The sequence below is a fragment of the Vreelandella halophytica genome (genome assembly GCF_968193635.1).
In genome coordinates this window covers 455,850-571,192 of the sequence record NZ_OZ309107.1, presented here as the reverse complement: position 1 = coordinate 571,192, position 115,343 = coordinate 455,850, and the positions used below count along the sequence as shown (strand labels likewise).

General features: G+C 57.1%; 102 protein-coding genes and 2 pseudogenes (2 of these 104 cut by a window edge). 43 read left to right on the top strand and 61 right to left on the bottom strand.

Features of this window, described 5'->3' with window-relative positions:
• Together ACWHXT_RS02700 and ACWHXT_RS02695 are read left to right on the top strand one after the other, a co-directional pair.
• Nucleotides 1-69 carry the final stretch of an NAD(P)-dependent oxidoreductase gene (locus ACWHXT_RS02700; RefSeq protein WP_447957151.1) on the top strand. It extends 807 nt beyond the left edge of the window, so only the last 69 of its 876 coding nucleotides appear in the window; its start codon lies beyond the left edge, outside the window; it ends in the stop codon at nucleotides 67-69.
• Nucleotides 70-125: 56 nt separating this feature from the next.
• The gene (locus ACWHXT_RS02695) at nucleotides 126-464 is read left to right on the top strand and encodes a tRNA-binding protein (RefSeq protein ID WP_447555236.1); all 339 of its coding nucleotides are present in this window, start codon (nucleotides 126-128) and stop codon (nucleotides 462-464) included.
• Nucleotides 465-527: 63 nt separating this feature from the next.
• Here the strand turns inward: ACWHXT_RS02695 and polA are convergent, their stop codons facing one another.
• Nucleotides 528-3,293, bottom strand: coding sequence for a DNA polymerase I (polA, locus tag ACWHXT_RS02690; RefSeq protein WP_447957150.1), 2,766 nt, complete (start codon nucleotides 3,291-3,293; stop codon nucleotides 528-530).
• Between the two features lie 211 nt (nucleotides 3,294-3,504).
• Between polA and ACWHXT_RS02685 the strand changes: the two genes are divergently transcribed.
• Together ACWHXT_RS02685 and speA are read left to right on the top strand one after the other, a co-directional pair.
• Entirely contained in the window at nucleotides 3,505-4,467 is a 963-nt protein-coding gene (locus tag ACWHXT_RS02685) for a homoserine kinase (RefSeq protein WP_447895119.1), read from the top strand.
• Nucleotides 4,464-6,383, top strand: a complete 1,920-nt coding sequence (gene speA / locus ACWHXT_RS02680; protein WP_447957149.1) for a biosynthetic arginine decarboxylase — start codon at nucleotides 4,464-4,466, stop codon at nucleotides 6,381-6,383. The genes ACWHXT_RS02685 and speA overlap by 4 nt, the downstream gene beginning before the upstream one ends.
• Before the next feature lie 126 nt (nucleotides 6,384-6,509).
• On the opposite strand, the gene ACWHXT_RS02675 is transcribed toward speA, so the two are convergent.
• The 3 genes from ACWHXT_RS02675 to ACWHXT_RS02665 all read right to left on the bottom strand — a co-directional run bounded on the left by ACWHXT_RS02675 (nucleotide 6,510) and on the right by ACWHXT_RS02665 (nucleotide 9,063).
• A complete protein-coding gene (locus ACWHXT_RS02675) occupies nucleotides 6,510-7,175 on the bottom strand; it encodes a fumarylacetoacetate hydrolase family protein (protein ID WP_447927957.1) in 666 nt (221 codons plus the stop codon).
• Between the two features lie 126 nt (nucleotides 7,176-7,301).
• The gene (locus ACWHXT_RS02670; RefSeq protein WP_447957148.1) at nucleotides 7,302-8,108 is read right to left on the bottom strand and encodes a Crp/Fnr family transcriptional regulator; all 807 of its coding nucleotides are present in this window, start codon (nucleotides 8,106-8,108) and stop codon (nucleotides 7,302-7,304) included.
• 451 nt (nucleotides 8,109-8,559) lie between these two features.
• Nucleotides 8,560-9,063 (bottom strand): ferritin-like domain-containing protein, encoded by a 504-nt coding sequence (locus tag ACWHXT_RS02665; protein ID WP_447957147.1) that lies wholly within the window; start codon nucleotides 9,061-9,063, stop codon nucleotides 8,560-8,562.
• A gap of 462 nt (nucleotides 9,064-9,525) precedes the next feature.
• Between ACWHXT_RS02665 and ACWHXT_RS02660 the strand changes: the two genes are divergently transcribed.
• Nucleotides 9,526-9,825 (top strand): hypothetical protein, encoded by a 300-nt coding sequence (locus ACWHXT_RS02660; protein WP_447957146.1) that lies wholly within the window; start codon nucleotides 9,526-9,528, stop codon nucleotides 9,823-9,825.
• A 141-nt stretch (nucleotides 9,826-9,966) separates the two neighbouring features.
• On the opposite strand, the gene thpD is transcribed toward ACWHXT_RS02660, so the two are convergent.
• Complete coding sequence (thpD, locus tag ACWHXT_RS02655; RefSeq protein WP_447957145.1) at nucleotides 9,967-10,953, bottom strand: ectoine hydroxylase; 987 nt, start codon at nucleotides 10,951-10,953, stop codon at nucleotides 9,967-9,969.
• A gap of 584 nt (nucleotides 10,954-11,537) precedes the next feature.
• On the opposite strand from thpD, the pseudogene ACWHXT_RS02650 reads away from it, so the two are divergent.
• Nucleotides 11,538-12,254, top strand: a pseudogene (locus ACWHXT_RS02650) (nitrate- and nitrite sensing domain-containing protein); the annotation flags it as partial.
• Nucleotides 12,255-12,416: 162 nt separating this feature from the next.
• A complete protein-coding gene (locus ACWHXT_RS02645) occupies nucleotides 12,417-13,079 on the top strand; it encodes a methyl-accepting chemotaxis protein (protein WP_447958003.1) in 663 nt (220 codons plus the stop codon).
• A gap of 162 nt (nucleotides 13,080-13,241) precedes the next feature.
• Here ACWHXT_RS02645 and ACWHXT_RS02640 read toward each other — a convergent pair whose 3' ends face one another.
• Entirely contained in the window at nucleotides 13,242-13,841 is a 600-nt protein-coding gene (locus tag ACWHXT_RS02640; RefSeq protein WP_447957144.1) for a hypothetical protein, read from the bottom strand.
• A gap of 801 nt (nucleotides 13,842-14,642) precedes the next feature.
• Here ACWHXT_RS02640 and ACWHXT_RS02635 point away from each other — a divergent pair.
• From ACWHXT_RS02635 to ACWHXT_RS02625, 3 genes and pseudogenes are all read left to right on the top strand, one after another.
• Entirely contained in the window at nucleotides 14,643-15,746 is a 1,104-nt protein-coding gene (locus tag ACWHXT_RS02635) for a DegT/DnrJ/EryC1/StrS family aminotransferase (protein ID WP_447957143.1), read from the top strand.
• Entirely contained in the window at nucleotides 15,721-17,760 is a 2,040-nt protein-coding gene (locus ACWHXT_RS02630) for an NAD-dependent epimerase/dehydratase family protein (protein ID WP_447957142.1), read from the top strand. The genes ACWHXT_RS02635 and ACWHXT_RS02630 overlap by 26 nt, the downstream gene beginning before the upstream one ends.
• A gap of 461 nt (nucleotides 17,761-18,221) precedes the next feature.
• A pseudogene (locus ACWHXT_RS02625) lies at nucleotides 18,222-18,359 on the top strand (type B chloramphenicol O-acetyltransferase); the annotation flags it as partial.
• Between the two features lie 1,161 nt (nucleotides 18,360-19,520).
• On the opposite strand, the gene ACWHXT_RS02620 reads toward ACWHXT_RS02625, so the two are convergent.
• From ACWHXT_RS02620 to fliD (ACWHXT_RS02585), 8 genes are all read right to left on the bottom strand, one after another.
• Entirely contained in the window at nucleotides 19,521-22,592 is a 3,072-nt protein-coding gene (locus ACWHXT_RS02620) for a glycosyltransferase (RefSeq protein ID WP_447957141.1), read from the bottom strand.
• A gap of 251 nt (nucleotides 22,593-22,843) precedes the next feature.
• On the bottom strand, nucleotides 22,844-23,686 hold the full coding sequence (locus ACWHXT_RS02615) for a flagellin N-terminal helical domain-containing protein (RefSeq protein ID WP_447957140.1): 843 nt from the start codon (nucleotides 23,684-23,686) through the stop codon (nucleotides 22,844-22,846).
• 280 nt (nucleotides 23,687-23,966) lie between these two features.
• The gene (locus ACWHXT_RS02610; RefSeq protein ID WP_447957139.1) at nucleotides 23,967-24,827 is read right to left on the bottom strand and encodes a flagellin N-terminal helical domain-containing protein; all 861 of its coding nucleotides are present in this window, start codon (nucleotides 24,825-24,827) and stop codon (nucleotides 23,967-23,969) included.
• A gap of 268 nt (nucleotides 24,828-25,095) precedes the next feature.
• Nucleotides 25,096-25,956: a flagellin N-terminal helical domain-containing protein gene (locus ACWHXT_RS02605; RefSeq protein WP_447957138.1), complete on the bottom strand. Its 861-nt coding sequence runs from the start codon at nucleotides 25,954-25,956 to the stop codon at nucleotides 25,096-25,098.
• Nucleotides 25,957-26,222: 266 nt separating this feature from the next.
• Nucleotides 26,223-27,086: a flagellin N-terminal helical domain-containing protein gene (locus ACWHXT_RS02600; RefSeq protein ID WP_447957137.1), complete on the bottom strand. Its 864-nt coding sequence runs from the start codon at nucleotides 27,084-27,086 to the stop codon at nucleotides 26,223-26,225.
• A gap of 275 nt (nucleotides 27,087-27,361) precedes the next feature.
• The gene (locus ACWHXT_RS02595; protein WP_447957136.1) at nucleotides 27,362-28,204 is read right to left on the bottom strand and encodes a flagellin N-terminal helical domain-containing protein; all 843 of its coding nucleotides are present in this window, start codon (nucleotides 28,202-28,204) and stop codon (nucleotides 27,362-27,364) included.
• A 225-nt stretch (nucleotides 28,205-28,429) separates the two neighbouring features.
• Nucleotides 28,430-29,779 (bottom strand): flagellar filament capping protein FliD, encoded by a 1,350-nt coding sequence (fliD, locus tag ACWHXT_RS02590; protein WP_447957135.1) that lies wholly within the window; start codon nucleotides 29,777-29,779, stop codon nucleotides 28,430-28,432.
• A gap of 151 nt (nucleotides 29,780-29,930) precedes the next feature.
• Nucleotides 29,931-31,286 carry a flagellar filament capping protein FliD gene (gene fliD, locus ACWHXT_RS02585; RefSeq protein WP_447957134.1) on the bottom strand — a complete coding sequence of 452 codons (1,356 nt, stop codon included), beginning with the start codon at nucleotides 31,284-31,286 and terminating at the stop codon, nucleotides 29,931-29,933.
• 289 nt (nucleotides 31,287-31,575) lie between these two features.
• Here fliD (ACWHXT_RS02585) and ACWHXT_RS02580 point away from each other — a divergent pair, with 289 nt between their 5' ends.
• Both ACWHXT_RS02580 and ACWHXT_RS02575 read left to right on the top strand, forming a co-directional pair.
• The gene (locus ACWHXT_RS02580) at nucleotides 31,576-31,896 is read left to right on the top strand and encodes a hypothetical protein (protein WP_447957133.1); all 321 of its coding nucleotides are present in this window, start codon (nucleotides 31,576-31,578) and stop codon (nucleotides 31,894-31,896) included.
• 337 nt (nucleotides 31,897-32,233) lie between these two features.
• Nucleotides 32,234-33,232, top strand: coding sequence for a serine hydrolase domain-containing protein (locus ACWHXT_RS02575; protein WP_447957132.1), 999 nt, complete (start codon nucleotides 32,234-32,236; stop codon nucleotides 33,230-33,232).
• 32 nt (nucleotides 33,233-33,264) lie between these two features.
• On the opposite strand, the gene ACWHXT_RS02570 is transcribed toward ACWHXT_RS02575, so the two are convergent.
• The 14 genes from ACWHXT_RS02570 to ACWHXT_RS02505 form a co-directional block, all read right to left on the bottom strand.
• Nucleotides 33,265-33,858: an exopolysaccharide biosynthesis protein gene (locus tag ACWHXT_RS02570; RefSeq protein ID WP_447927938.1), complete on the bottom strand. Its 594-nt coding sequence runs from the start codon at nucleotides 33,856-33,858 to the stop codon at nucleotides 33,265-33,267.
• On the bottom strand, nucleotides 33,851-34,315 hold the full coding sequence (locus ACWHXT_RS02565) for a tellurite resistance TerB family protein (RefSeq protein WP_447957131.1): 465 nt from the start codon (nucleotides 34,313-34,315) through the stop codon (nucleotides 33,851-33,853). Before ACWHXT_RS02565 ends, ACWHXT_RS02570 begins: the two co-directional genes overlap by 8 nt.
• A 3-nt stretch (nucleotides 34,316-34,318) precedes the next feature.
• Nucleotides 34,319-35,329: a nucleoid-associated protein gene (locus ACWHXT_RS02560; RefSeq protein WP_447527707.1), complete on the bottom strand. Its 1,011-nt coding sequence runs from the start codon at nucleotides 35,327-35,329 to the stop codon at nucleotides 34,319-34,321.
• Nucleotides 35,330-35,369: 40 nt separating this feature from the next.
• Nucleotides 35,370-36,131 (bottom strand): ABC transporter permease, encoded by a 762-nt coding sequence (locus ACWHXT_RS02555; protein WP_447957130.1) that lies wholly within the window; start codon nucleotides 36,129-36,131, stop codon nucleotides 35,370-35,372.
• Nucleotides 36,128-37,063, bottom strand: coding sequence for an ABC transporter ATP-binding protein (locus ACWHXT_RS02550; RefSeq protein ID WP_447927934.1), 936 nt, complete (start codon nucleotides 37,061-37,063; stop codon nucleotides 36,128-36,130). The genes ACWHXT_RS02555 and ACWHXT_RS02550 overlap by 4 nt, the downstream gene beginning before the upstream one ends.
• A gap of 95 nt (nucleotides 37,064-37,158) precedes the next feature.
• Complete coding sequence (locus tag ACWHXT_RS02545; RefSeq protein ID WP_447957129.1) at nucleotides 37,159-37,437, bottom strand: peptidylprolyl isomerase; 279 nt, start codon at nucleotides 37,435-37,437, stop codon at nucleotides 37,159-37,161.
• A 280-nt stretch (nucleotides 37,438-37,717) separates the two neighbouring features.
• Entirely contained in the window at nucleotides 37,718-38,815 is a 1,098-nt protein-coding gene (locus ACWHXT_RS02540; RefSeq protein ID WP_447957128.1) for a serine hydrolase, read from the bottom strand.
• Between the two features lie 28 nt (nucleotides 38,816-38,843).
• Entirely contained in the window at nucleotides 38,844-39,962 is a 1,119-nt protein-coding gene (locus ACWHXT_RS02535; RefSeq protein WP_447957127.1) for an acyltransferase family protein, read from the bottom strand.
• Between the two features lie 193 nt (nucleotides 39,963-40,155).
• The gene (locus ACWHXT_RS02530; protein ID WP_447957126.1) at nucleotides 40,156-40,455 is read right to left on the bottom strand and encodes a hypothetical protein; all 300 of its coding nucleotides are present in this window, start codon (nucleotides 40,453-40,455) and stop codon (nucleotides 40,156-40,158) included.
• 341 nt (nucleotides 40,456-40,796) lie between these two features.
• Complete coding sequence (locus ACWHXT_RS02525) at nucleotides 40,797-42,542, bottom strand: IlvD/Edd family dehydratase (protein WP_447957125.1); 1,746 nt, start codon at nucleotides 42,540-42,542, stop codon at nucleotides 40,797-40,799.
• A 63-nt stretch (nucleotides 42,543-42,605) separates the two neighbouring features.
• Complete coding sequence (araH, locus tag ACWHXT_RS02520; protein ID WP_447957124.1) at nucleotides 42,606-43,616, bottom strand: L-arabinose ABC transporter permease AraH; 1,011 nt, start codon at nucleotides 43,614-43,616, stop codon at nucleotides 42,606-42,608.
• A 39-nt stretch (nucleotides 43,617-43,655) separates the two neighbouring features.
• Nucleotides 43,656-45,149: an L-arabinose ABC transporter ATP-binding protein AraG gene (gene araG / locus ACWHXT_RS02515; protein WP_447927928.1), complete on the bottom strand. Its 1,494-nt coding sequence runs from the start codon at nucleotides 45,147-45,149 to the stop codon at nucleotides 43,656-43,658.
• A gap of 27 nt (nucleotides 45,150-45,176) precedes the next feature.
• Entirely contained in the window at nucleotides 45,177-46,172 is a 996-nt protein-coding gene (locus tag ACWHXT_RS02510; RefSeq protein WP_447895091.1) for an arabinose ABC transporter substrate-binding protein, read from the bottom strand.
• A gap of 95 nt (nucleotides 46,173-46,267) precedes the next feature.
• Entirely contained in the window at nucleotides 46,268-47,509 is a 1,242-nt protein-coding gene (locus ACWHXT_RS02505; protein ID WP_447957123.1) for an aldose epimerase family protein, read from the bottom strand.
• Nucleotides 47,510-47,663: 154 nt separating this feature from the next.
• Between ACWHXT_RS02505 and ACWHXT_RS02500 the strand changes: the two genes are divergently transcribed.
• Both ACWHXT_RS02500 and ACWHXT_RS02495 read left to right on the top strand, forming a co-directional pair.
• The gene (locus ACWHXT_RS02500; protein WP_447957122.1) at nucleotides 47,664-48,596 is read left to right on the top strand and encodes a LysR substrate-binding domain-containing protein; all 933 of its coding nucleotides are present in this window, start codon (nucleotides 47,664-47,666) and stop codon (nucleotides 48,594-48,596) included.
• Between the two features lie 200 nt (nucleotides 48,597-48,796).
• On the top strand, nucleotides 48,797-49,801 hold the full coding sequence (locus tag ACWHXT_RS02495; RefSeq protein WP_447957121.1) for a glycoside hydrolase family 5 protein: 1,005 nt from the start codon (nucleotides 48,797-48,799) through the stop codon (nucleotides 49,799-49,801).
• A 122-nt stretch (nucleotides 49,802-49,923) separates the two neighbouring features.
• Here the strand turns inward: ACWHXT_RS02495 and ACWHXT_RS02490 are convergent, their stop codons facing one another.
• The 12 genes from ACWHXT_RS02490 to ACWHXT_RS02435 form a co-directional block, all read right to left on the bottom strand.
• Nucleotides 49,924-50,151 (bottom strand): hypothetical protein, encoded by a 228-nt coding sequence (locus ACWHXT_RS02490; RefSeq protein ID WP_447957120.1) that lies wholly within the window; start codon nucleotides 50,149-50,151, stop codon nucleotides 49,924-49,926.
• Nucleotides 50,152-50,406: 255 nt separating this feature from the next.
• On the bottom strand, nucleotides 50,407-51,912 hold the full coding sequence (locus ACWHXT_RS02485; RefSeq protein WP_447957119.1) for a tripartite tricarboxylate transporter permease: 1,506 nt from the start codon (nucleotides 51,910-51,912) through the stop codon (nucleotides 50,407-50,409).
• Complete coding sequence (locus tag ACWHXT_RS02480; protein ID WP_447957118.1) at nucleotides 51,900-52,409, bottom strand: tripartite tricarboxylate transporter TctB family protein; 510 nt, start codon at nucleotides 52,407-52,409, stop codon at nucleotides 51,900-51,902. The genes ACWHXT_RS02485 and ACWHXT_RS02480 overlap by 13 nt, the downstream gene beginning before the upstream one ends.
• Nucleotides 52,410-52,418: 9 nt before the next feature.
• Entirely contained in the window at nucleotides 52,419-53,405 is a 987-nt protein-coding gene (locus ACWHXT_RS02475; protein WP_447957117.1) for a tripartite tricarboxylate transporter substrate binding protein, read from the bottom strand.
• A gap of 38 nt (nucleotides 53,406-53,443) precedes the next feature.
• A complete protein-coding gene (locus ACWHXT_RS02470) occupies nucleotides 53,444-54,241 on the bottom strand; it encodes an HpcH/HpaI aldolase family protein (RefSeq protein WP_447957116.1) in 798 nt (265 codons plus the stop codon).
• A 104-nt stretch (nucleotides 54,242-54,345) separates the two neighbouring features.
• Nucleotides 54,346-55,332 (bottom strand): tripartite tricarboxylate transporter substrate binding protein, encoded by a 987-nt coding sequence (locus ACWHXT_RS02465; RefSeq protein ID WP_447957115.1) that lies wholly within the window; start codon nucleotides 55,330-55,332, stop codon nucleotides 54,346-54,348.
• A gap of 145 nt (nucleotides 55,333-55,477) precedes the next feature.
• Nucleotides 55,478-56,611, bottom strand: coding sequence for an iron-containing alcohol dehydrogenase (locus ACWHXT_RS02460; RefSeq protein ID WP_447957114.1), 1,134 nt, complete (start codon nucleotides 56,609-56,611; stop codon nucleotides 55,478-55,480).
• Between the two features lie 143 nt (nucleotides 56,612-56,754).
• Nucleotides 56,755-58,338: an aldehyde dehydrogenase (NADP(+)) gene (locus ACWHXT_RS02455; RefSeq protein WP_447957113.1), complete on the bottom strand. Its 1,584-nt coding sequence runs from the start codon at nucleotides 58,336-58,338 to the stop codon at nucleotides 56,755-56,757.
• A 69-nt stretch (nucleotides 58,339-58,407) separates the two neighbouring features.
• Nucleotides 58,408-59,412 (bottom strand): AraD1 family protein, encoded by a 1,005-nt coding sequence (gene araD1, locus ACWHXT_RS02450; RefSeq protein WP_447957112.1) that lies wholly within the window; start codon nucleotides 59,410-59,412, stop codon nucleotides 58,408-58,410.
• A gap of 7 nt (nucleotides 59,413-59,419) precedes the next feature.
• Nucleotides 59,420-60,682, bottom strand: a complete 1,263-nt coding sequence (locus ACWHXT_RS02445) for a TRAP transporter large permease (protein WP_447957111.1) — start codon at nucleotides 60,680-60,682, stop codon at nucleotides 59,420-59,422.
• Between the two features lie 9 nt (nucleotides 60,683-60,691).
• On the bottom strand, nucleotides 60,692-61,195 hold the full coding sequence (locus tag ACWHXT_RS02440; RefSeq protein ID WP_447957110.1) for a TRAP transporter small permease: 504 nt from the start codon (nucleotides 61,193-61,195) through the stop codon (nucleotides 60,692-60,694).
• Nucleotides 61,196-61,249: 54 nt separating this feature from the next.
• Nucleotides 61,250-62,272: a TRAP transporter substrate-binding protein gene (locus ACWHXT_RS02435; protein ID WP_447957109.1), complete on the bottom strand. Its 1,023-nt coding sequence runs from the start codon at nucleotides 62,270-62,272 to the stop codon at nucleotides 61,250-61,252.
• Between the two features lie 245 nt (nucleotides 62,273-62,517).
• Here ACWHXT_RS02435 and ACWHXT_RS02430 point away from each other — a divergent pair, with 245 nt between their 5' ends.
• The 5 genes from ACWHXT_RS02430 to ACWHXT_RS02410 all read left to right on the top strand — a co-directional run bounded on the left by ACWHXT_RS02430 (nucleotide 62,518) and on the right by ACWHXT_RS02410 (nucleotide 68,063).
• Complete coding sequence (locus ACWHXT_RS02430) at nucleotides 62,518-64,047, top strand: UxaA family hydrolase (RefSeq protein WP_447957108.1); 1,530 nt, start codon at nucleotides 62,518-62,520, stop codon at nucleotides 64,045-64,047.
• A 43-nt stretch (nucleotides 64,048-64,090) separates the two neighbouring features.
• Entirely contained in the window at nucleotides 64,091-65,056 is a 966-nt protein-coding gene (locus ACWHXT_RS02425; RefSeq protein WP_447957107.1) for a GntR family transcriptional regulator, read from the top strand.
• Nucleotides 65,057-65,125: 69 nt separating this feature from the next.
• Entirely contained in the window at nucleotides 65,126-66,004 is an 879-nt protein-coding gene (locus ACWHXT_RS02420; protein WP_447957106.1) for an NAD(P)-dependent oxidoreductase, read from the top strand.
• Nucleotides 66,005-66,042: 38 nt separating this feature from the next.
• Entirely contained in the window at nucleotides 66,043-67,095 is a 1,053-nt protein-coding gene (locus tag ACWHXT_RS02415) for an Ldh family oxidoreductase (protein WP_447957105.1), read from the top strand.
• Between the two features lie 71 nt (nucleotides 67,096-67,166).
• Entirely contained in the window at nucleotides 67,167-68,063 is an 897-nt protein-coding gene (locus tag ACWHXT_RS02410; protein WP_447957104.1) for an NAD(P)-dependent oxidoreductase, read from the top strand.
• Nucleotides 68,064-68,102: 39 nt separating this feature from the next.
• Here ACWHXT_RS02410 and ACWHXT_RS02405 read toward each other — a convergent pair whose 3' ends face one another.
• From ACWHXT_RS02405 to ACWHXT_RS02395, 3 genes are all read right to left on the bottom strand, one after another.
• Nucleotides 68,103-69,029: a Gfo/Idh/MocA family protein gene (locus ACWHXT_RS02405; RefSeq protein ID WP_447957103.1), complete on the bottom strand. Its 927-nt coding sequence runs from the start codon at nucleotides 69,027-69,029 to the stop codon at nucleotides 68,103-68,105.
• 59 nt (nucleotides 69,030-69,088) lie between these two features.
• Nucleotides 69,089-69,859: a FadR/GntR family transcriptional regulator gene (locus ACWHXT_RS02400; RefSeq protein ID WP_447957102.1), complete on the bottom strand. Its 771-nt coding sequence runs from the start codon at nucleotides 69,857-69,859 to the stop codon at nucleotides 69,089-69,091.
• Between the two features lie 85 nt (nucleotides 69,860-69,944).
• Nucleotides 69,945-71,747, bottom strand: a complete 1,803-nt coding sequence (locus ACWHXT_RS02395; protein WP_447957101.1) for an IlvD/Edd family dehydratase — start codon at nucleotides 71,745-71,747, stop codon at nucleotides 69,945-69,947.
• Nucleotides 71,748-72,101: 354 nt separating this feature from the next.
• Between ACWHXT_RS02395 and ACWHXT_RS02390 the strand changes: the two genes are divergently transcribed.
• From ACWHXT_RS02390 to ACWHXT_RS02370, 5 genes are all read left to right on the top strand, one after another.
• Nucleotides 72,102-73,178, top strand: a complete 1,077-nt coding sequence (locus ACWHXT_RS02390) for a TRAP transporter substrate-binding protein (protein WP_447957100.1) — start codon at nucleotides 72,102-72,104, stop codon at nucleotides 73,176-73,178.
• Between the two features lie 110 nt (nucleotides 73,179-73,288).
• Entirely contained in the window at nucleotides 73,289-73,897 is a 609-nt protein-coding gene (locus ACWHXT_RS02385; protein WP_447957099.1) for a TRAP transporter small permease, read from the top strand.
• Nucleotide 73,898: 1 nt separating this feature from the next.
• Complete coding sequence (locus tag ACWHXT_RS02380) at nucleotides 73,899-75,182, top strand: TRAP transporter large permease (protein ID WP_447957098.1); 1,284 nt, start codon at nucleotides 73,899-73,901, stop codon at nucleotides 75,180-75,182.
• Nucleotides 75,183-75,351: 169 nt separating this feature from the next.
• Entirely contained in the window at nucleotides 75,352-76,101 is a 750-nt protein-coding gene (locus tag ACWHXT_RS02375; protein WP_447957097.1) for an SDR family oxidoreductase, read from the top strand.
• A gap of 120 nt (nucleotides 76,102-76,221) precedes the next feature.
• Nucleotides 76,222-77,064 (top strand): fumarylacetoacetate hydrolase family protein, encoded by an 843-nt coding sequence (locus ACWHXT_RS02370; RefSeq protein WP_447957096.1) that lies wholly within the window; start codon nucleotides 76,222-76,224, stop codon nucleotides 77,062-77,064.
• Between the two features lie 127 nt (nucleotides 77,065-77,191).
• Here ACWHXT_RS02370 and nanR read toward each other — a convergent pair whose 3' ends face one another.
• The 6 genes from nanR to ACWHXT_RS02340 form a co-directional block, all read right to left on the bottom strand.
• Nucleotides 77,192-77,911: a transcriptional regulator NanR gene (nanR, locus tag ACWHXT_RS02365; RefSeq protein ID WP_447957095.1), complete on the bottom strand. Its 720-nt coding sequence runs from the start codon at nucleotides 77,909-77,911 to the stop codon at nucleotides 77,192-77,194.
• Between the two features lie 41 nt (nucleotides 77,912-77,952).
• Nucleotides 77,953-79,050, bottom strand: a complete 1,098-nt coding sequence (locus ACWHXT_RS02360) for an Ldh family oxidoreductase (protein WP_447957094.1) — start codon at nucleotides 79,048-79,050, stop codon at nucleotides 77,953-77,955.
• A 62-nt stretch (nucleotides 79,051-79,112) separates the two neighbouring features.
• Nucleotides 79,113-80,492, bottom strand: a complete 1,380-nt coding sequence (locus ACWHXT_RS02355; protein ID WP_447957093.1) for a TRAP transporter large permease — start codon at nucleotides 80,490-80,492, stop codon at nucleotides 79,113-79,115.
• A gap of 41 nt (nucleotides 80,493-80,533) precedes the next feature.
• Nucleotides 80,534-81,076, bottom strand: coding sequence for a TRAP transporter small permease (locus ACWHXT_RS02350; RefSeq protein WP_447957092.1), 543 nt, complete (start codon nucleotides 81,074-81,076; stop codon nucleotides 80,534-80,536).
• 59 nt (nucleotides 81,077-81,135) lie between these two features.
• Nucleotides 81,136-82,137 carry a sialic acid TRAP transporter substrate-binding protein SiaP gene (locus ACWHXT_RS02345; protein ID WP_447957091.1) on the bottom strand — a complete coding sequence of 334 codons (1,002 nt, stop codon included), beginning with the start codon at nucleotides 82,135-82,137 and terminating at the stop codon, nucleotides 81,136-81,138.
• Between the two features lie 257 nt (nucleotides 82,138-82,394).
• Nucleotides 82,395-83,159, bottom strand: coding sequence for an SDR family NAD(P)-dependent oxidoreductase (locus tag ACWHXT_RS02340; protein WP_447957090.1), 765 nt, complete (start codon nucleotides 83,157-83,159; stop codon nucleotides 82,395-82,397).
• A gap of 239 nt (nucleotides 83,160-83,398) precedes the next feature.
• On the opposite strand from ACWHXT_RS02340, the gene ACWHXT_RS02335 reads away from it, so the two are divergent.
• Genes ACWHXT_RS02335 through ACWHXT_RS02325 form a run of 3 tightly spaced genes read left to right on the top strand, consistent with a single transcriptional unit; the run spans nucleotide 83,399 to nucleotide 87,330 of the window.
• Nucleotides 83,399-84,562 (top strand): fumarylacetoacetate hydrolase family protein, encoded by a 1,164-nt coding sequence (locus ACWHXT_RS02335; RefSeq protein ID WP_447957089.1) that lies wholly within the window; start codon nucleotides 83,399-83,401, stop codon nucleotides 84,560-84,562.
• Nucleotides 84,563-84,604: 42 nt separating this feature from the next.
• Nucleotides 84,605-85,906: an L-fuconate dehydratase gene (locus ACWHXT_RS02330; RefSeq protein WP_447957088.1), complete on the top strand. Its 1,302-nt coding sequence runs from the start codon at nucleotides 84,605-84,607 to the stop codon at nucleotides 85,904-85,906.
• Nucleotides 85,906-87,330 carry an FAD-binding oxidoreductase gene (locus ACWHXT_RS02325; protein WP_447957087.1) on the top strand — a complete coding sequence of 475 codons (1,425 nt, stop codon included), beginning with the start codon at nucleotides 85,906-85,908 and terminating at the stop codon, nucleotides 87,328-87,330. Before ACWHXT_RS02330 ends, ACWHXT_RS02325 begins: the two co-directional genes overlap by 1 nt.
• Nucleotides 87,331-87,375: 45 nt before the next feature.
• On the opposite strand, the gene ACWHXT_RS02320 is transcribed toward ACWHXT_RS02325, so the two are convergent.
• From ACWHXT_RS02320 to speB, 4 genes are all read right to left on the bottom strand, one after another.
• Nucleotides 87,376-88,821 (bottom strand): aldehyde dehydrogenase family protein, encoded by a 1,446-nt coding sequence (locus ACWHXT_RS02320; RefSeq protein WP_447957086.1) that lies wholly within the window; start codon nucleotides 88,819-88,821, stop codon nucleotides 87,376-87,378.
• 9 nt (nucleotides 88,822-88,830) lie between these two features.
• On the bottom strand, nucleotides 88,831-90,453 hold the full coding sequence (locus ACWHXT_RS02315; protein ID WP_447957085.1) for a 5-guanidino-2-oxopentanoate decarboxylase: 1,623 nt from the start codon (nucleotides 90,451-90,453) through the stop codon (nucleotides 88,831-88,833).
• A 10-nt stretch (nucleotides 90,454-90,463) separates the two neighbouring features.
• Nucleotides 90,464-91,846 (bottom strand): YjiH family protein, encoded by a 1,383-nt coding sequence (locus ACWHXT_RS02310; RefSeq protein WP_447957084.1) that lies wholly within the window; start codon nucleotides 91,844-91,846, stop codon nucleotides 90,464-90,466.
• A 113-nt stretch (nucleotides 91,847-91,959) separates the two neighbouring features.
• Complete coding sequence (gene speB / locus ACWHXT_RS02305; RefSeq protein WP_447957083.1) at nucleotides 91,960-92,910, bottom strand: agmatinase; 951 nt, start codon at nucleotides 92,908-92,910, stop codon at nucleotides 91,960-91,962.
• A gap of 206 nt (nucleotides 92,911-93,116) precedes the next feature.
• Here speB and ACWHXT_RS02300 point away from each other — a divergent pair, with 206 nt between their 5' ends.
• The 7 genes from ACWHXT_RS02300 to ACWHXT_RS02270 all read left to right on the top strand — a co-directional run bounded on the left by ACWHXT_RS02300 (nucleotide 93,117) and on the right by ACWHXT_RS02270 (nucleotide 101,371).
• Nucleotides 93,117-94,529, top strand: a complete 1,413-nt coding sequence (locus tag ACWHXT_RS02300) for a sigma-54 interaction domain-containing protein (RefSeq protein WP_447957082.1) — start codon at nucleotides 93,117-93,119, stop codon at nucleotides 94,527-94,529.
• 91 nt (nucleotides 94,530-94,620) lie between these two features.
• Nucleotides 94,621-95,745: an ABC transporter ATP-binding protein gene (locus ACWHXT_RS02295; RefSeq protein WP_447957081.1), complete on the top strand. Its 1,125-nt coding sequence runs from the start codon at nucleotides 94,621-94,623 to the stop codon at nucleotides 95,743-95,745.
• Between the two features lie 15 nt (nucleotides 95,746-95,760).
• Entirely contained in the window at nucleotides 95,761-97,038 is a 1,278-nt protein-coding gene (locus ACWHXT_RS02290; protein ID WP_447957080.1) for an ABC transporter substrate-binding protein, read from the top strand.
• A 70-nt stretch (nucleotides 97,039-97,108) separates the two neighbouring features.
• A complete protein-coding gene (locus ACWHXT_RS02285) occupies nucleotides 97,109-97,993 on the top strand; it encodes a carbohydrate ABC transporter permease (protein WP_447958002.1) in 885 nt (294 codons plus the stop codon).
• Between the two features lie 13 nt (nucleotides 97,994-98,006).
• Nucleotides 98,007-98,846, top strand: a complete 840-nt coding sequence (locus tag ACWHXT_RS02280) for a carbohydrate ABC transporter permease (protein ID WP_447957079.1) — start codon at nucleotides 98,007-98,009, stop codon at nucleotides 98,844-98,846.
• 80 nt (nucleotides 98,847-98,926) lie between these two features.
• A complete protein-coding gene (gene recQ, locus ACWHXT_RS02275; RefSeq protein WP_447957078.1) occupies nucleotides 98,927-101,047 on the top strand; it encodes a DNA helicase RecQ in 2,121 nt (706 codons plus the stop codon).
• Between the two features lie 39 nt (nucleotides 101,048-101,086).
• Complete coding sequence (locus ACWHXT_RS02270) at nucleotides 101,087-101,371, top strand: YrhK family protein (protein WP_447927905.1); 285 nt, start codon at nucleotides 101,087-101,089, stop codon at nucleotides 101,369-101,371.
• Here the strand turns inward: ACWHXT_RS02270 and ACWHXT_RS02265 are convergent, their stop codons facing one another.
• The 4 genes from ACWHXT_RS02265 to ACWHXT_RS02250 are packed head-to-tail and all read right to left on the bottom strand — an operon-like array spanning nucleotide 101,372 to nucleotide 104,942.
• On the bottom strand, nucleotides 101,372-101,917 hold the full coding sequence (locus ACWHXT_RS02265; RefSeq protein ID WP_447895073.1) for a YgjV family protein: 546 nt from the start codon (nucleotides 101,915-101,917) through the stop codon (nucleotides 101,372-101,374).
• A gap of 27 nt (nucleotides 101,918-101,944) precedes the next feature.
• Nucleotides 101,945-103,420 (bottom strand): PhnE/PtxC family ABC transporter permease, encoded by a 1,476-nt coding sequence (locus ACWHXT_RS02260; protein WP_447927903.1) that lies wholly within the window; start codon nucleotides 103,418-103,420, stop codon nucleotides 101,945-101,947.
• On the bottom strand, nucleotides 103,420-104,073 hold the full coding sequence (locus ACWHXT_RS02255) for an ATP-binding cassette domain-containing protein (RefSeq protein ID WP_447957077.1): 654 nt from the start codon (nucleotides 104,071-104,073) through the stop codon (nucleotides 103,420-103,422). Before ACWHXT_RS02255 ends, ACWHXT_RS02260 begins: the two co-directional genes overlap by 1 nt.
• A 2-nt stretch (nucleotides 104,074-104,075) precedes the next feature.
• A complete protein-coding gene (locus ACWHXT_RS02250) occupies nucleotides 104,076-104,942 on the bottom strand; it encodes a putative selenate ABC transporter substrate-binding protein (protein ID WP_447957076.1) in 867 nt (288 codons plus the stop codon).
• 192 nt (nucleotides 104,943-105,134) lie between these two features.
• Between ACWHXT_RS02250 and ACWHXT_RS02245 the strand changes: the two genes are divergently transcribed.
• From ACWHXT_RS02245 to ACWHXT_RS02235, 3 genes are read left to right on the top strand one after another with little or no spacing between them, the layout of a single operon-like run.
• Nucleotides 105,135-106,112 carry an ABC transporter substrate-binding protein gene (locus ACWHXT_RS02245; protein WP_447957075.1) on the top strand — a complete coding sequence of 326 codons (978 nt, stop codon included), beginning with the start codon at nucleotides 105,135-105,137 and terminating at the stop codon, nucleotides 106,110-106,112.
• On the top strand, nucleotides 106,112-107,818 hold the full coding sequence (locus ACWHXT_RS02240; protein ID WP_447957074.1) for an ABC transporter permease: 1,707 nt from the start codon (nucleotides 106,112-106,114) through the stop codon (nucleotides 107,816-107,818). Before ACWHXT_RS02245 ends, ACWHXT_RS02240 begins: the two co-directional genes overlap by 1 nt.
• Entirely contained in the window at nucleotides 107,806-108,849 is a 1,044-nt protein-coding gene (locus tag ACWHXT_RS02235) for an ABC transporter ATP-binding protein (protein WP_447957073.1), read from the top strand. Before ACWHXT_RS02240 ends, ACWHXT_RS02235 begins: the two co-directional genes overlap by 13 nt.
• On the opposite strand, the gene ACWHXT_RS02230 is transcribed toward ACWHXT_RS02235, so the two are convergent.
• From ACWHXT_RS02230 to ACWHXT_RS02215, 4 genes are all read right to left on the bottom strand, one after another.
• Nucleotides 108,846-109,034 (bottom strand): DUF1289 domain-containing protein, encoded by a 189-nt coding sequence (locus ACWHXT_RS02230; RefSeq protein WP_447957072.1) that lies wholly within the window; start codon nucleotides 109,032-109,034, stop codon nucleotides 108,846-108,848. The two genes, ACWHXT_RS02235 and ACWHXT_RS02230, sit on opposite strands and share 4 nt — an antisense overlap.
• Before the next feature lie 34 nt (nucleotides 109,035-109,068).
• Entirely contained in the window at nucleotides 109,069-110,217 is a 1,149-nt protein-coding gene (locus ACWHXT_RS02225; RefSeq protein ID WP_447957071.1) for an MFS transporter, read from the bottom strand.
• A gap of 18 nt (nucleotides 110,218-110,235) precedes the next feature.
• Nucleotides 110,236-111,207: a GlxA family transcriptional regulator gene (locus ACWHXT_RS02220; protein WP_447957070.1), complete on the bottom strand. Its 972-nt coding sequence runs from the start codon at nucleotides 111,205-111,207 to the stop codon at nucleotides 110,236-110,238.
• An 86-nt stretch (nucleotides 111,208-111,293) separates the two neighbouring features.
• On the bottom strand, nucleotides 111,294-111,914 hold the full coding sequence (locus ACWHXT_RS02215) for a cyclodeaminase/cyclohydrolase family protein (protein WP_447957069.1): 621 nt from the start codon (nucleotides 111,912-111,914) through the stop codon (nucleotides 111,294-111,296).
• Nucleotides 111,915-112,092: 178 nt separating this feature from the next.
• Here ACWHXT_RS02215 and ACWHXT_RS02210 point away from each other — a divergent pair, with 178 nt between their 5' ends.
• The 6 genes from ACWHXT_RS02210 to ACWHXT_RS02185 form a co-directional block, all read left to right on the top strand.
• A complete protein-coding gene (locus ACWHXT_RS02210) occupies nucleotides 112,093-112,554 on the top strand; it encodes a DUF2170 family protein (protein ID WP_447957068.1) in 462 nt (153 codons plus the stop codon).
• Nucleotides 112,555-112,569: 15 nt separating this feature from the next.
• On the top strand, nucleotides 112,570-113,268 hold the full coding sequence (locus tag ACWHXT_RS02205) for a PspA/IM30 family protein (RefSeq protein WP_447957067.1): 699 nt from the start codon (nucleotides 112,570-112,572) through the stop codon (nucleotides 113,266-113,268).
• A 72-nt stretch (nucleotides 113,269-113,340) separates the two neighbouring features.
• Nucleotides 113,341-114,066 (top strand): DUF2491 family protein, encoded by a 726-nt coding sequence (locus ACWHXT_RS02200; RefSeq protein WP_447927892.1) that lies wholly within the window; start codon nucleotides 113,341-113,343, stop codon nucleotides 114,064-114,066.
• Nucleotides 114,067-114,128: 62 nt separating this feature from the next.
• The gene (locus ACWHXT_RS02195; protein ID WP_447527660.1) at nucleotides 114,129-114,539 is read left to right on the top strand and encodes a DUF350 domain-containing protein; all 411 of its coding nucleotides are present in this window, start codon (nucleotides 114,129-114,131) and stop codon (nucleotides 114,537-114,539) included.
• Nucleotides 114,540-114,549: 10 nt separating this feature from the next.
• On the top strand, nucleotides 114,550-115,161 hold the full coding sequence (locus tag ACWHXT_RS02190) for a DUF1190 domain-containing protein (protein ID WP_447927891.1): 612 nt from the start codon (nucleotides 114,550-114,552) through the stop codon (nucleotides 115,159-115,161).
• A 7-nt stretch (nucleotides 115,162-115,168) separates the two neighbouring features.
• Nucleotides 115,169-115,343, top strand: the start of a protein-coding gene (locus ACWHXT_RS02185; protein ID WP_447957066.1) for a glutathionylspermidine synthase family protein. 992 nt of this gene lie beyond the right edge of the window; only the first 175 of its 1,167 coding nucleotides appear in the window; the start codon lies at nucleotides 115,169-115,171; its stop codon lies off the right edge, out of view.

Genomic DNA, 115,343 nt, shown 5'->3' with positions numbered 1-115,343 from the left:
CATGGCGAAGGCCACCTGGACTGGGCGGCGCTGGCGCGCACGAGCGCACGCCGCGCGGGCCAGACGTAAGGCGGACAGCCAAAAACATACTCAAACGAGACAAACCGCCAACAAGAGAGGCTCTGATGGACACGATTTCATGGGATGACTTCAGCAAGGTAGAGCTTCGCGTCGGCGAGATCATCAAGGCCGAGCCCTTTGCCGAGGCGCGCAAACCCGCCTATCAACTGCTGGTGGATTTCGGCCCGGAGATTGGCCAGCGAAAGTCGAGCGCGCAGATCACCGAGCTCTACACGCCGGAAACTCTGGTGGGCAAGCACGTAGTGGCGGTGGTTAATTTCCCGCCCAAGCAGATCGGACCCATCATGTCCGAGTGCCTGGTGACCGGTTTTCATAACGACCAGGGCGAGGTAGCTCTATGCGTGCCGGACCAGCCCGTACCCATCGGCACGAAGCTGGCCTAGCTCGCCGAAACGCGCAACGGCCCGCCGCCAAGCGGGCCGATTTCGCGGCGCATGTCACCGCTTCTAGTGCGCCTCGTCCCAGTTGTCGCCGGTTTCGGCCTCGACGATCAGCGGTACTTTCAATTCCGCCGCGCCTTGCATGCGTTTTTGCACCTGTTGGATGAACGACTCTACCTGGGCCTCCTTCACCTCGAACACCAGCTCATCGTGTACTTGCATGACCATCAGCGCGTCGAATTCACCCTCGGCGAGCCAGGCGTCGACGTCGATCATCGCCTGCTTGATGATGTCCGCCGCGGTGCCCTGCATGGGGGCGTTGATCGCGGTGCGCTCGGCGCCCTGGCGGCGGTTGCGGTTTTGCGAGTGGATCTCCGGCAGGTAAAGCCGCCGGCCCAGTACGGTCTCGACGAAACCATCTTCGGCGGCCTGGGCGCGGATGCGGTCCATATAGCGCGCCACGCCCGGGTAGCGGTCGAAATAACGGTCGATGTAGGTCTGCGCCTGATTGCGTTCGATGTGCAGCTGCTTACCCAGCCCCCAGGCACTCATGCCGTAGATCAGCCCGAAGTTGATCGCCTTGGCGCTGCGGCGCTGCTCATTGCTGACTTTATCAAGCGCCGTGCCGAAGACCTCGGCGGCGGTGGCGGTGTGGATATCCCGGTTTTCGGCGAACGCCTCCAGAAGGCCCTTGTCCTCAGACAGGTGCGCCATGATGCGCAGCTCGATCTGCGAGTAGTCGGCGGCGACGATCTTGTAGCCGGGCCGGGCGACGAACGCCTGGCGAATCTTGCGCCCCTCTTCTGTGCGAATGGGGATGTTCTGCAGGTTCGGGTCGGATGACGATAGCCGCCCGGTGGCGGTCACCGCCTGGTGGTAGCTGGTATGCACCCGCTTGCTCTGCTTGTTGATCAAGCGCGGAAGCTTATCGGTGTAGGTCGATTTGAGCTTGGAAAGCCCGCGGTGCTCCATGATCACCTTGGGCAGCGGGTAGTCCAGCGCCAGCTCTTCGAGCACGGCTTCCGCCGTAGACGGGGCGCCCTTCGGGGTTTTCTTGAGCACCGGGATTTTTTGCTCATCGAACAAAATTTCGCCGAGCTGCTTGGGCGAGCCCAGGTTGAACTCCCGGCCGGCAAGCTCGAACGCCTTTTGCTCGAGCTCGCGAATGCGCGTGTCGAGCTGCTGGCTTTGCGTGTGAAGGCGCTCGTCATCGATGGCCACGCCGTTGCGCTCGATGCGCGAAATCACCTTGATCAGCGGAAGCTCCAGCCGGTCGAGCACCTCGGCCAGGCGGCCCTCTTTTTCGACCAGCGGGCGCAGGGTGTCGTGTAGGCGCAGGGTGATGTCCACGTCTTCGCAGGCGTAGGGCGCGGCTTCTTCGAGTCCGATCTGGTTGAACGTCAGCTGCTTGGCGCCCTTGCCGGCGATCTCTTCAAACGAGATGGTTTTCTCGCTGAGGTACTTGAGCGCCAGGGAATCCATGTCGTGGCGGGTGGCGGTGGAGTTAAGCACATAAGACGCCAACATGGTGTCCGCCAGGGGGCCAGCAACTGAAATGTCATAGTTGGCGAGCACGGAGATATCGTACTTCAGGTTCTGGCCGATCTTGATGGTTTTGGTGCCTTCAAGAATCGGCTTCAACGCGGCGAGTACATCACTTCGGTCGAGCTGGGCCGGGGCGTCGAGGTAGTCGTGGGCCAACGGTATATAGGCCGCCTCCCCCGCCTGCAAACAAAGGCCCACGCCGACGATCTCCGCCTCCATGTAGTTAAGGCTGGTGGTTTCCAGATCGAAACAGAAACGCTCGGCGCTTTTGAGCCGCTCGAGCCACGCATCGAACGCTTTTTGGTCGGTGATGACGTGGTCTTCCCGCGCCGCGCTGGGGGTGGTTTCGACCTCTCCGGCCTCACTTGGGGCCGGTTCGCCGCCTTTCACGTCGTCGACGCCTTCATCCTTGCCCTCGAGCAGCTCCACCAGCCACTGCTTGAACTCCAGCATCTGATAGAGCTCGGTGAGCTTTTCCCGGTCCGGGTGGGCGATGTCGAGATCATCGAGGCCCACCGGCAGCTCACAGTCGGTCTTGATGGTGGCGAGCTGGTAGGAAAGGTAGGCCTGGTCGCGGTGCTCCTCGAGCTTTTTGTGCAGCGTCTTGGCGCCACGAAAGCTCAGCGTCTTGATCTTATCCAGGTCACCATAAATGGTGTCGAGCCCGCCTTCCATGCCCTGCAAAAGGCCGATGGCGGTTTTCTCGCCCACCCCGGGCACGCCGGGGATGTTATCCACCTTATCGCCCATCAGCGCGAGAAAATCGATGATCAAGGACGGCGGCAAGCCGAACTTGTCTTCCACGCCCGCCACATCCAGGGTCTCGTCCTTCATGGTGTTGACCAGGGTGATATGGGCGTTGACCAACTGCGCCATGTCCTTATCGCCGGTGGAGATCACCGCGTCGCGCCCGGCTTGTGTGGCGTGAAAGGCGAGCGTGCCGATCACGTCGTCCGCCTCCACGCCTTCGATGCACAAAAGCGGCAGGCCCAGCGCCTTGACGCAGTCGTGCAGCGGCTGGATTTGGCCGCGCAGGTCGTCCGGCATGGGCGGGCGGTGAGCCTTGTACTCGCTGTACATCTCGTCGCGAAAGGTCTTGCCAGGCGCGTCGAACACCACCGCCATGGGGCTTTGGGGGTAGTCCTTGATGAGCCGCTTGAGCATGTTCAAAACGCCCTTCACGGCGCCGGTGGGCTGGCCGTTGGAGGCATTGAGCGGAGGCAGCGCGTGAAAGGCGCGGTACAAATACGAAGAGCCATCGACGAGCACGATTGGAGCGCGGGCCATAACCAGTCCCTATTGCAGATCGGGTGAAATGAGCGGTATCGCTTGAGCGTTAATGGTGATCACTATAGGCCAAAACGCAAGCTGTGGGCGGCCATGATACGCGTTCGTGGGCCAGGGTGCAGAATGGGTACGGCGAGGAAATTACCATAACGCTGCCAACTGGCGAGTCGAGTCGCTACAATGAGCCAACCAAACCCCGGGCGAGAAAACGATGGCTGTATTCACCCCGCTTAGCGACGCGCAGGTCGCCACTTTTCTGGAACGATTCGACGTGGGCCGGCTGGTCGCGCTGGAGGGCGTGGCCGGCGGCACGGAGAATTCGACGTTTTTCGTCACGACCGACCAGCGGGAGCTGGTGTTGACCCTTTTCGAGCAAGGCGAGCACGAAGAGCTTCCGTTTTTCGTCGACCTGATGGATTACCTGGACGAGCACCGCATTCCGGTACCCGGCCCGGTGCACGACCATCACGGAACGGCGCTACAAAGCCTGGCGGGCAAGCCGGCGCTTTTGTTTCCCCGTATGCCGGGGCGCCACCCCGCCAGCCCCAATTTGGCGCAGTGCCGGGCGCTGGGCGAGGCGCTGGGCCAGTTGCATGTGGTTTCCCAACATTTTCCGGGGCAGCGCCCCAACCCGCGGGATCTGAACTGGCTGGAAGCGGTACACCACAAGGTGCTGGCGTATTTGAGCCCCGCCGATCAGGCGCTGATGAAAGACGAGGTGGACGACTTTCAAAGCGCGTTTGGCCAGGTGGATGCGTTGCCCACCGGGGCGCTTCACGGCGACCTTTTTCGTGATAACACGCTGTTCGAGGGCGACCGGCTTGGCGGTATTATCGATCTTTACAACGGCTGCACCGGCGAGCTCTTATTCGACGTCGCCATCGTGATCAACGACTGGGCAACCGATGAAGACGGCACGCTCAACGCCGAGCGTTACGACACCCTTTTATCGGCGTACATGGCGCGGCGGCCCTTCACCGCGCAAGAGCGCGCGCTGTGGCCGACGATGCTGCGCATGACCGCGCTTCGTTACTGGCTCTCGCGCCTTCTGGTCGTTTATGTCGACCCGCCGGCCCACGATTTGACGCCCCACGACCCGGAGCGTTTTCGCACCATCTTGAAGGCACGCATCGCCCACGGGGCCTTGCCGCTGCCTGAGGCCAATGATGAATGAGTGACTCTTCAAGCTCCCAAAGCGCTGCCCAGCGCGCGCGCCGCACCTGGAACATCGACCAGTGGGGCAGCGGCTATTTCGACGTCAACGAGCAGGGCCAGGCGCTGGTGCGCCCGCTGGGCAGCGACGCCGAGGGCCCGGCACTTACGATCAGCACGCTGACCCGGGAGCTGCAAAACGCCGGGCTTCGTCTACCGGTACTGGTGCGCTTTAGCGATATTCTTCACGACCGGGTCGAACAGCTTTGCAGCGCCTTTGACAGTGCCATGCAGGAAGCGGACTACGCCGGCGGCTATACCGCGGTGTATCCCATCAAGGTGAACCAGCAGCGCCGCGTGGTGGAGGAAATACTCGCCACCGCCGAGCGCGGCAGCGGCCGCGTGGGCCTGGAAGCGGGTAGCAAGCCCGAGCTTATCGCCGTGATGGCGCTCTCGGATGCCGGCTCTTCGCTGATCGTCTGCAACGGCTACAAAGACCGCGAGTACGTGCGCCTGGCGCTGCTGGGCGAAAAGCTCGGCCACAAGGTGTATCTCGTGGTCGAAAAGCTCTCGGAGCTTTCGATGATTCTCGAAGAGGCCCGCGCGCTCGAGGTAACCCCGCGCATCGGCCTGCGCGCCCGACTCGCCTCGGTGGGTAAAGGTAAATGGCAAAACACCGGCGGCGAGAAATCCAAGTTCGGTCTCACTGCCAGCCAGATTCTGCAGGTGGTCGACACCCTGCGAAGCCAAAACGCCCTGGAAAGCCTGCAGCTGGTGCACTTCCACCTGGGCTCGCAGATCGCCAACATTCGCGATATTCAGCGCGGGCTGCGCGAGTGCGCCCGCTTCTACCAGAACCTGATCGCGCTGGGCGCGCCGGTGGATACGGTGGACGTGGGCGGCGGCCTGGGGATCGATTACGAAGGCACGCGTTCGAGAAGCGACTGCTCGGTGAACTACTCGATGCGCGAGTACGCCCGCAACGTGGTCAACGCCTTCGCCCAGCTTTGCCAGGAGGCGAACCTGCCCGCCCCGCACCTGATCAGTGAATCCGGCCGGGCGCTGACCGCCCACCACGCGGTGCTGATTACCAACGTGATCGGCGAGGAGCGCATCGACGACACCCCGCCGGCGCGCGAACAACAGGACGACCCCCAGGTGGAAGCGCTTTGGCGCGTTTTCGACCAGCTCGAGAGCGCTCAGGAGCCCCGCGTGCTGGTGGAAGCCTGGCACGACGTGCTACAGGCGGTCAGCGAGCTGCACGAACGCTTCGTAATGGGGCTTTCCAATATCGATGCCCGTGCCCAGGGCGAGCGCCTCTATATGGCGACCTGCGCGCGCCTGCGCGGCCAGCTGGATACCCGCAACCGCGCCCACCGCGAAATCATGGACGAGCTGGCCGAGAAACTCGCCGACAAGCTTTTCGTGAACTTCTCGCTGTTCCAGTCGGTGCCGGATGTCTGGGGGATCGAGCAGATTTTCCCGGTGCTGCCACTGACCGGGCTGAACGAGGCGCCCACCCGCCGCGCGGTGATTCAGGACATCACCTGCGACTCCGACGGGCGTATCGACAGCTACGTGGACGGCCAGGGCGTTGAAAGCACCCTGCCGCTACCCGAATGGCCCGAAGACGAAGAGCGCTGGCTCGGCTTTTTCCTGGTGGGCGCCTATCAGGAGATTCTGGGCGACTTGCACAACCTGTTCGGCGACACCGACTCCGTCGATGCCGCCCTGGGCCAGAACGGCGAGTGGGTGCTCTCCAACCCGCAAGCCGGCGACACGGTGGCCAACGTGCTGGGCTACGTGAACTTCGACGCCGCGGCCCTCAAGCGCAAACTGTTCGATCAACTCACCAGAAGCGGCCTCTCCGCGGCCGAACAAGAGAGCTTCGCCGCGAGCCTCAACGAAGGCCTGGAAGGCTATACCTATCTTGAATGATGGGACTTGTGAAGGATGGGACTTGTGAAGGGGGCGGACCTTGAGTGACGCTCGAACGGCGAACGCGTAGCGCAGACGCAAAAAGGCCGCCGGCCCTGGGGCCGGCGGCCTTTTTAATGCCTGACTTTATTCGACGACGGTAGTATTTACCTCCAGCCCGCCGGTCAGCGTCAGTTTGAGCGCCGCGCCCCGGGGCAGCTCGCCGACACCCGCCGGCGTACCGGTCAAGATCACATCCCCCGGCACCAGGGTAAAGTGGCGGCTCATTTCCGCCACCAGCGTCGGGATCGCAAACAGCATATCCGCGCCTTCGCCGTACTGGCGCTGCTCGCCGTTGATATCGAGCGTAAATGACAGCGCGTTCCAGTTGGGCACACGGCTAAGCGGCAAAAACGCCGAGAGCGGGCACGCCCCGTCAAAGGCCTTGGCGGTTTCCCAGGGGTGGCCCTTCTCTTTGAGCTGGGTTTGCACGTCGCGAAGGGTTAGATCCATCGCCAGGCCAATGCCGACAATCGCGCGCTCGGCCTGTTCGTGGGTCGCGTGGGTCAGCGTTTCGCCGATCAACAGCGCAAGCTCGGCCTCGAAATGCACATCACCGCGGGAGAAGGGAGGATCCAACGGTTTGGTAATATCGACCACGCTGGTCGCCGGCTTGATAAACAGCAACGGCTCGCTCGGAACCGGATTCTGCAGCTCTTTGGCGTGGTCGGCGTAATTGCGACCAACGCACACGACCTTACCCAGCGCGTGGGGAAATTCCTGGCCATCGGTAAACTGTGGAACAAAACGCATGGCGGGTACTCTCCTTCTCATTATACGTGCCGCATACACAACGACAGGCGCATTAGTCTACCCCACCCGACTACCCGTACGACAACCCTGCCCCGCTTTTTTGAAGAGCACGCGCCTGGTCACGCTTCATGCTACATACACATGCCCATAAATCAGCCGCTCGTCAAAGCCCGTGGCCTCGATCAAACGCTCGGGTTCGAGCAGTTTTATGACGGTACGATTTTTTCGAATCAGCTTTTTCTGCTCCAGCGTGGTCATACAGCGGCTAACGTGCACGCTGGTCATCCCTAAAAGCTCACCAATGACCTCTTGAGTAACAGGAAGCGTAAAAAAGTCTGTATCGCTGGCCTGCTTGAACCGGTAGCGGGCATATACTTCGAGCAGGTAGTGGGCGACTCGCTCTTCTGCCTTGTGGTGAGTGCAGCTTCTTAACCGTGCAATGGCGATATTGTCATTGACCATGACATAAGAAATAATCGCCTTTCTTATGTCATCGTGTATTTCAAACAGTGCGTGGACTTCTTCAGCGGACACACGCTCCAGCTCGCAGTTTTGTAGCGCCACTATGGCGATATCGTTATTGTCGAAAAAACTTTCACGCAGACCTACGATATCGCCAGGCATATAAACGTTACATATATCCTGCCCGTGGTTTTTAACTGATTGACAAATACTGATCCACCCCTTTTTAACGATAAAGAGCTTGGGCTTCCCTTCTTGTAGAAAAAACAGTTTTTGATGGCGCTTTAGTTCGACTTTTTTGACAGCAATTCGAGTCAACAACTCACTGGACTTCTCGCTAATAACACCATAAAGACTTAGCGCTTTCGCAAGCGAGGTGTTTTTCTCATGCTTTAAAATAGTGTTTGGCGACGAAGTATAATTACTATCTTCCATCAAGTTCTGTCCATCAGCGCCATACCTGCTACGCATTCTCAATACTCCATTACCGCTATACAAAAGTTATGCTTTTAAAAGAAAAAATACAGGACGCGTACACATATATAGCGGAAAAGCCCAATGGACGGAAAATATAGCAACACTCACAACCAGGCCCACCCTGACAAATAGCATATATTTAACAAATGTTAATAAAATACACCTACTTCTCAGCCTGTATATTTAAAGTCCTTGCACCTCTCAATCAAGGTTGAATGATTAAACAAAAAGGCTTTTTGTGTCAAAGAATAAAGCACGCAAAAGTCATAACTTATGTTATTGAAGAGAAAGACTTTATTAAAACCCAAATAACTCGCCTCAATCTTAAATACATTATAAAAAGTTATTAAAACCAAATATCTCGATAATGAACTATAAAAAAACCCCGGCGGCAAGCCGGGGTGATCGTTTTAAATGACACTATCGTTATAGGCCAGTTACAAGGTTAGGTTTTAGAGCGTAGCCCATCGCTGTCCGAACGCTCTAAAAATTCACGCGTAGTATCTTCCAGGTGTTTATTCAGCCACTGCGCCATAGCGACTTCCTCTTCGAGGATCTCATGACAAATTTGCGATATTTCCGCTTCTCCTGCCATATCCGCCGCTGCGATGAGCGACTTATAGCAGGCAATCTCGAAATGCTCGAAAGCGTAAGACGCAATACCGCCTTTGATCACTTCGTCCTCCGCCATCATTCCGCCAATGGCTTGACCGAACGCCGTCATCTGCGCGCCAATATCCTTGATGGTAGATGTGTTGGCATCCAAAAGCCCAATACAATGCTCGAGTTTTCGGGCCTGACCTTGCGTTTCATCTATATGTTGCTCGATACGCTTTTGAAGTTCAGGGTAGCTTTCAAGCCGCCGCGCCTGAGCACTTAACATTTGCTCGGCCTGTTTCTCCATCGCGTGGGCATCCCGAAGCCAATCCAAAAGATGTCTGTTTTCCATGGTGCTTACTCCTCGATTAAAAAGCGTTATACGTATTAATGACTACGTATGTCTTAACAACATTCCAGTAAAAAAACGATTCCCGCTAAATCGTCACCTACTTCGTTATAAACAAAGCCCTCTTCCATACCCATTGAGCGCTTATCCATCTCAATTGAGAGCCTCTTTATCGAAATGCGTCGCTCAGAGAAGCCGAAAAGCATTTTCAACTAATTATTTTTAGAAAAACTATTCTTAGAAAAACCACCACTAAAAAATCAGGGTCGACTTAAAATTGAGAGTAGCTGGACGACAGGATAGTTCAATAAATATTATCAAGGACTCTCAACGCTCAGCGATAAAATAACTTACGTTAAGATTCCCCTTTATTTTAGAATATTCAAAAATGACTAAATAACGATTGATAAAAAAAATGGAGATACTATCTTTTAAATTGCTTCTCATCCGCAATGGAGTATTCAGATGAACAGTCAACGCAGCGATCAAAAACGTGGTGACGTTAAAGAAGCCGAACGGCTAATGGAGAGGGACGTGCCCAATAGCGAGGAGGCGCCGCAAGAAGGCTCGCACACTCAAAAGCCAAAGCCTTATCGGCCTGACGAAAACGTAGATGGCCAAAAGAGCCATTCGACGTCGCCGGCACACAACACCTCCATGAAGAATGCGCCTTTTTCCGGTGCTCAGGTCGTCAAGGAGAAGAAGGCACACAAGGAAAATATCGATCAGGAGAGTGACAAGGCAGATCCCAAAAGCAGTGAATAGTCACTCGTCATTCGTCCCTTCCTGAGTCAACGGACTGTGTCTCGATAAAAAACCGCCCGAACCAGGCGTGAAGCCTGATTCGGGCGGCGCTATTTTGGCCCAGGCGTTTCTTTTAAATGAAAGCCTAGTCAGTCAAGGCATTCAACCTTGTTCCGGTGACCAGTTGCCGTCAGGGCCATGGGCCAAAAAGCCAGGGCGCTGCTTGGGGGCCGCGAAGGGCTCGCCGCAACGGTTATCCGGGCGGTTGAAAACAAAGAACACGTTGCTGCGCGGGTCCGGCGACAGGTTCGCGTTGGAAGCATGAAGCGTATTGCAATCGAACAACAATAAGCCCCCTGCCTTGCCTTTGGGCGCCTCGATACCGTATTTGGCTACAAGCTCGGTCAGCGCCTCGGCGCTGGGAACGCCCACTTCCTGTGCTTTCAATGAGCTCTTGTGGTTATCCTCCGGGGTTTCACCCAAACACGGCACGAACTCATTGTGCGAACCGGGGATCAGCATCAGCGGGCCATTGAACTCATGATTATCGGTCAGGATGAGCGAAGCACTTACCGCATGCATGTTCGGCATGCCGTCTTCCGCGTGCCAGGTTTCGAAATCCGAGTGCCAATCAAAGCCTTTACCGGCAAAGCCTGGTTTGTAATTAATACGCGACTGATGCACGTAGGGGTCGTCACCGATGATCTGGCGGGCGGCCCCGGCCACGCGCTCGTCATTGGCAAGCTGGCCCAGCCGATCAGAGAGCTTATGCACCGCAAAGAGCGAGCGGATCTCGTTACTTTCCGGCTCGGTGATACTGAATTCCCGGTTGCGGAATTCGTCGGTGTTCATGAGCTCGGTGATGTCATCGCAAAGCTCGTCGAGCTCGTCGCCGCTAATCAGGTTGGGGATAAACAAAAACCCATTACGCTCGAACTCATCGAGCTGCGCTTTGGATAGCGGCCCGCTTAGCTCACCGCCTTTCACCACCGCATCGCGGCGCGGCTGGCTGAGGGAGGCGGGCTTTTTGGGCAAGCGCGTAGGATATAAATCCTGCTCTTTCACATTTTGCGAAGAGGCCATATCGCCCATCTCGCTATACTGTTTATGAGCGGTCACAACATTAAGAGGTGTGTTGGTGACTGTCATCTAATCCACTCCTTGTATGATTAAATTTCAGGTCCAGAAGCGTTCTTTAAACGCCACTAACTGTGTAATAACAAAAGTAGCCAATATAATCAGGCTTGCAAGCCTTGAAACACTAATGGCTAACGCACGTTATAATGACAGCCTCAACTTCCTCATTTTCCCCAGCTTATTGATTTTTATATCTTTTAAAACAAATTTTACTATAAAAAACAATTGCTTATATTGTCAAAATAAAAATATAATATACTTATTCTGCTAAACAATCACCTCATGCTACTAACCTACCAAGAGAAGAACACGTAAAGTAAAACTCATTATTTGATATAAGTTAAAAGAATAAATAAGCAAAACATATTCCTGGAAACGCACCTTTTATGTCAGAACGACCAGGAACCTCTCTGGTTGGCGTCAAAAACAAAAAAATCAGCCAACATATTTAAATAATATTGATCTATGTCATGGATGTTTTTAACGGTTTTCTTTCCTCATCAAGAGTGCAGACCTAAAGCCGATACGTTTGAAAGGACTGTCTGCATCTTCCTTTGCCGTCCTCTTGTCACCCCCGATAAGTCACATCGTACCGTCAGCAGATCGATCGGCTGGCCATGGCGGGTGAACAGTCGACGTCCTACTACACGAACATCAACGCCTTGTTGATCGATATTGTCAGCACGTTGACCTTTAGCATCGAACGCGGGGAAATCGTCCGGCAGCTCAACGCCTATTATAGCCTTCTGAACATCAAGGAGTTGGCCGGAATCGAGCGCGCGCTGCTCACCACTGCGTTTAGTGTCGACCGTATGCTGCCCGCCACGTACGCCAACCTGCTTTCGCTGACCAGCCGCTCCCAGGCGTACGTGAGTACGTTCAACCAATTCTCGACGCCCCGTCTTCAAAGCGAAATCGGCGAGATACTGGCAAGCCCGCTGTCCCAAACCCTGAACGCCATGCGGGATATCGCAATAGCCCAAGGGAGCGCTGGCAATTTCAATGTGGACCACCAGCAATGGTTCGAGCAACAAACCCGCCTGATCGACCAGCTGGCGGGCATTGGGGCCAGCGCCGCGAACCAACTGCTCGAGACGGCCCGAAACCTTCACGACGATGCGCTGAGCGAGCTTATGTCGTACCTGATTTTAACCCTGGCAGCCGCGGTACTCGCCATCGTGCTTTCCATACTGATCGTGCGCAGCATCGTAAGGTCATTGAACGTGGCGCTTCACAACATTCAAACCCGCGGCGGCGATCTTACCCAGCGTTTGATCGTTCCCGGCAGTGATGAGCTTTCAAGGCTTTATCTGGCTTTCAATGAATCGACGGCCAAAACAGAAGAGTTGGTGGCCGGTATCAAACAAGGCGCGCTGTCCGTCGAAGTGGCCAGCAAAGAGATCGCCAAGGGCAATGCGGATCTGGCGCAGCGCACCGAAGAGCAGTCCTCCTCGCTGGTGGAAACGGCAACCAGCATGGAGCAAATCACGGCAACCGTTAAGCAAAGCGCGAGCACCGCGCAGCAGGCAAGCCACTCCACCCAGGACATGGCCGAGCAAGCCAAAGCGGCCAACGATATCGCCGAACAGGCCCGCCTGGCCATGGAACAAATCCACCGGGCTAACCAGCAGGTTACCGCGATCATCGAAGCGATCGACGGCATCGCCTTCCAAACCAATATTTTGGCACTGAATGCCTCTGTCGAGGCGGCCCGCGCGGGTGAGCAGGGCCGCGGCTTCGCCGTGGTCGCGGCGGAAGTACGCAACCTGGCCAGCCGCAGTGCCGAAGAAGCCAAACGGATTCGCCAGCTCATCCACCACAACGTCGAAAGCATTGAGGAAGGCGAAAATCTGGTCACCTCGACCAGCGACACGCTCAAAACCATTGCCGAGCGCGCCCAGCACACCGCCGCGCTGGTCGCGGAAATCTCCGCCGCCACGGCGGAACAGTCCTCCGGCATCGAGCAGATCAATCAGGCATTGACCCAGCTGGACGACGTCACCCAGCAAAACGCGGCGCTGGTAGAGCAGGTCGCCACGGCGAGCGGCGCACTGGATGGCCAGGCAAGCGACATGGCCAGCATGGTCAGCCGCTTCAAGGTGGGTGGTGAACACCAGGGGTTTACATTGGCGCACTAAGGGTTTGCTTTATCGGCGCGCTTCAGCCCAATCTCATATCGCGCCATCCAGGAAAAGTAGCAACGAAAAAGGCAGCCACGGGCTGCCTTTTTCGTTGAGGGCCCGATACGTGCCCCTTTATAACGAACCGGTAAACGTTACCGGCACGATCAAAGTCCCTGGCTACATCCTGGCTTTACCGGCAATAACGGCCTTGAAACCCGCTTTAGTAATCGGCGCTTTCTGGGCATCCACCACGGTACCCCCCACCCGGGTCACCGCTTTGGCGATTTTGACCAGGTGCGCTAGCTGCAGCTTGCCGGGTTTCATCACCTCGCTATTCGCGCGTATCTGAACGCTTACCCCCTTTACTATATAGGGGCTATCGACATCGTCTGGCGCCGGTAACGGCGCGGGGGGCGCGGCGTTTTCAACCACGATGGGCGTGCGCGACGTCTCTCCCGAGACCGTATAGACCCTGGCGGCACTCTCGTACTCGGCCCCCAGCGAAGCCAGTACGTTGATCAGGCGCTGATTGGTGGCGGTCGATGGGTCTTCGAAAAGTACCTGCACTCCCCAGGCGGCGCCGCTATCATTCACCAGCACAGGGGCGTTCTTATCGGCTTCGCTTACCCCATTGCTGTCTTCTCCCGCCGCCTTGCCAGAAGAGGCCGCCCCGGTGGACTGGCCGCTGAGCAGCAAATACACCACGACCAGTGCGCAGGTAAAGCTAAGCCACATCGCCAGAATGGCAAAAACGAGGGTTAGGGTAACGGTGTCCATTGAGTACGCCCTTGGCTTATAAACTGAACCAACTGCTTATTATCATGGGTTAAGCCAGCGAAGCATATCAGAATAGCCTTATGAGCATATAATACCAATGAACTAGGGGCCTTCGCCGGCATGACAGGTTGGACTGCTATCCATGAGCAAGCACTGATGGAGCCCTCTCTCCCTTCGATATGGCACTACAAGCTTCTTAAAAGCCCATCCGTTTAATACCTATAATGCTCGAAGAGGCCAGGAAAAATGGGCCAGGTTCTGCAAACCATCACACGTCTGGTACAAAACCTGGATGTAGGGTTAGCATGCACGAAGCAGCACTTCGCGAGACTAAACACTTAAATGGTACACATAGGCCTAATCACTACGCCTTTTCTACCGCTTACCTCTAACCCCTCATGGTAAAATATACCAATATAGAGCTGCCTTAGTCTGGCCAACATTGACGTACCAGGCGCGCAAAATCACATGACAATATTAGTCATCTCCTTGCCAACGCAGGGTCAAAATATAGGGCTATTGTACATTTTCATAACGCACTACTTAGGCGTTGTTTTCTTGACTAAAATAGGCACCCAAAACCTCACTGGAAACTTTTCAATATTACAATACCAGCAAGAATCGCTAATGCTATAAAAAATCATTAGGGAATTTTTACAATTAGTCAGAACTGGTAAAACAAAGAACATTGAGCTACTGAGAAACTATTAGAATTAATTAGATATAGCATTTACTTAAAAAAGCGCACATGGCTTTTAAGCAATGCCATGAAAATCTATTCCGTTCAGTGAAAGGCCTACAATGATACCAGTGACTAAACCCTATTTACCTAGCCGCGAGAAGCTTGATCGATATATAGACGGTATCTACGAGCGCGCTTGGCTTACCAATAATGGGAAGTTAGTGCAAGAACTTACCAAGCGTTTAGAAAAATACCTTGGGGTAGAAAATCTACTTTTGGTAGCCAATGGTACTCTAGCACTACAAATTGCTTATCGAGCATTGGGTATTACTGGCCGTCATGAGTCTACTGAAGCGATCACCACGCCGTTTACCTTTGTAGCTACTGCTAGCTCACTCAAGTGGGAGGGTGTCGCTCCCGTATTTGCCGATATTGATCCGGATAGCTGGTGCTTGAATCCAGCGAATATCGAAGACAAGATCACTACCAACACACGCGCTATCGTTCCGGTGCATGTATTTGGTAACGCCTGCAACGTAGAAGCTATTGATGCTATCGCAAACAAATATGACCTTAAAGTCATTTACGATGCCTCCCACGCTTTTGGAGTAAAATATCTTGGCGAAAGCTTGCTCAAGCATGGGGATGCCGCCACTCTAAGCTTTCATGCGACTAAGCTTTTTCACACAGGCGAAGGTGGTGCGATCATCTTTAAGCGAAAAGAAGATTTAGACCGCGCTCAGAAGATGATCAACTTTGGCATTACAGGTCCAGGGACGATAGAAGAACTTGGTATCAATGCCAAAATTAATGAGCTTCAGGCAGCCATGGGGCTATGCGTATTGGATGAAATGCAGGAAAACCTGAAATCGCGTGAAGAAGTATGGAAAAGGTACGAGAAAGCATTGAGTAATTCATTACAGTTTCAAGCCAAGCCTGAAGCACTAAGCTATAATTACTCCTATTTTCCAGTAGCATTTAAAGACGAAGAGCAAACTACACGAGTAGAAACTACTCTCAAGAAAAATGGAATACTCGCAAGGCGGTACTTTTATCCGTCGCTAGAATCTGTGGAATACTTAGAAGCTCAATCAGATCAACCGGTATCTAAAAACATTGCCAGCCGAATTCTTTGCTTACCGATATTTGCGCAGTTGAAAAACCATACACAAGATAAAATTATCGAGATTATCTCTCATGAGCTTAGGCACTCACAAAAGTAACGTACAAAATTCTGTAAGAGAAATTACTATAGGTATATGTTCCATAGGCAGTGGCGTAGGCCAATCGGTCATAGACTCATGCCGACTATCTCGCCTTCCATTAAGAACAATTGGGTTGGGAAACAATCCTTTAGCCTATGGACTTTATGAGTGCAATGATTATGCATACTTACCAAGCTATTACGACCCAGGGTATATTGATTATCTTTTAGAAATATGCTCAATAAAATCTATTAACATCCTCATTCCAGGTCATGACAATGAAGCATTAGTCCTTGCAGAAAATATTGACAAGTTCAATGATAGCGGAATAGAAATTATTGTTTCAAACGCGGATCTCATTAGAGCTTGCCGTGCAAAAGAGACCATGGCGGACTCTTTTCCTGCCGTGGCCGATCTGTTCGTAAAAAGTTTTACGCTTAGGGAAGCACGTAGTCTAGCGGCCAGCAATGAGCTTATATTCCCTTTGTTTGCCAAGCCTAGAGATGGTTATGCTTCTAATGGGATAGCTATCGTCAACACTCCCAGTGATCTCGACAAGATTGATGAGATCTTAATACTTCAGGAAGTGGCTATTCCACATTCTGGTGACCCATTTCACATCGACTATGTCGAAAGTTTGCGAAACGGTAAAAACTTACAAGCAGCTGAAATATCTGTCCAGCTATTAGCTGACAAAGAAGGTCAAATCAGGGCGCAGTGCACTACCTACAACAAGCTCAATAATGGCGTACCCATTGAGGTTCTTCCGTACGAAAATGACAAAGTGAATAATGCTGTATTACAACTGGCACCTTTTCTTCGGGAAAAGGGATTGAAAGGCCCAATCAATATACAAGGCAGACTCACCGACAACGGCTTCAAAATTTTTGAAATCAACCCACGGTTTACTGGAATTACAGGCCTCCGAGCTGCCATGGGGTTTAATGAGGTTGATAACTGTATACGGCATTGGAGCCTGGGTATTCCCTTACAAGCACTTTGCTTAAACCCGCGTGTTTTCGGAATACGACAAACAGCAAATAAGGCTATACACTTATCGCGCAACAAAAAAGTAGAGCAGTTAAACCAGAAAATTCATAGCAATAGCGAGCATAATAAAAGCAAACCTATAGTGTTAGTTACCGGCAGCACAGGAACCATTGGACGAAATCTTATAGAGACCTTATTGCAACAAGGCGAATTTGAGGTTTGGACACTGGATCGATCAAAAGAAACAGCAAGAAACATTCACCCCACTGTCAATAGTGTATTTGATTGGCACGACTTTGAATCAGGAATATTAAATTTTGGTGCAATAGATAAGATTGTTCATCTGGCATCAGCGCGGCCATTTCACGAAGCAAAAGATATTACTGATAGCCTAACTAAAGGAATGCAGCTCTTTTCAGAATATGCCGCACATGCCTCCGGTGAGATTATATATGCCTCATCACAAAGCGTTTATGGCAACCAACCCGGTGCACCTTGGACAGAAGACCTGACGCCACAACCCACAACGCTTTATGCCCAATTCAAATTTGCCCTTGAGCAGCATCTTATTGGGCTTAAAAAAGTCCACCCTGGTATCTCTTATGTTATTTTAAGGATTGGGGCGGTGACTGGGGACGATCCGACGATACGTCAGCATGAAGCGATAGCACGTTTAACCCAAAGAGCTATACAGGAACAGTTAGTTGAGATATATGGTGGCAGACAAATCCTTGGACGAATTCACTACCGTGATGTAACAAGTGGAATTCTTCAGGTGATTAATCATCATTCTTATGACAATCATTCTATTTATAATCTCAGCATGGAAAAGTCTCACACTTTACTTGAAATAGCAACTAAGATCATAGAAGTCACTGAGTCATCAAGCCCAGAAACCCCTATTACTTTTATCAAGCACGAAGGTGAAAAAGACAACATTAATAGTCATGCAGTAGATCCGTCTTGCTTTATGAATAAGTATAAATGGAAACCCAAATACTCAATAACAGACATAATAAAAGACTTATCAAAAATTAATTAATATACTTTTAATCGCCAACTAATCAAAAAAATCGCCACCAACCATTTTAAGGATGATAGATGAGCTATAAAAGACGTCAGCTATGGCTAAGATTTATGCAAAATTTTTTTGGATCAAAATGGTTTAGCTTTCCTCTGCTATTCAAGGCTAGAACAATGCTTTATAGGGGAGCATTCAATATAGGTGAATCTCCTATTATTGAAAACGATGTCTGGATCTATTGCACGCATGGACATCAAGGAAGTATCTCAATGGGCAAAAGAGTTTTATTAGCAAGGCATGTACAAATAGATTATACAGGAGATATTGAAATTGAAGATGACGTTTGGTTTTCAGAAGGCGCTTCTATTCATTCCCATGAACATGCAGTTACTAAAAACAGACTATCTCGTGGAACTGGCACTCTAAAAACCACTAAAGTAGTCTTCAAAAAAGGTTGCTGGGTTGGAAGCCGTGCTATTATTTTGCCGCAAGTTAAAGAGATAGGTGAGGGAGCGATTGTTGCTGCAGGGGCCGTTGTCACCAAAAGCGTTCCTCCTTTCTCAATTGTCGCTGGTAACCCTGCAAAAATAATCAAGATGATTGATGACGAAGCGTGAGCTTAATAGAAACGTAACATCCTGGGCCTAATGTGAAAATTTTATTTATTAGGTATGGTCAATATATAAAGCCAAGCTAGCTAATTATTTCAGATTACTTTATCTGATAGCTCGAAGAAAGGGATATGCGACGGTAAAAATTGCCTTGTGTAATATCTGACTTATCAAGCAGAATATTGTTGTGATTTATTAATATAGTTATTTTGCCCCCTTGGGCTCATGGAATAACTACAGCGCTTTGGACCACCAGGTAGAAAGCAGAAGGACTAACGTCGCTACCCTCCCTGCTTTACCGACCAAAGTGCAGCAAAGCCTGGGGTAACTCCTGGATTTTAGAAGGCTTCAAAAGCAGAATTCAGGCCACGGCTGCCAGCTTGTGCCATCGGGCCATGCCCCCAAGCACTACGTTCGGTCGTTCGTAGTTATAGATCCATAGCCATCGCAGTGATTATTCCTGCACTTTCTCGATGGAGCTGAATAGGTAGTGAGCCGACCAGCCATAAGGTACGGTGGGTTTGTAACGTTCGGTATAAGCGTTCTGCTTTGGAGGGGATAAAAACCAATGCGACCCCGCGCTGGTTGGCTCAGATTCTTAAAGTGGTGCAGGTATACTGCGAGCTGTTATCACAGCGGGTCCGGGCAGGCATCTTCTTCGCCACTCGATGATCTTATTCAGGGCGCGTATTACCAAACGCATGCTGTAGCGGGCAATATTCGCCGCTTTGTGCGCTATTTCACAGCGGAGAAATGGCTTAACACCTTCCCCTCCAGAGCCTCTTTACGCAGCTCGAACTTGAGACGTTCTTCGGCATAAATTTTCTTCAGCCGCGGGTTTTTAGCTTCGAATTCTTCGATTCGTGTGATTATGGAAGTATTCTGGCCGCCGAAGTTGGCTCAACACTTATAAAACCAGGCATCGCTCACGGCAAGGCTCTGGCGCTGGAAAGCTGCTCTAAGCTTGCTTTAGAATAGCTATTATTTGGCTATCGAGACCGTGTTTTTTCATTCGGAAATTTTCCTTCAATTAGCTTACAGAAATACTACTTTTGAGCGCTTTAATCAAGAGGGAGGATCCACTTATCTAGCTACCTTTCAACTTTACCTGCCCCACTTTTTCGCGGGACAGGCTACTAAGCTTTACTGACTTAACTTTTTTATAAATCAACTATCTTTCAAAAACTTCTTCTCCAAGGAAGCATAATATGCGGCCAACTCTCTAAGCTTTAACCTTTTATAATACAAGGACATCCATTTAAAAGTATTGGCCTGCATTTTGTTTTTTTCTTTCAAACTCTTGCTCGACCACAAAGAATCCCCATGCATTCTATAAGCTGCAGGCTTTATATCAGCCATGTACTTACTTTTTCCGTACTTACCTAGCAAAGCAATTAAGAAGTTATCTCCGTTACCTGCATTTAATTTTTCTTTTGGGAAATGAGAAAACTCTTTTCTAAAAAACATGCTCAGCGTAAGAATAAAACAATTATTCTTAAGCATATCCTCTTTAGAATAATCACGTTTAAACTCATCTCGCAACTTCGATTTTGCCACCATACCGTTTTCATCGAAAACAAAGGCATCATGATGACACAAAACAACATCTGGGTTCTTTTCCATAAAATCGAACTGCTTTTGAAGTTTGTTAACATCAGTCCAGTAATCATCCCCCTCGCACATTGCTATATATCGCCCTTGCATTTTGGGGAAGCAGAAATCAGTGGCTTTAAGCCCTTGTTGAAATAAGTTCTTTTCTTGATAAATGGGCTTTATCAAATCAGGGTACTGATCTGCATATTTTTGTATTATTTTTTGTGTGCCATCTGTTGAAGCATCATCGTGAAGAACAATTTCAAATGGAAAACTTGTTTTTTGAGCAACTATTCCCTTGATAGCATCTTCGACAAAATTTCCGTGGTTATACGTAGGACAAAAAACACTTACTACTGGCGCCCCCTTAACATGCTCACTCTGGGCAATCACTGGACCAGCAGGAGGCGTAATAGTGGCCTTATTATTCGCCTTCAAACTTTTAGGTAAAACTGACTGAGCTTCTAAAAACTCCAGGGCTTTCTCTTTCGAGACTTCCGCCATCAATTCAAATGCCATATCGTGCGCTGCAAAACCGGCACTCAAAATAAAGGCAAGCTTATTTTTTCGATCATCAGTCAGCGCTGCCATGCGCTGGTGATTAGGTATAAAAAGAACATCTGCACTTTCTTGCTCACTGGCGCATGGAGAACGCTCATGTAGTTTCTCGGGCAAGTGGCTATGGTGGCGAATGTTATGAAAACGATAGAAGCGGAAGCCGTTGCGGCTCGCCCAGTGTTGAAGCTCGGCCAGGCTCGGCTGCTTTTCGTGTGTTAGCTGAAAGGGAATACGTGCCTGGATGAGCAATGTATGTTCGAGCGCTTCTTTACCATTCTCGAGCACCGCCATGGCATCGCTAAGTTCGTCGAGAATCAGCCAATCAAGGCTTTCCAGACCGGTAATGCTGTCCAGAGCAACCGAATTGATGGGCAATTCCGCCAAGAGCTGTGTCCCCAGGTGGTGACGCTCGGGAAGCTGTTCGGCGGGCATGGGCTTTAGCGTGCTGGTCATTTCCGGGGCAACGCAGGCATTGAGCGTGGCTGCGTTACCATCGCCCAATAAGGCATGCTGAAAAATCTGGATCGTATCGCTGCCTTCGTACTGCTTGGCGTTCTTTACTTCGCTGGCAGGATCAAAGGCCACGATGCCAAAAGCGCTCGTTGCGCCCATCTGATCGGCCAAGCCACTTTTGATCAAACTGGCGCGGTTATCGAGTACGATAATTTTACCCTTGAACTGCCAGGTAAAGTCTTCCGTGAGGTGTAGGCGAGGCGCCTTTGATACGCCCTCTTCGCCGCTACCCGCTTTGTTAGTAAACAACTGCTCTAGAGAACGATCAACTTTCAGCTCAGGCTTGTTGGCGACACTTGGCAAGCGCTGACGATGGCGTTTTTTCTGGCTAATTGAAAAGTCTTTATTGCCTGCGCGATCACGCGCCAGGGGGGTTAAGGCATCGAGCAGCCGTTCGGTCGCGCGATTTATATGGTGCCTCTCTTCTCCTACACTGAACGCCCGCGCTACGTAGTCCTGGTAAAGTGCTTCATCATCGAAAAAGGCCACGGCCGCGTCGAAAAGCGTCTGAAGCTCCTCCTCACTCAGCAGGTGCTGATAAGGCTCTTCGTAACATGGTGCTGGAAAATCAAAGGCAATACCTGCCTCACCCACCATTTCGGGCATGCCACCCCGGTTGGTAATAAGCGCCGGTATGCCATTGAGCATGGCCTCGGCCAGTACGCGCCCGGAGCTTTCCCACCAGAGGCTGGGGGCTGCCAGCACACGTGCACGGCTGTAAGGCCCACGCATATCGGTGGTATTGGCCGTCACGGTCACATTGCTTAACGTGCTGCGCTGCTGTCCCATTTGGCGGGTCGTTTCGCGCAGAACCGCCGACCAGTCGGCGCGTGCTTCAACTACCTCGAGCTCGATATCGGGTCGCTCTCGCTCCAGCTTTTCGGCTAGCTGAACGAACACACTAGCGCCTTTTTGCCAGCTGGGGTTCACGAATAGCAGGCGCTTACGTTCGTGCTCTTCGGCGATGAAGCGGTCCGCGGCAATGAACTTGCCTACCGGCTTGGCGGCAAACCCCACTTCCTTACGGTACATATCCGCCGTGGCCTGGCTGTCGGTCACGATCAGGTCGATATCACGGCACCAGCGTGGCGACTTGTAGTTGCCATTGGCCAGATAGAAAGCCACCGGGATACCACGGTCGCGCGCTTCGTCGGCAATGAGCATATCGACGGTTTGACCGCCGTAGAACCAGACGATATCCGGCTTGAAAGAATCGAGCAGGTAGAGATATTGGCTGTACCAAAGCCCTTCTTCATGAGTCGTAAAGTGATTTCGATTATGGCTATAGCTCACGAGCATTTGGTGCGTCAACGGACCATCTTCTGCTTCGATCAACTGGTGCAGGTGAGCATTTAGGTCGGGAAACTGCTCCTTGAGCTCTCCCATGCCCTTGGGGTTATCAAACACCGTTGCGCCTAGTATCTGCACTTCATAACCACTGGCCACCAGCTGCAGCAACATTTGCCGTACGGTCATACTGGCACCGCTGGACGTATCCAACAGGCAGAAAGGATTGGCCCAGAGAAGGCGAGGCTTGCGTTTTTCTGAAACAGGTGCAGTTTTTTGCTTGGCCATTAAACGACTCGCATAGCAGTAGTAATCATATAGCTAGTTTACGTTGCTAATACAGAGAGCAAAGGCGCGAATGCACCCATGTTTAAGCAGGTATTCTGGCAATCGCTACCTGGAGCATGGACCAACCGAAAAAGCCCTCCCCCCCAGTGTTTTCAGTATTTAAAGCAAATAAGAAGCTTACTTTCCAAAAAGCAAAACAAAAACGGGGCCTATTGGCCCCGTCATTGTTAAGCGCTACTGCTACTGCTTTATTAGCCCAGCAGAGACAGCACGGACTGCGGGGTCTGGTTGGCCTGGGCCAGCATGGACGTACCCGCCTGCTGCAGGATGTTGGCACGCGTCATGTTGGACACTTCCACCGCGTAGTCGGCGTCCTCGATACGTGAACGCGCTTCGGACAGGTTGGTGGTGGTGGTCGCCAGGTTGTCGATCACCGAGTCGAAACGGTTCAGCGTGGCACCCAGGGTGGCACGCTGAGTGTCCAGCGACTCCAGTGCAGTATCAACGTCGTCGATCAGTGTCTGGAAGGTAGCATTGGTCGCGCCAGCGCCAGACAGTGCCGCCGCCGAACCACTGACACCCAGCGCGCTGCTGGTCGCATCAAAGGTATTAACGACAATGGTGTCGTTACCGGTGGTGTTCGAGCCAACCTGAATGTTCAGGGCAGTGCTTGCGCCACTGGCCAACAGGCTAGTGCCGTTGAAGTTGTTGCTGCCCGCTACGCGATCGATCTCGGCGATACGCTCGTTGATCTCGGTAGTGATGGCCGCACGGTCGTCGGCGGTGTTGGTATCGTTGGCGCCCTGTACGGCCAGCTCACGAATACGCTGAAGGTTGTCGTTGATCTGGTCCAGACCGCCTTCCATGGTTTGTACCAGCGAGATACCGTCGCTGGCGTTACGGCTCGCCTGATCCATACCCTTGATTTGGGCGGTCATTTTGTTGGCGATGGCTTGACCTGCAGCATCGTCCTTGGCGCTGTTGATGCGCAGACCGGATGAAAGACGTTCCTGAGCCTGAGCCAGCATGCCCTGGGACTTGTTCAGGTTGTTCTGGCCGATCATGGAAGTGATGTTGGTGTTGATAACAGACATGAATTTAATCCTCGGTGTTTAGTGGCCCGGGAAAGGCCTATGAATCGGCACTAGCATCGCCGTTATTATAATTAACGGCCGTACGGCCGGATTCTTGAGAAAATAGTGCCTTTTTTTAGAAAAAATTATCCTGTTTAAACAATTGTATTCCAGACGGTACAAAGCTACGGCGATTCATGACCAAGCTTTAACCACCCGGCATCGGTATGGATTTTAAACGTAAAACGGGGCCCAAGGGGCCCCGTTTATTACACTGTTTTCAAGCTCACTTGCTAAGTGATTAGCCCAGCAGAGACAGTACGGACTGCGGGGTCTGGTTGGCCTGGGCCAGCATGGACGTACCCGCCTGCTGCAGGATGTTGGCACGGGTCATGTTGGACACTTCCACCGCGTAGTCGGCGTCCTCGATACGTGAACGCGCTTCAGACAGGTTGGTGGTGGTCGTCGCCAGGTTGTCGATCACCGAGTCGAAACGGTTCAGCGTGGCACCCAGGGTGGCACGCTGTGTGTCCAGCGACTCCAAGGCGTCATCAACGTCATTGATCAATGCCTGGAAGTCACCATTGGTCGCACCCGCACCGCCGGAGGCAGACGCCGCAACGATGGTTGCCGCGGAACCACTCACGTTGAGCGCGCTGCTGGTCGCATCAAAGGTATTAACGACAATGGTGTCGTTACCGGTGGTGTTCGAGCCGACCTGAATGTTCAGGGCAGTGCTTGCGCCACTGGCCAACAGGCTAGTGCCGTTGAAGTTGTTGCTGCCCGCTACGCGGTCGATCTCGGCGATACGCTCGTTGATTTCGGTAGCGATCGCGGCACGGTCGTCGGCGGTGTTGGTATCGTTGGCGCCCTGTACGGCCAGCTCACGGATACGCTGAAGGTTGTCGTTGATCTGATCCAGACCGCCTTCCATGGTTTGTACCAGCGAGATACCGTCGCTGGCGTTACGGCTCGCCTGATCCATACCCTTGATTTGGGCGGTCATCTTGTTGGCGATGGCCTGACCCGCGGCATCGTCCTTGGCGCTGTTGATGCGCAGACCGGATGAAAGACGTTCCTGAGCCTGGGCCAGCATGCCCTGGGACTTGTTCAGGTTGTTCTGGCCGATCATGGAAGTGATGTTGGTGTTGATAACGGACATGGGGTAATCCTCGGTGTTTAGTGGCCTGGGAGGGGCCGGAAAATCGGCGTTAGCATCGCCGTTACTATAATTAACGGCTGTACGGCCGAATTCTTTAGAAAATAATGCCTATTTTTAGAAAAAAACCATCTTCTTTAAACAATTATATTCCAGGACGGTACAAAGCTACGGCAATCCATTAACCCCCTTTAACCACCCGGCATCAGTATGGGTCTTAAACGTAAAACGGGGCCTTTCGGCCCCGTCATGGTTTAGCACTAACGTACTATTAGCCCAGCAGAGACAGTACGGACTGCGGGGTCTGGTTGGCCTGGGCCAGCATGGACGTACCGGCCTGCTGCAGGATGTTGGCACGGGTCATGTTGGACACTTCCACCGCGTAGTCGGCGTCCTCGATACGTGAACGCGCTTCGGACAGGTTGGTGGTGGTGGTCGCCAGGTTGTCGATCACCGAGTCGAAACGGTTCAGCGTGGCACCCAGGGTTGCACGCTGTGTGTCCAGCGACTCCAGCGCAGTATCAACGTCATTGATCAATGACTGGAAGTTAGCGTTGGTCGCACCCGCACCGCCCGAGGCAGACGCCGCAACGATGGTTGCCGCGGAACCACTCACGTTGAGCGCGCTGCTGGTCGCATCAAAGGTATTAACGACAATGGTGTCGTTACCGGTGGTGTTCGAGCCGACCTGAATGTTCAGGGCAGTGCTTGCGCCACTGGCCAACAGGCTAGTGCCGTTGAAGTTGTTGCTGCCCGCTACGCGGTCGATCTCGGCGATACGCTCGTTGATTTCGGTAGCGATCGCGGCACGGTCGTCGGCGGTGTTGGTATCGTTGGCGCCCTGTACGGCCAGCTCACGGATACGCTGAAGGTTGTCGTTGATCTGGTCCAGACCGCCTTCCATGGTTTGTACCAGCGAGATACCGTCGCTGGCGTTACGGCTCGCCTGATCCATACCCTTGATTTGGGCGGTCATCTTGTTGGCGATGGCCTGGCCCGCGGCATCATCCTTGGCGCTGTTGATGCGCAGACCGGATGAAAGACGTTCCTGAGCCTGAGCCAGCATGCCCTGGGACTTGTTCAGGTTGTTCTGGCCGATCATGGAAGTGATGTTGGTGTTGATAACGGACATGGAAGCAATCCTCGGTGTTTAGTGGCCTGGGAAGGGCCGGGAAATCGGCGCTTACATCGCCGTTATTATAATTAACGGCCGCGCGGCCGAGTTCTTTAGCCGAAAGCCTTTTTTTTGAAAAAATCTTTCTCGAGAACGCATGACGCTTAAAAGAAAGAGCAATAACAACAATAAGATATGGATAAAAAAGCTTTTAACCAACCTGAAATATAAAAAAACGGGGCCTTGTGGCCCCGTCGTTATCAAGTGCTACAAATAGTGCACTATTAGCCCAGCAGAGACAGTACGGACTGCGGGGTCTGATTCGCCTGTGCCAGCATAGACGTACCCGCCTGTTGCAGAATGTTGGCGCGCGTCATGTTGGAGACTTCTTCCGCGTAGTCGGCATCTTCGATGCGCGAACGCGCTTCGGAGAGGTTGGTTTCAGTCGTCGCCAGGTTGTCGATCACCGAGTCGAAACGGTTCAGCGTGGCACCCAAGGTCGCACGTTCGGTGTCAAGCGTCTCTACTGCGTCATCTACGTCGTTGATCAGGCTCTGGAAATCAGCGTTAGTGACGCCCTCGCCACCCGAAGCAGAATTCGTGGCAATAGTAGCTGCCGACCCACTAACACCTAGGCCAGTGCTACTCGCATCAACGGTTGTAACGGTGATGGTGTCGTTGTCGGTGGTGTTAGCGCCAACCTGCATGCTCAGGTCAGTGCCTGAGCCACTTGAAGACAGCAGGTTAGTACCGTTGAAGTTGGTGCTACCCGCAACACGGTCGATTTCATCGATACGCTCGCTGATTTCAGTGGCAATCGCTGCACGGTCTTCTTGAGTGTTGGTGTCGTTAGCACCCTGTACCGCCAACTCACGAATACGCTGCAGGTTGTCGTTCACCTGGTCGAGACCGCCTTCCATGGTCTGTACCAGCGAGATACCGTCGCTTGCGTTACGGCTTGCCTGGCTCATGCCATCGATTTGCGCGGTCATTTTGTTGGCGATGGCCTGACCAGCGGCATCGTCGGAAGCGCTGTTGATGCGCAGACCAGAGGAGAGACGTTCTTGCGCCTGAGCCAGCATGCTCTGCGAAGAACTCAGGTTGTTCTGGCCGATCATGGAGGTGATATTCGTATTGATTACAGACATGAGTATTGCTCCTAGAAGTATAACTGGCCAGCGGGCCAACTTTGCGACGTTTGTCATGCCGCTACCCCTTGGTAACGGCTGCTCGTACAAAGTCTTTAGAAAACAATACGCTTTTTATGTAAGGGAAAGTAACATTAGCCACTCAAAACCCAAGCCTTCGTGCTTAAGCTCCCGCCATACGGCGATTTACAAGAAATCCAATAAACAAAAATGTAGGTTAAAAAACCAAAAAACGGGGCCTATTGGCCCCGTCATGATTTAGCGCTAGCGTACTATTAGCCCAGCAGAGACAGTACGGACTGCGGGGTCTGGTTGGCCTGGGCCAGCATGGACGTACCCGCCTGCTGCAGGATGTTGGCACGCGTCATGTTGGACACTTCCACCGCGTAGTCGGCGTCCTCGATACGTGAACGCGCTTCGGACAGGTTGGTGGTGGTGGTCGCCAGGTTGTCGATCACCGAGTCGAAACGGTTCAGCGTGGCACCCAGGGTCGCACGCTGAGTGTCCAGCGATTCCAGGGCAGTATCAACGCTATCGATCAATGACCGGAAGTTCTCGTTGGTGGCGCCAGCACCCGACAGGGCCGCCGCGGAACCACTGACACCCAGTGAGCTGCTGGTCGCGTCAAAGGTATTAACGACAATGGTGTCGTTACCGGTGGTGTTCGAGCCAACCTGAATGTTCAGGGCAGTGCTTGCGCCACTGGCCAACAGGCTAGTGCCGTTGAAGTTGTTGCTGCCCGCTACACGGTCGATCTCGGCGATACGCTCGTCGATTTCGGTAGCGATCGCGGCACGGTCTTCGGCGGTGTTGGTATCGTTGGCGCCCTGTACGGCCAGCTCACGAATACGCTGAAGGTTGTCGTTGATCTGGTCCAGACCGCCTTCCATGGTTTGTACCAGTGAGATACCGTCGCTGGCGTTACGGCTCGCCTGATCCATACCCTTGATTTGGGCAGTCATTTTGTTGGCGATGGCCTGACCCGCAGCATCATCCTTGGCGCTGTTGATGCGCAGACCGGATGAAAGACGTTCCTGAGCCTGAGCCAGCATGCCCTGGGACTTGTTCAGGTTGTTCTGGCCGATCATGGAAGTGATGTTGGTGTTGATAACAGACATGAATTTAATCCTCGGTGTTTAGTGGCCCGGGAGAGGCCTATGAATCGGCACTTGCATCGCCGTTATTATAATTAACGACCTGTCGTCCCATTTCTTTAGCTTTTTTGCACTTTTTTATAAAAAATCGTTTCATCCTCAAACGACAAACGGGGCCTTGCGGCCCCGTTACTTGCATTTATAGCTGTTACGTCAAAAAGCGTTCTGGCCCCGCCAGGAAAGCACGACCTACCTCTTCTGCATGGCGCTCATCATATCGAACTGCTGAGAGAGGTAGCTGCTCATGGAGTTCATCTGGGCGAGCATGCCGTCCAACTGGCCGAACTGCTTACGGTAGCGCTCAGTGCTTCGTTCGATGCTGGCTTCCATACGCAGCTTGCGCTGATCCAGGCTCTCTATTCGCAGCTCAGCACTGCCGATGGAGCTCTTGATGATGCCGTCATCCCCGGTTATGTCCTTGAGCGTCGAACTTATCTTCCCGGCAAAGCCGCCTTCTTTCGTGTCACCTGCAAAAAAGGCAGCCAACCCCTCGGAATTATTGGCAATTGCTTCATCCAGCTTGGCTTCATCGACCTTGAGACGGCCCTGCTTGTCGATGTCGATACCCATTTGAGCAAGCCGCGTTATATCGCTCGTCCCAAAGTTGCCCGTTACATCCTGGCGCAGCCGGTTTTCGATAGTACGAACGGTACGATCGCCCACTAAATCGCCCGAGGTCTTACCTTCGCCCTTGAATTCGGTCATACGGCCAACGGTGGACTTCATTTCGTTATAGTTGCTAACGAAGGCATTGATGGCTTCTTTCAATGACGCATCATCACGCTCGATTACAAGCGTGGACGGGGTCGGGGAGGCGGCGGTCAGGTTGAGCGTTACTCCCTGGATGGCCTCTTCTACCCGATTACTTTTACTCGTAATCGCGATGCCGTTGACGTTCAACTCGGCATCCTGGCCAGCGCGTAGCGTGGCAGGGTCCATCGAAAGGGAGGTCAGTCCTGAAAACCCCGTCAGCGAAGCCTCTTTGCCCGTTTCCTTGGAGCTCAGCGCCAGGCGATACCCTTTGCCATCATTGATGAGCGAAGCCGTAACGCCAGACTCTTTATCCGCATTGATCTGATCACGAACCTCGGCCAGGGTACTGCCTGCTTTAATATCGACGCCGTAGCTTGTTTGCGTATCGCCAGCACCAAAATTAAGCGTCAACTTCGTATCGGTTGCCGTAAGCTCCTGGTCCAGTGCCACACTATTGGACGCAGCGCTGCCGCCGCGCGCCAGTTGGGAAACCGTCACCTCATAGCGACCTGGATTGGCTTTCTCGCTCGCCGTCGCCAGTACGCCTTCTCCCGTTACCGTACTTTTTTGCTGTTTGAAAGTAGCGGCATCGTTCAACGCCGTAATAGAGTTCTGCACCCTATCCATTGCCGATTCCAGGCGCCCATAAGCAGAAATCTTGGTTTGCTGAGCACTTTTCTGCTCAAGGATCGGAACGAGCTTTTGGCGTTCAGCCGACTTGAGCTGTTCCACCAAGCCCGACAAATCCAACCCAGACCCCACTCCCAATGCCGTAATAGACGCCATGAGGTTAGTCCTCTAGTAAGTAGTAGAGAAGTACAGTTAAATACTCTATCGGCTGATAAACGACGAACTTTAGCGGTTAAGATTCTTAAAATCCTGCAAAAATGCCCGGCAAACGCCGGGCATTTTCTGTCTCACGAGTATCGCTTGGCGATCACGACTGGTTGTTCTGGCCCAGCATCCCTAACTGCTCGCTCAGGTAGCTGCTGGTCTGGTTCATCTGCGCCACCATGCTATCCATTGCCTGAAACTGGGTGCGAAAGCGCGCGATGGTCTGATCGATGCGCTCCTCGGTTCGGGCGAAACGGTCTTCGAGGGTCCCGATACGGCTTTCGGAGTTACTTTCAGCCGTATCCAGGCGCCCTCCATCGCCCACGAGGCGCTCGAGGGAGGCATTGATTTGCCCCGCCATCCCCGCCTCTTCACTATTACCGGCAAAAAAGCCGGCAAGCTGATCGGGCTCGGTCGCAATGACGCTATCCAGTTTATCGTCGTCTATTTTGAGTTTACCGTCGGTTTGCAGTGAAATACCGATATCAGAGAGCACGCTGAAGCCCTCACCACCCACTGCGCTGCTGATGGACTGGCGAAGTTCCCGCTCGACTGCGCGCGTGGTTGCGTCGGCATTCAGCCCTGCTGATTGGCCGGTTTCGGCATCGAAGCTGGTTAAACGCGTCAGGGTATCTTTCAGCGCATTGAATCCGTCTACAAAGGCAGTCACATTGTCCCGCAGCGCTTCGTCGTCCTGCTCGACGCGCACGGTGCTCGAGGCGCCCGCTTCCGTAAGATTCAAGGTCATACCCTGAATAGCACCCTCGACCTGATTGGAGGCACTGACGATATCGATTCCGTTCACGTTGAAGGCAGCGTCCTGCCCCGCCTGAATGACCTGCACATCCGAGGTAACGGCATCGCTCGATAAAATGGAGGAAAAGTTGGAGCTTTCGATGCTGGCATCAGCGCCCGTTTCACTGGCCATGACCGATAGCCGATACCCTTGGCCGTCATCGATGATGGAAGCCGTTACCTGACCACCGCCTTGTTCATTGATGGCGTCGCGGATGCCTTCCAGCGAACTGCCGTCGGCAATGGTTATGGGCGCCATATCGCCTTCAGCCAAGCCGAAAGTTAGCGTTTGCTCACCACTAATAATGCTTTCGTCGGATGAACCCAAACGCTCCGTAACGAAACTCCCGGCGGTCGCCAACTGCTCCACCTCGACCTCGTAACGGCCGGGTTGTGCTTCATTGGTCGTCACGGCCGTCACGGCATCGCCATCGACCCTGGTCGTGAGGCTCTCGAACGACTCGGCATCGTTGAGTGCTTGAGTCGCATCCTGAAAGGTAGAAATGGCGCTCTTCAGCGTTCCATAGGCAGAAAGCGTCGCCTTCTCGGACTGTACCTGTTCGGCGATGGGGGTGAGCTTGGCGCTCTCGGCGTCTTCAAGCTGGCCCAGCAGCCCGTTCAAATCCAGCCCCGAGCCAATGCCCAGTGAGGTAATGGAAGCCATAGATTAGTGCCCCTTCGATTAGCGTCGCTCAATTAACCGCGCGACCTGAAATTTGCCTGCGTTGATGCATTGAATATCGGCATCCGGCGCTTTTTCTTTAGCTCTTGACCTGTTTTAACTCATTAAAAGGTTATTTTCTGTAATGTTTGGAAATTTTGAGACTACGTCGCTACCCAAAGAATTCGCTAAAAAGCGTTCGTTGAACCATCGTCTTATATAGACCTTGGTCTAATGCCCATGAGTGACTTACACTGGCCTGCGTATTTCGCGTTCACTGCTGGAGAGCCTCATGTCTGCCCAAGGCAAAACCCCGACTGCCCACCCCGCCCCGTTTAGCCGAGAGCAGCTGCGTGGATGCCTTTTTAACGTGGCGGAGCTTCTCTATGTGAACGGCCACGTGCTGGAAACCATTACGCTACCTGGCTGTGGGCTGGCGAAGCGGGAGATGGCCGTACTGGAAGCGCAAAACGCTGGCTGGGCCAGGTGTCGCAAAACCCTCGAGGCGAGCGAAGCGGGTACCCTCAACACAGCGGGGCGATTCGTACTAACGGCGCTGGGCCGCGAGATCATGTTCGATATGTTTGGCCAGGGGGCGGCGGACTGCGCCTAGGGCCCAGGGATAGCCGAACACGCTTAAAAAAGCGCTCTAAACGCAAAAACGCCCGCGAATGCGGGCGTTTGTGTTTGGCACGGCGTTGTGATCAACGAAGGCCAAGCATCGAAAGAATAAACAGTACGACGACTACCAGACCCACGATGTAGATGATATTACGCATAACGGCGCTCCTTGCTTTTTTGCGTTTAGAAAAATCAACGGGTTGCTTTCCCCATCGGGGCAACACCCACATCCTAGCAGGCTTTTGGGTTCTTTGCGTAATTTACGTGCGCTAGCGGGGCGAAGACTCTACGCTTTTTAACAGTCGAGTCGTCGTCAAAAAGGAATGCCAATGCGCGCAATGTTAATGGGGTTCGGGGTGGCGATGGCCATGGGACTGCCTTTTACCGCTCAGGCCGACGCGCCCTCGAGAGAGGCGTTTAACGTGCTGGACGAGCAAGCCAGCGCGCTTGGCCGCCTGCATACGGTGGTCGTCGCGGTCGAAGGTGAGATCGTTCACGAATTTCATCAGGGCGGCCCGGGAGTCGCCACCCCGGCGAACGTGAAGTCGCTCTCCAAAACCGTGCTGGCGGCGATTACCGGCGCCGCTATCCAGGCCGGTGTGATCGACTCGATCGACCAGCCGCTGGTCGAGCTTTTAGGCAGCTACGTGCCCCAAGGTGTGGACCCGAAGGTTAGCGAGATTAGCATCGAGAACCTGCTCGCCATGCAGGCGGGGCTCGAGCGCACCTCGGGCGGCAACTACAGCGGCTGGGTGGCGAGCTCCAACTGGGTAGAGGATGCGCTGAGCCGGCCGTTCGTGGATGAGCCCGGCGGGCGCATGCTCTACTCCACCGGCTCCAGCCACCTGGTATCTGCCGCGCTCACCTACGCAAGCGGTGAGTCGACCTACCAGCTTGCCCAGCGGCTTCTGGCCGAGCCGCTGAACATTGCCATCCCCCGCTGGTTGCAGGACCCGCAGGGCATCTACTTTGGCGGCAACGATATGCAGCTTTCACCCCGGGCGCTGGTGGAAATCGGCGAGCTTTACCGCAATGATGGCGTGGTGGACGGCGAACGCATTCTGCCCGAAGGCTGGGTGGAAGACTCCTGGACACCGCGAGGTAGTTCTCAGTGGACCGGGGATGGCTATGGGCTTGGCTGGTTCGTTACCACCCTTGGCACCACACCGGTGTATTACGGGCGCGGCTACGGCGGTCAGGCGCTGTTCGTCATTCCCGAGCGTGACATGACCGTGGTGATCACCTCCGACCCCACGCCCCCCTCGCCGGGCGGGCAGTTTCAGCAGCAGTTGAACCGGCTGGTGATGAACCTGCTGACCTACCGCTAACGCTCCCTTCAACTCTCGAGCGCAGCGCGGGCTTAAAGCAGATACATGAGAATGGCGGCGAAGGTGGCGCCGGTGATCAGAAAACCAAGCGAGAGCACCAGTCCGTCCTTTGCCACCAACCCCAGGCCGAAGAGCGTTAGCGCAAGCCCCGCGCCGTTGGCGGTGAAGGGAATGAACTCCATCGGCGGCATGGCCAGCGCCACCAACGAGCAGGCAAGCGCGGTAGCGCGCATACCGATATAGCCGCTCATCCAGGCCAGGCGCACGCCCAAAAGCCCGTCGACCCACTTGGCAGGCTTGCGCATCAGCCCTAGTGATTTATCGAAGCCTTTGCGCGAGACCGACCGGTTCAGGAGTATGCCCGGCAGCCAGAAGGCCTTGCGCCCCAAAAGCAATTGGCTCGAGGTTAGAAGCACCAGCACCGCCATGAGCGTGGGCACGCCAGGAATATCCCCCACGACGGGGGCCAGGGTAATGATGCCCGCCACCAGCAGCAGCGGCCCAAAGGAGCGCCGCCCGACGGCGTCGAGAATATCCTCGACACTGACGCGGCGCTTTTCCTCTTCCATTTGCGCCATGGCGTCGAGCAATTCGGTCAAGCTCGCGGCCTGGGAGTCGTCACTCATGGGGGCGTTGGCGCTCCTCGGCGGCGAGTTTACTGCGAATGAAGTCGCTGTGGCTTAGATGCAGAAGATCCGCCAGGCGGCGAATGCGGTGCTCTTCCTGGGGGTCGATACTGCCATCCGCCCACGCCAGTTGCCACATCAGCGCCACTAGTTCGCAGCGCTTTGCGTAGTCGTAGTGCTCCTTGATGAGGCTTACGAACTGGTAGTGGTCCACCGCCTCCTCCACTTCGGCATCCGCCAGCGCCATCAGCTCGGTGACGTCTGCGTCTCCCAGCCGATAGCGGGCCATGAGTATCTGCTTGAGCGTTTGGCGCTCGGCCTCGGTTTGCTCGAAGTCCGCGCGCATCACTTCGCAAAGTAGCGCCGCCGAGGCAAGTTCCAGCGTCAGGTGCTGGTTTTCGCGCCGCTCGGGCTCGGCGAGCGCGTCCTGAAAAAAATCCCGAATCGCGTCGAGCATGGCTCACTCCTTACGCTTGGCAAGCTGTTCTTTGAGCTGCTTGGGCACCTGCTTGATGATCAGCCGATCCTGGCCCTCGTCGTACTCGATGCTGGAACCCAGCAGGTGCGAATCGAAGCTGATGGAGACGCCACCGGCGCGGCCAGTAAAGCGGCGAAACTGGCTCAGCGTTTTCTTGTCCGGCGGAATCTCCGGCGAAAGGCCGTAGTCGGCGTTGCGGATGTGCTCATAAAACGCCTTGGGCTGCTGTTCGTCAACGAGCCCGGAGAGCTCTTCCAGGGTCATCGGCTCGCCGCGGCGCATCTGCTCGTTGGCGTAGTCCACCAGCGTATCGGTCTTTTCGCGGCTGGCCTCTTCGTCGAATTCTTCCTGCTCGACGAAGTCGCTAAAGGCCTTGAGCAGCGTGCGCGTCTCGGCAGGCGCGTCGATGCCCTCCTCCATGCCGAGTACCGCCGCCACGCCATCGGCCAGCTTCTTCGCGCCGCGATCCTTTAGAAACGAGACGTACTGTTGGCTGGCGGTTTCATCGCCCTGCCACTGGGTAATGTTGACCCGCGCGGCCAGGGTGAGCTGCTGGGTATTGAGCTGGGCGGCGGGCACGGCCTGGTGGGATTCACTAATACCGATGCCTTCGCGCTGATGCACGAGCGCAAAGAAGAGCGTTTCGGTATCGCCCTGGCGCTGGTGGGCGATCACCAGATACCCGCTCACCGAAAGCGCCTCCTGCAGCTCGCGCGCCAGGCGCTCGGTCAGGGCGGTGGAGAATGCCATGAAGTCCTGATCACCTTTAAGGTATGCGGCAAGCCAGGCCACCAGCGGCCCGGCCTGCTCGCCCTCGAGAGCGAAGCGCCCCCAGCCCTTGGCCTTGGTGTTGTAGGTATCATTCAATTTACCCACCAGGTTTGCCATCACCGGGTCGTCGCTTTCGCCAACGGCTGGCGCGGTGGTCACGGTCAGGCGCTCGCCGTCCAGGGTGGGTTCCAAGCGGTGAACGATGCTTTGCAAAAGCGGCATAGGGGAATCTTGCCTTTTAAATGATCAAAAATTGAGACGCTTAGGGTTTCAGCCGGTAGCCGGTATGGAAAATCCAGCCAATCATGGCCAGGCTTGCGGCGAGAAAGAGCGTAATCATACCCACGCTTGCCCCAAGACTTACGTCGCTGATGCCGTAAAAGCTCCAGCGAAAGCCGCTGACCAGATAGACCACCGGATTTGCCAGCGTCACGCTTTGCCAAAACGGCGGCAGCATATCGATAGAGTAAAAACTTCCGCCCAAAAAGGTCAGCGGGGTGATCACCAAAAGCGGCACCAGCTGAAGCTTATCGAACCCATCCGCCCAAATGCCGATGATGAACCCCAGCAGGCTGAAGGTGACGGCGGTGAGCACCAAAAAGGTCAGCATCCAGAACGGGTGGGCGATCTGAAGCGGCACGAAAAAGCTCGAGGTGGCCAAAATGATCAGCCCCAGCAGTATCGATTTGGACGCCGCGGCCCCCACGTAGCCCACCACCACTTCAAGATACGAAATGGGCGCGGAAAGAATCTCGTAAATACTGCCGGAGAACTTGGGAAAGAAGATGCCGAAGGACGCATTGGAAACGCTTTGCGTCAGCAGCATCAGCATGATCAGCCCGGGCACGATGAAGGCGCCGTAGCTGACTCCGTTGATTTCACTGATACGCGAGCCGATCGCCGCGCCAAACACCACGAAGTAGAGCGAAGTGGAAATGACCGGTGAGACGATACTTTGCAAAAGCGTGCGCCGGGTGCGCGCCATCTCCGCCATGTAGATCGAACGGACGGGGTAGAGATTCATGAGCGCTCCTTGACCAAATCGACGAAAATATCTTCAAGCGAACTCTGCCGGGTGTGCAGGTCCTTCACACGAATGCCCTCTTCGCTCAGCGCGGCCAACAAGCCGGACACGCCGCGGCCTTCTTCTTCCTGATGGCCATCGTAGGTGTACACCAGCATTTGACCATCGTCGGTCAGGCTCAGCGTGTCGCCCTCGAGGCGCGAAGGCAATGCGGCAAGCGGGGTGTGCAGCTCCAGGGTGAGCTGTTTGCTGCCGAGCTTTTTCATCAGTGCCGCTTTCTCTTCTACCAGCACCACTTCGCCGTGATTGATCACGCCGATGCGATCGGCCATCTCTTCGGCTTCTTCGATGTAGTGGGTGGTGAGAATGATGGTCACGCCGTTGTCACGCAGCCCGCGCACCACCTGCCACATGTCGCGCCTAAGCTCCACATCCACACCGGCGGTGGGTTCATCGAGAAACAGAATGCGCGGCTCGTGAGAGAGCGCCTTGGCGATGAGTACGCGGCGCTTCATACCGCCGGAAAGGGTAATCAAGCGGTTGTTGCGCTTGTCCCACAGCGCAAGCGACTTGAGTACTTTTTCGATATGCGCCGGGCTTGGCGGCTTACCGAACAGGCCGCGGCTGAAACTGACCGTGTTCCACACCGTCTCGAAGGCCTCGTTGGTGAGTTCCTGAGGCACCAATCCGATGCGCTGACGCGCCTGGCGGTACTGCTTGACGTTATCGAAACCGTCGACGGTCACGTGGCCTTCACTTGGGTTGACCAGCCCGCACACCAGGCTAATGAGCGTAGTCTTGCCCGCGCCATTGGGGCCGAGCAGAGCAAAAATTTCGCCACGCTGGATAGTGAGATCCACGTGCTTGAGCGCTTGAAAGCCACCGCTGTAGGTTTTGTTCAAGCCCTCGATAGAGATAATGGGGTCGTTCAAGGCGTGCTCCTCACACCGCGGCCGGGCCGCGGTGCTTGACTGCCAAGGGCGACTGGCACGCGCAAGGAAGAGGGCCGCCAGCGCCCAAGGGCAGATTAACTGCAGCTGGTGACTTCGAGCAGATGGTAGCCAAACTGGGTTTGAACCGGACCATGGACTTGATTGAGCTCGCCGCTGAAGACGACCTTATCGAACTCCGGCACCATTTGGCCCGGGCCGAACGTGCCCAGGTCGCCGCCCTGGCGACCGGACGGGCAGCTCGAATGCTCCTTGGCAACCTCAGCAAAATCGCGGCCGTTTTCGATCTCTTGCTTGAGGGCAAGGCACTGCTCTTCGCTATTTACCAGAATATGACGGGCGCTGGCACTGGCCATATAAGCCTCCTGAACATCGGTTTTAAGGGGTCACTAGTTTATCACGGCTATGCTTGGGTGGGGGGCGTTAACCCGGTTGTTCGCGCTGAGCTCGACACCCGCTTCGAGCACCTTACAGATCGCCAGGGTCTGTCTGAAAAGTCGACAAGCGAAGACAAGACAAGGCAAAAATTGGCGAAAAAACGGAGTTTACATGTGTAAATGAGTATTTTGATCGGACTCGCGCTCGAGCCAATTTTTAACGCCGTATTGTCGAGCGCAGGCACTTTTCAGACAGAGCCTAAGGCGTACCTAGCGCGCCGGTCACCCTCAGCGCCTCGCCCACGCCGGCCAGGGCCTGTTCGTGCTGGCTGCGCGAAAGCGGCCCCCGGGCACAGGCAACGACCACCCAGGGGCCCTGCTCGGCCGAGTCTAAAGAGCCCCGCGAGGCCAGCCCGGCATCGCAACTACGCCGGTGCTGGGTGCCGGTTTTATGGGCGAACGTGATAGCCTCCCCCATGCCCCGTTTCAAGCGCGCCTCGCCGGACCGGGTACGCGTCATCAGGGCGATCAGCGCCTGGCGCTGGTCGGAAGCCAGATCGCTCACGCCCCCCTGGTGGAGCGCGGCGAGCAGGTCGCCGTAGGCTTTGAGCGTACCGGTGTTTTCACCGGTTTGCTCGTAGGCATCGAACGCGCGGTCGTAATCGGGCTCGCGTAAATCGCTACTGGCAACGCCTAAAAGGCGCGCAAGCGCCGCCGGGCGCTGACCGATACCGTTTTGGCGAAGCGCTATGAAATCGCTGCCGCCCAGCGCTTTCGCTTGTGGATGCAGCGCGCCATACACCCCCTGGCGCACGCCCACCAGCCGGGTGATCGGCCCCAGCTCATTGGGGTCACCGCCACTAGCCGCCACCATTTGCCTGGCGCGCGCATTGACCGCCTCGAGCCCGACCCGGTTGATCAGCATGTCCGAGGCGGTGTTATCGCTAACGGTGATCATCTGCTCCAGCAGATACGTAATCGAGATCGACGTGCCGGGGTCGTGCCAGTTCACCGGCCCGGCGCCATCCACGTAGTCGCTCTGGTTGAGCGTGATGCGCTCGTCGAGCGCCAGCTCACCGGCCTGGCGCTTTGCGAAGACCTCGGCGGCCACCGGCACCTTGATCAGCGAGGCCAGATACCAGGGGATGTCGGCTTGCCAGGAGAAGGCTTCGCCGCTTTGCAGGTCTTGAACGTAAACGCCGAGCGCTCCGCCAAAGGCGTCCTCGATAGCGGCCAGGCGAGTGCTCAGGCTCCCCTGCCAATAGCTCTGCTTGTCGGTCTCGTAGTACCAATCCGCCTGTACCGGCAGCGCTATACAAAGCGCCGCGACAATCAGCGTGCATTTAAACCATCGCAAATCGTCACCTCGATCGTTTGTCATGTGGCTATCGGTGCGCCGCTATCCAGCGTGTTACCCAAATCCACAGCGCGGCCCCGAGAATCAAAAGCCCACCGACGCCCAGCGCCTGCGGGTAGGTATAGATGCCGTTAAGCTCCAGCAGAAAACGAAGCACTAAAAAAATCAGCACGATATGGAAAATGAACGCCTTGAGCGCGTCGCTTCCGACAATGGTCAGCGGCAAAAGTGCCTTGGCCGCCGCCGCGCCGCCGGCCAACGCAAGCCCTAGAACAACCAGCGCCCCACCCACGCTGAACAGCATGAAGGCAAGCTGTGGCGGGTGCTTACCGGCATTGTTCGCCACCGCCACCATGGCCGCATAGGGGCCATCACCCAGGGCCGCCAGGCCATAAAAGGCGCCGATCATCGCACCACCCAGCGCGATCAATATTGCGACCAGGCGAAGGCGCGGGGCGCGCTCGAAAACGCAGCGAAGCATGGCCTCGCCTATCAAAAGCCCGGCAAGAATCAGCGGCGCGCGGCTTAGCTGCCCCCAGGTGTAATACGCTTCGTGATCGACCAGCAGCGCTTTCAAAAGGGGGTTGCCGTCAAAATCGAACCCCTGCAACCAGGCCGAGAGTGCGGTGAGCACCGCGATAGCCGCCAGGCGCGACCATAGCGGCGCCCGGGCCCAGAACGGAAGTATCAGCGGTACCCACAAAAGCGCGATGGCGTAGAAGCCGAGGATTTCGACCCAGATGGCAAAGTTGTCATAGAGCAGCGTATTGACGATATCCGCTGGCGCGTTGAACGGGAGCATTTCGACGATGGTAAGCGCCTTGTACCAAAACCACACTTCAAGGGCGCGCAGCCACAGTTTCAAACGCCGCCGGGGCCAATCGTCGCTTTGGGTACGCGGTAAAAATGCCACCGCCAGCGCCATGCCGAACACCAGGATAAAAAGCGAGGAGGAGAACTTGGTGAGAAGGTGTACAGGTACCATGCCCCACTCGGGCACGTTGGGAATCCCCACCAGGCCGCTGACGGTATGGCTTATGATCATCAAACCAATGGCTATCCCCCGGGCCAGGTCGATTGCCTCGATCCGCCCTTGTGCCCTGGGGAGAACAGGTACTTCTTTTAAGCTCGATTTTAAGCTCAGCACGTGGCGTACATCCCTGTAAACGGCGTCGATTCGATGTCGATCACCCAAGCTATAGTGAGAGGGCCTCAACCTTAGCTTATCGCCCGTAACAGGGGTAGCGGACGTTTAAACGCAAAAATGCCCCGCATTCGGCGGGGCATTTCGTGGCTCATCCTTGAACCAGGGAAGCGGTTAGTCCTTTAGCAAGCAGGGTTTACCAATTGCTGTCAGAGTCGGCATCCGTGTCAGTATCGGTATCCCAATCTTCTTGCTCCTCCTCCTCTTCTTCGTAAGTGAATTCTTGCTCTTCCTCTTCGTACTCGGTAGTCGCACCCTGCTCCTGATCGGTGTCGTAGGAGTTGTACGTGCCCTGCTCATCCTGCATGGTGTCTTCCTGCGGTACCGGCTCTTGCGGCGCCGTGTCTTCTTCCATGCCAGCAAAGGCTAGCGGGCTGGCCATTAGGCCGAAAGATACACCAAGGATGCCTAGTTTCTTGAGAGATTCCTTCTTCATGATCGTGCCTCCTGATTGGCTTTACTTTCCAGCTTTTCGACACGGGTATCAATAAAAGCGTTACCCGGTAAAAAATCGTACGTTGAGTTTAAACAAGAGCACCGTGCCATCCTGACGCTGCGCTCTTGGCCAAACCATTGCAGCGGGCGTACCAGATTTTCAATAAAAAATGGAAAATAATTTAAAATCAAAAACTTAAAAATACAAAAGCGTGTGCCAACCCGTACTCAAACCTGCATTTAATACGTATTTTAATGTTTAAGGTTGGCACATGGGCCGCGTTGGTCATGTCAATTGCAGTTAATGCGCCCAGGGGATCCTCGCAAGGCATTGGCTATCTTTTAGTGCGAATGACGGGGTACTTCGGCGCCGCGACAGCCCACCAGAAAGTCGAAGTCGCACCCCTGGTCGGCTTGCAGCACCCGTTCGATATAGAGCTGGCGGTAGCCGCCCTGGCTTGCAATCATCGTGGAGGCCGCCGTGGCATCGTCAGCGCTCAGGCGCTCGGCCAGTTCTTCATCGCTGATATCCAGGTGCAGTCGCCCGCTTTGGCAGTCGAGCTCGATCCAGTCGCCGTTGTGTACTGCGGCAAGCGGCCCGCCCGCCGCGGCCTCCGGCGCTACGTGCAGCACCACCGTGCCGTAGGCGGTGCCGCTCATGCGTGCATCCGAAATGCGCACCATATCGGTCACACCCTGGGCAAGAATCTTGGGCGGAAGCCCCATGTTGCCCACCTCCGCCATGCCGTGATACCCCCGCGGGCCGCAGTGCTTCATGACCAGAATATCGTCGGCGTTGACGTCCAGGTTCGGGTCGTTGATGCGCGCTTTGTAGTCGTCGAAATCTTCGAATACCACCGCCCGGCCGCGGTGGCGCATTAGCGCAGGCGTCGCCGCCGAGGGTTTGAGCACCGCGCCGTTGGGCGCCAGGTTGCCGCGCAGTATGCAGATCCCGCCGTCCGCGGTGAGCGGATTATCCAGCGGCCGGATCACCTCGTCGTTATAGAGCGGCGCGTCCTGGACGTTCTCCCAAAGCGTTTTCCCGTTCACCGTCAGCGCGTCCTTGAACGGCAGCCGGTCCGCCTCGCCCAAACGTTTGAGCACCGCAGGCAGCCCCCCGGCGTAGTAGAACTCCTCCATCAAAAAGCGCCCTGAAGGCTGCAGGTCGACCAGCGTAGGCGTGCCCCGGCCGACGCGGCTCCAGTCATCCAGCGTTAAATCGACGCCGATACGCCCGGCAATCGCCTGAAGGTGAATCACCGCGTTGGTGGAGCCGCCGATCGCGGCGTTGGTGCGAATAGCGTTATCGAAAGCTTGTTGGGTGAGGATTTTGGACAGTTTGAGATCCTCGTGGACCATCTCGACGATACGATTACCGGAGAGATGCGCCAGTACGTAGCGCCGCGAATCCACTGCGGGAATGGCGGCGTTGTGGGGCAGCGACACGCCTAATGATTCCGCCATGCACGCCATGGTCGAGGCGGTGCCCATGGTGTTGCAGGTGCCCGCCGAGCGCGACATACCCGCCTCGGCGGCCATGAAGTCGTGAAGCGAGATTTCGCCGGCCTTGACCTGTTCGGAGAGCTGCCAGACCACGGTGCCGGAACCAATATCCTTGCCTTTATGCTTGCCGTTGAGCATCGGCCCACCGGTCACCACGATGGCGGGGATATCACAGCTCGCCGCGCCCATCAGCAGTGCCGGGGTCGTCTTGTCACACCCCACCAGCAGCACCACCGCATCGATGGGGTTGCCGCGAATCGCCTCCTCGACATCCATACTCGCCAGGTTGCGGGTGAACATGGCGGTGGGCCGCAGGTTGGATTCACCGCTGGAGAACACTGGGAACTCGACCGGATAGCCTCCCGCTTCCAGTACGCCCTTTTTGACGTGCTCGGCGAGCTTGCGAAAGTGGGCGTTGCAAGGCGTCAGCTCCGACCAGGTATTGCAGATACCAATGATCGGTTTGCCTTGAAACTCGTGGTCGGGAATGCCCTGGTTTTTCATCCAACTGCGGTACATGAAGCCGTTCTTATCAGCGGTGCCGAACCACTGGGCGGAGCGTAGAGGCGTTTTTTGAGCGGACATGGAAGTCTCTCCGTATCGATGCCGGTGACAAAATTGGGTGACTAAAAAGAGAGTGGGTAAGCGTTAAGCGCGCTGTCGGCGGGTCTGCTTCCAGCGGTCGAACATCACCGCCAGCAGAAGGATCGCCCCGCGCACCAGGTACTGGTAGAAGGTCGGCACGTTCAAAAGCCCCATGGCGTTTTGCACACAGCCCATGATCAACACCCCGACCACCACGCCGGTAATCGTGGCTACCCCGCCGGAAAGCGCGACCCCGCCCAGCACACACGCGGAGATGACGGCAAGCTCCAGCCCCATGGAGGTGTTGGGGTCGCCCAAGCCCATGCGCGAGGCGAGCAGCACCCCCACGACCCCGGCGACCACGCCCTGAAGGCCGAACACGATGATTTTCAAACGCCGCACGTTCACCCCGGCAAGCGACGCCGCTTCCGAGTTCCCCCCGGTGGCGAGCACGTTGCGGCCAAACGCCGTCATATTGAGCACCACGCCAAAAATCACGAAGCAGGCAAGCATGGTCCAGACCGGCAGTGTCAGGCCCAGAAACGCGGCGCTCCCCAGGTCGAAAAAGCCCGGTACGGTAATCATCACCGCATCGCCGCCGGAGGTGATGTAGGCAAGCCCGCGCACGAACTCCATGGCGGCCAGCGTGGCGATGAGCGAGTTGATACCGAACCGGGCGATCACCAGTCCGTTAAAGACCCCGACCGCGCCGCCGGCCAGGATACCGCCAAGCACACCGGTCAATACGCTGCCGGTGCTCGAGGTCACCACCGCCGCGACGACCCCGGCAAACGCCACCGTGGAGGCCACCGAAAGATCGACTTCCCCCAGCGCCAGTACCAGCATCATGGTGGTGGCGAGACTCCCGATCAGCGTGATCGACAAGAGCAGCCCCACCATGTTGCGCCCGGTGAGAAAGTCGGGAATGAAGACCGCCAATGCCACGAACAGCAGCAGAAAAATAGCGATGAGGCCCGAGGTATCGAGCAGTGTGCGCAGCGGCTTGATCAGCCCCTGGCGCCCGGCAGGCCGTTCCGGCGCTGCGCTATCCTGAGTCAATTTATTGGTTGTCATTGTGTTAATCCTAAAAGAAAGCCTGAGCCAAGAGACGGGTTACGCCGGTAGCGCCAGCCCCAGCAGGCGTTCGGGGGTAGCAGCGTCCCGCGGGACCACCTCCACCAGTTCGCCATCCCGCATTACGGCAATGCGGTCACAGATCGAGCTCACCTCGGCAAGGTCGCTCGAGATCACCAGCACGCTCTTGCCCTGCTCGGCCAAATCGTAAAGCAGGCTGTAAATATCGCGCCGAGCGCCCACGTCGATGCCCCGGGTGGGTTCGTCCATCACGAACAGATCGATCTCTTCAGAGAGCCAGCGGGCAAGAATCACCTTCTGCTGGTTGCCGCCGGAGAGCTTGCCGATCGGCGCCCGCGGGCCCGGCGTCTTGATGCTCAGCTTCCGGATGTAGTCTTCGGCATTACGCCGCTCGCGCCCGGGGTGGCGAAACACACCCCAGCGCTTGAAAAAGCGCCGGCAGCTGATGTTCAGGTTGTCGGCGACGCTTGCCACGGGAAAAATGCCCTGGGACTTGCGGTCTTCCGGGCACATGGCGATCCCGGCACGAATCGCCTCGCCGGGGCTTTTGAAGCGCCGCGTGGTGCCCTTGAAGGTGACGCTGCCCGCTTTGGGCGTCTCGACCCCGCACACCAGGCGCAAAAGTTCACTGCGCCCGGCCCCCACCAGGCCGAATAGCCCGAATACTTCCCCCTTCTTCACCGAGAAGCTCACCGGGCCTTTGATCCCCCGGCCTTCGATGCCGTCCACGCTGAGCACCGTCTCGCCGGCTTCACGAAAGCGGTAGCCGTAAACATCGTTGATATCGCGGCCGACCATTTCACTGACCAGCAGGTCGTGGGTGAGCGTACTCATGTCCTCGTGGGTACGAATGTGCTTCCCGTCGCGAAATATCGTGACCGCATCGCACATCTCGAACACTTCCTCCATGCGGTGGGTCACGTAGAGCACTACCCGACCTTCATCGCGCAGGCGCTGGACGATACGCTTGAGCTGGCGCGTCTCCTGTACCGAGAGGCTGCTGGTCGGCTCATCGAAGGCGATGACCCGCGCATCGCGCAGTAGCGCGCGGCCGATCTCGATCATCTGTTGCTGGCCGATCGATAGATCGCGTACTTTCGTGGAGGGATGAATCGCGCCCTCGCCCAGGTCTTTCAGAATCGCCAGCGCCCGCTCTTTCAACCGACGGCGGTCCACGAACCCACTGCGAGTGGGTAGCTGCCCCAGCAACAGGTTTTCCGCCACTGACATGTTCGGCGAGAGGGTGAGCTCTTGATAGATGATTGCGATGCCTTCGCGCAGCGCCTCCCGGGCATTGCCGAAGACGTGACGCTGCCCATCGATCCAAAGCGCGCCTTCGGCGGCCCGGTTCACGCCGCTAAGCACCTTTAGCAGCGTGGATTTGCCGGCGCCGTTTTCGCCCATCAGCGCATGCACCTGACCGGTGTGGGCCGAGAAGCTCACATCGTCCAGCGCGCGCACACCAGGAAATACCACGCTAATGCCGTCGAAACGAAGATACGGTTCAGACATAACCACCCCCTCCCTCAACAGAGCGCATTAAAGTCCCAGTTCCTCACGCACTTCTTCCCAGTTATCCCGGGTCATCAGGGTGCCGGTGGTTTCCGTATTGGCCTCGGGCTCGCGGTCTTCGCTAATCCAGTGGTACAGATCCTCTGTGGTTTGGCGGCCGTGCATGGTCGAGCTAACGGCCACCGTGCCGTGAAAGCCGGTGGGGTTGTTGCGCGAGAACTCGGCAAAGGCAGCGCCGGAGCCGTTGATACCCACGCCGATCACGTCTTCCGGCGCCAGCCCATACTGCTCGGTCGCGCGCACGCCACCCAGCACGCTCTCCTCGTTGAGCGCGTAGATCACCCAGTGCTCGTAACCGCCGCGCTGAGAAAGTACCGGCGAGGCGGCAGAAAAGGCGCCGTTGGTATCGGTGCTTTGCTGGGGCGCGTCGAAAATGTTCTCTTCGGGGAAGCCGGCCTCGAGCAGCGCCTGGGTGGCGCCATCGGTGCGCTCCACCGCCGTGGGCAGTTCGTTATTGGTGATGCGCAGCGCGGCCACCTCTTCGCTGTCCCAGCCCCGCGCCTGCATCTCCGCGGCAATCGCCTCGCCCACCTGGCGGCCAATTTTGGTGCCCGACATGCCTAGATGAGGCACGTCCGCCATGGGCTCGCCGCTGGAATTCACGAACTGGTCGTCCACGGTGATGACCTTCATACCGTACTGGTTGGCGCGGTTCATGATGGCCGACCCTAGGCGCACATCCGGCGGGCAGATCACAAAGCCCTGAGCCCCCTGGGCGTAAAGATTATCGATGGCGCTCAGTACTTGCTGGCCATCCTCACCGCCGAGGCGCACGACTTCGAAACCGAGCTCTTCGCCCACCTCGGTCGCCGCGCGCTGCTCGTTGATGAACCACGCCTGCTCCGGCTTTTTCACGATAAAGCCGATTTTTACATCCTCGTCACTTTGTGCCTGAACGCTCAATGGCGCCATCATGATGGCGCTGCATAGTGCCAGGCGTGCAAAAGAGGTGGCTAGTCGCATGGTGAAGCTCCTTTTATCATCATTGTTTTGTTGGCTGTTTCAATCGCAGCGGGTTGTTTGTCGCCGGACGGGCAAGGCTGGCTTGCCCGCGAGTATCACTGGGTGTCACTGCCCTGCCGGGTAGAGAAACGCATCACGGTGCGCGAGTGGTAACGCTCACCGGGTTCTAAAGTAGTACTGGGAAAGTCGGCCTGGTTGGGCGAGTCGGGAAAGTGCTGGGTTTCCAACGCCAGACCCGAGCGCTGCTGATACGCCTGGCCGTTTTTACCGGTGAGCTCGCCGCCCAGAAAATTACCCGAGTAAAACTGAATGCCCGGCTCGGTGGTTTCGATTTCAAGCAGACGGCCGCTTTCGGGCTCCCATACCCGCGCCGCCAGCACCAGCTCGCTTGCCTGGCTTTCATCGCGATCGAGCACGAAGTTGTGATCGTACCCCTGGCCAAAACCGAGCTGCTCGTCGTCCTGCTCGATACGCTCGCCAATGACCGTTGGCTCGGTAAAATCGAACGGCGTGCCCGCCACGTCGCGAAGCTCCCCGGTTGGGATCAGCGACTCACTAACCGGGGTGAAGGCATCGGCGTTGAGCATTAGTTGGTGATCGAGGATGGTATCGCGGCCCTCGCCTTTGAGGTTGAAGTAGCTGTGCTGGGTCAAATTGACCGGGGTGGCCTTGTCGGTCTCGGCCTGGTAGTCGATGATCAATTCATCCTGGTCGGTGAGCGTATACGTCACCTCGACGCTCAGCTCGCCGGGGTAGCCCTCTTCCCCCTCCGCGCTGGTGTAGCGCAGCACCAGGCCCTGACCACTTTCGTTCTCGAACGGCTCGGCTTGCCAGAGTACCCGGTCAAAGCCCTGTTCGCCGCCGTGTAGGTGGTTGTCGCCGTCGTTGGTCGAAAGCGTGTAGGTCTCGCCATTCAGCTCAAATTGGCCGCTGGCAATACGGTTACCATAACGCCCGATCAGCGCACCAAAGTAAGGATTGACCTGCTGGTAGGCGTCCGAGAGATAGCCATCGATCGAGTCGAAGCCCAGCACGACATCGTCGAAATCGCCGGCACTGTCTGGCACTTTAAGCGACACGATGGTGCCACCGTAGGTAATGACCTTGAGTTCGACACCGTTGGCATTGGTGAGCAGGTAACTCGCCACCTCACGACCATCGGGCAGTTGGCCGAACGTGGCTTTTTCGATGCTTTCAGCGGCATGTGTCGGGCGCTGTTGCTCCATGGTAGACGTCTCGTTCTGCGCATGGGCGGTGCTCATCACCAGCAGCGCGCTACCCACTCCGATGAATAGCGCAGGGACAAAACGGCCCGGCGTGGCGTGCGTTAGAGGCATGACACTTCCCCTCTTTGTGATTGTTATTATCAAGGCGACTTGGATGCCGCCTGGTCATCGCTAACCCTAGACAATTCGGGCATAACCAACCAATACAAAGATAAGCTAAAATCCATATACATTTAGTTATCGACAACGACAAAAGGCTTATTCCATGGGTGTTCTGGAGGATGACTGGTTTCTCGACGCTCGACTAAAGTTGCGCCATTTTCAGCTATTTTTAGCGCTCGAGGAGCAGCGCAACCTGCACCGCGCGGCGCGCCAGCTCCATATCAGCCAACCCGCCGCCTCCAAATTACTCAGCGATGTGGAGTCCAATCTGGGGGTCCGCCTGTTCGATCGCCACTCCCGCGGCTTGACGCCCAACTGGTATGGGGAGGTGATGGTTCGTCAGGCGCACAGCATACTGTCGACGCTTCGCCACACCGGCGAAGAGCTGAACGCTTTACAACGTGGCCATCTGGGAACCGTCGCGGTCGGTACCGTCATGGCGCCCGCGGTGACGCTGCTGACCAGCGCCATCGAAAAGGTCCATCGCGATCGACCGGCGCTAAAAATCAGCGTTGAAGTGGATGTCAGTAAAGCGCTTGTCCCCCGCCTACTGGAAGGCGAGCTCGACTTCGCGATTACGCGAATCCCTGCCGGCCATGACATCGAGCATTTCGTGTTCGAGGAGATCGGTGAGGAAAAACTCTGCTTCGTCTGCCGAGAGGGCCATCCTTTGGCAAGTACCGAGACGCTGACGTTAGCCGATATGGCCCGCTTCCCCTGGTCATTGCAGCCTCCGGGTGCCCTGATGCGCCAGCGTGTCGACAGTTTGTTCCTGCATCATCGGATAGAGCCACCGCGCCAAGTCGTCGACACCGCCGACTTGCTGGTATCGCTGGCGCTGGTCTCGAAATCGGACACGATCACCGTGACCACTCAGGAGACGGCGGACCTGCTCTGTGCACCGCAGCGCTTTTGTCGACTCCCCTTCAGCGAGACCCTTAGCGTGCCCCCCTACGGCCTTGTCAGTTTGCGCCATCAACGTCTCTCGCCGGGGGCCGCGGTGCTAATGAGCACGCTGCGCGAACTGATCGAATAACGCATCCGTTACACGAGGCTCGTCGTCTTAAAGTTTGGCGGCGCTCACCCGCCAGCGCGTTACAGCGTATTAAAAGATTAATGTTATTTTTTGCAAAGTCAGGGGGTGTTTTTCCAGCCAGGGCCTAAGCTTTTCTTAATGCTGCTTCAGCATTCGCCGTTTCACTAAAGGTCACTTACCTGTTAGTAAAGGAGCGCTTAATGAAATTTCCCCTCTACTGTGTGATGAAGCATGGCTGGCTAAAGCCCGTATTCATCACCCTCACGATGGTCACGAGTACCGCAGCCTTTTCGGATGTCCCGCCTCTGAGCGTAGAAGGCAATCAAATCCTGAGCGGCGGAGAAGCCAAAAGCTTTGCCGGTAACAGCTTTTTCTGGAGCAACACGGGCTGGGACCAGGAAAAAATGTATAACGCGCAGGTGGTGCAGTGGTTAAAAGAGGATTGGAACACCACGATCGTTAGAGCGGCCATGGGCGCCGATGAAGGAGGCTCTTACCAGCAGGATCCTGAAGCCAATGTCGAACGGGTGGAAACGATCGTCGACGCGGCTATCGACAATGACATGTATGTCATCATCGATTTTCACACCCATCACGGTGAGGATAAAAAAGAGGATGCCATTCGCTTTTTCCAACAAATGGCGCAGCAATATGGCGATTACAACAACGTCATCTACGAAATCTATAACGAGCCGTTACAGGTGAGCTGGAGCGATGTCGTCAAGCCTTACGCGGAAGATGTGATCGCGGCTATCCGTGACATCGACCCTGACAATTTAATCGTGGTGGGCACCCCCACCTGGTCGCAAGACGTCGATGCCGCCTCTGCCGACCCGATCGAGGGCGACAATATCGCCTATACCCTGCATTTCTACGCAGGCACCCACGGTCAATCCCTACGCGATAAGGCCGAAACCGCCTTGAATAACGGTGTCGCCTTGATGGTGACCGAGTGGGGCGCCGTCAACGCCGATGGCGGCGGGGCCGTGGCCGAGGAAAGTACTCGCGAATGGATGGACTTTCTCGCCGATAACACTATCACGCACCTCAACTGGGCGGTGAGCGACAAGGATGAAGGTGCCTCTATCATCAGGCCAGGCGCCAGTCCTACAGGTCAGTGGGACGCATCCGAGCTGACCGATTCCGGCACCCTGGTCAAAGAGATCATCAGCAACTGGGGCACCGAGATCGGCTCAGTGGAGTGATAAGAGCATCCCTTTGAAAGCGGCCTCTACCGCTATATCGAGCGGCATCGACCCAACCAATGAGCCCGGCAAACGCCGGGCTTTTTAATTCACGCCTGTATGAAAGCCGGTCGACGAAGTCCCTACTCGATGAACGCGTCGACGCTTTCGCGGTGGCCATAAAGAAAAGCATCGGCGACCTGGCGAAGCGGTGCTACGTCGACATCGCTTTCATGACGACCGACCAGCTCGACGAAGTGCTCATAAAGCCCGGCGTACTCGCGCTCCTCGGCATCGACGATGACTTCACCGTTAATCGTCAAACGACAGCCCCCTTGGGTCAGGCTTAGCGACCCTTCGTCGGTTTCCACGTGGATATCCCAGGTTTGCGACCCGGTCTGGCGGAAAAGATAAACGAGGAAGACGTATGCTGTATACCGCAAAGAGCCCAGTTATAAGTAGAACGACTCATAGGCTTGTCAGCATGGCCATTATCCACGCAGAGAATTAGAACTCACAAACCTGATATACGCACGGTAACTAAACCAAAGGCAGCAGACCTATTCAGCCTACTGCCAAATCTTCGTAGCAAAAGGTTTGTATCTTTCACTGCACATTCAATCCGCTTATGCAGAATCTCGAAAGGATTTTGATTGGTAGTATCGGTAAGCCTTTATCAAAATCGGCGAACACCACAAAAGAATAACAGCAATACCTAAAGCAGCGCTTATGGGTCTTGCAAAAAAGCTCGTTAGGTCCCCTCCGGTGCGAAGCATGGCACTCATGAAGTTATTTTCTACAACGGACCCCAGCACCAAACCAAGAATAGCTGGCGCCATGGGAAAGTCGTTGACGGCTAGCACATAGGCCACCAGCCCTACGATCAGCATAAGCCACACATCGACTATACTATTGTTGATGGCAAAGGCGCCAACGATACAAAAGCAGAGTATTACAGGCATAAGTATCCGGCTGGGTGTGAGGATAAACAGCTTCGAAAGGCGGATGGCAAAATAGCCAATCGGCAGCATCATCAAATTAGCCAAGATAAAGACGATGAAAAGCGCATAGATCAACCCACTTCCATCCATGAAGATGGTAGGGCCAGGATTCATGCCTTTCATATAGAGCACGCCAATAACGATAGCGGTAATAGAATCCCCAGGAATACCGAAGACCAGAGCAGGCACCCAAGCACCACTAATACCCGAGTTGTTGGCAGAGCTTGCGTCGACAATACCCTCTATATTGCCAGTGCCGTACTTATCCTTTTCCTTCGATCTGCCTTTTCCGACGCCATAAGATATCCAGGCAGCGATATCGGCACCCGCTCCGGGCAAGGCACCAATCAACGTACCAATTGAGCTGCCGCGTAGCATATTGCGCCAATAGCGTCTTATATGGCGAGGTACGTTCTTGAAAATACTATCGTTATCGACAATGCTGATCACTTTTTTCTCTGATTTGGAGCTGTAATAACTCATCAACTCATTCAGAGCAAACATGCCAATCATGACCGGTATGAAGTTAATGCCCGCCATAAGATCAGGCACCCCGAAGGTAAAGCGAGGCGCACCACTCATCATGTCAAGACCTACGGTTGACAGCAGCACACCGAAAAGCAGCGACAGAAAGGCTTTCGTTCTTGATCCAACGGAAATAAAAATCGAGCAGCTCAAGCCCAGAATGGCTAGCCAAAAATACTCGAACGCACTGAACTGAAGTGCTACTTCAGCGAGGGATTGGGCCACCACGATCAGTACTAGCGTACCGAAAATACCGCCAAAGACAGAACATACCAGATTGATACCCAAGGCTTCTCTGGCACGTCCTTTCTTGGCAAGCTCATGGGATTCTCCCACATAGGCAGCCGATGCCGGTGTACCGGGTATATTAAGGTACGTACCTGGAATATCGCCTGCGAATATCGCCATAGCGCACGTTGTCACAATCGCCGCGATAGCAGGAATAGTATCCATGTAGAAGGTTAAAGGCACCAGTAACGCAACAGCCATCGTCGCGGTAAGGCCGGGCACTGCACCTACAAAAATTCCAAACAGCGATGCCAATAATATAACCAGTATGGTTTCAAAGTTTAAAACCAGACTGACCCCGTTCATCAAAATATCCATGGCAAACGACCCTCCAACAAGATCCCCTGCGGTAAAGGAATCAGCAGGTAGCGTGAAAAAATAAAATAGATTGCCAAGGCCACAAGGAAAGACGCTGCCAATGCCACCCAAACGGATGTTTTTCTCCATATCATCAGGAAGAACATGATGATCGTCATCGTTAGCGTTGCGCCGATATAGTCACTAGCGAAAATATAAAAAACAATGGCTACTGGCGGTAATACCATTGCCAAACGCTCTCGCCTGGATTTCGGTTCCGCGGGCTCTGAATTCAGAGGAGTATTTTCATGAGTGACATCCTGGGCAATCGATCTTTTCCTATTCCATAGCGCTTGAGCCGTCAGTACAGCGCCACCCAAGCAAAATCCCCCTCCAACAATGGAGGGGAAAAGCGAGGGACCGTACTGCAGAGAGGGTAGAGTAGGAAACTGCTGGGCCGTGATGATTGTCACGATTCCCGCTACGACAAACCCGATTCCAGTATATAAATCCCGCATCGATATTCCTTAATTTGCCAAGCCAACTTGTTCGACAATTTCCCCCAGAACGCCATCCATCTCTTCCATCAGCTGTGCAAACTCTTCTGCATTGCGCCACTCGGTTCCAAACCCGCGCTGAGACATAAAGTTCTGGTACGTATCGCTTTCATAAGCGGCTTCCAACGCTGATTCGAGCGTGGCAACGACGTCTGGATCCATCCCTGCAGGTCCCACGATGCCCCGCCAGGCACCTACCTGGTAGCCGCTGTCGACAAGCTCACTGGTAGTAGGAATATCGGGAAATTCTGCAAGCCGCTCTGGAGACATGACAGCGAAGCTCGATACCCGCCCCGCGTCCATCATCGAGCGCGCCTCGGGTATCGAGGTTGATACAATATCGATCCCTCCCGCGGCCAATTCCGTCATCGCGGGGGCCGAGCCTTCACTGGGAATCCAGATCACCTGGTCGGCCGGGATATCCTGATCCATTAAAAACCCCGTGAAAGCCAAGTGCCAGATTCCGCCCTGCCCTGTTCCTGACGCCGTAAAGCTCCCTTTGGGCTCGCTACGAATGGCATCGAGTAATACTTCCAGACTTTCATACTCGGAGTCTTCAGCCACTTGAATACCGGGGGGGTCGTAGTTGATTTGTCCAATAGGAGTGAAGTCTTCGTAGGTAAGCTCGGTTAGACCTTGCCAGTGCATCGTATTGACTTCGACGGTAGCTAACCCAATCGTATAGCCGTCGGGGGCTGCATTCAGCATCGCCGTATGGCCGACTACGCCGCTTCCACCGGTACGATTAACCACGTTGACGTTCTGTCCCAATTCCTCCTCAAGCGCACGCGCGATGGTCCGCGCCGTTGCGTCGGTCCCCCCACCCGCCGCCCAGGGCACAATCAGGGTAAGCGGGCGCTCGGGATAGTCAGCATAAGCGGCGCCTGCAGAGACCATGACTCCCACTGCCAGCAGCGATGAACAGAACGTTTTAAAACCGGAATTGATCGTTGTCATTATTAACTCCTTCACTGTTTTAAAGCTTATTGGATTGCTCAATACGTTCTTGAGGGCTTTTCAGGCGGCTGTTCCTTGTATAAGCCAATCGTCTCCAAAGCTCCCTGACGAAACAGACTGATATCGACACCTACGGCAATGAATTGACAACCCAGTGCCTGATAGCGCCGGGCATCGTCTTCTCGAGGTGCGAGAATCCCGACAGGTTTGCCCGATGCCTTCACCGTTTGAACCACTTTTTCAATGGCGCGCTGAACATCGGGATGGCCGGGGTTTCCCGGATACCCCATACCCACCGAAAGGTCTGCCGGACCGATAAAAATTGCATCCACGCCTTCGGTTGCCGCAATAGCCTCTACCTGCTCAACGCCTTGTGGTGATTCGATTTGAACAATAAGGCAAAGTGACTCATGCGCCTTTTCGAGATAGTCGTCCACACCATCCCAGCGAGTTGCACGCACCACACCGCCACCTACTCCACGTACGCCGTACGGGGGGTAGCGTGTCGCACGTACCAACGCCGCGGCTTGTTCACCGCTTTCTACCATTGGCACCATCAGTGTTTGTGCGCCAATATCGAGCAGTTGTTTAATAAGCGCTGGATCATGATTAACGCTACGTACCACCGGGGCCGTCGAATAAGGGGCCACCGCTTGTAACTGAGCCAGGATTGAGGGCAGTGTATTGGGGGCGTGCTCGCCATCGATCAGCAACCAGTCAAATCCCGTACTGGCCAGTATTTCGGTGGCATATCCTGTCGCAAAACCGGCCCAGCATCCCCATATCGGTTGTTTTGTGGCTAGCGCATTTTTGAATGTGTTCGCAGGCACTTGCACGTTTGTCTCCTTCAGCAGGAATGGGACGATATTCTCGGCTGCCCCGATGTATGTTTATTGCCTGAGTGCCAATGCCCCTCCTTCCGAGGGGAGGGACAATCTCATTAATGGGCCAGGCCCACTTGCTCTACGATGTCACCGAAGACGCCATCCATTTCCTGCATGAGCTGTCCGAATTCCTCGGCATCACGCCACTCGGTACCAAACCCTTGTTGGTCCATGAAGTTTTGATAGGTATCGCTGTTAAAAGCGGCTTCGAGCGCAGCCTCAAGCGTTGCAACGATTTCAGGATCCATACCGTTGGGACCTGCAATACCGCGCCACTCGCCCACCTGGTAGTCAGTGCCGATTAGCTCATTAGTCGTTGGAATATCGGGAAAGCTGGGGATACGCTCCGGCGACATCACACCAAAGCTTTTCACACGTCCGGCCTCCATCATGGATCGCGCTTCCGGCACGGAGCTTGGCACGATATCGATACCTCCCGAGACCAGCTCGGTCATGGCAGGAGCCGCACCTTCACTGGGAATCCAGGTCACCTGGTCTGCCGCAATTCCCTGATCCAACAAGAAACCGGCAAACGCCAGATGCCAAACGCCGCCCTGGCCGGTGCCTGAAGCCGTGAAAGTGCCCTTGGGCTCGGTTCTGATCGCTACAAGAAGCTCTTCGAGACTGTCATAGGGCGAGTCAGCGGCGACCTGGATACCCGGGAAGTCGTAATTGATTTGTGCAATGGGCGTGAAGTCTTCGTAAGTAAGTCCCGTCAATCCTTGCCAATGCATCATGTTGACTTCACCAGTGGCCAGACCAATGGTATAGCCGTCGGGTCTTGCATTGATCATGGTGGTATGACCAACCACGCCGCTGCCCCCGGTACGGTTGACCACGTTGACGTTCTGACCCAGTTCTTCCTCGAGCGCCCGAGCGATGGTACGCGCCGTGGCATCCGTACCGCCACCGGCGGCCCAGGGCACGATCAGCGTAAGTGGACGCTCAGGATAATCCGCCAGGGCAGCACCCGAGGCCGCTATCAGCGTGGCGGCAAGACTTGAGACAACAACGGCTTTAAGAGATAGGGTTGTAATTGTCATGTTCATGTTCCTTCCGTCTTTTTTATAAAAATAAGTGCCATTCAAAGCAGCGTGCTGGTTTAGCGATGTCTATCTGGTCGGATACTTCTCCTGTATTGATGCGATCCACGTTTATTGAAGTGATACACGAGTAAAGCGTTCTCGATCAGAAAGCATCCTTGAGCATGCTGTAAAAGTCCTCTCTGGAAGGGGCACGCGGGTTAGTCGCCGTCGAGTGATCCTCTAACGCCCACTGGGCAAGTGGCTCCAGGTACTCTTCGGTAACGCCTATTTCCTGCAGGTTGGCCGGCATACCCAGTGTTGTATTGAGAGTTTCGAAGGCCAGGGCCAGGTCGCCTTCGGGGGCAAGCCCCATGGCCTCTTTTAGCCGCGCATACTTTTCTTCGCACGAAGGCTGATTGAACCTGAGCACGGTGGGCATCAATACCGCATTGAGGGTGCCGTGGTGGAGTTTCAATTCGTGCAGGCCCCCCAAGGCGTGTGACAGGGAGTGCACCGCGCCAAGACCTTTTTGAAACGCCATGGCGCCCTCGAGGGCCGCCATCATCATTTCAGTTCTCGCGGCCAGGTTTTCACCGTTTTCGACGGCTTCGACAAGGGAGCGACTGGCACGCGCCAAACCATCAAGCGCTATCGCGTCAGCCGGAGGGTTAATCTTCGGACTCAGGAAAGTTTCCACGCAGTGGGCAATTGCATCCATGCCCGTGGCAGCGGTCAAGAAAGGCGGCAGTCCCATGGTCAGGGCTGGATCGCAAATAGCGACCGAGGGAATCAGATAGGGTGAAAGAAACCCGAGCTTGCGATTATCCTTCATCGTGATCAATGAGGCTCGCCCCACTTCGCTGCCGGTACCCGCCGTGGTAGGTATGGCGATCAAAGGCAGTACATTGGGGGTGATTTTCGACCCCCCCCCTTCGATCGCCGCATATTGGCGAAGCGGAGCAGGATGGTCGAAAAGAAGGGCGACCGCTTTGGCCAGATCGATACTGGAACCGCCGCCCACGGCCACAATGCCATCACAGGCATTGTCGCGTAGAAAGGCAAGCGCCTGCTCTACCGCTTCTTCCGTTGGATTGGAGGGCGTTCCATCAAACACACAGGCTTCACAGTGAAGCCTTGCCGATGCAATAACGTGCTCAATGAGCCCAGTGGCGATCAACCCCTTGTCGGTCACGAAAAGCGGCTTTTTCACCTTGAGCAGTTCAAGCTCGTTGGCTAATTCGTCAACGGCGTTCTCGCCGAACTGTACCTTTGTTAGGTAACTGATTATATAAGGCATTCTGGTTTCTCATTATTATTTATATCATTAACCAAGCTGCTACTTCTTAAGGTGTCATACAGCATGATGGCATGACAATCTATTATTAACGTATTTATGGCTGCCAAGGCGTCTTATGAAAACGCTTGGCAGCTTGAAAAGTCTTACGTGTTTTCGTGCTCACGCTTACCGTCTATCAAGCGAGTTACCTTCAAAGGGTTATCGTCTTTCAAGGCTTCAGGTAACAGTGCCATAGGCAGATCCTGGTAGCAGACCGGCCGCAAGAAGCGATGGATAGCCGCGCTACCTACCGAGGTGGTACGCGTATCCGATGTTGCCGGGAACGGGCCTCCATGAACCATTGCGTGACCTACTTCGACACCGGTCGGCCAGCCGTTCACCAATATCCGCCCGACTTTTTGCTCAAGTATGGGCAACAGGGCACGGGCGGCTTCCATGTCACCTTCATCCATCTGCAGGGTAGCCGTCAGTTGTCCTTCGAGTTGCCTGGCGACCTTTTGCATTTCGTTTTCATCGCTGCACTCAATAATCAAGGAGGCGGCGCCGAACACTTCCTCCTGCAGTGCCTTACTGCTCAGAAAATCGGTTGCCGGGGTGGTATAAAGTACTGTCTGACATTGATAGCCGTCCTTGCCCGGCTTGCCACGCGCGATTTCACGAGCATTGTCGCTTAGTTGCGATACCCCTGCTTCATAGGCCTGATGGATACCCGGCGTCAGCATCGTCTGGGCGACGCTTTCGTTCACAGCGGCACCTGCCGCTGCGATAAATGCATCCAGTCGGTCCCCTTTCACCGCAATGACCAGGCCCGGATTGGTACAGAACTGGCCGGCCCCCATATTGAGCGAGCCAATAAACCCTTCCCCCAGCGCCTTGGCACGAGCGCTGAGCGCTTTCGGGAGTACGAACACCGGGTTGATCGAACTCATCTCGGCGTAAACGGGAATAGGCTGTGGTCTTGACTGGGCGGTCGCCAACAGCGCCATGCCGCCTGCTCGTGATCCCGTAAATCCTACGGCCTGAATATTTGGATCGGCGACCAGGGCCTGGCCGACCTCCCGACCCGATCCAAACAGCAAGGAGAAGACACCCTCCGGAAGCTGACGCCTGGAAACCGCTTTCTGTACGGCCTGGCCCACAAGCTCCGAGGTGCCGGGGTGCGCGGAATGAGCCTTGACGATTACGGGACAGCCGGCCGCCAGGGCCGAAGCGGTATCGCCGCCCGCCACGCTGAAGGCCAACGGAAAGTTGCTCGCCCCGAAGACCGCAACGGGCCCCAACGCAATGTGGCGCTGGCGAAGATCGGCACGGGGCAGCGGCTGGCGATCCGGCATTGAAGGGTCGATACGCACATCGAGCCACTCACCCGAGCGAACGACACCGCTAAATAGACGCAGCTGGCCGCAGGTGCGTCCGCGCTCGCCCTCCAGGCGGGCGCGTGGAAGGCCACTTTCCGCCATGGCGCGCTCGATCAGCGCATCCCCTAGCGCCTCGATTTCGTCAGCGATGGTCTCCAGAAACGTCGCCCGCTCTTCAAGCGAGGTTTCCCGATAGCTATCGAAGGCCGAACGAGCAAGCTCGCTGGCCTTTTCCACGTCCTCCTCAGAGCAGCCCTTATAGGCAGGGTCCAGCGTGTCACCCGTTGCCGGGTTGATGGCACGGATCTCCTTGCGCGTGCCGTCTATCCATTGCTGGCCGATCAGCGACTGACCTTTAAGTGAATTCATGGCGTCATTCCTGCTCTTGTTGGTGAAGATAATTGGGCTTCTTCGTTATCAAGCCGTGGCGTTTCTCTCTTACAAGGCCGTGACACCAACACTTTCGTCCGGCATCACCTTGATGCGGTTGATCAAGGGCTTTGTCATCAGGTCGCATTCGATGCGCATTTCGTCGCCGTCCTGGAGCTTCACGGCGTCAGCGAAGCTTAAAATTGCTGCGCCAAAGAAATGCACGTGGAGCTGCCCGGGAACGCGAAACGTTGCGTACTTGAAGTGGTGATGCTCCAGGTTTTCGATCGAGTGGCACATATGCTGTTCGCCACTTGCAAACTCGTGCTGCCATACCACCGAGCCATTACGATGGATCGACACGTTACCGCGGACTTCCTCGGGCAGCTCACCGATGACGATCTCAGGACCGATGCTGGCGTCGCGCAGCTTCGAATGGGCCAGATAAAGGTAGTTCTGCTTTTCCGTGACGTGATCGGAAAATTCATTGCTCAACGCATAGCCGATCCTAAACACCTGGCCTTGCCCATTGACGATATACACACCCGCCAGTTCAGCTTCTTCGCCACCATCGAGTGCGAAAGCGGGCATCTGAATATCCTGGTAAGGCGCACGAAGCGTATGACCCGTTCCCTTGTAGAACCACTCCGGCTGTACGCCAGGGCCTCCGCCTGCGGGTTTTCCACCTTCCACCCCCCAATCGAAGATGCGCTGGGTGTCGGTAATGATTTCCTCACGACTGCTCTTTTCGCCTTCCTTGCCGTGCATCTTGTTGCGTGGTGCGGCACTGCCCAGATGCGTAAGCCCGGTACCGGTGAGCAGCAGGTGGGCAGGGTCAGGGTGGGTGATAGGCGATAGCAACCGGCCGGCTTCGATCGTTTCGTTGTAATCGAGCGCCTCGCCCGTGGCAGATGCCTTTACCACATCGCTTAACGCGCGACCTTCGTTGGCCGCCAACAGCGCCAGGTCATAAAGTGATGCCGATAGCGGCTGCAGCATCTCTCCTTTCACTTGGGCGGCAATGACAGCGCCATTTTCGGAGCGAATCTGAACAACATGGATATTATTTTTCATAGGAACCTCAACGAATTAACGCAAGTGATAGCCATGGCACATAAGTCACCAGCAGCAAGGCGATTAGCAAGACAAGAAAGAAAGGTGCCGACGAACGCAAAAACTGCATGGTGCCTAGCTTGGCGATATTGCAGCTAACAAACATCAGAACACCTAGCGGCGGGGTAATCTGGCCGATAAGTAGATTGAAAAGCATGATGATGCCGAAATGAACCAGATTGATGTCCAGGGAATTGAGCAGAGGAATGAGAATGGGCACTAGCACGATAATGATCGCGATGGTCTCCATGAACATTCCAATAGCCAGAAGTGCAACATTCAATAGAAGAAGCACCGCCCAGGGGTTGTCTGTCAGGCTCGTGATCCAGCCAACGACCTCCTGAGGCGCCTGGAGAATACTCAAGGACCACGCCAAGGGCGCCGAAGCGGCGATGATGATCAGAATGGACGCCGCCTCTCGCGCCGTTGAAACCAGCAGCTCGCCCATGTCTTGCCAGCTCAGTGACGTGTAGACGTACTTGCCCACCAGAAAAGAGTATGCAACGGCAATAGCGGCCACTTCGGTGACGGTAAACACACCTAGCCGGAACCCCACGATAATGATGATGGGCATCAACAAAGCCCAAGCGGCGGTCTTCGCGCTAGAGTAGAGCCTTTTCTTGTTGAAGCGCTCGTCCTTGGGGTACTGCTTGATGATGCTGATCAGGGTAATCAGAAGCGTCAGGCAAAAAGCGATCAGCAGTCCCGGCAGAATACCCGCAAGAAACAGATCGCCAATCGAGATATTGGCCTGCCATCCGTAGACCACCATCAGGATCGACGGCGGAATGATCGGAGAAAGTGTGGCGGAGGATGTGGTGAGCGCGACTGAAAATCCACGGTCATAACCGTGTTTTTCCATTTGCGGCACCATCACGCGGGTCGTGGCCGCGCAGTCGGCAAGCGACGAACCGGATATACCGGCCATCAGCACACTCGACAAGACGTTTACATGGGCAAGACCGCCTCGCAAATGACCAACCAATGATCGACAAAAGCTGAAAAGCCGCTCGCTGATGCCGCTTTTATTCATGATGCCCCCTGCCAGCATAAATAGCGGAATGGCCAGCAAGGGGAACGATTCGACACCCGAGGAAACGCGCTGAGCCAAGACATTCATGGGAATATCCAGTGCCAGGATCGCAACGATGGATGCCCCCATCATGGCGACAGCAATCGGCATTCCCAATAAAATCAGCACAAATAGAAGTAGAACAATCGCGGCTAGCATAATGAGAACCTATATTTCATCCAACGCTGATTCGAAGACCAGAAAGTCACGCTTGAGAAAGACGTTGACGAAGATGTGTAAAAGCCCAATAAGAAAGGTGATCGGCATGGCCATCGAAAAATAAGCGAGTGAAATACCCAGCATGGGCGACGTGTTACGAGAGACACTCAAGCAGTACAGGTAGCCTAGATAGGTCATGTAGCCAAGCGTTACCGCCACCAGTGCAAAGATGCACATCCGAATCACGGGTCGCGCTATGCTCGGCAGAAAGTAGAGAATAGAGTCCACCGTGATATGCTTTTTCTCGGCAAACGCGATACTGCTTCCAACAAACGTGAGCCACACAATCAAGAGCCTCGAAACGCTCTCACTCCAGACAAATGGCGTTCCCAGTACATAGCGAAAGAACACGCCTGCCACGAGTAACAAAGCCATCGCGCCTAGCAATGAACCAGCAACCCACTTTTCCACCGTTAAAAGTTGCGAATCAAGACGCAGTAACACCGATTTCATAGCAATGCCTTTGAAGTTTACAGCCCCGCCACTTACCGGCGGGGCTGTACGGAATCAGTTCTGCTGGCGATAGCTGTCGACAGCATCCAATACACGTTGAAAGTGTTCTTCGCCCCAGCGGCTCGTTAAGTTGTCGTAAGCATTTTGTGCAGCTTGCTCAAAAGGCGCACGATCAATCTCTTCCACCACATCGATCAGCCCAGAATCTTTCATGCTCTGAAGCATTTCCTCTTCACGCTCGCTTTGCACCGCGTAGTTTTCATCAGCCAGCTCAGCCATGATGTCCTTGAGCGCTTCTTGCTGGTCGCTTTCAAGCGAGTTGAAACGATTGCTGTTGATCAGAACCACTTGGCTTTGAAGCATGTGGCGGCTCATAACAAGCTGGTCTTGAACTTCAAAGAACTTGCGCGCGTAGATCGTGGGGATAGGATTTTCCTGGCCATCGACGGTGCCCTGCTGAAGCGCAAGATAAACTTCGCTAAACGGAATGGGTGTTGCCGACGCGCCAAAGGCGTTGATCATTTCGACCCAAGCGGGAGATTCCGGCACGCGGATTTTCAAGCCCACCATATCTTCAAGAGAGTGGACATCAGTCCCCTTGAAGGTAAAGTTGCGCCACCCCCAGTACCAGGATTTTGCTAGTGGCTGTAGACCATACTGCTCATCCAGCTCGTCAAAAATCGGTTGGTAAGCATCGCCTTCCAGAACATGGCGCGCTTCGTCCCAGTTTTGAAACATGAAGGGCGCATTCGATATCTCGAGAGCGGGCACCAGCGTGCTGGCGCCTGAATAACCGGGTACGACAATATCCACCGACCCGTTACTTGCCTGCTGAAGCAACTGCACCTCAGACCCTAACTGCTCGCTCGGGAAGACCTGAATACGCACCTCACCATGTGTACGCTCTTCGACCAATCCAGGCAGCTTTGCAAACAGTTCGTAACTCGCCTCGCCCGGGTTGAAAGTATGAGCCAGACGCAAGGTGGTGGCCGCACTGGCAGTGGATACACCTGCCAACATCACGCCGGCGCAAAGGGCCATTCCTGGAAAACGCAAATTCCTGATTATTGAAGCCATGGATCACTCCGTTTTTATTAAAAGTTGGCAAGCTTTGTTATAGGTAAACCGACTTGTTTGGCTCTTGTGTGCTCGGTGTATGAAAGCAATCTAGAACAAATGAACATTGCATTCAATGACCATTATATAGGACGATAGTCTAATCGACGTGCACCGTCCGCTTGCTAGAGTGCATCCATCATGTTCGCTTTTAGCTTGCGCCTACCCCGTGCATTGAAAGCCCCAAAATTAGCTCGAGGTACCTGATGAATCTCATCAACTCTCCATCCGTTATTATTCATCTCAATCCGCGGGACAACGTAGGCGTTGCCTCAAAAGCGGTACCCAAAGACATTCCGATCGACAAGGACGGTACGCTCGCTCAGGAAAATATCGATGCAGGCCATAAAGTGGCGCTCATGCCTATCCAGCAGGGCGAGGCCGTCTACAAGTATGGTCAGCTGATAGGGCTCGCCGCCCGGGATATAAAGCCTGGCGAGCATGTGCATACCCATAACCTCACCATGATCGAACTCGATTCGTCGCTGGACGATTTCAAGGCGCATCCAAGAACCGATACGACCAGTCACACCCGAACGTTTCAGGGTTTTCAGCGCTCAGACGGAGGTGTGGGCACGCGTAATTACATTGGCATTCTTTCCACCGTCAACTGCTCAGCCACCGTTGCCAAAGCCGCCGCGGATGAACTCAACCGGACTGGTGAACTGCATAAAATGGGGTTCGATGGCGTCGTAGCCATTACTCATGGCTCTGGCTGTGCCATGAATACCGACTCGGAAGGGTTCGACTTTCTTGAGCGCGTCATTGCAGGCTATGCCCAGCACCCCAACTTCGCGTTTGTCCTGATCATTGGCCTTGGCTGTGAGACCAACCAAGTCAAGGCACTGGTCAAGAAAAAAGGGCTAGAGGATGCCTCGCGGCTAGCCTACTTCAACATTCAGGATACCGGCGGGACCCGCAGCAGTATCAAGACGGCCTGCGGCCACATTCTCGAGATGGCCGCTCAGCACGGTCAGCAAGCGCGCACACCCGCATCGCTCGAACATCTGGTCGTGGCTCTTCAGTGCGGGGGGTCGGATGGCTATTCCGGTATTACCGCGAACCCCGCGCTTGGCCATGCGGCGGACCTGATCGTACACCACGGAGGCAGCGTCATACTCGCCGAAACTCCAGAAATCTATGGGGCTGAAAACCTGCTGATTGACCGAGCCATCGACGAGAATATAGCGCAAAAACTGTTGGACCGTATCAGTTGGTGGAAACACTACACCGAGATAAACGGTGCCGAGTTGAACAACAACCCCTCCCCAGGCAACAAGGCGGGCGGGCTATCGACGATTCTTGAAAAATCGCTGGGTGCGGTTGCTAAAGGCGGTACATCGAGTCTCAACGATGTCCTGCTATACGCGGAGAAAATCTCAACGCGCGGGTTCAACTTCATGGATAGCCCCGGGTACGACCCCATTTCCGTGACAGGCCAAATAGCCTCGGGGTCCAACGTGGTCTGCTTTACCACAGGCCGAGGCTCGGTGTCGGGCTTCAAGCCCGCCCCTTGTCTCAAAATGGCAACCAATACCGCCATGTATGAGAAAATGCACGAGGATATGGATATAAACTGTGGCGTTATTGTTGATGGCACCGACAGCGTGGAAAGCGTTGGCGAGCAGATTTTCGAGCGTATCATCGCAATTGCCTCGGGCGATATGAGTGCTAGCGAGTCGCTTGGTTACGGGAATAATGAGTTTGTCCCTTGGCTAGTAGGTGCTGTTACCTGATCGCTTACGAAATTAATTGACTAATGATTACCAATGGTTACTCATGACAAGAACGCTGCGCGATCAGCTTTATACAGCTCTTAAGCAAAGTATCGTTGAAAAGCGGCTCGAACCCGGGCTTGTACTGCTCGAGGGAAACATCGCCACCCTTTTTGATATTAGCCGATCACCGGTAAGGCAAACGCTGAGTCAATTGCATGATGAGCGGTATATCTGCCGCTTCGAGGGTCGTGGCTATCTCGTGGGTGCATCGCCGAGCGATATCGTCCGACGCTCACTTAGCGAGCGTGACTTCAAGCAGTTAGGCTATGCGCCCAAGGTTGATCGTACCGTGTCCTGGCGCGCGCATATCGACAGCGTGGAGCACGATGTTGTTTTGTGTTCGATCAAAGGGGCTTTCGAGCTCAATGAGCTCAAGCTCTCCAAGTCACTGAATGTCAGCCGCACGGTTACCCACCAGATTCTTCTCTACCTGCAGTCGATCGGCCTGGTCGAGAAGACAAAATACAATAGCTGGGGCGTGGTACCGCTGGATGATCAGCGACTACATAATCTTTATGAAGCGCGTCGTCAACTTGAACCCTACATGATCGAACGTGCCACCAGACTTGTGCCCAAAGGCACTCTCAATGGCTATATCGCCAAGCTTGAGCATGCCGCCCAGAGCTACCCTGATATAAAAGGCGAGCTGCTGGATGAGCTTGAGAATGATCTTCACCATAGTGCCGTGAGCTTGGGTGATAACCATGAGGTCATGAACATGCTCAGGCGCACGCATCCTATCCTGCTGGTCAGCAAGCACCTGCTTGGCCGGGTGCTCAAGCTTCCCGACCAGGACCCCTTCTTCGACGAGCATCTTTGGATATTCGAAAAAATGCGTCGGCAGCAACCGGTACTGGCAGGCAAGGCGCTGGCGGGTCACCTTGAGCGCTCGGAGTCCAAGGTGCTTGGGCGCCTGATCAATTTCCGCGAGTCTGGCGATATCGATATTCCGCTTTACCTGCGTTGACAACCGGGCTGGTGTCTAATGTCAGCACATAAAAAGCCCTAGCGGATTAAAACGATAGAGGAACCAATAATGACAACAGCACGCACTATCGGCTTCATTGGTACGGGCATCATGGGCGCACCGATGGCGACGCGCCTAGTGGACGCAGGCCACCAGGTATTGGTCTGGAATCGAACGAAAAGCAAGGCTGCACGCCTGGCTACGCAGGGTATAAGGGTCGTCGACAGGCCAGAAGAGGCCGTCGCCGGGTGCGATATCGTCATCGTCATGCTGAGCTCCGGGCCGGTTTGCGATGAGGTTCTGCTGGGCCCGGACGGTCTGCTCGAGGCCATGCAGCGTGATGCTACGCTCGTGGTCATGAGCTCGATCCCTGTGGAAACCGCTCGTAAACAGGCAGAAGCGGCTACTCAAAAGCAGATTCATTATCTGGATGCGCCGGTTTCAGGGGGCGAGCAAGGGGCCATCGACGGGACCCTGGCGATCATGGTGGGGGGCGATGCTGCGCCTTTTGACGCCATCGAGCCCGTTCTTTCGTTGCTTGGTCGGCCCGTGCGGATCGGCCCTGCCGGTAGCGGTGAACTTGCCAAACTCGCCAACCAGATGATCGTGGCCAATACCATCGCGACCGTAGCGGAAGCCATATTGATGGCCGAACGAGGAGGGGCCGATTCCGGACAAATGTTGGCCGCGCTCGAGGGCGGATTTGCCGATTCGACCATCCTCCGTATTCACGGTCAGCGCATGATTCAGAAAAACTTCCAGCCGGGCGGGCCCGCAAAATGGCAGTTGAAAGATACCCAAACCGCCATGGCCCTTGCCAAAGTGCTGCACCTTGAGCTGCCGGTATCCTCGCTGGTCAATACGCTGTTTGAAGAGCTTGTCGATCACGGGGATGGAGAGCTTGACCATAGCGTTTTGATCAACCATCTCAGACGTCGAAATGAGTGAAAGCGCCTGACGATAATAACCCCAGGAGAACAAAGACAATGAGCAATTACTACGACGTTCAGCAAATCACCCAATTCAGCACCGACCTTTTGGTAGCGGCCGGGCTCGATCAAGAGAAATCACAAGCCGTAGCCGAGGTGCTGGTCGAAGGCGACCTGATGGGGCATACGACTCACGGGCTTCAACTGCTCGCTCCTTATCTTGGAGAAATCCAGTCCGGCCGGATGCCGGTCACGGGCGAGTATGAAACGATTTCCAGACGCGCAGCCGTGGAAACCTGGGACGGCCGATATCTACCCGGGCCCTGGTTGATTCTAAAGGCGATGGAAGCCGCCGAAGCCATGGCACGCACCTGTGGTACAGGAACGGTCGTCATTCGTCGCTCCAACCATATTGCCTGCCTGGCCGCCTACTTAAAGCGCGCCACCGATCAAGACCTGGTCGTCGTCATCGAATCCTCCGACCCAGCGACCAAATCCGTTTCTCCTTATGGCGGATTGCAGGCCACCCACACGCCCAACCCCATCGCCATGGGCTATCCCACGGCCTCGGGCCCGGTCCTTCTGGATGTCAGCACCTCCATTACCACCAACGGTATGGTAGGGCGACTTCACAAGCAAAACGCCCAACTGCCGCACCCGTGGCTCAAGGACAGCCAAGGCAATGCGACCGACCAACCTGGCGTGCTGTTCGATGAACCCAAGGGCACTATTATGCCGATCGGTGGCCTGGATCACGGCCATAAAGGGTATGCGTTGGGCCTAATGGTGGAAGCGTTGACATCGGGCCTTGCTGGATTCGGCCGTGTGCAGGCGCCCTCTCAATGGGGCGCCTCTGTCATGGTACAAATCATGGACCCCGATGCCTTCGGTGGGCTCGAAGCCTTCAAACAGGAGACCGGCGCTTTGGTAGATGCGTGTCGCAACAACCCTGTGCCTGAAGGCAGCCCCGCGGTACGCATTCCGGGCGAGCGTGGGCTTGCGCTTCATGAAAAACATCTGCAGCAGGGCGTTCCTCTTCCAGACGGCGTTCCTGACGCCTTGTCCGAGTGGTCACAGCGATTGGACGTTCCTTTTCCTCAACCTTTATAGCCACCCTCTTTCGCGCTGGGGATTGGCAAATAATAGTTGAGATGTAATGGGCTCACGCATTGGAGATGACGATGGAACACACACGTATCGGATTCATTGGGCTTGGTCTGATGGGCAGGGAAATGGCCGGGCATATAGTACGTAACGGTTATCCCTTGACAGTCATGGCGCACCGTAACCGTGCCCCCCTACTAGCGCTGTGCGATGAAGGCGCGACAGAGGTGAGCACGGCCGCGGATATGGCCCGAAACAGCGACATTGTCTTTATCTGTGTCAAAACCTCCGAGCAGGTTCAACAGATAGTAACCGGCGCCGGCGGTTTGATGGCGGGCTGTCACGATGGACTGATCATCGTCGACTGCTCGACATCACTTCCTGAATCGACGCAGCGGCTAGCCGAAACCGTAGCGCAGCAGGGCGTAACGCTCATCGATGCCCCCCTCGCGCGTACGCCTCGGGAAGCCCGCGAAGGTCGGCTCAATGTCATGGTGGGGGGCGAAGCATCGACGGTAGCGCAGGTAACCCCGGTCATCGAAAGTTTTGCGGAGAACATCTTCCATGTTGGCAAGTTGGGTTCGGCGCATAAACTTAAGCTGATCAACAATTTTCTTTCACTGGGCGCGGCGGCTTTGGTCAGTGAAGCAGCTACCATGGCTGCAGGTCTGGACGTTTCACAGGAAAAGCTACTGGAAATCTGCGCCCAAGGGGGAGCGAACAGTGCCATGCTGGCCCCCGTAATGGAGTGGGTTCTGCAAGGCGAATGCACTAAACTACAGTTCAGTCTTGTCAATGCGGAAAAGGATATGCACTATCTGCGCGAAACACTCGACGCCTACCGACTACGCACTCATATGCTGCCGCCGCTTTGCGAATTTCTGACTTTGGCAAAAGAGGATGTCGGTGAAAAAAGCTTCGTTCCCCAAGCGTACGACAGTTGCTTGAAGCGCAATCAACCCGCTCAAACGTAATTCGAATATGTGGGCTGCTTTCTTGCAGTCCGATCTAATTCATTCGATGAAGGCTTCGGTCGTTTCACGATGACCGTACAGGAACGCATCAGCGACCTGACGCAGCGGGGACACGTCCACCTCGCTGCTACCAGTCGCGATCAACTCGAGAAACCGTACGTAAAGCCCTTGATACTCGCTCTCCTCGGCGCCGATGACTCGCTCACCATTGATCGTTAATTGGCAGCCGCCCTGGGTCATACTCAAACGGCTGCCATCACTTTCGATATGAATATCCCAAATGGGCGGTCCGCTCTGACGAAAATCCAAAGCTGCCTCAATCACCGTGTTTGCCGAATCAGTAAAAGAAAGATCCGCGGCGATCGGAGTTTGGGCATTGCACGGCACCAGCAGCCGTGCCTTACGCAGGAAAAATGGCCGAGGCAGAATGGTGGTCGCAATCGAGAGCGCATTGATGCCGGGATCAAACACCCCCATGCCGCCAGGCTGCCAAATCCACGCCTGCCCTGGATGCCATACCCGTACATCTTCCTTCCACTGGATATCGACCCGTTGCACCTGCCTTTTGCGCAGCCATTCACGGGCTTGCGCTACGCCGGGGGCAAATCGCGAATGCCAAGCGGCAAACAGGCTAACTCCCACTCCAGAGGCGATCGCTATCAAGTCATCTACTTCGCTCAGCGTCGCCCCCGGTGGTTTTTCAAGTAACACGTGCTTACCGCGCAAAAGCGCCACCCGTGCGGTGGCGTAACGAAGGTGTGTAGGCGTACAGATCGCCACCGCGGCGATATCCGGGTGGGCATCGAGCATTGCCTGCATCGTTTGATACCCAGGCAGGTCTGGTAGCGAGGCGTGAGGGTCCGCCGTGGCCACAAGCCGGCAATTCGCGATCGCAGCAACGGCCGGCAGGTGCTGGTCGCGCGCAATTTTACCAACGCCTACCAGTCCAAGTTTGATATCAGACATGGGCTTGCCCTGTGTTGATTGTTCTTCGAAAAAAAGCGGCGTGAAAACAAACCGCCGACTCAGGAAGCGCCTTGGGGTAGCCCGACGCAGCGTCCAAGCGAGCTTGCGCCGTGCTCCAGACCCAGTGCCTCTGCGGTACCCGCCAGCACCGCTTGGGCTGCTAGAAACGCCTCGCGTGGTCGGCGCAGGCGAATGCTCTCCATTAACTGGCGATGGCGCTCCAGGCTCTCTTCGGGATCAGAGGCATTTTCGTTGGACATCGAGACCAGCAAATAGATGGAGGGCCGAAGAATATGTGATAGTTGTGCCCAGACAATATTGTGGGTCGCCTTGAAAATCGCTTCATGAAAGGCGATATCACACTCACTGTGCAAGCGTCGCTCTTCCTGGCAGGAGGCATCGCGTAGATTCTGCCCAAGCCCCTCGAACGCCTCCTCGATAGCCACCAGGTCCCGCGCCTTGGCACGCCTGGCAGCGGTCATCGCCACATAAGGCTCGACATCCAGACGAAAAGCGAGAATCTCACGCTGAATAGCAGGATTGGGCGCTGCGTAGCGGGTTAGCCAATCGGTTACCTGGGCATCGAGAATATGCCATTCGGCGTATTCTCGCACCTTCGAGCCGTGGCCGGAAATACGTTCGATGATCCCTGCCTCTACGAGCTGGCGAAGGTCGCTACGCACGGCTGACCGGTTGATGGCAAACCGCTCGCATAGATCCAGCTCACGGGGAACAAAATCACCGGGCTGATAAATCCCGGCAAAGATTTCTTCAGCGAGATGTTCGGCGATACTAAGGCGAGCCACAGGCCTACTGAGAGATGAAGTCACTGCGATAAGACCCTGCTTTCATTGCTGTGAATAGAAGATGTCCGATCACCTTGCGCATCTGAACTGAAGCAAGTATGCAAAGTGTTCAGTGATTATCTCTTGGCACGTGCCGACGCGCCACATCGCGGTACTGGGTGGCTGGGGTCAGCGTCATGCCACGATCCAGTGGCTCGACCATGCTGCGCTGAATTTCTTGCCAAGGCGTCTGGTGGCCGGGGTAGCGATAACCGCCCCGGCTTTTCAGGCGTTCGCGGCGCGCGACAAGCTCGGCGTCATCGATCAGCAGCTGAACCTGGCGGCGCTTGAGATCGACCCTGAGCCGGTCGCCGCTTTCAAGCAGTGCCAGGCCACCGCCGGTGGCCGCCTCCGGTGAGGCGTTGAGGATCGAAGGTGATCCGGATGTGCCGGACTGACGGCCATCACCCAGACAGGGCAATGACTCAATACCCTGTTTGATCAGCGCCTCCGGCGGCTGCATGTTGACTACTTCGGCGCCGCCCGGGTGCCCTACAGGGCCCGCACCGCGCATCACCAGAATGGTGCGCGCATCAATTTCAAGCCCGGGGTCATCGATGCGCGCGTGGTAATCTTCCGAACCATCGAACACCACGACCTTACCTTCGAAGGCCTCAGGGTCATGCGGGTCGTTGAGAAAGCGCTCGCGAAAATCCCTCGAAATCACGCTGGTTTTCATCAGCGCCGAGTCAAACAGATTACCTTTTAAATTGAGAAACCCTGCATGCTCGACCAACGGCTCAGTGTAGCGGCAGATAACGTCGACATTTTGGCTTTCGCGACCTTCAAGGTTCTCGCCCAGCGAACGGCCATTGACCGTCAGCACATCACAGTGCAGTTTGCCCGCGGTCTTGAGCTCATGAAGAATGGCAGGTACCCCCCCGGCGCGGTGGAACTCTTCACACAAAAAAGCGCCAGCGGGCATAACGTTAGCCAATAGAGGAATCTCATGACCCAGACACTGCCAATCATCGTTATCCAGCTCGATGCCGGTGTGCCGGGCAATCGCATTGATGTGGACCGGTGCGTTGGATGACCCACCCAATGCCGAGCAGGCCACAATGGCGTTTTCGAAGGCTTCGCGCGTCATGACATCCAGCGGCCGCAAGTCTTCCCACACCATATCGACAATGCGTTTACCGGTATCGTAGGCCACCATGGCGCGCTCCTTATAGGGTGCGGGAATCACCGCCGAGCCCGGTAGGCTCATGCCCAACACTTCGGCCATCGAGTTCATGGTCGAGGCGGTGCCCATGGTGTTGCAGTGGCCGATCGAGGGCGCCGAGTCGCTGGCGCGGGAAACGAATTCCGCGTAGTCGATATCGCCCGCCGCCAGGCGCTTGCGTAGCTCCCAGATGATCGTGCCCGAACCCACCCGCTCGGCGCCCCGCCAACCATTCAGCATCGGCCCACCGGAAAGCACGATAGCGGGAATATTCACCGTAGCCGCCGCCATCAGCGCCGCCGGCGTCGTTTTATCACAGCCGGTGGTGAGTACCACGCCGTCCAGCGGGTAGCCGTGAAGCACCTCCACCAGTCCCAGATAGGCGAGGTTGCGATCCAACGCGGCGGTAGGCCGGCGCACGTTTTCGTGAATCGGATGCATCGGGAACTCGAACGGCACGCCACCGGCGGCGCGAACGCCGTCCTTGACCCGCTTGACCAGATCGATGTGGTGGCGGTTACAGGGAGTCAGGTCAGAGCCCGACTGGCAAATACCGATAATCGGTTTACCGCTGGTCAGCTCGTCAAGCGTAATACCGTAATTCAGATAGCGTTCGATACACAGAGCCGTGGTACCAGGATGGTCAGGATTATCGAACCAGTAGCGTGAACGCAGTTGCTGAGACGTCATGCGATGAGGATTGGCCATGGCGACACTCCACACTAATTGTAAATGTTGTCAGACGGTCCGAGTGACCAACACGGTCTGGTGTAAAACCTTGTTATTGTGAAGACACCGTTTTGGATAACGATCTTTCGATCATGTCCACTCGTCTACAGTGAGTCGTTCTGACGGTACGCCTTCTTCAATAGCGCGTCGATACATACAAAAGTATATGTTGAACATATCAAGGAAACGTATGACATTGATGCAAGGGCGCGTGGCGCTCGCGCCTTGTAAACCACGCGCCAGGATAGAACAACAAACAATAGCCCAAAGACTGCAGCGCTCGTGTTAACGCCATGACATGAAACGCTACAGCACGTCAGGAGAGTGACGACTATGTACCCACTTTTAAAGCGCACCCTGCTAGTCACCGGTGCCACCCTGCTAAGTTCCAGTATTGCTTACGCTCAGACTCCCGATCTTTCCGACCCACCGGAAATCGAAGGCGACGCGGTAGGCGATCACGGTAGTGTCACACTGCGCATGGGGCTTGGCTTGGCCGAAAGCTCGCCTCAGTACCTCTCCAGCCAATACTTTGCCGATATTCTCGACCAGCGCAGCGACGGGAGAATCAGCGTCAACATCTTTCCGAACAGCCAACTCGGTGACGACGTACAGATGATGGAAATGCTCCAGACCGGTACGCTGGACATGACCTACCCTTCTTCTTCTCCCGCCACCGGCTACGTCGAGGAGCTGGCGGTGTTTGACTTGCCTTTCCTGCTACCTACCCGTGAAGCTGCCATTGAAGCCATGCGCAGTGACGCCGCTCAAGAAATGCTGGATGCCTTCGACGGTACCGGTATCAAGGCACTCGCCTTTGCAGAAAACGGTTTCCGCCAGCTCTCCAACAGCGCGCGTGAAGTCTCGTCCCCGGAAGACGTCGCGGGTCTGGACGTCCGCGGTCTTTCAGTGCGCACCATGGAAAACCCGGTACACCTGGCCATTTGGCAGGCACTCGGCGCCAACCCAACACCCATGGCATTTGGCGAGCTCTTCTCTGCCATGGAGCAGGGCGTGGTGGACGGCCAGGAAAATCCCTGGAGCACCATCCTGACCTCCAATTTCTATGAAGTTCAGGACTACGGTTCCGAAACGCGCCACGTCTATACCCCGTTTATCAAGATGATTTCCCAGCGCTCCTGGGACCGTCTCGACCCCGAGTACCAGGAACTGGTCCAGGAAGCCGCTCTACAAGCCGCCGACTATGAAATCCAGCTTTCCGCCGAGTACGACGATTGGGCCCGCGACCAGCTTGAAGAGCGGGGCATGCAGGTGACGCGCTTGAACGACGAGCAGATCGCTGCTTTCCAGGATGCCGTCCAGCCCGTCTATGACGAGTGGGCACCGCGTATCGGTGAAGATCTGGTGGCGGAGTTCCAGAGAATCGCCGAAGCAACGTCATCTCAATAGCCGCTGGCAGGCTCCCGCCTGCCCTCCCCGTCTTCTCGACGGTCAGTTAACGGCTCGACCAGGCAAGAACTCTCTCTTGTCTGGTCATTACCCGTCTTGGTGGAGCGCCCATGGACACTTCTGATACTCCGACCTCTAATACTCCCATTCCGGATACCGCCGCTTTCTTCGACGATCCACAGCGTCATCCCCTGGAAATCGATACCGAAGCGCGCCGCGGTCCGGCGCTGTTTCGCTGGCTCACACTTGCCATGGAGCACGTCATTGCCGCACTGCTGGTGGCGCTCATTTTATCGGTCTCGGCCAACGTCGTGGGTCGCGCGATGCTTAATCATTCGCTCCCTTGGGCCGATGAACTAGCCCGCATGCTGTTTATCTGGCTGATTTTTCTGGGCGCCGCCGCCGCCTTCGCTCGCTACGAGCACATCGCTGTGGACATACTGGTACGCCGGCTCAAACCGCGCGCCGCTCATGCGCTTTACCTGTTCCAGCATCTAGTCATTACGGCGCTGATGGGCATCATCGTATGGGGCGGCTTTCTGGTAATGTCCAGGGCTTCCGGGCGCACCGCGATCCTCAACGTGCCCTGGAATATCGTCAACGTTTCGCTGGTACTTTGCGCCGCCTTCATAGCGTCGGTGGCCCTTTGGCGCGCCTGGCAAAGCATTCAGCAGATACGGTCACCAAACGTGCAGCCATCCGTGAACGAGGGACACTAATATGCTATGGATCTTTTTGGGCATTTTGTTCGTTTCGCTGGCGCTTGGATTGCCTATCGCCTTTGGCCTGGGTGTCGCCGCCGTAGTCATGGCACTGCTTTCCGATATTCCGCTTTCCATCATGATCGAGCAGTCGATTCGCGGCGTGAACAGCTTTCCGCTATTGGCGATTCCGTTTTTTATTCTGGTAGGCGAGGTAATGAGTAATGGCGGAATCGCTCGGCGCCTGATGGATCTAGCAGGTGCGCTGGTGGGGTTCGTGCGCGGTGGCCTGGGCCAAGTAGCGATTACCGGATCGATGTTCTTTGGCGGTATTAGTGGTTCTGCGGTCGCTGACACTGCTGCAACCGGCGCGATGATGATTCCCTCAATGACACGACAAGGCTATAGCGCGCCGCAGGCCACCGCCATCAATACGGTGTCATCGGTCATTGGTATTATTATTCCTCCCTCCATTCCACTGATTTTATTCGGCATCGTTACCGAAACGTCTATTAGTCGACTGTTCATTGCAGGGATCGTACCCGGCATATTGATCGGGCTGGCGCTCATGACGACGACGTTCATTATGGCGACGATCGGTCACGCAGGACAAACCCGCAAATTCAATCTGGGCGTACTCTGGAAAGCCTTCAAAGCCGCCTGGCTTGCACTGGTTCTTCCCATCATCGTCATCGGTGGAATTATCGGTGGCATATTTACAGCAACGGAAGCGGCCGTTGCGGCGCTTCTCTATTCGCTTTTTATCTCACTCGTCGTCTATCGAGAGTTCAGGATTACCGCGCTTTGGGGCATGTTGATTCGTACCGCTCGGTTGACGGGTATGGTCTTGCTACTACTAGCATTCGCGACGGTGATCGCCTGGTTTTTAACTATCAATATGGTTCCGCAAACACTGGTGACTCAAGTACAGGCGATCACTGAAGATCCCTTCCTGCTTCTGCTGATCGTGGCTGGTTTGCTACTGCTGGTGGGGTTCGTCATGGATTTAACCCCGGCGATGGTGATCATGGCCCCCATGCTAACGCCGATTGTCACATCAGTGGGCATCGATCCCGTGTACTTTGGCGTACTCATGGCCTTCGTTTTGGGAATCGGCTTGCTGACGCCTCCTGTAGGCACGTGTCTTTATGTCGGCTGCGGCGTGGGCAAGGTATCCATGGAGCAACTGGTTAGGGCCATGCTGCCTTACTACTGCGCCCTTTTATTGATACTGATCGTGCTGATTGCATTTCCGGGGATTGTCACCTGGCTACCCGATCTTACATCCGTACGCGGCAATTAGATCAAGGTGGCATATGAACCCTACAGGATGAATTCACCCCAAAGTCGAATCCTTGCTGAATGTCATCCTGTCATACCCTATGAAATAGTGACTAAAGATTAGCGACGCGAAAATAAAGCGAACTTGAAAGACCACCATCGGCTCAACAATAACAGCACCGGATACCGATATGAGACTAGAACGGAAAAAAGCTTTGATTACCGCAGCCGGTCAAGGTATTGGCCGTGCCACGGCTTTACGCTTCGCTGCTGAGGGCGCACAGGTCATTGCTACGGATATCAATGCGGAAAGCCTTTCAAGGCTTTCCGGTACGGCGGGTATTACGACCTACTCGCTGGACGTACTGGATGGTGAGGCCATCAAAAAGCTGGCCGCCGATATCGGGGCCATCGATATTCTCTTCAACTGTGCAGGTTATGTCGCTAGCGGGTCACTGCTTGAAGGTAGTGATGAGGACTGGGAGCGCTCCTGGTCGATCAATGTGATGGCCATGGTGCGCATGATCCGCGCATTTCTACCAGCGATGCTGGAGAACGAGGGCGGCAGTATTATCAATATGGCGTCGGTGGCTTCAAGCCTTAAAGGTGTGCCCAACCGCTGTGCCTATGGCACCTCTAAAGCCGCGGTACTTGGTTTAACGAAGTCAGTGGCAAGCGATTATATCAGTCAGGGTATTCGTTGTAATGCTATCTGCCCGGGCACCGTGGACTCCCCTTCACTACGTCAACGTATCGAGGAACAGGCCAGGCAACAAGATCGCCTCAAGGACGACGTTTATGCAGAGTTCATTGCCAGACAGCCGCTGGGACGCCTTGGCAGCGCTGAAGAAATTGCAGCACTCGCCACTTATCTTGCCGCCGACGAATCCGCCTATACAACCGGGACCGCTCACGTCATCGATGGGGGCTGGCTTGTATGATGCTTGCACACTAACACCCTTGATCGACGCCTGGATCAGCGCGCCCGACGTCCGTTCTACCCATGCCGACCCATCGAGCCAGACACAATATCGGCTCGCTTAACCTAAAGGAATGTATTGATGAAGTTTTTACGTTATGGAGCACCCGGCCAGGAAAAACCCGCTCTTTTAGACGAAAACGGCATTATTCGCGATTTATCGGCTCATATATCCGACTTCAAAGGCGAGTATCTTGATCGTCAGGCGCTGGAACGACTAGCAACGCTGGATACATCCACTCTACCCGAAGTCCCCTCGGATACACGTATCGGCCCATGCGTAGCGGGTGTGGGTAAGTTTATTTGTATTGGCTTGAATTACTCGGATCACGCGGCTGAAACCGGTTCCGAGGTTCCCTCGGAGCCGGTCATCTTCAATAAATGGACCAGCGCCATTTGTGGGCCGAATGACGACGTCATCATTCCACGCAATTCTCAAAAAACCGACTGGGAAGTCGAGCTTGGGGTGGTCATTGGAAAGGCGGGGCGTTATATCGAAGAGGCCGATGCTCTGAAGCACGTTGCCGGCTACTGTGTGGTCAATGACGTTTCTGAACGAGAATTTCAACTGGAACGTTGCGGCTCCTGGGACAAGGGCAAGGGCTGTGACACGTTCGGCCCGCTGGGTCCGTGGCTAGTCACTCCTGATGAAGTCGCCAACCCTCACCAGCTTGGCATGTGGCTCGAGGTGGATGGCAAACGCTACCAGGATGGTAATACACGTACCATGGTGTATCAGATCCCCTTTTTGATCAGCTACCTGAGCCAATTCATGAGTCTGCAGCCTGGCGACGTAATCTCAACCGGAACACCGCCTGGGGTGGGTATGGGTCAACAGCCACCGGTCTATCTCAAGGCTGGCCAGCGTATGCAGCTTGGCATCGAAGGCCTGGGTGAACAGTCGCAAACGGTGGTTACGGAGTAGATTTTCTGCCAATCGGCTATCCCCACTCTCCCGGTGTAGTCTATCTGCGCGGGGAGAGTCGCCGCGTTCGCCCAATCACCGATAGACCCCTTCATGTCAAAGATCACATGGCTTCACGTTTTCTTCGTTACCGCGGGGCAAGACGCTTTTTAAGCTGCATATAAGTGCCATAGTGCCGATCCAGATGACGGCGCATGGCCGCTTCTGCCGCGTCTGCATCGCCGGACTCAATCGCCTCGACGATTTCAGTGTGAGCGGCTGTGGCAGCCTGGTCTTCGCCTTGCTGCTGGAGTACATGAGCTCGCCGATCATCCAGCCACTCGGAAAGCGCTACATGGATGGCATCGAAGACCGGGTTTTGACCAATGCTGGCTAGAACACCATGGAAATCGTTATCGGATCGTTTGAACCGCGTTTCGTTTCCAATCGCGTCCTGATTGTCTGCCAGCGCTAATCGTAGCCGTTTTAAATCCTCTTCATTGGCATTACGAGCGGCATAACGTGCCAATGAAATTTCAAACATCGCCCGGGCTTCTTGAAAGTACTGCTGCCCCTCGGGTCTTGAAAGAAGCTGGCGAGTGACCCCCGAAAGCCTGGCCATGACCGCGTCCGCGGTTGGACGAATCACCCTTGCTCGAGTGCCACTATTGATGGCGATCAAACCCAACTGCTGAAGGTAAAAAAGCGCTTCGCGCACCGCGGGCCTGCCCACTCCAAACTGCTCCATCAGCTCGCGTTCCGAGGGAAGCTGATCGTTCTCGCTTAACCGACCCTCGAGAATTTCCGCCTCGAGCTGTTCGGCGACTTGCTCGGATAGCGTTTTACGCTCAATCCGGTATCTACTCATGAAGTCCCATCCAAGGCTGTAAAGTATCGGGTTACTTTACTTTATTTTTTAATCGTTATCCCTTGATCGAGTGGAGAGAGCGGCGCTATGCCGTAACGCTTGGCAATGTCTGCATAGGCAGCCTGGTTTGCAAAATCCAGAGGGATGCCCTCGGCATCACGACGCTTTTGGCAACGCCATTCCCTATCGCCTGGCGCCATGACGTGGTTAGGGGGAGAAGCAGGTTGGCTACGCAGATCAGCCAAATAGTCAGCCAGCTCACGCGCGAAGGTCGCCTCTTCGGCAAACGCGTCAGGCTTCATTGCAAGAAAAAAGTGCCCGACACCTCGAGGTGTTGACTTATCAGGCCCGTTCATCGGTAAAAGCCTGAAGCCATGCTGCATCCCGGAGAGTGTAGAACTCAGTATTTCGACCATGCCGCCAAGACCTGCCCCCTTGAAACCAAAATCACTTCCCCCTAGCGGTAATAGTGAGGTGACCTCACCAGGATCAGTGCTTACCCGACCCTGCGAGTTGGAGGCGACCTGGCTGGGTAATTCACGCCCTATAGCGCCGAACTGCTGCACACGGTTCCAGGGAATCGAGCTTGTTGCCATATCCAATAAATAAGGTGGCGCCTCTGCCACGGGCGCCGCAAACGCGATGGGATTTGTGCCGTGGAATGCGTTCCTGCCCTCATGCAGTTGCACGAACGGGTCGGAGTTGCAAAACGCCATCCCGATATAGCCCTGCTCAGCGGCCGCTAACGCATAGCATCCCGCTGCTCCAAAGTGCGATGAGTTACCGACCGAGACCGCTCCCAGCCCCATGTTGTTCGCCATATCCATCGCATGTTGCATGGCCGTATAACCGGCCAAATGCCCCAGCCCGTCATCAGCGTCCAGAAAACCTGTAGCAGGTAAGCGCTGATGGAACTTCATATTGGGGGCGCCTTTTACCCGCCCGCCCTCGATCACCTGTAAATAATGAGGCAGTAGCCGTAGCCCATGGCTATCGGTCCCCATACGCGAAGCGGTTACCAAAGCGCGAGATACCGCATGGGTGGACGCTTGGTCAGCTCCAACCGCAAAAAGAGCGGCTTGAATAAAACGAGAAAGATCTTCACTCGTGACACAAAAATTCGATGATGTATCGGCCATAATGAATAACTCCGAAATTCAGTAATACACTCGCTAACCAAACCAGGATTGAAACCTACGGTTTAGCGATAGATAAGCGTGGGAAGCCACATGGAGATCGCTGGAATAAACGTCACCAGAAGTAGGCAAAAGACCAGCGGGATCAAAAAGGGTATGGTCCCCCGCATACAGCGCTCGAAACTCACGTTGGACACGCGAGACAGCACATAAAGCACCATTCCGACCGGGGGAGTAAGCAGACCGATCATGAGATTGAGGACCATGATGACGCCAAAATGTACCGGGTCTACGCCTACAGCAACGGCCATCGGGAGCAGTACCGGCACCAAAATCGTAATAGCGGCGATCGTCTCCATGAAACAGCCAACGATGATGAGAACCGCATTCGCCATTAACAGCACGGCAATCTTGCTGTCAGCGAAATTGCCCATCAAAGCGATCACGTTTTGGGTGACCTGATTACTGGTAAGTATCCAGGCAAAAATCGAGGCAGCAGAAACAATGAATAAAATAATCGCGGTCGTTTCAATGGTCTCCATACTGACCTTGAGTAATTTTCGCCACGTCAAGGTACGGTAAACAACGCCACCAAGAATCAGGGCATAGAATACAGCGGCTACGGCCGACTCGGTGGGTGTAAAGGCGCCCGTTATTATGCCGCCCACAATGATGACCGGCGTCATCAACGATAAAAAGGCGCGTTTGAAAGTGTGGCCCAGTACCCGCATGGAGAAGACGGCATCACGCTGATAACCTCGGCGACGCGAGATCACAAATATCATTATCATGAGGACTGCGCCCATCAAGAGCCCAGGAATCAATCCCGCCGCAAATAGTTGACCCACAGAGGCGGAAGCCATAACGCCGTAAATAACCATCGGTAGGCTAGGCGGAATGATCGGGCCAATAGTCGAGGAGGCAGCGGTAATACCGACTGCAAACTCTTCGTCATACCCCGCGTCCTTCATTGCCTTGACTTCGATCATGCCAAGACCCCCGGCATCTGCCACGGCCGCCCCCGACATACCCGAAAAAACGATGCTTGCACCTACGTTTACATGCCCAAGACCACCACGCATCCAGCCCATCAAGGCTTTAGCGAAACTGAAAATTCGCTCCGTGATACCGCCGTTGTTCATCAAACTTCCCGCAAAGATAAAAAACGGAATGGCCAGAAGCGGAAAACTATCAATACCGTTAATCATGCGATGAGCAATAACGATATTGGGTACTTGCCCGGTAATGAGCACGAACATCAAGCAGGCCCCTGCCAGACTAACCGCGATAGGAGCTCCCAGCACCAGTAACGTAAAAAGCGAATAAAACAGGAAAGCCAGGTGATACCCCATGAGCGGTAGAATAATGCACCCTAGAAGCGCCAGGGCTATCAAAAGCGGGGGAAGAAGCGGTTTTTGCCAACGCAAAAGGGAAATTCGAGACATGGAAGGCCTCACGTTAAGAGAAGTTCGAGAGCCGATATCGGTTAGTCAACGCGTCGTTGATTCCGATAATTGATATAGAGTCTCTGAAGAGTACGAATAGCCATCAGTATAAAAGCGACGCAAACCGTGTAATAAATAATACTTTTAGGCAGGTCGACAGATATCATTAAACTATTGGTACGGGATGCCAGTTGATAAGTGATCCACGCCATTGCAATGAAGAACGCCAGGCTCAAAAGACCCATCGCTCTTTCCAATAACCGTGCCAACCACTTTGGCATGTAGTGATAAAAGAACTCCACCATGATATGGCTGCCATTTCGAGCAGCCATCACGCTACCCAGAAAACCAACGCCAATTAGAAAATAACGCGCGATCTCTTCGGTCCAACCTACCGAGTAACCGAGCACGTAACGACTAAAGAACTGGGTAAACACCACAAGAATGAGTACCCAGAATAATAGCAGAGTGGCAAAGTCCTCGATTCGATAATCGCTCAACCTAAAAGGGGTATCATCAAAGGCCGTTTCGAAATCGACCGAGGGGTCCTCGTTGATCGAAACATCTTTTCGCGTATCGTTCATGATAGGCCTCCTGGCAGCCCACCAAACACTGGATGGGCTACCGCTAACGAAAGAGTGTTTTACTGACCGATAGCTTGAAGACGTTCGTAGGTCTCCTCATCCCAAGTCGCGGCGCTTCCAGTATGAGCAGGTAACACGGCTTCCCTGAAGATACTGCGGTCCACCTCGTTGACTGTGTTGCCCTGCTCTTCGAACCAGGCGACCAGTTCTTCTTCGGATTGCAGAATTTCCTGAGTGTTTTGCTCGGCAGCTTCCTGGAAGACCTCTCGAAAGATTTCTCTATCCTCTTCTGATAGCTGAGCCCAGCGTGGGCCACCTACGATGGTGATCAAGGAGTCAAGGATATGGCCGGTTAAATTGATGTACTCCTGAACTTCATAAAAAGCCTTGGCACGGATGGTGGGCAGCGGATTTTCCTGGGCATCGACAACGCCTTGCTGAAGCGCAAGATAGACTTCATCGAACGCAATGGGCGTTGGGTTGGCGTTCAAGGCTCTTGGCATCATCATGTACATGGGCGCATTCGACACGCGGATCTTGAGCCCTTCCATGTCGGCAGGTTCATTGATCGGAAAATTGGACGTGACGTGACGCTCGCCATAGTAGTTGAGGGCCAAGGGAACGTTACCCGTTTGATCCTGATACCCTTGGGCAATCTCTTCGAATAATTCGCTATCGGCGAACTGCTGCCAATGATCGAAATCGCGGAACATATAGGAGGCACCCGCAATTCCGATAGGCCCGTAGGCACGCCCTGCATATTGGGTTCCCGTATAGATGACATCGACCGTACCCAGCTCAAGACCCTCGTTAATATCTTCTTCTTTACCAAGCGAAGACGCCGCATATACCTCCATGGTGTAGCGACCATCGGTACGCTCTTCGATCTCGTCAGCCGCCCAAAGCGCCCATTTGTGAAATGGCTCCGAGGTTTCATAGACGTGGGCGAAGCGCAGGTTCTCGGCGGCCTGGACAATTCCAACGCCACCAATACCTGAGGCGATAAGCACTGCGCTTAATAAACAGGACCTGGAAAACAGAGTTTGACGTTTATTACTCATGATATATTCCTCGTAACCATTGGATTTATTGTTGGTTATCTTCGAGTAAAAATGTTTCGGCATGCCCAATCACGTACCTATATACGTATCATACAAGCATGGCTTAAGCTAACGCTCTACTTTTGGCCGCGCAACCTCAAGATTAAAAACTTTAGTCGCATGTATTAAATATATTTAAAACACTCCATTCAATATCCATTAAAAGCTAAAGAGAGTAGCGATAGTGTGTTAATGGAAAACAATAACGAGTCGATTACCTAAGGCATCAACTGCCCCCCATTAACTTCGATAATTTGTCCCGTCACATAGCCACTTAGCGTATCGGTTCCTAAAAAAACGTAGGCGCCTACACACTCTTGTGCCGTTCCCAGACGCCCCATGGGAATGGAAGCACGAGCAGCGCTCAGGTGCGCTTCATTGGAGTGACGCTCATGAAAATCGGTTGCTATGGTGCCCGGCGCTACGGCATTGACTCGAACGTTATCTCCTGCAAGCTCTTTCGCCATATTGCGTGTCATCGTACTTACAAATCCCTTTGCAGAAGCATAAAGCCCTGCACCACCCCCACCTCCATTGCGCGCCGCGATAGACGTCGTATGAATGATATTGCCCGCGCCCTGGCGGCGAAAATGAGGTAAAGCTGCCTGGCTTGCCATAACCACTGAACGTACGTTGAGGTCCATCACCTGGTTGTACTGCTGGTCGTCCATCGACTCCAGACCTACTCGCCCCAACATATCGCCCGCGTTATTGATTAAAAGATCCAGGCCCCCAAGACGCTTCGCAGCCTCGTCGACAAGCTCCCGCGTTTCGCTGGAGTGACTGACATCAGCCTTGAGCATGAACGCTTGCCCGCCAGCGTCCTGAACCGCCTGCACGACGGACTGAGCCGCCGCCTCACTATTGTGATAGTGAACGGCCACATGGGCACCCAGCGCACCCAATCGCTCTGCAATCGCTGCGCCAATTCCACGGCTTGCTCCGGTAATCAATACACGTTTGCCTTTCCACTCATCCAACATGCACATCTGCTCCTTGTAGTTATTTTCCGAACTCTCGTCTGGTTTTAACGTTATCGGTTATTAGACCCTTATAGTTACATTTAACTATCGACCCTAAATCGCCAGGTACGCTAAAGTAATTCGACACATGGCATACCTGTCATACAATGCAATTAAATAAAAGGATAGGCGATGAGACGTTAATCGCCAGCAAGATTCTGCTCATTTAGACCTATGACTAATAAACAAAGGAGGTATGCGTGCGCCCACTCTCTTCGATCGATGCTCTTCCCAAGGATATGCAGCAAGCCTTACTGGTAGGCCGGGTATGGCTAGATGACGAGCCTGCCGGTCCTGCGCTAGTGACCGTACGCAAGGGCCAGGTCATCGATATCACACAATTCGGGCCTACCATGGCGGATCTATTGGAACGTGATGATGTGCATGAGATCGTGCGCAGCGCACAAGGTCCGAGTATTGGAGCGGTAGAGGACCTCATTGCCAACTCCCAGGCCACGCCGGCGAAAGCGCCCTATATGCTTGCACCCTGCGATGTTCAGGCAATCAAGGCGTGTGGCGTGACCTTTGCCGTCAGCCTTTTGGAAAGAGTCATCGAAGAGCAAGCCGGTGGCGACCCAGCCCGAGCAGAGACGCTACGTGATGAGTTACAAGCACTCATTGGCACGGATCTTTCCAAAATCACTCCGGGCTCGGAAGAGGCCATGGCGCTCAAAACGGCGCTCCAGGCTCGCGGCGGATGGTCCCAATACATGGAGGTAGGCATCGGTCCGGATGCCGAGGTCTTCACGAAGGCTCAACCGCTATCGTCGGTGGGGTTTGGCACTCCCGTAGGCCTACACCCTTCTTCCCAATGGAATAACCCTGAGCCTGAGATCGTTCTAGCGGTCGATAGCCGGGGAAAAGTACGCGGCGCCACCCTGGGCAACGATGTCAATCTGCGCGATGTCGAAGGCCGCAGCGCGTTACTGCTTGGCAAGGCAAAAGACAATAACGCCTCCTGCTCGCTAGGACCCTTCATTCGCTTATTCGATGATCATTTTGATATCGATAGCGTACGTAGCTGCCAGGTGTCACTTCGTATTGAAGGAGACAATGACGGCTTTCTTCTCACGGGCGAAAGCGATATGCGCGAAATCAGCCGGGATCCTCTGGATCTAGTACGACAAACCATTGGCGATCATCACCAATACCCGGATGGCTTCATGCTATTTCTCGGCACCATGTTCTCGCCGATTCAGGATCGCGACGGCAAGGGCAAAGGTTTCACTCACCATCTGGGTGATCGCGTCACCATTACAACCCCAACCCTGGGTGCTCTGATCAATCCGGTAGGCAGAAGTGATCAACTGCCGCCCTGGACCTACGGTATTCGCGAACTGCTGCGCTATTTGGCCCACCGATAGTCCCCCTACCTATATTTCTTGAATACGAATGAGGTAAATACAATGACAACGATCACCAACGTCACCATTCAGGATATTCGCTTTCCGACATCCCGCTCACTGGACGGGTCGGATGCAATGAATGCCGCCCCCGATTACTCTGCCGCTTACGTTATTTTGCATACTGACGACGATACCCCTGAAGGTCACGGTTTAACGTTCACTATCGGGCGGGGTAATGAAATTGTCATCACCGCCCTGCACTCCCTTTCCCCACTGATCGAAGGCCGCACACTCGACTCGATTACCGAGAATATGGGCGTCTTCTGGCGCGAGCTGACCGGTGATAGCCAGCTGCGCTGGATCGGCCCTGACAAAGGCGCGATCCACCTGGCGACCGCTGCTATTGTAAACGCCGTTTGGGACATGTGGGCCAAGCACGAAGGCAAGCCGGTATGGAAGCTGCTGGTGGACATGACACCCGAAAAGCTGGTGCGTTGCCTTGATTTTCGTTTCGTAACCGATGCCCTGACACCGGAGGAAGCTATTTGCCTGCTGCGCCGTCAATCCTCTGGCAAGGAAGCTCGAGAAGCCCAGATGCGCCGCGATGGCTATCCAGGCTATACCACTTCAGCAGGTTGGCTGGGCTACAGCGACGATAAAGTGCGCAGCCTGGCACGCGAGGCACTGGCCGAAGGTTGGACTCACTTCAAGCAAAAAATCGGCGGCGATACCGAGGAAGATGCACGCCGGGCAGCCTTGTTACGTGAAGAGATCGGCTGGGAGAACATACTGATGATGGACGCCAACCAAGTATGGGAGGTGGATGAAACCATCACTAAAATGCGTCGTTTGGCCGAGTTTGATCCGCTCTGGATCGAAGAGCCTACCAGCCCTGATGACATTCTTGGCCATGCCGAAATCCGTCACCGTATTGCCCCCATTGGCGTGGCCACCGGCGAGCATTGCCACAACAAGGTAATGTTCAAGCAGCTCTTCCAGGCGGATGCCCTCGACTACTGCCAACTGGATGCAGCGCGTTTGGGTGGCCTGAACGAAGTGATTCTGGTCACGCTGATGGCCGCCAAGTTCGGCGTTCCGATTTGCCCCCATGGGGGTGGCGTAGGGCTTTGCGAATATACCCAGCATATTTCGCTGTTTGACTACATTGCGGTCTCCGGCAGTCTCGATGGCCGCGTGCTGGAATATGTGGATCACCTTCACGAACACTTCGTTGACCCGGTGAGCATCCATCGCGGCCGTTACCAGGTACCGCAAGCACCAGGGTACAGCATCACCATGCACGAAGAGTCTCGACAGCAGTATCACTTTCCCAACGGCCCGACTTGGCAGGAGGAGCGCTGATGACTGAGTACGATACCTTTCTCGATGAGTTGCAAGAACGCCTGGGCGAACGCGGCCTGTTACGCGGGACACAAGACATGGCGCGCTACACTAGCGACTGGGCGGGCGATACATTGGGGATGCCGCTTGCGGTCGCACGTCCATCCAACACTGACGAAGTCGCCGATATTGTAAAACGATGCTACGAACGCGGGGTCGTGATGACCCCTCAAGGAGGCCACAGCGGCTTGGTAGCCGGCGCCCTGCCCGCTGCAGGCGGCCAGGAGTTGGTCATTAGCCTGGAGCGGATGAATCGCGTGCGCGCTGTCGACCCGATCAATTTCACCGTGACAGTAGAGGCCGGCTGCATTCTGGAAAACGTCAAGCAGGCTGTCGCCGAGCACGACTGCGAATTTCCGCTCTCTCTGGGGGCTCAGGGCAGTTGCCAGATCGGCGGCAACATTGCTACCAACGCAGGCGGGCTCAACGTTCTACGCTACGGCATGATGCGCGAAATGGTACTGGGGCTTGAAGTAGTACTACCCGACGGGCGCGTATGGGAGAGCCTCCACGCGCTGCATAAGGACAACCGGGGTTACGATCTCAAACAGCTGTTTCTGGGTAGCGAGGGCACCCTGGGCATCGTGACAGGGGCAGTTCTCAAGCTCTCACCGCGGCCAAAACAGAGCCGCACCGCGCTACTGGGGCTGCCCTCTGTTCAGGCCGTCGTCGACCTCTACGGATTGGCACGACGCGAATGTTGCGATCTACTGACCGCGTTCGAGCTGATTCCCAGGCGCTGTATCGAGCTTGCCATTGAGGCCACGCCAGAGCTTCGCGACCCCCTCGAGAGCGACTACCCCTGGTACGTGTTAATGGAAATCGCTGCCACCGGCCCCGTGGATTTGAGCATTCTGCTGGAGCAACTTCTGGAAACCGGCATGGCGCGCGAACTGGTGCTGGATGGTGCACTGGCATCAAGCGATACTCAATCAGCACAGCTATGGCAGTTTCGTGAAAGCATGCTGGAAGGCCAGCGCCGACGCGGCGAGCATTTGCGCACCGATGTCTCCGTGCCCATTTCAGCCATTCCCGAGTTCGTCGCTCGCGCAAGCGAGGCGATAATGGCCGCCTCCCCCGAGTGCGACATCATTGCCTACGGGCACGTGGGCGACGGTAATCTGCATTTCAATATTCTGCCCCCTGGCACAATGGCGAATAGCGACAAGAAAGCCCACCTTCACGAGCTGGAAGCGCAGCTATTCGAAGTGCTCGATGACTTCCATGGAAGTATCAGCGCTGAACACGGTATCGGCCGTACCAAACGGTCTCCCTATCTGGCACGCCTATCGCCAGATGAAAAAGCGCTATTGGTCGGTATCAAGGCCTTGTTTGACCCAAAGGGATTGATGAACCCCGGGCGGATATTACCTGCAAGTACGTAGTAAGCTGCCCCTTTGATAGCGTCAACAGTTACTGATTAAAACAGGTCAACATGGCCCCACCACGTGCTTCACCTCCAAATAAGCACTCAACCCCCAGGGCCCTAGCTCGCGGCCGATGCCGCTTTGCTTTAAGCCGCCCCAGGCGGTTTCGGGCAGCACCAGCTGCTCGGTGTTGTACCAGATGCTGCCGGCCTTGAGCGCGCGGCCGATGCGTTTGGCGCGCTCGACGTCGCCGCTGATCACCGTGGCCGCGAGTCCAAAGGTGCTGTCGTTGGCCAGTTCGATGGCCTGGGCCTCGCTTGTCACGCTGCGCGCGCAGAGCACGGGCCCGAAGATTTCCTCCTTCCAGAGCCGGCTTGTGGGCGGCACGTCGCGATAGAGCGTAGGCGCGACGAAGTAGCCTTGCTCCGGCAGCGTGTAATGGGTTTTATCGCGCACTACCGCCAGGCCTTCCTGGGCGGCCACATCCAGGTAGGCGTTGACGGCCTCCCGCTGTCGGGCGCTGGTGAGCGGCCCCAGGTCAGTATCTTCCACGCGCGGGTCGCCCAAGGTGAGCGCGTCCATGCGCGTGGCGAGTTCGCCGTAAAGCGCCTCGGCCACGTGTTCGTGCACCAACAGGCGCGAGGTGGCCGAGCAGATCTGCCCGGCGTTGAAATAGATGCCTGCCATCACCCAGTCGGCGGCCTGAGCGGGGTCGGCGTCGTCCATCACCAGAATGGGCGATTTGCCGCCCAGCTCCAGCGAGACGCCGGCGGCGCGTGCGCTGGCCGCCTTCATCACCACCTCGCCCACGCGGTTGCTGCCGGTGAACGAGACCTTGTCCACGTCCGGGTGGCTCGCAAGGGGTGCGCCGATGCCTTCGCCATCACCGTTCAAAAGGTTCAAGACGCCTTCGGGCAGGCCGATGTCCAGGGCGATCTCCGCCAGCGCTTGTTCCGGCAGCGGTACGATTTCCGAAGGTTTCAGCACGGCGGTGCAGCCGGCCGCCAGCGCCGGCGCCAGCTTCCAGGCACTGGTCACCAACGGAAAATTCCAGGGCGTGATCAGCCCGACCACCCCGGCCGGATCAAAATAAGTGCGCGCCTCGACGCCGTCCATTTCGACCGCCACCCGCTCGCCCTGGCGAGTGTCTAGCGCACGGGCTTGCCCGGCGTAGTAGCGGTAACAAGCGATCGCGTCGTCCAGGTCGATGCCGGCTTCCATCAAGGGCTTGCCGTTGTTGGTGGCGCTGAGTTCGATGAGTTCCGCGCGCCGCGCTTGCAGTGCCTCGGCGAAGCCGTCGAGATACGGAGCACGCCCGGCGCCGCCCAGCGCCTGCCAGGCGGGCTGGGCGTTTCGGGCCGCCACCACGGCGGCGTCCACATCCTCGGCTGCCCCTGCCGTTACCTGACCGATCACCTCTTCACGGTAGGGGTTGAATACCTCAAGTAGACGACTGCCAAGCGAAGTCACCCACTGGTTATTGATGAACTGCTGATCGAGCGTCTTCATAAGTATCCTTTACTGGGTGCAGGCGTGATGCCAAGCGGCAGCGTCGATTTCGATGAGTAGCGGGCCGGCAGGGTTGCGCTTAATCAGGGCGTGGGCGAGCGCCTCGGGCGACTCGACCCGGACGCTTGCACAGCCAAACCCGTCGGCCAATGTCAGAAAATCCGGCGCCTGAAGATCCACGCCGAGGCGCGCCACGCCGTGGGCGTCCATGTAGCGGCGAATTTCTTCATAACCGGCGTTGTGCCAGAGCACGATGACGACGGGAATCTGCGCTTCGACGGCGGTGGCGATTTCCGAAAGCGTGAACATCACCCCGCCGTCGCCCACCAGCGCGACTACCGGCAAATCCGGCCGGGCAAGTTGAGCGCCCAGCGCTGCGGGCAGCCCATACCCCAGGGTGCCGTAGCCGGTCGAGGCGTTAAAGTAGCGCCGCGGCGCAGGCTGGCTCACCAGGTGATTGCCGGCGTAGACCGGCGCGGTGGAATCGCCCACCAGCACCGCCTCGGGCAGGTGCTCGGCAAGGGTTTGATAAAGCGGCACGAAATCGCTGAACGCCGGATCATTGGCAAGATCGAGCGCGGCCCATGCGGCGGCGGTTCGCGCTACGCCCCCGCGCTTTAGACGTTCGGGGAAGTGGTCCAAAAGCAGCGCCAGGCTACGCCCGGCATCGCCCACCAGGCCCAGCGAGGTCGCCTGGTTGCGCACGAGCTGCTCCGGGTCCAGGTCGATGCGAATCAGCATGCCATCAAGGCGAAAACCGTCGTCGAACACCACATCAAAATCGGTTTCGCCAAGCTCGGTGCCGACGGCCAGAATCACGTCCGCCTCGACGGCAAGCTTACGCACCGGCGGCAGCGCGGCGTTGGCGCCCAGGTCCAGCGGGTGGTCGCGCCCTAAAAGCCCCTTGGCGTTGATGGTGGTCACCGTCGGCACGTCGAGCCGCTCGACCAACGCGCGGGCCGCATCCGGGGCGGCCACACAGCCGCCCCCCAGCAGCACCAGCGGTTTTTTGGCCGCGTTTAGCAGGCGCGCCGCCTCACCCAGCCCTTCCGGGTCCGGCGCAGCGCGGTAGAGCGTGGGCGGTAGGCCATGTTTTGGGGCCGTCACCGGCGTATCGAACAAGTCGATGGGGATCTCGATATGCACCGGGCCAGGGCGGGCGCCGTTAAAGACGGCGAAAGCGCGGGCGAGTACCTCGGGCAGCGTCGCGGCGTCCATCAGCGTGTGACTAAAGCGCGCCACGCCGCTGACCAGTTGCTGTTGGCTTGGAAGCTCGTGAAGCCGCCCTTGCCCCATTGCCAGGGTATCCCGGCGGTTGACGCTCGAGATCACCAGCATGGGAATGGAGTCCGCCAGGGCCTGGCCCATGGCGGTGGCAATATTGGTCATACCGGGGCCGGTAATGATCAAGCACACGCCGGGCTTGCCGCTCGCCCTGGCGTAACCGTCGGCCATGAAGCCCGCGCCCTGCTCGTGGCGCGGCGTCACGTGCTGTACACCGCTGCCTTCTAAGCCGCGGTAAAGCTCCACCGTGTGTACGCCGGGAATCCCGAAGAGCGACTCGACCCCGTAGGTATCGCGTAAAAGGCGAATCAAAAGCTCGGCGCAGGTCATCGTTTGAAAATCCTTCATGAGCTATGCCTCAAAAGAAAAACGTATGCGCCATGAAGGCGATAATGGGGAGCGTGATCGCGGTGCGCAGCAAAAACACCACCGCCAGTTCCCACAGCGCGATGGGGATTTTCGATTTCAGCAGCAACGCGCCGATCTCGGACATGTACACCAACTGCGTCATGGAAAGACACGCGATGACGAAGCGCGTCAGTTCGCTGTCGATATTGGTGGCCAGTACCGCGGGCAGGAACATATCCGCAAAGCCGACCAGCGTGGCCGGAGCCGCGGCCTGGGCTTCGGGAATGCGCAGAAGCTCGAGCACCGGCACCATCGGGTAGGAGAGCCAGGTAAAGAGCGGCGTGAACTCGGCAAGAATCAGCGCCACGGTCCCGATGGCGAACACCAGCGGCAGCAGCGTGAGGAAGATATCGATCACGTTGATCAGCGCCAGCCTGGCAAGCGCGACGGGCCCCGGGGCACCGGCGGCGCGGCGGGTGGCCTGTAAAAGGCTATAGCGGAAAAGCCCCGCCTTGCCGGTATTCTCCTCACTGATTTGGCAGCCCACCGGCGCGTAGTAGTCGTTGGCTTTCAACGAAAGCGGCGGAATGCGCGAGACGATAATCGCGGCGACTAGCCCGGACACCACCACGGTGAAGTAGAACGGCACGAACAGGTGGTTGATACCCACGAAGTTGGCCACCAGCAGGCTGAAGGCGATAGAGGCCACGGAGAAATTGGTGGCGATCACCGAGGCCTCGCGGCCGTTATAAAAGCCCTGCTCGTACTGCTGGGACGTAATCAGCACGCCCACGGTGCCGGAGCCCATCCAGGAGGCCGTGGCGTCGATGGCGCTGCGCCCGGGCAGATTGAAGATGATCCGAAACGGCTTGCGCACCAGGCTTCCGATAAACTCCATGAAACCGAATTCGACCAGAAACGGCAGCAAGATCGCGGCAAAGAAGAAAAACGTCAGCAGCACCGGCGCCAGATCGTCGAGCATCACCCCGCCGGTGAACGAGGCGGTGACGAACTCCGGGCCCACCTGAAAGTAGGTCATCACCACGAAAACGGCGCCCAGAATACGCAGCGCCACCCAGATCGGGCCGACGTTGAACATATCGCCGAAGTGGCCGCCGCGCGCCCAGGCCGGGTTGGTCGTCTTCACGTACAGGGTCACCACCACCGACACGCACAACACCAGCATGGCAATTAATGGAAGCGCCTGACCAAGCAGCGCCTGCAGGCCATCGGCCATCATGCCCATACCGATATTGACCGACTCCCCGGTTTGAAACGGCACCAGAAACAGCAAGACGCCGACGACCGAGGGAATCAGAAACTTGAGCAAATGGCTTCGAGGGATAGGCCCGTTTGACGCAGCCTCGTCGCGTGTCGTTTGAGATTCAGACATAGAGTTCACCTGTTGAGAGTGCTTATTGGAGGTGGGCTGGCGGCGTGGGCGTGGGAGGCTTGGCCTCCCTTTGTTATCTATTGTTTTAATCGAGCGTCATCGGCGCCGGGCACTTACTCGCCCCGCTTGACCCCCGGCAGCACACAGAGCATCTCGTACAAGAGCGTGGCCCCCATCAGCGCGGTATTGCCGCTGGTGTCGTAGGGTGGTGAAACTTCCACCAGATCGCCGCCGACGATATTGAGCCCCGCCGCCCCGCGCACGATCTCCAGGCCCTGATGGGAGGTGAGCCCGCCCATCTCCACGGTGCCGGTGCCCGGTGCCACCGAGGGGTCGAGCCCGTCGATGTCGAAGCTGATATACACCGGCGTATCGCCCATCTGCGCGCGTACTTCCTCCATCAAGGGTGCCAGCGACTGGTACCAGCACGCCTCGGCCTGGACGACGCGAAAGCCCTGATCCCGGCACCAGTCGAAGTCTTCGGCGGAGTAACCGGTGCCGCGCAGGCCGATCTGCACCACCTTTTCTTTCGCCAGAAGCCCCTCTTCCTGAGCGCGGCGAAAGGTCGTGCCGTGGGCGATCTCTTCGCCGAACATGTGCTCGTTGACGTCGGCGTGGGCGTCGATATGAATCAGCCCCACCGGGCCGTGCTTTTTGGCCATGGCGCGCAGAATCGGCAGCGTCATGGTGTGATCGCCACCGAGGGTCAGCGGCACGCAGTCGTGGCGCAACACGTCGTCGAAGAACGCCGTGATGATGTCGACGCTCTTGGGCAGGTGGAAGGTGTTGATCGGCACGTCGCCGATATCCGCCACCTGCAGGTACTCAAAAGGCGCGGCGCGGGTCGCCATGTTGTAGGGGCGCAACATGCGTGATTCATCGCGGATCTGGCGCGGGCCCATGCGCGTGCCGGGACGGTTGGAGGTCCCGATATCCATGGGAATACCGATAAAGGCCACGTCGAGCCCTTGGGCACTCTCCTGGGTGGGCAGGCGCATCATGGTGGCCGGGCCGCCAAAGCGCGGCACGCTGTTACCGCCCAGCGGCTGGTTGAACTCGGACATTAAAACCTCCTGTCGTTATCGAGACGGGCTTTCAAAAGCCCTTTTTGGCTACGCATTACCTTGATACTGCATTTAACGTGCCAAACGCTGGAATCCCTTGAGCGGGGCTTTTCGAGCTCAATCGATGCAAAAATGACTTATAAAAGCGTAGCATTGAGTCATACGTGCATTAACCAAGTCATATTCGGTTCAAACAAGGAGGCCGGGTGGAAGATATCGATCGGCACGTGCTCAACACCATCGTGGAAACCGCCAACGACCACTTCTTCATCGTCAGCGCAAGCGGCCAGGTACTGGATATCAGCCCCGGGGTCGAGGCGGTGTACGGCATGTCGCGGGATGAACTGCTCGGCAGCAACGTCAAAACCCTTGAGCAAAACGGCACCCTCAAGCCCTCGATCAGCCTGGAGGTCATGCGCACCCACCGCGCTGCTCAGCTGATGCAAACCACCGGCACCGGGCGGCGGGTGATCGCCGAGGCGCATCCGGTGCTGGTGAACGGCAAGCTCGAGCGCATCATCAGCCGCTCCCGGGATTTAACCGACCTACAGCTTCTTCAGGACGAGTACGCGCTGCTGCAAAAACGCTTCAACGAACACATCAAACGTGACCGCAACGGCGCGACCCCCGACGACCGCGCGCTGGATAGCGCTCTGGAGCACCTACAGGTGCGAAGCCCCGCGATGCGCGAAGTGGCGCGCCTGCTCAAACGCGTTGCGCCCTCGAGCGCCAACGTGCTGATGCTGGGCGAGTCCGGCGTGGGCAAGACTGCTTTCGCCCGGCAGCTCCACCGCTGGAGCGCGCGGGGGGAAGGCGCGTTCATCGAGGTCAACTGCGCCGCCATCCCGGAAAACCTGTTCGAGTCCGAGATGTTTGGCTACCAGCCTGGCGCCTTTAGCGGCGCCGCCCGCCAGGGCAAGGCCGGGCTTTTGGAACAGGCCGAGGGCGGCACGCTGTTTCTCGATGAGATCGGGGAGCTTCCGCTGTTGATGCAGACCAAGCTTTTGAAAGTGATTCAGGACGGTAAGCTCACCCGGCTGGGCGACACCCGCGCCCGCCGAGTGGATTTTCGCCTGGTGGTGGCCACTAATCAGGACCTGGCGCGCCGGGTGCAGGAAGGCGCTTTCCGGCTGGATCTTTACTACCGCCTCAACGTCATTCCCGTGACATTGCCCCCGCTTCGCGAACGCCGCGAGGATATCCCCGGCCTTGCCGAAGCGTGCCTGGCGCGGCTGAACGCCCACTACGGGCGGCAGAAATTTCTGGGCAATTACGTCTGGTCGACGCTGATGGGAAGCGACTGGCCGGGCAACGTGCGCGAGCTCGAAAACTGGCTGGAGCGTGCCTGGCTTTCGAGCGCCTCTGATCAGATCGATCGGGTCGGGCTTTCGCCTCGACCCACCGCTGCCCAAGACGCCCCCTCGCCCCTGGCGGCGCAAAGCGCGCCGCTGGAGGCCGGCGAAACCCTGCCCGACTATCTGGCGCGCCTGGAAGGCGAGCTTCTCGAAGGGCTTTGCAAAACCCACACCAGCACCTACGCCATCGCCAAACGGCTAGGCATCAGCCAATCGAGCGTCGTGCGCAAACTAAAGCGCTACGGCCTTGCGGCCAACGGCTGACCTACGCCCGCCCCGGAGTGTCACACAACCGCAACACCTTTGCCGCAGAGTGATTGACCATCGTCATACCGTTTTGAACGAGTATCGAGTCATGAGCCAATCGCGTATCCGCCTGGAAGGTGTTACCAAACGTTGGGACGCGACCACCGCCGTCGACAACGTCTCCTTTGACGTCACCCCGGGCCAGTTCGTCATTCTGCTCGGCCCTTCCGGCTGCGGAAAATCCACCACGCTTCGCATGATCGCCGGGCTCGAGGACGCCTCCCAGGGCGAGATTCATATCGGCGAGCGCGACGTAACGCGATTGCCGCCGGGGGATCGCGGCCTTTCCATGGTGTTTCAGTCCTACGCGCTGTTTCCCCACCTGAGCGTGGCGGAGAACATCGTCTTCGGCCTCAAGAGTCGCCGCGTCGCTAAAGCCGAGCGCCAGGCCCGGCTCGAGCAGGTCGCAGAGCTCGTCGATTTGACCGCTTATCTCGACCGTAAACCGGCAAAACTCTCTGGTGGCCAGCGCCAGCGGGTGGCGCTCGCCCGGGCGATCATCTCCGAGCACCCGATTTGTTTGATGGACGAGCCGCTCTCCAACCTGGACGCCCGCCTGCGTAGCGACATGCGCCGCGAGATCAAGACGCTGCAAAGCCGCCTGAACATGACGGTGATCTACGTCACCCACGACCAGGTCGAGGCGATGAGCATGGGCGACCGGGTCATCCTGATGCAGCACGGGCGCATCGTTCAGGACGCCACGCCGGATGCGCTTTACAACCAGCCGGCGAGCGCCTTCGCCGCCAGTTTCATAGGAAGCCCCGCGATGAATCTACTGCCTTTGGTGGCCGGTGACACCGGCGCCGTGATCGACGGCGACACGACCCTCGTCGCTCCGCTGCAAGCGGCGGGAGGCCAACTGGGCATTCGCCCGGAAGATATCGAACTGCGCCCGGCGGATGCCCCCGGCATCCCGGCAAGAATCGTGAGCGAGGAGTACCTGGGCGCGGACACCATCGTCTACGTGGCTGTGGGCGAGCAGCGCCTGCGCGTGCGCGTCAACGGCAAACCCGCGCTGACGGGCGAAGCCTGCCGGCTTTTCTGGACGCCGGAAAGCGCCCACCTTTTCGCCGAGGACGGCCTGCGCCAAACGAAGCTTTCGCCAAGCGCGTTACCCGGCACACTGCGTCGCGTGTCTCGCCCGCCCCAGGTGGGTTCGTTTCAACACTAAACCCGAGGAGTTCCCATGCGTTTTCGTCTTCCTTTCGCCTCAACGGCCCTGGCCGCGGGTTTGCTCAGCGCCTCCTACGCCAGCGCCGACGTCGATCTCACCCTTTACTACCCCGTCTCGGTGGGCGGCGCCCTGACCGGCGTGGTCGACAACCTGGTCGAGGAGTTCGAGAGCGAACACCCGGATATCTCGGTGGAGGCGATCTACGCGGGCAACTACGACGATACCCGAGTGCGCGCGACCTCCGCTCTGGAAGCCGGTGACGCCCCGGCGCTTTCGGTGATGTTCTCCATCGATCTGTTCGAGCTCGTCGAGCAGGACGCCATCGTCGCCTTCGATGAGCTGGTCGAGACCGACGAAGAGCGCGAATGGCTGGATAGCTTCTACCCGGGGCTGATGGAAAACGGCCAGCTCGACGGCCAGACCTACGGCATTCCCTTCCAGCGCTCCACCATCGTGCTGTTCTGGAACAAGGACGCCTTCGAGGCCGCCGGGCTCGACCCCCAAACGCCGCCGGAGAACTGGGACGAAATGGCCGAGATGGCCGCCACCATTCGCGAAGCCAGCAATAACGATCAGTGGGGCGTGATGGTGCCCTCCACCGGCTACGCCTACTGGATGTTCCAGGCGTTCGCCTACCAAAACGGCCACCGGCTGATGAACGAAGCGGGCACCGAGGTCTACTTCGACGACCCCGCCGCCATCGAGGCGCTGGAGTACTGGGTTTCGCTTTCCCAGGAACACGACGCCATGCCCGAGGGCATCATCGAGTGGGGTACGCTTCGCCAGAACTTCATCGAGCAGACCTCCGCCATGATGTGGCACACCACCGGCAACCTGACCGCCGCGCGTAACGAGGCGGATTTCGACTTCGGCGTGGCCATGCTGCCCATGAAGGAGCAGCGCGGTAGCCCCACCGGCGGCGGCAACTTCTACATCTTCAAGGACGCAAGCGAAGAAGAGCAGCGCGCCGCGATGACCTTCGTTCGCTGGATGACTTCGCCAGAGCGCGCCGCGGACTGGTCGATCGAGACCGGCTATATGGGCGTGAGCCCCGCCGCTTACGAAACCGAGGCGCTCCAGGCCTACGTCGAGGAGTTCCCGCCGGCGGCGGTCGCCCGCGACCAGTTGGAGCACGGCACCGCCGAGCTCTCCACCTACCAGGGCGGGCGTATTCGCCGCACGCTGGATAACGCGGTTCAAGCGGCGCTTACCGGCCAGATGGAACCCGCCGAGGCGCTCGCGCAGGCCCAGCGCGAAGCCGACGGTATTCTGCGCCGCTACGCGCGTTAAATACCGCTTGATGAGTCGTTATCCATAAGCCGGGCCAATGCCCGGCTTTCACCCCTTGGCGGTCTTTCCCATGACGCTCACCGCTCACCGTAAAATGCAGCTCTATGGCGCGCTGTTGCTACTGCCCGCCGCCGTGTTGCTGGGCGTTTTCGCCTACCTGCCCACGATCACCACGGTGATCCAGAGCCTGTTCCTGCCCGGCTTTCGCAATGAGCCGGCCCAGTTCGTGGGGCTGGAGAACTACCAGTACCTGTTCGACGACCCCACCTTCTGGAAGGTGGCGCGTAACAACCTGATATATGCCCTCGGCACCATTCCCACCTCCATCTCGCTGGCCCTCGTCATGGCGCTGTTCGTCAACGGCCGGCTGCCCGGGCGGGGCCTGGTGCGCATGGCTTACTTTACGCCGACCATTTTGCCGATGATTGCCGCGGCGAATATCTGGATGTTCTTCTACGCCCCGCAGATTGGGCTTTTTAACAAGCTGCTGGGCGCGCTCGGGTTTTCCGGGGCGAACTGGCTGGGCGACCCGAGCCTGGCACTGGGTTCGATAATCGTCATGTCGGTGTGGAAAGAAGCGGGCTTTTTCATGATCTTCTATCTCGCCGCCCTGCAGGCGATCCCGCCGGAGCTGAAAGAAGCCGCGGACCTGGAAGGCGCCAGCCGCTTTAGCTACTTCTGGCGGGTAACGTTTCCGCTTTTGATGCCCACCACCCTGTTCGTGCTGATCAACGCGCTGATCAACGCCGTACGCGTGATCGATCACCTGTTCATTTTGACCAAGGGTGGGCCCAACAACGCCACCAACCTGCTGCTCTACTACGTGTACGAGAACGCCTTCGCGTTTTTCGACCGCACCACGGCGGCCACGATCACGGTGGTGATTCTCGTCGTGCTCGCGCTGGTGGCCACGCTCAAGTTCACGCTTCTTGACCGCAGGACCCACTACCAATGAGCATTTTTTCCCCATGAGTACGTTGACCGCCGCCACCCCTCGCCGCTTTGCAGCCGCCGTTTCCCTGGAAACTTTGGCCGCTTGGCTCTTGGCGCTGATCTGGATTTTTCCGCTGCTCTACGCGGTGTGGGCAGCGTTTCACCCGCCGGCGTTCGTGGTGCGCTTCGAGCTGTTCGCGCCGCTCACACTCGATAACTTCGCCACCGCCTGGGGCCAGGCGCCGTTCGGGCGCTACTACCTCAATACCTTTTTGCTGGTCACCGGCGTGGTGGCCGCGCAGTTCGTGGTGTGTACCCTGGCGGCGTTCGCCTTCGCGCGCTTTCCCGTGCCGGGCAAGAACGTGCTGTTCATGCTGGTACTGATTCAGCTATTCGTGTTTCCCGAGGTGCTGATCGTGGAGAACTACCGCCTGGTCAGCGGCCTGGGGCTTCTGGATACCATCACCGGCATTGGCCTGCCTTACGTGGCCAGCGCCTTCGGTATCTTCTTGCTGCGCCAGACCTTCAAGACCATCCCCCGCGAGCTCGAGGACGCCGCCCGTATCGAAGGCTGCAGCTGGCTGGCCGTGCTCTGGAAAGTCTACGTGCCGCTGGCCAAACCGACGTATCTCGCCTACGGGCTGGTATCGATCAGCCACCACTGGAACAACTTCCTGTGGCCGCTGATCGTGACCAACTCAGTGGAGAGCCGCCCGCTCACCGTGGGCCTTGGGGTGTTCTCGGCCCCGGAAACCGGGGTCAACTGGGCCACGGTGAGCGCGGCCACGCTTCTGAGCATCGCGCCGCTTTTGATCGCGTTCTTGCTCTTTCAACGCCAGTTCGTGCAGTCGTTTCTGCGCGCGGGGATTCGTTAAAGCGTCTGCGCGAGTACGCGGGCGGGCGTTCACGCGCCGTTTCGTGCGACAATCTGCGCTCACGTTTAGGGAGAGCGAGGATGCACGGCGAATCCAATCCGGCGGCCTTGAAGGTGCTGCAAGAGGTCTTCGGTTTTGAGCACTTTCGCGGCCCGCAGCAGGCCATCATCGACCAGGTAAGCGCCGGGGGCGATGCGCTGGTCTTGATGCCCACCGGCGGCGGCAAGTCGCTTTGTTATCAGATTCCGGCGCTGCTGCGCGAAGGCACGGCGATCGTGGTCTCGCCCTTGATCGCGCTGATGCAGGACCAGGTGGCGGCACTCGTGCAAAACGGCGTGCGCGCGGCCTATCTGAACTCGAGCCTCGATTTCCAGGACGCCATGGCGGTGGAGAACCAGCTGCGCGCAGGCGAGCTGGATCTTCTCTACGTCGCCCCGGAGCGCCTAGCGATGCCGCGCATGCAGGCGCTGCTGGACCAGGTACCGATCGCGCTGTTCGCCATCGACGAGGCCCACTGTGTGTCCCAGTGGGGCCACGATTTTCGCCCGGAGTATCGCCAGCTTTCGCACCTGCACGAGCGCTTTCCGAACGTCCCGCGCATTGCGCTGACCGCCACCGCGGACGTGCCCACCCGCGGCGATATCATCGAGCATCTCAAGCTCCAGGACGCGGCGCTTTTCAATAACGGTTTCGACCGGCCCAACATTCGCTACCATATCGCCGAGAACCTGGGTAACGCCCGCGAGGCGCTCTTACGCTTCATTCGCGATACCCACGACAATGAGGCCGGCATCGTTTACTGTCTTTCCCGCAAAAAGGTGGAAGAGACCGCGGCCTGGCTCGAGCGCCAGGGGCTGACCGCCCTGCCCTACCACGCGGGCCTACCCCCGGAGCAGCGCCAGGATCACCAGACCCGCTTTCTACGCGAAGACGGCGTGGTCGTGGTGGCGACCATCGCCTTTGGTATGGGCATAGACAAGCCCGACGTGCGCTTCGTGGCGCACCTGAACCTGCCCAAGAGCATCGAAGCCTACTACCAGGAGACCGGCCGCGCCGGGCGCGATGGCCTGGCCGCGGATGCCTGGATGTCCTACGGGCTCCAGGATGTGATCACCCTGCGCCAGATGCAGCAGGACTCCAGCGCAGGGGACCAGCAAAAGCGCATCGAGCAACAAAAACTCGACGCCATGCTGGGGCTTTGCGAGATCATCACCTGCCGCCGCCAGGCGCTGCTGCGCTACTTCGGCGACCAGCTGGATCAACCTTGCGGCAACTGCGACAACTGCCTGACCCCGCCGGACACCTGGGAGGCCACCGTGGCCGCGCAAAAGGCGCTTTCGTGTGTATATCGCACCGAGCAACGCTTCGGCGTGACCTATCTGGTGGACGTGTTGTTGGGTAAGTCAAACGAGCGTATCGCCCGCTTTGGCCACGACCGGGTCAGCACCTTCGGTATCGGCAATGAGCTTTCTGCCAACGAGTGGAAGGCGCTTTACCGCCAGCTGATCGCCAGCGGCTACCTGAGCGTGGATATCGAAGGCCACGGCGCCATTCACCTGACCGCCAAAGCCAAGCCGGTGCTGCGCGGGGAAGAGGCGCTGACGCTGAGAAAACCCGCGAAAACCAAAGCCACCCGCCGCGGCAGAAGCGGCGCCCCCGCCCAGGGCCACGGCCCGCTGTGGGAGGCACTTCGCAGTCATCGTAAACAGCTTGCCGACGAACAGGGCGTACCGGCCTATGTGATCTTCAATGACGCCACGCTTAATGAGCTGACCGAGCAGCAGCCCCTGGACCTGGCGGCGCTGGGCGGCGTCACCGGCATCGGCGCGCGCAAGCTCGAGGATTACGGCGAGGGGATACTGGCGGTGATCGACAAGCACCGCGGCAGCGCCCCGGCGGCAAGCGTCGGCGACAGTGCCCGGCAATCCGCCGAGATGCTTGGCCAAGGGATGTCGGTCGACGAGATCGCCACAAGCCGCGGGATCACCGTCAACACCGTCTACCGCCACCTGGCGGAGGTAATCGAAAGCGGCGCGCTGGCACTTGGTGACGTGGTGGCGCTGGATCCCGCCGACCTGGAACGCATTCAAAGCGCGTTGCGAGCGCACGCGGGCCAGGGGCTCCGGGCAGTATTCGACGCCCTCGAAGGTCGCTTCGACTACAACGTACTGGCCTGCGTGCGGGCGGCGATGAGCGCCTGATGCGAGTTAGTGCGCACTGATTGAGCAAAGGAAGAAACGATGCGTCAACAACAAGACCCCACCCACCAGGACTGGATACTCACGATCGGGCGGCGCGAACTAGTCATTCACCAGCGCTACGAGGCGCTGAGTATCATCAACGACTTCTTGATCGGCCTCTGGTTCGTCATTGGCAGCTTCTGCTTTTTCTATGAAGGCGTGATCCAAACGCTGGGGGTCTGGCTTTTCGTGGTCGGCAGCGTTCAACTGCTCATTCGCCCATCCATCCGTCTGCATCGCTATATCTACTTCAAGCAGCTCCCCGATACCGATCACGACGCCTGATCAAGGCTCGATCTCGTCGAACGCTTTGGGGTAGCGGCGCTTCGCCTTGATCAGACGCGCGATGGTGATGAAGTTGGTGATCACCACCAGCGCCTCCGCCAGCGTGCCGCCAATCGAGCCGATCAGCAGGTTGTTCATCATCCAGCTAAACGCCGCCAGCCCCAGAAAGACCCGCAGCATTACACCCCGAAGCAAAAACATGCCAAGCGTGCCCAACAACATCGCCACCACGGCGAAAATATCCACGTAGCTTTGCCAGGTCAGCGCCGCTGCCACGGCGCTGGCAACGAGCACACCGGCCATGACCGCAAGGCTTCCCGGGTAGCGCCGGGCAAGCGCAATACGCAGGATCACCATGGCCGTTAGCGCCGCTGCGGTCCAACTGCCCAGAAAACCAAACTGCAGCATGAAGGCGACGTTGGCCGAGATGAGCAGCACCATCAGCTTGTCGTCGTCTTTATTGGCGAACGCCAGCACGCATAGCACGAGCGCCACCAAACCAAAAAACTGGCCCGCCAGGGCCAGTACGTTCACGTTGTCCAGCATGTAACTCCTCAAGGCCTGCAGGCGGGGTCAGCACTGTTGGCGGTTGATACCGTGGCGCAGGCGCAGGTAGGCCCGCAGGCGGCGCGCCAGCACGTCGACGCCGATGTTGATCAGCGCGGTGATCAAAATCAACACCATCGCGCGATCAAAACGAATCTCCTGAATGGCTGTGTCCACGTAAAAGCCGAGCGTGGCGATCCCCAGAATCCCCAGAATCGCCGTTTCCCGCAGGATGATCTCCCAGCGGTAGAACAATAGCGCCAAAAAGGGGCCATAAAGGCGCGGCACCATCTCGAAGGCGTAGCGATCCATGCCTCGCGGCGCGTCCTGCCGCAGCGTTATCTCGTTGCTGCGCCGCCCGATCAGGTGCGCGATGATCCCGCCATTATGCAGCGCCAACGCCACCACCGCGGGCAGCATGGAAGGCCCCCAGAGCTGGAGCAAAATGAATGCCAGCATGTACTCCGGCGTCGAGCGCATCACCACCAGCACCCCATGGCCCACCGCGCCACCCGGGCGGTTCGTGAAATGGCGCGAGATCACCGGATACAGCAAAAGCGCTAGCGCCCCGGTCGCCACCAGCGCGATCTGGGTGAGCAAGAGCGTATTCCAAATGCCCGGCAACGCCTGGTTCACAAAGAGCTGACTGAGCCACTCCCAAAGCGCCCCTAGGCCTTCGCCGCGCCTAAGCGGCGCGGGCACGATGTCCTCGGTAAAAAACCGCGTGACGTTCGACCACATGATGGGCAGCCCCGTGCCCAGCAGAAACGGCGCGGCCAGCAGGTAAACCGGCAAAAGCCGGGGGCGCACCCACCATCTGAGCGTGCCGATCAGCACGTAAAACGTAAGCAAAAGCGCCCCGACCGTGGGGTAGTGGCCCTGGGCGAAGGCCGCCATCAGGTGATAGCCGATGGTCGGCATACCCACGAACCCCAGCACCGCGCTGGAGCGAAGCCCGCACTCGAGCCGATACGCCGTATAGCTCACCAGATGCGGCCAGGCCTGGCTTACCCGGGCGTAGACGAGTCTCGAGAGCCGCCCGGTTCGGCGCGGCAGCACCTCGCCCGGCAGCGGGTCGGTCTCGTCGAGTATTTCGGCGTACACCTTGGCAAATATGCCCGCGTAGGGGATAGCGATGGCCAGCACCCCGGTAATCGGGTGCAGGCCAAAGCTTTGTAGAAAGATCAGCGCCCAGAACAGCTCGTGGATGGCGCGAATGAAGGCGCTGAAGGTGCGCACCCACCAGTGGTGGAACAAAAGCGCCAGCCCCATACCGGCAAGCGCGCCCACCCCCACGCCCACGAAGGCAAAGGCCACGGTGCGCAACAGCGCCTCGCCAAGCGAGTCGACGGCGGTGAAATCCGGCTGGATCAATCCGAGAAAGAGCTGGCCAAGCGAGCGCCAGGGGTCGTGGGCGCTGATCTCGAAATCACCCAGCAGAAGGCATGCAAGTGCCAGTAGAATAAAGCCCAGCGTGACGCGGGTCGTGGCCCGAAACGGCATCAGTAGAGATCCTGAAGCGACGCGCTACTGAGTGTCTCGCTGGGCGCATCGATCACCACGGCGCCGTTTTTGAGCCCGACGATGCGCGTGCAAAAGCGCAGCGCCAGCTCCAGGTCGTGCATCGCGAGCACCGAACACGGGTAACCCATGGTCAGTTTGCCCATGACCGAGCCTGCCTGGGGGCCGTCCAGCGCCGAGACCGGCTCGTCGGCGAGCAAGAGCGCCCCTTGCTGGTAGAGCACTCGCGCCGCCGCCACCCGCTGGCGCTGCCCGCCGGAGAGCTCGCCGCAGGGCGTCCAGCGCTTCTCACTGATGCCGACCTCCTCGAGCAGCGCAACGATCTCGTCGATGTCACGCTTGAAGGGGTTGGCCAGGGTGGCCAGATTGCGCCACCACCGGTGGCGGTCGAGCCGGCCCATATAGACGTTGTGAAATACCGAGAGCGTATCAACGAGGCCCAGTGCCTGGGGCATCAGCGCCACCGGCTGCGACCGCCAGCGGTCATACATCAACGACAATAGCGTGGACTTGCCCGCCCCGCTCTTGCCCACCAGCGCCACGTGTTCGCCTTCTGCCACGCTGATCGACAGCGGCCCGAGCACCCGAGTGGCACCATAATGCGCCTCGGCGTCCTGTAAAACGAAATCGCTCACTCTTACAGCAGGTCCAGCGAGACGGCCACGTCATGAATCGGCTGGAAATCCTCGTTGGAGGCGGGAATGAAGCCCGAGCGCGGGAAGCTCGCCAGCAGTTCCGGGTCGTCCATGTCCAGAAGCGCTTGTTGGAGGCGCTCGGTGAAGCCCTCGCCAAAGCGCTCGTCCACGTCGCCGCGCACGGTCCAGTGGTAATCCGGGTAGGTGGGGGACTCCCAAACGATCTGCACCTGCTCGGGGTCGACGTTGCCCTGCTCCACCTCGTTCTCCCAGGCGGTGTAGCTCAAAACACCCGCCTGATAAGCGCCGGACTGTACCAGCGATACCGTGCGGCTATGGTTGCCGCTGTAACCCACGCGGGAGAAGAGCTCATCCGGCGAGGCACCCAAATCCCGGGTCAAAAAATACTCCGGCATCAGCCGCCCGGAGGTCGAGCTTTGCGAGCCGAAGGTGAAGGTCAGCCCCTCGAGGGCTTCCGGCGCGGTGTCGGATTCCACTGGCTCGATGCCGGTCGAGGCGTTGGCGATGAAGTAGCTCTTGTACTCCGGGTCCTCGACGCCCTGGGCGATCGCCTGGGAGCCCGGCACCAGCTCGCGGGCCTGCACGCCGGTGAAGCCGCCGAACCAGGCCAACTGCACCTGGTTGTTGCGAAACGCGGTGACCGAGGCGGCGTAGGACGTGACCGGAATGAAGCGCACGTCGACATCGAGCGCCTCGGAAAGGTAGTCGGCGACCGACTGAAAGCGCTGTTGCAAGCGCGTTTCGTCCTCATCGGGAATGGCGGTGAAGACCAAAGTGTCGGCGGCGGCCAGCGGCGAGGCAAGCGCTAACAGTACGGCCGCACGGGCCAGCAACGGTTGGCGAGACATGAGTACATCCTTTTTGGGTGATAGGAGACCGGCGCTGAGCACGCCGAAGCAAAGCTAACTAGAGCATAACAGCTCTTCGTCATAAATCACGCGGGGCCGCCTCCCCCGGATATAAACGCTTCCTGATGGTGCTGTCACACGCTTGTAAGCAAAAGCGCCTAACGTCATGGAGCCCACTCACTGGAGACTCCCATGCTCAAGCGCTCTCTCTGTCTGGCGGTAGCCCTTTCCGGCGCGACCTTTGGTTTTGCCGCCGCCAACGACACGCTGACGCTCTACACCAGCCAGCCCCAAAGCGATGCCCAGCAAACCGTCGACGCCTTCATGGAAGCAAATCCCGACATTGAGGTGGAGTGGGTACGCGATGGCACCACGCGGTTGATGACGCGCCTTCGCTCGGAGCTTTCCGCCGGCGTGAGCAACCCGGATGTGCTCCTGATTGCCGACAGCATGACCATGGAGTCCTTGAAACGCGACGGCCACCTACAGGCCTACGAGAGCCCCGAGCGCGACGCTTTTGATAGTGAGCTTTTTGATCCGGAAGGCTACTACTACGGCACCAAGCTGATCACCACCGGTATCGTTTACAACACCGGGGCCGAGGAGCAGCCGACCAGCTTTCAGGATTTGACCCGCCCGGAATACGAAGGCCTGGTGACCATGCCAAGCCCGCTTTACTCCGGGGCGGCGCTGATTCACATGGCAGCGGTAACCGACCATCCCGACCTGGGTGAGACGTATTATGAAGCGCTTCGCGACAACCGTGCCGAGGCGCAAAGCGGCAACGGCGGCGTGTTCAACGCAGTCGCTGCGGGCACCAAGGCCTACGGCATCGTGGTGGACTTTCTGCCGATTCGCGAAGCGGCCAAGGGCTCGCCGGTCGAGTTCGTGTTTCCTGAAGAAGGCGTGAGCGCGGTGACCGAGCCGGTCGCCATCATGGAAGGCGCCGAGAACGTCGACGCCGCCCAAAAATTCGTCGATTTCGTACTCTCGCAAGAGGGCCAGGAACTGGTCAGCCGCCAGGGCTACCTGCCCGCCCGCGCGGACATCGCCCCGCCCGAGGGCTTCCCGGCGCGCGATACCATCGAGCTGATGCCCGTGGATACCGCCCAGGCCCTCGAACAGGAAGAGGCGTTGAAGGCGCGCTTTAGCGAGCTGTTCGGCGGCTGATGCGGGGAACACTCGCCCCCCGCGCCGGTAGCCAAGAGCGCGGGCTGCTAACGCTTTTAACGCTTGCCGTGGTACTGCTGAGCCTGGTGCCGAGTGTGCGGCTACTCATCGAGGCGCTGGGGGATCTAACGCAAGGCAGCGAGGCGCCGCTTTGGCGCGTCGTGCAAAGCGCCGCCACCTGGCGCGCGCTTTGGCATAGCGTCTACACCTCCGGGTTTGGCATGCTCATCGCGCTGTTGCTGGGTAGCCTGTTCGCCTTCGTGATCACGCTCACCGATATTCGCGGCAAGGCGGCGCTGGTGTTTTGCTTCATGCTGCCCATGATGATCCCGCCCCAGGTCACGGCGCTTGCTTGGCTGCAGCTTTTTGGCCCGGCGAGCCCGCTGCTCAAGAGTATCGGCATGGCCCCGCCCCTGGGCAGCCCCCAGCCGCTCTACTCCGCCGAAGGTATCGCGCTGTTGCTGGGTATTCAAAACGCGCCGCTGGTATTTTTGGCGCTGCGTACCTCACTTTTGTCGCTGCCCCGCGAGCTGGTCGAGGCCGCCCGCATCAGCGGCGCGCGCCAGTCCCAGGTGTGGGGGCATATCGTGCTACCGGTCACTCGCAGTGGGCTGGTCGCCGGGGCCGCCATAGCGTTCATCTCGAGTCTTGGCAACTTCGGCATCCCTGCCATGCTGGGGATTCCCGCCGGTTACTACGTGCTGCCCACGTTGATCTATCAGCGTATGGCGAGCTTCGGCACCGGCGTGCTTTCCGAGATGGCGGCGCTTTCGCTGTTGATCGGCATCGTGGCGCTGGCGGGGGTGGCGCTTCAGCAGCACTTCATGGGCCGTAGCCGTTTTGGGCTGACCGGCCATAGCGGCCGCGCCCACGACTTCGCGCTGGGCCGCTACCGCGCGCTCGTCACCACGCTCCTCGTCGCAGTCCTGCTGGTGATTCTCGTCGCCCCGCTGGCAGCCCTCGTGGTCAGCTCCCTGGTGCCCGCCCTGGGCGTTGCGCTGAATGCGACCACCTTGACCCTTGGCGCCTACGTGGAAATTCTCAGCCGCCAGGGGGTGACCTGGCGGGCGGTGAGCAACAGTTTGTGGCTCGCCGGCGGCGCCGCGCTGGTATTGATGGCGGTGAGCCTGCCGCTGGCCTACCGGCTGCAGCGCCTGCCGCCAAGGCTTCAAAACCTGACCCTGAGCGCAGTGGAGCTGCCCTACGCGCTGCCCGGCGTGGTACTCGCCATCGCCTGTATTCTGCTGTTCGTGCGCCCGATTCCCGTGGTGAACGTGGCGCTCTACGGCACGCTGGGGCTGATTTTCATCGCCTATCTCGCGCGCTTTCTGGTGGTGTGTTTGAAGCCGGTGGCGGCAAGCCTGGCCCAGCTCGACCCCTCGCTTGAAGAAGCCGCCCAACTGGCCGGCGCCGGCCCCTGGCGGCGGCTTGGTACGATCATTTTGCCGCTGGTGGCGCCGGCGCTGTTTGCCGGGGGGCTGTTGGTATTTTTGCTGGCGGTCAACGAACTCACCGTCTCGGCGCTTTTATGGAGCGCGGGTAATGAAACCCTGGGCGTGCTGATTTTCAACCTGGATGAAGGCGGCGAGAGCGTGCTGGCCTCGGCGGTATCGGTGCTGGTGGTGGGTATGGTCGCCACGCTGATGCTCTCGCTGAGCCTGCTGACCCCGCGCCTGCCCAAAGGAGTCGTACCGTGGCAAAGCTGAGCATTGAAGGCGTCAGCAAGTATTTTGACGCGCACGCCGCCGTGGACGAACTGTCGCTGGCCGTGGAACCCGGCGAATTCGTGGCGCTGCTCGGCCCCAGCGGCTGCGGCAAGACCACCATGCTGCGGATGCTGGCAGGCTTCGAGCAGCTCACGCGCGGTGAAATCCGCCTGAACGACACGCTGCTGGCAAGCCCGCGCCATCACGTGCCGCCGGAGCAGCGTCAGATGGCGATGGTGTTTCAATCCTACGCGCTATGGCCGCACATGAGTGTGGCGGACAACGTCGGCTATCCCTTGAAGCTCAAAAAGGTGCGCGGCGACGCGTACCGCCGCCGGGTCGAGCAGGCCCTGGCGTTGGTGTCGCTCGAGGATTACGCCACCCGCACGCCCCAGGAATTGAGCGGCGGCCAGCGCCAGCGCGTGGCCCTGGCGCGCTGCCTGGTGACCGACCCGGCGGTGGTACTGCTCGACGAGCCGCTGGCCAACCTGGATCGCCACCTGCGCGCCGCCATGGAGCAGAGCTTTGCCACATTTCACCGCCGCACCGAGGCCACCCTGGTGTACGTCACCCACGACCAGAGCGAGGCGATGGCGCTGGCGGATCGCATCGCGGTGATGCGCGACGGTAAGCTCGTTCAATGGGCCACGCCGGAGACGCTCTACCGCGAGCCTAAAAGCCAGTGGGTCGCGGGCTTCATCGGTCAGGGCAGCGAATTGGCCGTCGCCGCCGGTGCCCCGGGCCAGCGCCTGGATGAAGCCACGTTGATGCAGGGCCTGGCCGCTTCGCCCGAGGCGCGCACCCAGCCGGTGCTGGTGCGCCCGGAGCACGTTCGCATCACCCCCGAAGGCCCCACCGCCTCGGATCTGACCGCTCGGGTCGAGCACCAGAGCTTTCGCGGCGAGCGCTTCGAGCTGCACCTGCGTCTTGCGGATGACAGCACGCTCATGGCCTATCACCCGCACGCGCTCGCCCCCGGTCAGCAGGTGGCGCTCACGCTGACCCAGGGGTGGTGTCTGGAAAGGGATTAGCGCTCATCGCGGGGACGGGCCAGCTTCTTGCGCCGCTGCTCGGCGCGCTCGAGGGTGGCCATCTTCTCCGGGCGCTTCATGGCGGACCACGTACGGATCTCGTCCATACTGCGCCCGCAGCCAATACAGAGCTCACCCTGAAGCTTGCACACGGCGATACAGGGGCTTTCGATCTTCTGAACCATCAGTGACGCGGACCTCAATCATAAAAAAGCGATCCTACCGGTAGCGCTGCCACGCCAGCAAGGCGATGGGCACCAGCGCCACCGGCAGCAGCAGCGCGTTGAGCGCCGCCCAGCCGAGCGTACTCACCAACGGCCCCGCCATAAGCGCCGAGAGCGCGACGCACCCAAACACCAGAAACTCGTTGGCCGCTTGCACCCGCGCTTTCTCTGCCGGGCGGTGCGCCTGGCTCACCAGCCCCGTGGCCGGCAGGAAGGTAAAGTTCCAGCCAAGACCCAGCAAAATCAACGCCAGGTTGAAGTCGCCGAACCCGAGACCCCACTGCGCCGACACAGAACTCGCGGCCAACAGCACGCAGCCCGCCACGATCATCGCACGGGCGCCAAAACGCGCGGTCAGCGGCCCGGTAAAGAACGACGGTGCGAACATCGCCACTACGTGCCACTGAATCGTGCTCGAAACGTGATCGAAAGAGTGACCGGCGTGGGCCATCGCGATAGGCGTGGCGGTCATGGAAATATTCATCACCCCGTAACCCACCATGGCCGAGCCCACCGCCAGAATGAACAGCGGCTGGCGTAAAAGCGTTTTGAGCGGGCGCACCGCACCCTCTGCATGGCGCTTTTCGGCCGGCGGCAGGCGCGTCACGCAAAGCACCAGCAGCGCGATGGCGTAAAGTGCCCCCAAACCGATAAAACTTCCCAAAAAGGGCACCTCGCCAAGCTCTCGGCTCACCCTGGCAAGCCAAGGGCCTACAAACGCCGCCAGCACACCGCCGCCCATGACCAGCCCAAGCGCCCGGTCGCGCTGGTGAGCGGGTGCGGCTTCGATCGCGGCAAAGCGGTAGAGCTGGCCAAAGCCGATGCCGATACCAATTAACCAGGTCGCCAACATAAACAGCGCAAAGTGTTGGTGCATCAGCGCCTGCCCCGCCACGGCTGTGCCAGCAAGTCCAATGACATTGCCCAAAACGAAGCCGCGCTTGCGCCCTAGCTTGCCCATTATGAGCGAAGCAGGAATGGTCGCGCACATCAGCCCAAGCCACTGGCTTGCCACCGGTGCAGTGGCCCAATTAGCGCTCGGCGCCAAGGAGGCGCCAATCAAGGGTGAAACGGCAATAAGCAGGATATTACCGCTAACCAGCAGCGCCTGACACAGCGAAAGTAGTGACACCGTTAACGGCATAGTTGATTCCCTTAATGGTTAAGCGCGGGCGCTCTGAAACCGCTGGCGGTAAACGGAGGGCGAAACGCCGTAGTAGCGCTGAAACTGGCGGCGCAATTGCTCGGCACTGCCCAGGCGCCAACGCGCGGCCAAGCGCTCGAGCGCCACAGGCTGGACATCGTCAATCAGTGCTATGCGCGCCTGCTCGAGGCGAAGCTGGGTCAGGTAGGTGTGCGGCGCGGTGTCCAAATAGCGCTTGAACAGCCGCGTAAGGTGACGCGGCGATACCGCCATGTGTGCGGCCATGCTTTCCAGGCTGTGCGCGGCGCCGGGGTCGGCATGCAGGTGATCGAGCAGGCGTTTGAGCGGCCCGGCACGCTCCTGGTAGCGCTGGATTTCACTGAACTGCGACTGCCCGCCGGGACGATGCAAAAACACGACCAGCTCGCGGGCCACGCGCCCAGCAAGTGCCGCACCGTGGTCCGCCTCGACCAGCGAGAGCGCCAGGTCGATCCCGGCCGTCACACCCGCACTGGTATAGCGCCCGCCACTTTCCAGATAAAGCGCGTCGGGCTCGACGCAAAGCGCCGGGTACTCCTTCGCGAGCTGGCGTGCGTGGCGCCAGTGGGTGGTCACGCGCCGGCCATCCAAAAGCCCGGCGGCGGCGAGCAAAAACGCCCCCGAGCAGATCGAGCCCAACCGGGTGAGCTCGGGCGCCAGCTGACGCAATAGGGCAAGCACTTGCGGGTCCTGGCGCGCCTGAAGCACGCCGCTGCCGCCAGCAACGAGCAGCGTATCCAGCGGTAAAAGCACGCTCAAAGCGTGGTACGCGTACTGGGCGTTCAGCGCTAAACCGCCGTTGGTCATAACCGGGCCGGGCGCATCCGCCACCAGCGTCAGGCGGTAAAGCGGTGCAGGACTTAATTCATTGGCGCTGGCAAACACCTGCCACGGGCCGGTGACATCCAGCAGTTGGCAGTCCGGGTAGGCCAACAAGGCGATATGACGCATCGCGGGTTCTCTCCAGGTGATTAGTCTGAAGAGTGTCCGCCGCGCGGGTTATGTCGGCAAGGACCATTACCCCACCGATAAGGACATCACGGCGCGAGCGAAAGGGCCTGGCGCGCGTCAGCGAGACGGTTTTTTAACGCATCGACTTCCTGCTGCACACGGCGCTTCTCCTCCTCGCTTCCCAGCGCGTCAATGTTGGCGTCGACGTTGAGCAGTACGCTTTGAACGGCCGCGCTGAGCAGGTGCGCCCCGGCGGTGGCGTCGCTTTCAAACTGCGCCTCGATATGCGCTGTGATCTTTTGGCCAAGCGCCAGCGCCTCGACGCAGCGCCGGGCGGTTTCCAGCGGCACCTCGACGGCGCGGCTAGCGGCCTTATGAATGGCCTTCTTCCGGGCGCGCTGCTCGTCGTCGGTGTCCTTGGGTTTTTGCAGCGCCGCCATCATCGCCTCGAACGCGGCCACATCTTCGTCGGCCAGCGGCGCAAGCGCCCGCTTGAGCGCCTCGCCTTGTTCGATCAGCGCGGCGCGCGCAGAACTTGGCTGGTGCTTTTGGCCCAGGTGCAGGCCCTTAAGCATCAGCGCCAGGCCAAAATCCGCCGTCACGCCAGCCGCCGCGCCACAGCCAGGCATGGGCGCGTGGGCCAGGCCGTCGCTAAAGTCCGTCAGGCGTTTTGACCAGAGCCCGGCGTGTTCTGCGTCATGGGTCATGAAAATTCCTCGAGGCGACCCGCGCGGCGAACTCCCGCGAGGGTATCGGGTCTTATTGAGTGGACTTTTTAAGGTTACTTCATTTGCCCAGCATGTGGAGAAGCGTTCAGGTAGTATCTTTAATGTTGACACCGTTTAATACGTTTCCATGGACGCTTTTTTACAAGGAGTCTCACTCTTGACGACGTTTAGCGATACCCCCGCCGCCACCGCTGCCGAGCTTTATGAGCGCGTAATAGCCACCTTTGATCAGGAAGGCGAGCTCGAGTGGCCCCGCGCCGATGTACAGCTCGATGATACCAACCAGACGCTGATCTGGACGCTTTTCGACTACGGCAACCTGACGCTGACGCTTTCCAAAAACGACGACGAGTGGCTGGCGATGACGCCGATCACCCCCGTTGCCAGCGTAAGCGATAACACCGCGCTCAACGAAGAGCTGCTGCGCCAGGGCCTGGCGCTGCCGCTGGCCTCCGTCGGTATCGTCGAGATCGATGGGCACGATTACTACGTGGCCTATGGCCAGCTGTTCGGTGACTCGAGGCTCGCCTCGATCTGCGCCGAGCTTCACGCCACGGCGAGCGCGGCGATGGAAGTGGCCAAGCTCATCCAGCTACATTTTTCCAATCCGGTACGTTAAACCCAAGGAGTTCCCATGCTGAACAAGATCATGACGGCCCTTCGCGGCAAGGCCCACGAAACCGGCCAGGCGGTGGTCGATTCCCAGGCGCTACGCATTCTGGACCAGGAAATTCGCGACTCCGAACAACACCTGAAAGACTCCAAAACCGAGCTTGCCAGGTTGATGGGCCAGCGCCAGATCAACAGTGACAAGGTCGCCACCCTCGAAAACAAGATCGGTGAGCTCGAGCAAAGCGCCGCGGCGGCCCTCGATAAAGGCGAAGAGGAGCTCGCCACCGAAGTCGCCGAGCGTATCGTGGCGCTACAGGACGCTCTGGACGCCGAGCAGCACATCGTGGGCGAGTTCGATACGAGCATCGAGAGCCTGCGCGGCACGATCCGTAACACCGAAAACCAGCTGCGCCAGCTCAAGCAGCAGGTCAGCGTGGTCAAGGCGACCGAGTCCGCCCAGCGCGCCCAGTCCGCCGTGGCGGCGCGCCATTCCGGGCAAAATAGCGCCATGGGCAGCGCCATGGAGTCCCTGGAGCGAATTCGCGAGCGCCAGGCGCTGGACTCCGCGCAGATGAAAGCCGCCGAGCAGCTCTCCAACGAAGAGAGCGGCGCCTCCCTCGATACCCGCCTGAAAGCCGCCGGTATCGGCGCCAACGAGCGCAAGGCCGACGACGTGCTGGCCCGCATCAAGGCCAAAAAAGACGCCAGCCAACAAACGTAGTAATCAAAACGCACCGCCGCGTACACGTTCAGGACCGAGGGCTTGCCGTCGGTCCCTGGTCAGGAGAGGTAAATGCTTAAAACCCTGAAAGCGCTGTTGGGTGGCAAAAGCGAGGACGGCGAGAATCCGTCCGGTTCGTCCCAGGCTGCGTTCAGCGCGGGCCTGCCGATCGGCATGTCCTCCGACGACTTCGCGGGCCTTCGCCTGGACGGCCGGGTGCGCCTGGATCTCAACGAGCTGGGCGCGTTCCCGGATACGCTCTTTGGCTGGGACAGCGACCAGGACTACCACATCGCCGCCGTGGGCCATATCGAGCTTGGCCAGGGGGCGCATCTGGTGCGTTTTTATCTGGAAAACGATACCTGGCTTCAGGCCAACGTCGAGAACCAGCGCGTCGTCGAGTACAAGCTGTTCGACTTTTACCGCGTGAGCCACCTTTCCGAGGCGGAGTTCGACGCGCTTTTGAACCCGGAGGACAAGGCAGCAAGCCCCCTGAGTGCCAAACAGCTGACGATCGAGTCGACCGGCGACCAGACCGAGCGCCGCTTCGAGCGCCTCTGGGGCGACCCCACAAGCGAGTGGTCCCCGCCGGTGCAGTTCGAAGAGCAGGTGATGACCATCGAGAGCGTGGTGACCCGCCAGGTCGTACATCACGCGATGCTGTTCGAGCGCCCGATCGAGGGCTCCGAGCGCATGGAGTACGTGCTTATGAGTGCCGAAAACGACGAAGAAGGCAGCTTCATGCTGGTGGAAAACCTGGGCGTTGACGTAGCCTCGATAGATATTGATGCTATTTGACCGCCAAGCCTTTACTCTAATCCAAAGGCCAGGATCCACTCGCTCACAAGGAAGACTCGACCATGAATTATTTGCAGGGCTTGCCCCACTTTTTAGGCTATTTGATCGGCGCGCTGATTTTGCTGGGCGCCTTCATGTACTGCTATAGCCGGATTACCCCGCATAAGGAGTGGCAGTTAATCCGCCAGGGCAACGCGGCGGCCTCTACGGCCTACGCTGGCTCCATTTTGGGTTTCACCCTGCCGCTTTACAGCGCCATGGCGAACTCGATCAGCTTTATCGATTTTCTGCTGTGGGGCGTGATCGCCTTCGGCGTGCAGCTGGCCACCTTCTTCGGGCTGAAAGTGGTGCTCAAAAACCAGGGTGAAAGCCTTTCGACGCATATCAGCGAAGGCCACATGGCCTACGGCATTCTCGTTGGCAGTATTTGTATTGCGGTCGGTTTACTCAACGCCGCCTCGATGACGTGGTAAGGAGCTTCTCATGACCCAACAGGATCGAACGTCCCACCTCCCTCAGCGCAAGCGCAGCCTGCGTCTTTCGCTTGCGTTGATGGGCGCCGGCGCCTTTACGCTCACCGGCTGCGGCCAGTCCGAGGAAGTCACCGACGTGAGCTTCGATAGCCCCCGCAGCTACCAAAGCGTCGACGAGTGCGTCGCGGCGAACGTCTATACCCAAAGTGCTTGCGAGGAGTCTTACGAGGCCTCGCTCGAAGAAGTACCGCGCTTTGAATCCATCGAGGCCTGCGAAGCCGAACACGGCGAAGGCGCCTGCGTCGCGCCGACCGAAGAGCAGGCCCAGGCCGCCACCGGCGGTAGCGGTGGCGGCTGGTTCATGCCCGCCATGATGGGCTATATGGTCGGTAACATGATGTCGCGTACCAGCCGCGGCGCCACCAACCGGGGCCTTTACCAGGAGCCGGTTTATCGTAACCGGCAAAACCAGGGCAACTGGAACACGGCGACCAACCAGGCAAGCCAACGCGTCAATCAGCGCCAGCAAACCATGCGCACCAGCGCCACGCAGAACCGCCAGGCGACCCAGCGCAGCGGCTTTGGCTCGCGCTCCTCGGCGCGCGGCGGCTGGGGCTCTTAAAACCGTCATGTTGAGAGTCGATATTGCCGAACGCCCCCAGTGGAAAACCCTGGCCGATGAGCTGGGGTTTCATTTTCATACCATCGACGGCGAGCCCTACTGGAAAGAGAGCGCCTACTACCAGTTCACCCTGGAGCAGGTGGAACGCGACATCGAAGCGCCCACCGAGGAGCTTCACGAGA

Coding starts and splice junctions, on each gene's coding strand:
- ACWHXT_RS02695 (WP_447555236.1), top strand. CDS start 126: ATGGACACGATTTCATGGGATGACTTCAGCAAGGTAGAGCTTCGCGTC.
- polA (WP_447957150.1), bottom strand. CDS start 3,293: ATGGCCCGCGCTCCAATCGTGCTCGTCGATGGCTCTTCGTATTTGTAC.
- ACWHXT_RS02685 (WP_447895119.1), top strand. CDS start 3,505: ATGGCTGTATTCACCCCGCTTAGCGACGCGCAGGTCGCCACTTTTCTG.
- speA (WP_447957149.1), top strand. CDS start 4,464: ATGAGTGACTCTTCAAGCTCCCAAAGCGCTGCCCAGCGCGCGCGCCGC.
- ACWHXT_RS02675 (WP_447927957.1), bottom strand. CDS start 7,175: ATGCGTTTTGTTCCACAGTTTACCGATGGCCAGGAATTTCCCCACGCG.
- ACWHXT_RS02670 (WP_447957148.1), bottom strand. CDS start 8,108: ATGCGTAGCAGGTATGGCGCTGATGGACAGAACTTGATGGAAGATAGT.
- ACWHXT_RS02665 (WP_447957147.1), bottom strand. CDS start 9,063: ATGGAAAACAGACATCTTTTGGATTGGCTTCGGGATGCCCACGCGATG.
- ACWHXT_RS02660 (WP_447957146.1), top strand. CDS start 9,526: ATGAACAGTCAACGCAGCGATCAAAAACGTGGTGACGTTAAAGAAGCC.
- thpD (WP_447957145.1), bottom strand. CDS start 10,953: ATGACAGTCACCAACACACCTCTTAATGTTGTGACCGCTCATAAACAG.
- ACWHXT_RS02645 (WP_447958003.1), top strand. CDS start 12,417: ATGGAGCAAATCACGGCAACCGTTAAGCAAAGCGCGAGCACCGCGCAG.
- ACWHXT_RS02640 (WP_447957144.1), bottom strand. CDS start 13,841: ATGGACACCGTTACCCTAACCCTCGTTTTTGCCATTCTGGCGATGTGG.
- ACWHXT_RS02635 (WP_447957143.1), top strand. CDS start 14,643: ATGATACCAGTGACTAAACCCTATTTACCTAGCCGCGAGAAGCTTGAT.
- ACWHXT_RS02630 (WP_447957142.1), top strand. CDS start 15,721: ATGAGCTTAGGCACTCACAAAAGTAACGTACAAAATTCTGTAAGAGAA.
- ACWHXT_RS02620 (WP_447957141.1), bottom strand. CDS start 22,592: ATGGCCAAGCAAAAAACTGCACCTGTTTCAGAAAAACGCAAGCCTCGC.
- ACWHXT_RS02615 (WP_447957140.1), bottom strand. CDS start 23,686: ATGTCTGTTATCAACACCAACATCACTTCCATGATCGGCCAGAACAAC.
- ACWHXT_RS02610 (WP_447957139.1), bottom strand. CDS start 24,827: ATGTCCGTTATCAACACCAACATCACTTCCATGATCGGCCAGAACAAC.
- ACWHXT_RS02605 (WP_447957138.1), bottom strand. CDS start 25,956: ATGTCCGTTATCAACACCAACATCACTTCCATGATCGGCCAGAACAAC.
- ACWHXT_RS02600 (WP_447957137.1), bottom strand. CDS start 27,086: ATGTCTGTAATCAATACGAATATCACCTCCATGATCGGCCAGAACAAC.
- ACWHXT_RS02595 (WP_447957136.1), bottom strand. CDS start 28,204: ATGTCTGTTATCAACACCAACATCACTTCCATGATCGGCCAGAACAAC.
- fliD (WP_447957135.1), bottom strand. CDS start 29,779: ATGGCGTCTATTACGGCATTGGGAGTGGGGTCTGGGTTGGATTTGTCG.
- fliD (WP_447957134.1), bottom strand. CDS start 31,286: ATGGCTTCCATTACCTCACTGGGCATTGGCTCGGGGCTGGATTTGAAC.
- ACWHXT_RS02580 (WP_447957133.1), top strand. CDS start 31,576: ATGTCTGCCCAAGGCAAAACCCCGACTGCCCACCCCGCCCCGTTTAGC.
- ACWHXT_RS02575 (WP_447957132.1), top strand. CDS start 32,234: ATGCGCGCAATGTTAATGGGGTTCGGGGTGGCGATGGCCATGGGACTG.
- ACWHXT_RS02570 (WP_447927938.1), bottom strand. CDS start 33,858: ATGAGTGACGACTCCCAGGCCGCGAGCTTGACCGAATTGCTCGACGCC.
- ACWHXT_RS02565 (WP_447957131.1), bottom strand. CDS start 34,315: ATGCTCGACGCGATTCGGGATTTTTTTCAGGACGCGCTCGCCGAGCCC.
- ACWHXT_RS02560 (WP_447527707.1), bottom strand. CDS start 35,329: ATGCCGCTTTTGCAAAGCATCGTTCACCGCTTGGAACCCACCCTGGAC.
- ACWHXT_RS02555 (WP_447957130.1), bottom strand. CDS start 36,131: ATGAATCTCTACCCCGTCCGTTCGATCTACATGGCGGAGATGGCGCGC.
- ACWHXT_RS02545 (WP_447957129.1), bottom strand. CDS start 37,437: ATGGCCAGTGCCAGCGCCCGTCATATTCTGGTAAATAGCGAAGAGCAG.
- ACWHXT_RS02530 (WP_447957126.1), bottom strand. CDS start 40,455: ATGAAGAAGGAATCTCTCAAGAAACTAGGCATCCTTGGTGTATCTTTC.
- ACWHXT_RS02525 (WP_447957125.1), bottom strand. CDS start 42,542: ATGTCCGCTCAAAAAACGCCTCTACGCTCCGCCCAGTGGTTCGGCACC.
- araH (WP_447957124.1), bottom strand. CDS start 43,616: ATGACAACCAATAAATTGACTCAGGATAGCGCAGCGCCGGAACGGCCT.
- araG (WP_447927928.1), bottom strand. CDS start 45,149: ATGTCTGAACCGTATCTTCGTTTCGACGGCATTAGCGTGGTATTTCCT.
- ACWHXT_RS02510 (WP_447895091.1), bottom strand. CDS start 46,172: ATGCGACTAGCCACCTCTTTTGCACGCCTGGCACTATGCAGCGCCATC.
- ACWHXT_RS02505 (WP_447957123.1), bottom strand. CDS start 47,509: ATGCCTCTAACGCACGCCACGCCGGGCCGTTTTGTCCCTGCGCTATTC.
- ACWHXT_RS02500 (WP_447957122.1), top strand. CDS start 47,664: ATGGGTGTTCTGGAGGATGACTGGTTTCTCGACGCTCGACTAAAGTTG.
- ACWHXT_RS02495 (WP_447957121.1), top strand. CDS start 48,797: ATGAAATTTCCCCTCTACTGTGTGATGAAGCATGGCTGGCTAAAGCCC.
- ACWHXT_RS02485 (WP_447957119.1), bottom strand. CDS start 51,912: ATGGATATTTTGATGAACGGGGTCAGTCTGGTTTTAAACTTTGAAACC.
- ACWHXT_RS02480 (WP_447957118.1), bottom strand. CDS start 52,409: ATGCGGGATTTATATACTGGAATCGGGTTTGTCGTAGCGGGAATCGTG.
- ACWHXT_RS02475 (WP_447957117.1), bottom strand. CDS start 53,405: ATGACAACGATCAATTCCGGTTTTAAAACGTTCTGTTCATCGCTGCTG.
- ACWHXT_RS02465 (WP_447957115.1), bottom strand. CDS start 55,332: ATGACAATTACAACCCTATCTCTTAAAGCCGTTGTTGTCTCAAGTCTT.
- ACWHXT_RS02460 (WP_447957114.1), bottom strand. CDS start 56,611: ATGCCTTATATAATCAGTTACCTAACAAAGGTACAGTTCGGCGAGAAC.
- ACWHXT_RS02455 (WP_447957113.1), bottom strand. CDS start 58,338: ATGAATTCACTTAAAGGTCAGTCGCTGATCGGCCAGCAATGGATAGAC.
- araD1 (WP_447957112.1), bottom strand. CDS start 59,412: ATGAAAAATAATATCCATGTTGTTCAGATTCGCTCCGAAAATGGCGCT.
- ACWHXT_RS02445 (WP_447957111.1), bottom strand. CDS start 60,682: ATGCTAGCCGCGATTGTTCTACTTCTATTTGTGCTGATTTTATTGGGA.
- ACWHXT_RS02440 (WP_447957110.1), bottom strand. CDS start 61,195: ATGAAATCGGTGTTACTGCGTCTTGATTCGCAACTTTTAACGGTGGAA.
- ACWHXT_RS02435 (WP_447957109.1), bottom strand. CDS start 62,272: ATGGCTTCAATAATCAGGAATTTGCGTTTTCCAGGAATGGCCCTTTGC.
- ACWHXT_RS02430 (WP_447957108.1), top strand. CDS start 62,518: ATGAATCTCATCAACTCTCCATCCGTTATTATTCATCTCAATCCGCGG.
- ACWHXT_RS02425 (WP_447957107.1), top strand. CDS start 64,091: ATGACAAGAACGCTGCGCGATCAGCTTTATACAGCTCTTAAGCAAAGT.
- ACWHXT_RS02420 (WP_447957106.1), top strand. CDS start 65,126: ATGACAACAGCACGCACTATCGGCTTCATTGGTACGGGCATCATGGGC.
- ACWHXT_RS02415 (WP_447957105.1), top strand. CDS start 66,043: ATGAGCAATTACTACGACGTTCAGCAAATCACCCAATTCAGCACCGAC.
- ACWHXT_RS02410 (WP_447957104.1), top strand. CDS start 67,167: ATGGAACACACACGTATCGGATTCATTGGGCTTGGTCTGATGGGCAGG.
- ACWHXT_RS02405 (WP_447957103.1), bottom strand. CDS start 69,029: ATGTCTGATATCAAACTTGGACTGGTAGGCGTTGGTAAAATTGCGCGC.
- ACWHXT_RS02395 (WP_447957101.1), bottom strand. CDS start 71,747: ATGGCCAATCCTCATCGCATGACGTCTCAGCAACTGCGTTCACGCTAC.
- ACWHXT_RS02390 (WP_447957100.1), top strand. CDS start 72,102: ATGTACCCACTTTTAAAGCGCACCCTGCTAGTCACCGGTGCCACCCTG.
- ACWHXT_RS02385 (WP_447957099.1), top strand. CDS start 73,289: ATGGACACTTCTGATACTCCGACCTCTAATACTCCCATTCCGGATACC.
- ACWHXT_RS02380 (WP_447957098.1), top strand. CDS start 73,899: ATGCTATGGATCTTTTTGGGCATTTTGTTCGTTTCGCTGGCGCTTGGA.
- ACWHXT_RS02375 (WP_447957097.1), top strand. CDS start 75,352: ATGAGACTAGAACGGAAAAAAGCTTTGATTACCGCAGCCGGTCAAGGT.
- ACWHXT_RS02370 (WP_447957096.1), top strand. CDS start 76,222: ATGAAGTTTTTACGTTATGGAGCACCCGGCCAGGAAAAACCCGCTCTT.
- nanR (WP_447957095.1), bottom strand. CDS start 77,911: ATGAGTAGATACCGGATTGAGCGTAAAACGCTATCCGAGCAAGTCGCC.
- ACWHXT_RS02360 (WP_447957094.1), bottom strand. CDS start 79,050: ATGGCCGATACATCATCGAATTTTTGTGTCACGAGTGAAGATCTTTCT.
- ACWHXT_RS02355 (WP_447957093.1), bottom strand. CDS start 80,492: ATGTCTCGAATTTCCCTTTTGCGTTGGCAAAAACCGCTTCTTCCCCCG.
- ACWHXT_RS02350 (WP_447957092.1), bottom strand. CDS start 81,076: ATGAACGATACGCGAAAAGATGTTTCGATCAACGAGGACCCCTCGGTC.
- ACWHXT_RS02345 (WP_447957091.1), bottom strand. CDS start 82,137: ATGAGTAATAAACGTCAAACTCTGTTTTCCAGGTCCTGTTTATTAAGC.
- ACWHXT_RS02340 (WP_447957090.1), bottom strand. CDS start 83,159: ATGTTGGATGAGTGGAAAGGCAAACGTGTATTGATTACCGGAGCAAGC.
- ACWHXT_RS02330 (WP_447957088.1), top strand. CDS start 84,605: ATGACAACGATCACCAACGTCACCATTCAGGATATTCGCTTTCCGACA.
- ACWHXT_RS02325 (WP_447957087.1), top strand. CDS start 85,906: ATGACTGAGTACGATACCTTTCTCGATGAGTTGCAAGAACGCCTGGGC.
- ACWHXT_RS02320 (WP_447957086.1), bottom strand. CDS start 88,821: ATGAAGACGCTCGATCAGCAGTTCATCAATAACCAGTGGGTGACTTCG.
- ACWHXT_RS02315 (WP_447957085.1), bottom strand. CDS start 90,453: ATGAAGGATTTTCAAACGATGACCTGCGCCGAGCTTTTGATTCGCCTT.
- ACWHXT_RS02310 (WP_447957084.1), bottom strand. CDS start 91,846: ATGTCTGAATCTCAAACGACACGCGACGAGGCTGCGTCAAACGGGCCT.
- speB (WP_447957083.1), bottom strand. CDS start 92,910: ATGTCCGAGTTCAACCAGCCGCTGGGCGGTAACAGCGTGCCGCGCTTT.
- ACWHXT_RS02295 (WP_447957081.1), top strand. CDS start 94,621: ATGAGCCAATCGCGTATCCGCCTGGAAGGTGTTACCAAACGTTGGGAC.
- ACWHXT_RS02290 (WP_447957080.1), top strand. CDS start 95,761: ATGCGTTTTCGTCTTCCTTTCGCCTCAACGGCCCTGGCCGCGGGTTTG.
- ACWHXT_RS02285 (WP_447958002.1), top strand. CDS start 97,109: ATGACGCTCACCGCTCACCGTAAAATGCAGCTCTATGGCGCGCTGTTG.
- ACWHXT_RS02280 (WP_447957079.1), top strand. CDS start 98,007: ATGAGTACGTTGACCGCCGCCACCCCTCGCCGCTTTGCAGCCGCCGTT.
- recQ (WP_447957078.1), top strand. CDS start 98,927: ATGCACGGCGAATCCAATCCGGCGGCCTTGAAGGTGCTGCAAGAGGTC.
- ACWHXT_RS02270 (WP_447927905.1), top strand. CDS start 101,087: ATGCGTCAACAACAAGACCCCACCCACCAGGACTGGATACTCACGATC.
- ACWHXT_RS02265 (WP_447895073.1), bottom strand. CDS start 101,917: ATGCTGGACAACGTGAACGTACTGGCCCTGGCGGGCCAGTTTTTTGGT.
- ACWHXT_RS02260 (WP_447927903.1), bottom strand. CDS start 103,420: ATGCCGTTTCGGGCCACGACCCGCGTCACGCTGGGCTTTATTCTACTG.
- ACWHXT_RS02250 (WP_447957076.1), bottom strand. CDS start 104,942: ATGTCTCGCCAACCGTTGCTGGCCCGTGCGGCCGTACTGTTAGCGCTT.
- ACWHXT_RS02245 (WP_447957075.1), top strand. CDS start 105,135: ATGCTCAAGCGCTCTCTCTGTCTGGCGGTAGCCCTTTCCGGCGCGACC.
- ACWHXT_RS02240 (WP_447957074.1), top strand. CDS start 106,112: ATGCGGGGAACACTCGCCCCCCGCGCCGGTAGCCAAGAGCGCGGGCTG.
- ACWHXT_RS02230 (WP_447957072.1), bottom strand. CDS start 109,034: ATGGTTCAGAAGATCGAAAGCCCCTGTATCGCCGTGTGCAAGCTTCAG.
- ACWHXT_RS02225 (WP_447957071.1), bottom strand. CDS start 110,217: ATGCCGTTAACGGTGTCACTACTTTCGCTGTGTCAGGCGCTGCTGGTT.
- ACWHXT_RS02220 (WP_447957070.1), bottom strand. CDS start 111,207: ATGCGTCATATCGCCTTGTTGGCCTACCCGGACTGCCAACTGCTGGAT.
- ACWHXT_RS02215 (WP_447957069.1), bottom strand. CDS start 111,914: ATGACCCATGACGCAGAACACGCCGGGCTCTGGTCAAAACGCCTGACG.
- ACWHXT_RS02205 (WP_447957067.1), top strand. CDS start 112,570: ATGCTGAACAAGATCATGACGGCCCTTCGCGGCAAGGCCCACGAAACC.
- ACWHXT_RS02200 (WP_447927892.1), top strand. CDS start 113,341: ATGCTTAAAACCCTGAAAGCGCTGTTGGGTGGCAAAAGCGAGGACGGC.
- ACWHXT_RS02195 (WP_447527660.1), top strand. CDS start 114,129: ATGAATTATTTGCAGGGCTTGCCCCACTTTTTAGGCTATTTGATCGGC.
- ACWHXT_RS02190 (WP_447927891.1), top strand. CDS start 114,550: ATGACCCAACAGGATCGAACGTCCCACCTCCCTCAGCGCAAGCGCAGC.